Source organism: uncultured Metabacillus sp., assembly GCF_947503125.1.
In the GTDB taxonomy this organism is placed as follows: domain Bacteria; phylum Bacillota; class Bacilli; order Bacillales; family Bacillaceae; genus Metabacillus.
Map to the genome: position 1 here is coordinate 1 of NZ_CANNCR010000009.1, position 115,343 is coordinate 115,343.

General features: G+C 37.9%; 103 protein-coding genes, 3 pseudogenes and 1 riboswitch (1 of these 107 running past the window's edge). Of the genes and pseudogenes, 71 read left to right on the top strand and 35 right to left on the bottom strand.

The window, feature by feature from the left end:
• Window positions 1–101 precede the first annotated feature (101 nt).
• From sstT to Q1B07_RS08840, 7 genes are all read left to right on the top strand, one after another.
• Window positions 102–1,325 (top strand): serine/threonine transporter SstT, encoded by a 1,224-nt coding sequence (sstT, locus tag Q1B07_RS08810; RefSeq protein ID WP_299094051.1) that lies wholly within the window; start codon window positions 102–104, stop codon window positions 1,323–1,325.
• A gap of 317 nt (window positions 1,326–1,642) precedes the next feature.
• Window positions 1,643–2,515 (top strand): YitT family protein, encoded by an 873-nt coding sequence (locus Q1B07_RS08815; RefSeq protein ID WP_299094052.1) that lies wholly within the window; start codon window positions 1,643–1,645, stop codon window positions 2,513–2,515.
• A 703-nt stretch (window positions 2,516–3,218) separates the two neighbouring features.
• Entirely contained in the window at window positions 3,219–5,027 is a 1,809-nt protein-coding gene (locus Q1B07_RS08820) for a sensor histidine kinase (RefSeq protein ID WP_299094054.1), read from the top strand.
• Window positions 5,008–6,180, top strand: coding sequence for a response regulator (locus Q1B07_RS08825; protein WP_299094056.1), 1,173 nt, complete (start codon window positions 5,008–5,010; stop codon window positions 6,178–6,180). The genes Q1B07_RS08820 and Q1B07_RS08825 overlap by 20 nt, the downstream gene beginning before the upstream one ends.
• A gap of 37 nt (window positions 6,181–6,217) precedes the next feature.
• Window positions 6,218–7,498 carry an ABC transporter substrate-binding protein gene (locus tag Q1B07_RS08830; protein WP_299094058.1) on the top strand — a complete coding sequence of 427 codons (1,281 nt, stop codon included), beginning with the start codon at window positions 6,218–6,220 and terminating at the stop codon, window positions 7,496–7,498.
• 232 nt (window positions 7,499–7,730) lie between these two features.
• Window positions 7,731–9,197 carry a glycoside hydrolase family 68 protein gene (locus Q1B07_RS08835; protein WP_299094060.1) on the top strand — a complete coding sequence of 489 codons (1,467 nt, stop codon included), beginning with the start codon at window positions 7,731–7,733 and terminating at the stop codon, window positions 9,195–9,197.
• Between the two features lie 234 nt (window positions 9,198–9,431).
• Window positions 9,432–10,913, top strand: a complete 1,482-nt coding sequence (locus Q1B07_RS08840; protein ID WP_299094085.1) for a glycoside hydrolase family 32 protein — start codon at window positions 9,432–9,434, stop codon at window positions 10,911–10,913.
• A 70-nt stretch (window positions 10,914–10,983) separates the two neighbouring features.
• On the opposite strand, the gene Q1B07_RS08845 is transcribed toward Q1B07_RS08840, so the two are convergent.
• The 5 genes from Q1B07_RS08845 to Q1B07_RS08865 form a co-directional block, all read right to left on the bottom strand.
• Entirely contained in the window at window positions 10,984–11,622 is a 639-nt protein-coding gene (locus Q1B07_RS08845) for a hypothetical protein (protein ID WP_299094062.1), read from the bottom strand.
• 69 nt (window positions 11,623–11,691) lie between these two features.
• Complete coding sequence (locus Q1B07_RS08850; protein ID WP_299094064.1) at window positions 11,692–12,240, bottom strand: hypothetical protein; 549 nt, start codon at window positions 12,238–12,240, stop codon at window positions 11,692–11,694.
• Window positions 12,241–12,271: 31 nt separating this feature from the next.
• The gene (locus tag Q1B07_RS08855) at window positions 12,272–13,213 is read right to left on the bottom strand and encodes a hypothetical protein (RefSeq protein ID WP_299094066.1); all 942 of its coding nucleotides are present in this window, start codon (window positions 13,211–13,213) and stop codon (window positions 12,272–12,274) included.
• 111 nt (window positions 13,214–13,324) lie between these two features.
• Complete coding sequence (locus Q1B07_RS08860; RefSeq protein WP_299094067.1) at window positions 13,325–13,621, bottom strand: hypothetical protein; 297 nt, start codon at window positions 13,619–13,621, stop codon at window positions 13,325–13,327.
• A 211-nt stretch (window positions 13,622–13,832) separates the two neighbouring features.
• On the bottom strand, window positions 13,833–14,357 hold the full coding sequence (locus tag Q1B07_RS08865; RefSeq protein WP_299094069.1) for a YpiB family protein: 525 nt from the start codon (window positions 14,355–14,357) through the stop codon (window positions 13,833–13,835).
• A 119-nt stretch (window positions 14,358–14,476) separates the two neighbouring features.
• Between Q1B07_RS08865 and Q1B07_RS08870 the strand changes: the two are divergent.
• The 6 genes and pseudogenes from Q1B07_RS08870 to Q1B07_RS08895 all read left to right on the top strand — a co-directional run bounded on the left by Q1B07_RS08870 (window position 14,477) and on the right by Q1B07_RS08895 (window position 21,540).
• Window positions 14,477–15,084, top strand: a pseudogene (locus Q1B07_RS08870) (methyltransferase domain-containing protein).
• Between the two features lie 28 nt (window positions 15,085–15,112).
• On the top strand, window positions 15,113–16,456 hold the full coding sequence (locus Q1B07_RS08875) for a sodium-dependent transporter (RefSeq protein ID WP_299094071.1): 1,344 nt from the start codon (window positions 15,113–15,115) through the stop codon (window positions 16,454–16,456).
• 96 nt (window positions 16,457–16,552) lie between these two features.
• Window positions 16,553–17,938 carry a protoporphyrinogen oxidase gene (locus Q1B07_RS08880; RefSeq protein ID WP_299094073.1) on the top strand — a complete coding sequence of 462 codons (1,386 nt, stop codon included), beginning with the start codon at window positions 16,553–16,555 and terminating at the stop codon, window positions 17,936–17,938.
• A gap of 244 nt (window positions 17,939–18,182) precedes the next feature.
• On the top strand, window positions 18,183–18,560 hold the full coding sequence (locus Q1B07_RS08885; protein ID WP_299094075.1) for a DUF5367 domain-containing protein: 378 nt from the start codon (window positions 18,183–18,185) through the stop codon (window positions 18,558–18,560).
• Window positions 18,561–18,673: 113 nt separating this feature from the next.
• A complete protein-coding gene (gene megL, locus Q1B07_RS08890; RefSeq protein ID WP_299094077.1) occupies window positions 18,674–19,861 on the top strand; it encodes a methionine gamma-lyase in 1,188 nt (395 codons plus the stop codon).
• A gap of 260 nt (window positions 19,862–20,121) precedes the next feature.
• Complete coding sequence (locus Q1B07_RS08895; protein ID WP_299094078.1) at window positions 20,122–21,540, top strand: sodium:alanine symporter family protein; 1,419 nt, start codon at window positions 20,122–20,124, stop codon at window positions 21,538–21,540.
• Window positions 21,541–21,620: 80 nt separating this feature from the next.
• Here the strand turns inward: Q1B07_RS08895 and Q1B07_RS08900 are convergent, their stop codons facing one another.
• From Q1B07_RS08900 to Q1B07_RS08920, 5 genes are all read right to left on the bottom strand, one after another.
• Window positions 21,621–21,926 (bottom strand): DUF5634 family protein, encoded by a 306-nt coding sequence (locus tag Q1B07_RS08900; RefSeq protein ID WP_299094079.1) that lies wholly within the window; start codon window positions 21,924–21,926, stop codon window positions 21,621–21,623.
• Window positions 21,927–22,082: 156 nt separating this feature from the next.
• Window positions 22,083–22,454: a hypothetical protein gene (locus Q1B07_RS08905; protein ID WP_299094081.1), complete on the bottom strand. Its 372-nt coding sequence runs from the start codon at window positions 22,452–22,454 to the stop codon at window positions 22,083–22,085.
• Window positions 22,455–22,467: 13 nt separating this feature from the next.
• Window positions 22,468–22,986, bottom strand: coding sequence for an acyl-CoA thioesterase (locus Q1B07_RS08910; protein ID WP_299094082.1), 519 nt, complete (start codon window positions 22,984–22,986; stop codon window positions 22,468–22,470).
• Window positions 22,987–23,259: 273 nt separating this feature from the next.
• A complete protein-coding gene (locus tag Q1B07_RS08915; protein ID WP_299094087.1) occupies window positions 23,260–24,150 on the bottom strand; it encodes a LysR family transcriptional regulator in 891 nt (296 codons plus the stop codon).
• Between the two features lie 125 nt (window positions 24,151–24,275).
• A complete protein-coding gene (locus Q1B07_RS08920) occupies window positions 24,276–24,497 on the bottom strand; it encodes an aspartyl-phosphate phosphatase Spo0E family protein (protein ID WP_299832594.1) in 222 nt (73 codons plus the stop codon).
• A gap of 400 nt (window positions 24,498–24,897) precedes the next feature.
• Between Q1B07_RS08920 and Q1B07_RS08925 the strand changes: the two genes are divergently transcribed.
• From Q1B07_RS08925 to Q1B07_RS08935, 3 genes are read left to right on the top strand one after another with little or no spacing between them, the layout of a single operon-like run.
• Window positions 24,898–26,457 carry a spore germination protein gene (locus Q1B07_RS08925; protein ID WP_299832596.1) on the top strand — a complete coding sequence of 520 codons (1,560 nt, stop codon included), beginning with the start codon at window positions 24,898–24,900 and terminating at the stop codon, window positions 26,455–26,457.
• A gap of 33 nt (window positions 26,458–26,490) precedes the next feature.
• Window positions 26,491–27,642, top strand: a complete 1,152-nt coding sequence (locus tag Q1B07_RS08930) for a Ger(x)C family spore germination protein (RefSeq protein ID WP_299088845.1) — start codon at window positions 26,491–26,493, stop codon at window positions 27,640–27,642.
• 31 nt (window positions 27,643–27,673) lie between these two features.
• Complete coding sequence (locus tag Q1B07_RS08935; protein ID WP_299088847.1) at window positions 27,674–27,838, top strand: hypothetical protein; 165 nt, start codon at window positions 27,674–27,676, stop codon at window positions 27,836–27,838.
• A gap of 71 nt (window positions 27,839–27,909) precedes the next feature.
• Here Q1B07_RS08935 and Q1B07_RS08940 read toward each other — a convergent pair whose 3' ends face one another.
• Both Q1B07_RS08940 and Q1B07_RS08945 read right to left on the bottom strand, forming a co-directional pair.
• A complete protein-coding gene (locus Q1B07_RS08940; protein WP_299088848.1) occupies window positions 27,910–28,782 on the bottom strand; it encodes a Cof-type HAD-IIB family hydrolase in 873 nt (290 codons plus the stop codon).
• 28 nt (window positions 28,783–28,810) lie between these two features.
• On the bottom strand, window positions 28,811–29,569 hold the full coding sequence (locus Q1B07_RS08945; protein WP_299088849.1) for a DeoR/GlpR family DNA-binding transcription regulator: 759 nt from the start codon (window positions 29,567–29,569) through the stop codon (window positions 28,811–28,813).
• A gap of 186 nt (window positions 29,570–29,755) precedes the next feature.
• On the opposite strand from Q1B07_RS08945, the gene Q1B07_RS08950 reads away from it, so the two are divergent.
• On the top strand, window positions 29,756–31,690 hold the full coding sequence (locus Q1B07_RS08950; RefSeq protein WP_299088850.1) for a BglG family transcription antiterminator: 1,935 nt from the start codon (window positions 29,756–29,758) through the stop codon (window positions 31,688–31,690).
• A gap of 247 nt (window positions 31,691–31,937) precedes the next feature.
• On the opposite strand, the pseudogene Q1B07_RS08955 reads toward Q1B07_RS08950, so the two are convergent.
• Window positions 31,938–32,301, bottom strand: a pseudogene (locus Q1B07_RS08955) (helix-turn-helix domain-containing protein).
• 101 nt (window positions 32,302–32,402) lie between these two features.
• Between Q1B07_RS08955 and Q1B07_RS08960 the strand changes: the two are divergent.
• From Q1B07_RS08960 to Q1B07_RS08990, 7 genes and pseudogenes are all read left to right on the top strand, one after another.
• Window positions 32,403–32,777: pseudogene (locus Q1B07_RS08960) on the top strand (MFS sugar transporter); the annotation flags it as partial.
• A gap of 151 nt (window positions 32,778–32,928) precedes the next feature.
• Entirely contained in the window at window positions 32,929–33,771 is an 843-nt protein-coding gene (locus tag Q1B07_RS08965; RefSeq protein ID WP_299088852.1) for an aldo/keto reductase, read from the top strand.
• Window positions 33,772–34,133: 362 nt separating this feature from the next.
• Window positions 34,134–36,080, top strand: a complete 1,947-nt coding sequence (locus tag Q1B07_RS08970) for a PTS fructose transporter subunit IIABC (protein WP_299088853.1) — start codon at window positions 34,134–34,136, stop codon at window positions 36,078–36,080.
• 73 nt (window positions 36,081–36,153) lie between these two features.
• Window positions 36,154–36,384, top strand: coding sequence for an excisionase family DNA-binding protein (locus Q1B07_RS08975; protein WP_299088856.1), 231 nt, complete (start codon window positions 36,154–36,156; stop codon window positions 36,382–36,384).
• A gap of 137 nt (window positions 36,385–36,521) precedes the next feature.
• On the top strand, window positions 36,522–37,490 hold the full coding sequence (locus tag Q1B07_RS08980) for an alpha/beta hydrolase (protein ID WP_299088858.1): 969 nt from the start codon (window positions 36,522–36,524) through the stop codon (window positions 37,488–37,490).
• A gap of 206 nt (window positions 37,491–37,696) precedes the next feature.
• Window positions 37,697–38,704 (top strand): BMP family ABC transporter substrate-binding protein, encoded by a 1,008-nt coding sequence (locus Q1B07_RS08985; protein WP_299088861.1) that lies wholly within the window; start codon window positions 37,697–37,699, stop codon window positions 38,702–38,704.
• Between the two features lie 18 nt (window positions 38,705–38,722).
• Complete coding sequence (locus tag Q1B07_RS08990; protein ID WP_299088984.1) at window positions 38,723–40,522, top strand: ATP-binding protein; 1,800 nt, start codon at window positions 38,723–38,725, stop codon at window positions 40,520–40,522.
• Between the two features lie 408 nt (window positions 40,523–40,930).
• Here the strand turns inward: Q1B07_RS08990 and Q1B07_RS08995 are convergent, their stop codons facing one another.
• Entirely contained in the window at window positions 40,931–42,610 is a 1,680-nt protein-coding gene (locus Q1B07_RS08995) for a glutamine--tRNA ligase/YqeY domain fusion protein (RefSeq protein ID WP_299088864.1), read from the bottom strand.
• A 357-nt stretch (window positions 42,611–42,967) separates the two neighbouring features.
• A riboswitch (SAM riboswitch) is annotated at window positions 42,968–43,076 on the top strand.
• Window positions 43,077–43,216: 140 nt separating this feature from the next.
• On the opposite strand from Q1B07_RS08995, the gene Q1B07_RS09000 reads away from it, so the two are divergent.
• From Q1B07_RS09000 to Q1B07_RS09050, 11 genes are all read left to right on the top strand, one after another.
• The gene (locus tag Q1B07_RS09000; RefSeq protein WP_299088866.1) at window positions 43,217–44,338 is read left to right on the top strand and encodes a sugar ABC transporter substrate-binding protein; all 1,122 of its coding nucleotides are present in this window, start codon (window positions 43,217–43,219) and stop codon (window positions 44,336–44,338) included.
• Between the two features lie 275 nt (window positions 44,339–44,613).
• Window positions 44,614–46,119: a sugar ABC transporter ATP-binding protein gene (locus Q1B07_RS09005; RefSeq protein WP_366945171.1), complete on the top strand. Its 1,506-nt coding sequence runs from the start codon at window positions 44,614–44,616 to the stop codon at window positions 46,117–46,119.
• A 2-nt stretch (window positions 46,120–46,121) separates the two neighbouring features.
• Window positions 46,122–47,123 carry an ABC transporter permease gene (locus Q1B07_RS09010; RefSeq protein ID WP_299088868.1) on the top strand — a complete coding sequence of 334 codons (1,002 nt, stop codon included), beginning with the start codon at window positions 46,122–46,124 and terminating at the stop codon, window positions 47,121–47,123.
• A gap of 462 nt (window positions 47,124–47,585) precedes the next feature.
• The gene (locus Q1B07_RS09015) at window positions 47,586–48,416 is read left to right on the top strand and encodes a basic amino acid ABC transporter substrate-binding protein (protein ID WP_299088869.1); all 831 of its coding nucleotides are present in this window, start codon (window positions 47,586–47,588) and stop codon (window positions 48,414–48,416) included.
• 70 nt (window positions 48,417–48,486) lie between these two features.
• On the top strand, window positions 48,487–49,143 hold the full coding sequence (locus Q1B07_RS09020; RefSeq protein ID WP_299088871.1) for an amino acid ABC transporter permease: 657 nt from the start codon (window positions 48,487–48,489) through the stop codon (window positions 49,141–49,143).
• Window positions 49,140–49,862 carry an amino acid ABC transporter ATP-binding protein gene (locus tag Q1B07_RS09025; RefSeq protein ID WP_299088873.1) on the top strand — a complete coding sequence of 241 codons (723 nt, stop codon included), beginning with the start codon at window positions 49,140–49,142 and terminating at the stop codon, window positions 49,860–49,862. Before Q1B07_RS09020 ends, Q1B07_RS09025 begins: the two co-directional genes overlap by 4 nt.
• A gap of 210 nt (window positions 49,863–50,072) precedes the next feature.
• Window positions 50,073–51,434 carry an aspartate kinase gene (locus Q1B07_RS09030; RefSeq protein WP_299088874.1) on the top strand — a complete coding sequence of 454 codons (1,362 nt, stop codon included), beginning with the start codon at window positions 50,073–50,075 and terminating at the stop codon, window positions 51,432–51,434.
• A gap of 596 nt (window positions 51,435–52,030) precedes the next feature.
• Complete coding sequence (locus Q1B07_RS09035) at window positions 52,031–53,008, top strand: LacI family DNA-binding transcriptional regulator (protein ID WP_299088875.1); 978 nt, start codon at window positions 52,031–52,033, stop codon at window positions 53,006–53,008.
• A 138-nt stretch (window positions 53,009–53,146) separates the two neighbouring features.
• Complete coding sequence (locus Q1B07_RS09040) at window positions 53,147–54,571, top strand: sucrose-specific PTS transporter subunit IIBC (RefSeq protein WP_299088876.1); 1,425 nt, start codon at window positions 53,147–53,149, stop codon at window positions 54,569–54,571.
• 78 nt (window positions 54,572–54,649) lie between these two features.
• The gene (locus Q1B07_RS09045; RefSeq protein ID WP_299088877.1) at window positions 54,650–56,113 is read left to right on the top strand and encodes a sucrose-6-phosphate hydrolase; all 1,464 of its coding nucleotides are present in this window, start codon (window positions 54,650–54,652) and stop codon (window positions 56,111–56,113) included.
• 16 nt (window positions 56,114–56,129) lie between these two features.
• Window positions 56,130–57,098, top strand: coding sequence for a PfkB family carbohydrate kinase (locus Q1B07_RS09050; protein WP_299088879.1), 969 nt, complete (start codon window positions 56,130–56,132; stop codon window positions 57,096–57,098).
• Window positions 57,099–57,290: 192 nt separating this feature from the next.
• On the opposite strand, the gene Q1B07_RS09055 is transcribed toward Q1B07_RS09050, so the two are convergent.
• Entirely contained in the window at window positions 57,291–57,536 is a 246-nt protein-coding gene (locus tag Q1B07_RS09055) for a hypothetical protein (protein ID WP_299088880.1), read from the bottom strand.
• 294 nt (window positions 57,537–57,830) lie between these two features.
• Here Q1B07_RS09055 and Q1B07_RS09060 point away from each other — a divergent pair, with 294 nt between their 5' ends.
• Window positions 57,831–58,283 (top strand): CBO0543 family protein, encoded by a 453-nt coding sequence (locus tag Q1B07_RS09060; protein WP_299088882.1) that lies wholly within the window; start codon window positions 57,831–57,833, stop codon window positions 58,281–58,283.
• Between the two features lie 68 nt (window positions 58,284–58,351).
• Here Q1B07_RS09060 and Q1B07_RS09065 read toward each other — a convergent pair whose 3' ends face one another.
• The 6 genes from Q1B07_RS09065 to Q1B07_RS09090 all read right to left on the bottom strand — a co-directional run bounded on the left by Q1B07_RS09065 (window position 58,352) and on the right by Q1B07_RS09090 (window position 66,511).
• Window positions 58,352–59,551 (bottom strand): 3D domain-containing protein, encoded by a 1,200-nt coding sequence (locus Q1B07_RS09065; RefSeq protein WP_299088884.1) that lies wholly within the window; start codon window positions 59,549–59,551, stop codon window positions 58,352–58,354.
• Between the two features lie 100 nt (window positions 59,552–59,651).
• Entirely contained in the window at window positions 59,652–60,890 is a 1,239-nt protein-coding gene (locus Q1B07_RS09070) for an MFS transporter (RefSeq protein ID WP_299088887.1), read from the bottom strand.
• A 378-nt stretch (window positions 60,891–61,268) separates the two neighbouring features.
• Window positions 61,269–62,342, bottom strand: a complete 1,074-nt coding sequence (locus Q1B07_RS09075) for an ABC transporter ATP-binding protein (RefSeq protein WP_299088889.1) — start codon at window positions 62,340–62,342, stop codon at window positions 61,269–61,271.
• On the bottom strand, window positions 62,326–64,056 hold the full coding sequence (locus tag Q1B07_RS09080; RefSeq protein WP_299088891.1) for an iron ABC transporter permease: 1,731 nt from the start codon (window positions 64,054–64,056) through the stop codon (window positions 62,326–62,328). The genes Q1B07_RS09075 and Q1B07_RS09080 overlap by 17 nt, the downstream gene beginning before the upstream one ends.
• Window positions 64,057–64,077: 21 nt before the next feature.
• A complete protein-coding gene (locus Q1B07_RS09085; protein ID WP_299088892.1) occupies window positions 64,078–65,121 on the bottom strand; it encodes an ABC transporter substrate-binding protein in 1,044 nt (347 codons plus the stop codon).
• Window positions 65,122–65,323: 202 nt separating this feature from the next.
• Window positions 65,324–66,511 (bottom strand): chromate transporter, encoded by a 1,188-nt coding sequence (locus Q1B07_RS09090; protein WP_299088893.1) that lies wholly within the window; start codon window positions 66,509–66,511, stop codon window positions 65,324–65,326.
• Window positions 66,512–66,713: 202 nt separating this feature from the next.
• On the opposite strand from Q1B07_RS09090, the gene Q1B07_RS09095 reads away from it, so the two are divergent.
• The 5 genes from Q1B07_RS09095 to Q1B07_RS09115 all read left to right on the top strand — a co-directional run bounded on the left by Q1B07_RS09095 (window position 66,714) and on the right by Q1B07_RS09115 (window position 73,644).
• The gene (locus Q1B07_RS09095; protein ID WP_299088894.1) at window positions 66,714–67,571 is read left to right on the top strand and encodes an aldose epimerase; all 858 of its coding nucleotides are present in this window, start codon (window positions 66,714–66,716) and stop codon (window positions 67,569–67,571) included.
• A 226-nt stretch (window positions 67,572–67,797) separates the two neighbouring features.
• On the top strand, window positions 67,798–69,528 hold the full coding sequence (locus Q1B07_RS09100) for an ABC transporter ATP-binding protein (RefSeq protein WP_299088896.1): 1,731 nt from the start codon (window positions 67,798–67,800) through the stop codon (window positions 69,526–69,528).
• Window positions 69,509–71,329 (top strand): ABC transporter ATP-binding protein, encoded by a 1,821-nt coding sequence (locus tag Q1B07_RS09105; protein ID WP_299088897.1) that lies wholly within the window; start codon window positions 69,509–69,511, stop codon window positions 71,327–71,329. Before Q1B07_RS09100 ends, Q1B07_RS09105 begins: the two co-directional genes overlap by 20 nt.
• Before the next feature lie 487 nt (window positions 71,330–71,816).
• Window positions 71,817–73,277, top strand: a complete 1,461-nt coding sequence (locus tag Q1B07_RS09110; protein WP_299088898.1) for a sodium:alanine symporter family protein — start codon at window positions 71,817–71,819, stop codon at window positions 73,275–73,277.
• A gap of 211 nt (window positions 73,278–73,488) precedes the next feature.
• On the top strand, window positions 73,489–73,644 hold the full coding sequence (locus tag Q1B07_RS09115; RefSeq protein ID WP_299088900.1) for a hypothetical protein: 156 nt from the start codon (window positions 73,489–73,491) through the stop codon (window positions 73,642–73,644).
• Between the two features lie 40 nt (window positions 73,645–73,684).
• Here Q1B07_RS09115 and Q1B07_RS09120 read toward each other — a convergent pair whose 3' ends face one another.
• Genes Q1B07_RS09120 through Q1B07_RS09130 form a run of 3 tightly spaced genes read right to left on the bottom strand, consistent with a single transcriptional unit; the run spans window position 73,685 to window position 76,923 of the window.
• Complete coding sequence (locus tag Q1B07_RS09120; RefSeq protein ID WP_299088901.1) at window positions 73,685–75,664, bottom strand: hypothetical protein; 1,980 nt, start codon at window positions 75,662–75,664, stop codon at window positions 73,685–73,687.
• Entirely contained in the window at window positions 75,639–76,541 is a 903-nt protein-coding gene (locus Q1B07_RS09125) for an ABC transporter ATP-binding protein (protein WP_299088902.1), read from the bottom strand. Before Q1B07_RS09125 ends, Q1B07_RS09120 begins: the two co-directional genes overlap by 26 nt.
• The gene (locus tag Q1B07_RS09130) at window positions 76,519–76,923 is read right to left on the bottom strand and encodes a GntR family transcriptional regulator (RefSeq protein ID WP_299088904.1); all 405 of its coding nucleotides are present in this window, start codon (window positions 76,921–76,923) and stop codon (window positions 76,519–76,521) included. Before Q1B07_RS09130 ends, Q1B07_RS09125 begins: the two co-directional genes overlap by 23 nt.
• Before the next feature lie 244 nt (window positions 76,924–77,167).
• Between Q1B07_RS09130 and Q1B07_RS09135 the strand changes: the two genes are divergently transcribed.
• Complete coding sequence (locus Q1B07_RS09135) at window positions 77,168–77,554, top strand: hypothetical protein (protein ID WP_299088905.1); 387 nt, start codon at window positions 77,168–77,170, stop codon at window positions 77,552–77,554.
• Between the two features lie 38 nt (window positions 77,555–77,592).
• Here the strand turns inward: Q1B07_RS09135 and Q1B07_RS09140 are convergent, their stop codons facing one another.
• Window positions 77,593–77,796, bottom strand: a complete 204-nt coding sequence (locus tag Q1B07_RS09140; RefSeq protein WP_299088907.1) for a hypothetical protein — start codon at window positions 77,794–77,796, stop codon at window positions 77,593–77,595.
• Between the two features lie 140 nt (window positions 77,797–77,936).
• Here Q1B07_RS09140 and Q1B07_RS09145 point away from each other — a divergent pair, with 140 nt between their 5' ends.
• The 5 genes from Q1B07_RS09145 (at window position 77,937) to Q1B07_RS09165 (ending at window position 82,970) form a co-directional block, all read left to right on the top strand.
• A complete protein-coding gene (locus Q1B07_RS09145; RefSeq protein ID WP_299088909.1) occupies window positions 77,937–79,829 on the top strand; it encodes an ABC-F family ATP-binding cassette domain-containing protein in 1,893 nt (630 codons plus the stop codon).
• A gap of 62 nt (window positions 79,830–79,891) precedes the next feature.
• Window positions 79,892–80,266: a DUF1992 domain-containing protein gene (locus Q1B07_RS09150; protein ID WP_299088910.1), complete on the top strand. Its 375-nt coding sequence runs from the start codon at window positions 79,892–79,894 to the stop codon at window positions 80,264–80,266.
• A 100-nt stretch (window positions 80,267–80,366) separates the two neighbouring features.
• Window positions 80,367–80,849: a hypothetical protein gene (locus Q1B07_RS09155; RefSeq protein ID WP_299088911.1), complete on the top strand. Its 483-nt coding sequence runs from the start codon at window positions 80,367–80,369 to the stop codon at window positions 80,847–80,849.
• 265 nt (window positions 80,850–81,114) lie between these two features.
• Window positions 81,115–81,807, top strand: a complete 693-nt coding sequence (locus Q1B07_RS09160) for a hypothetical protein (RefSeq protein ID WP_299088912.1) — start codon at window positions 81,115–81,117, stop codon at window positions 81,805–81,807.
• Window positions 81,808–82,031: 224 nt separating this feature from the next.
• Window positions 82,032–82,970, top strand: a complete 939-nt coding sequence (locus Q1B07_RS09165; RefSeq protein ID WP_299088914.1) for an alpha/beta hydrolase — start codon at window positions 82,032–82,034, stop codon at window positions 82,968–82,970.
• 44 nt (window positions 82,971–83,014) lie between these two features.
• On the opposite strand, the gene Q1B07_RS09170 is transcribed toward Q1B07_RS09165, so the two are convergent.
• Both Q1B07_RS09170 and Q1B07_RS09175 read right to left on the bottom strand, forming a co-directional pair.
• On the bottom strand, window positions 83,015–83,170 hold the full coding sequence (locus tag Q1B07_RS09170) for a hypothetical protein (protein WP_299832614.1): 156 nt from the start codon (window positions 83,168–83,170) through the stop codon (window positions 83,015–83,017).
• Between the two features lie 56 nt (window positions 83,171–83,226).
• On the bottom strand, window positions 83,227–83,451 hold the full coding sequence (locus Q1B07_RS09175; protein WP_046589599.1) for a DUF1128 domain-containing protein: 225 nt from the start codon (window positions 83,449–83,451) through the stop codon (window positions 83,227–83,229).
• Window positions 83,452–83,830: 379 nt separating this feature from the next.
• Here Q1B07_RS09175 and Q1B07_RS09180 point away from each other — a divergent pair, with 379 nt between their 5' ends.
• From Q1B07_RS09180 to Q1B07_RS09190, 3 genes are read left to right on the top strand one after another with little or no spacing between them, the layout of a single operon-like run.
• On the top strand, window positions 83,831–84,301 hold the full coding sequence (locus tag Q1B07_RS09180; protein WP_299088917.1) for a low molecular weight protein-tyrosine-phosphatase: 471 nt from the start codon (window positions 83,831–83,833) through the stop codon (window positions 84,299–84,301).
• A gap of 18 nt (window positions 84,302–84,319) precedes the next feature.
• Window positions 84,320–84,652, top strand: coding sequence for a YtxH domain-containing protein (locus tag Q1B07_RS09185; RefSeq protein WP_299088918.1), 333 nt, complete (start codon window positions 84,320–84,322; stop codon window positions 84,650–84,652).
• 11 nt (window positions 84,653–84,663) lie between these two features.
• Window positions 84,664–85,485, top strand: coding sequence for a YihY/virulence factor BrkB family protein (locus Q1B07_RS09190; protein WP_299088919.1), 822 nt, complete (start codon window positions 84,664–84,666; stop codon window positions 85,483–85,485).
• Between the two features lie 259 nt (window positions 85,486–85,744).
• Here the strand turns inward: Q1B07_RS09190 and Q1B07_RS09195 are convergent, their stop codons facing one another.
• Window positions 85,745–85,894, bottom strand: coding sequence for a BH0509 family protein (locus Q1B07_RS09195; RefSeq protein WP_299088920.1), 150 nt, complete (start codon window positions 85,892–85,894; stop codon window positions 85,745–85,747).
• A gap of 485 nt (window positions 85,895–86,379) precedes the next feature.
• Window positions 86,380–87,573, bottom strand: coding sequence for an MFS transporter (locus Q1B07_RS09200; RefSeq protein WP_299088921.1), 1,194 nt, complete (start codon window positions 87,571–87,573; stop codon window positions 86,380–86,382).
• Between the two features lie 143 nt (window positions 87,574–87,716).
• Between Q1B07_RS09200 and Q1B07_RS09205 the strand changes: the two genes are divergently transcribed.
• The 5 genes from Q1B07_RS09205 (at window position 87,717) to Q1B07_RS09225 (ending at window position 92,439) form a co-directional block, all read left to right on the top strand.
• Window positions 87,717–88,100 carry an OsmC family protein gene (locus tag Q1B07_RS09205; protein ID WP_299088922.1) on the top strand — a complete coding sequence of 128 codons (384 nt, stop codon included), beginning with the start codon at window positions 87,717–87,719 and terminating at the stop codon, window positions 88,098–88,100.
• Window positions 88,101–88,306: 206 nt separating this feature from the next.
• A complete protein-coding gene (cax, locus tag Q1B07_RS09210; protein WP_299088923.1) occupies window positions 88,307–89,362 on the top strand; it encodes a calcium/proton exchanger in 1,056 nt (351 codons plus the stop codon).
• A gap of 290 nt (window positions 89,363–89,652) precedes the next feature.
• Entirely contained in the window at window positions 89,653–90,258 is a 606-nt protein-coding gene (locus Q1B07_RS09215) for a membrane protein (RefSeq protein WP_299088925.1), read from the top strand.
• Between the two features lie 66 nt (window positions 90,259–90,324).
• Window positions 90,325–91,119, top strand: a complete 795-nt coding sequence (locus Q1B07_RS09220) for a YfkD famly protein (RefSeq protein WP_299088926.1) — start codon at window positions 90,325–90,327, stop codon at window positions 91,117–91,119.
• Between the two features lie 90 nt (window positions 91,120–91,209).
• The gene (locus Q1B07_RS09225) at window positions 91,210–92,439 is read left to right on the top strand and encodes a hypothetical protein (RefSeq protein ID WP_299088927.1); all 1,230 of its coding nucleotides are present in this window, start codon (window positions 91,210–91,212) and stop codon (window positions 92,437–92,439) included.
• 1 nt (window position 92,440) lies between these two features.
• Here the strand turns inward: Q1B07_RS09225 and Q1B07_RS09230 are convergent, their stop codons facing one another.
• Complete coding sequence (locus tag Q1B07_RS09230) at window positions 92,441–93,307, bottom strand: mechanosensitive ion channel family protein (RefSeq protein WP_299088928.1); 867 nt, start codon at window positions 93,305–93,307, stop codon at window positions 92,441–92,443.
• 15 nt (window positions 93,308–93,322) lie between these two features.
• Window positions 93,323–94,444: a radical SAM/CxCxxxxC motif protein YfkAB gene (gene yfkAB / locus Q1B07_RS09235; protein ID WP_299088929.1), complete on the bottom strand. Its 1,122-nt coding sequence runs from the start codon at window positions 94,442–94,444 to the stop codon at window positions 93,323–93,325.
• A gap of 213 nt (window positions 94,445–94,657) precedes the next feature.
• Here yfkAB and Q1B07_RS09240 point away from each other — a divergent pair, with 213 nt between their 5' ends.
• The 10 genes from Q1B07_RS09240 (at window position 94,658) to Q1B07_RS09285 (ending at window position 104,767) form a co-directional block, all read left to right on the top strand.
• The gene (locus tag Q1B07_RS09240; protein ID WP_299088931.1) at window positions 94,658–94,858 is read left to right on the top strand and encodes an SE1561 family protein; all 201 of its coding nucleotides are present in this window, start codon (window positions 94,658–94,660) and stop codon (window positions 94,856–94,858) included.
• 337 nt (window positions 94,859–95,195) lie between these two features.
• Complete coding sequence (locus Q1B07_RS09245) at window positions 95,196–96,734, top strand: fumarate hydratase (RefSeq protein WP_299088932.1); 1,539 nt, start codon at window positions 95,196–95,198, stop codon at window positions 96,732–96,734.
• Between the two features lie 187 nt (window positions 96,735–96,921).
• Window positions 96,922–97,683, top strand: coding sequence for a delta-lactam-biosynthetic de-N-acetylase (gene pdaA, locus Q1B07_RS09250; protein ID WP_299088986.1), 762 nt, complete (start codon window positions 96,922–96,924; stop codon window positions 97,681–97,683).
• Window positions 97,684–97,765: 82 nt separating this feature from the next.
• On the top strand, window positions 97,766–98,632 hold the full coding sequence (locus tag Q1B07_RS09255) for a DNA-3-methyladenine glycosylase (RefSeq protein WP_299088933.1): 867 nt from the start codon (window positions 97,766–97,768) through the stop codon (window positions 98,630–98,632).
• A 16-nt stretch (window positions 98,633–98,648) separates the two neighbouring features.
• Window positions 98,649–100,046 (top strand): 23S rRNA (uracil(1939)-C(5))-methyltransferase RlmD, encoded by a 1,398-nt coding sequence (gene rlmD, locus Q1B07_RS09260; RefSeq protein ID WP_299088934.1) that lies wholly within the window; start codon window positions 98,649–98,651, stop codon window positions 100,044–100,046.
• A 237-nt stretch (window positions 100,047–100,283) separates the two neighbouring features.
• Window positions 100,284–101,930, top strand: a complete 1,647-nt coding sequence (locus Q1B07_RS09265; RefSeq protein ID WP_299088936.1) for a restriction endonuclease — start codon at window positions 100,284–100,286, stop codon at window positions 101,928–101,930.
• Window positions 101,931–102,101: 171 nt separating this feature from the next.
• Window positions 102,102–102,362 carry a hypothetical protein gene (locus tag Q1B07_RS09270; protein ID WP_299088937.1) on the top strand — a complete coding sequence of 87 codons (261 nt, stop codon included), beginning with the start codon at window positions 102,102–102,104 and terminating at the stop codon, window positions 102,360–102,362.
• A gap of 9 nt (window positions 102,363–102,371) precedes the next feature.
• Entirely contained in the window at window positions 102,372–102,692 is a 321-nt protein-coding gene (locus tag Q1B07_RS09275) for an aspartyl protease family protein (RefSeq protein WP_299088938.1), read from the top strand.
• A 372-nt stretch (window positions 102,693–103,064) separates the two neighbouring features.
• Window positions 103,065–103,268 (top strand): DUF3311 domain-containing protein, encoded by a 204-nt coding sequence (locus Q1B07_RS09280; RefSeq protein ID WP_299088940.1) that lies wholly within the window; start codon window positions 103,065–103,067, stop codon window positions 103,266–103,268.
• Window positions 103,268–104,767 (top strand): sodium:solute symporter, encoded by a 1,500-nt coding sequence (locus tag Q1B07_RS09285; RefSeq protein ID WP_299088988.1) that lies wholly within the window; start codon window positions 103,268–103,270, stop codon window positions 104,765–104,767. Before Q1B07_RS09280 ends, Q1B07_RS09285 begins: the two co-directional genes overlap by 1 nt.
• Window positions 104,768–104,941: 174 nt before the next feature.
• Here the strand turns inward: Q1B07_RS09285 and Q1B07_RS09290 are convergent, their stop codons facing one another.
• From Q1B07_RS09290 to Q1B07_RS09300, 3 genes are all read right to left on the bottom strand, one after another.
• The gene (locus Q1B07_RS09290; RefSeq protein ID WP_299088989.1) at window positions 104,942–105,541 is read right to left on the bottom strand and encodes a TetR/AcrR family transcriptional regulator; all 600 of its coding nucleotides are present in this window, start codon (window positions 105,539–105,541) and stop codon (window positions 104,942–104,944) included.
• Between the two features lie 22 nt (window positions 105,542–105,563).
• Window positions 105,564–107,066: an FAD-dependent monooxygenase gene (locus tag Q1B07_RS09295; RefSeq protein ID WP_299088941.1), complete on the bottom strand. Its 1,503-nt coding sequence runs from the start codon at window positions 107,064–107,066 to the stop codon at window positions 105,564–105,566.
• A 388-nt stretch (window positions 107,067–107,454) separates the two neighbouring features.
• Window positions 107,455–108,312 carry a TIM barrel protein gene (locus tag Q1B07_RS09300; protein ID WP_299832622.1) on the bottom strand — a complete coding sequence of 286 codons (858 nt, stop codon included), beginning with the start codon at window positions 108,310–108,312 and terminating at the stop codon, window positions 107,455–107,457.
• A gap of 357 nt (window positions 108,313–108,669) precedes the next feature.
• On the opposite strand from Q1B07_RS09300, the gene Q1B07_RS09305 reads away from it, so the two are divergent.
• The 3 genes from Q1B07_RS09305 (at window position 108,670) to Q1B07_RS09315 (ending at window position 111,498) form a co-directional block, all read left to right on the top strand.
• On the top strand, window positions 108,670–108,930 hold the full coding sequence (locus Q1B07_RS09305) for a DUF6429 family protein (protein WP_299088945.1): 261 nt from the start codon (window positions 108,670–108,672) through the stop codon (window positions 108,928–108,930).
• A gap of 91 nt (window positions 108,931–109,021) precedes the next feature.
• Window positions 109,022–110,686, top strand: coding sequence for a hypothetical protein (locus tag Q1B07_RS09310; RefSeq protein WP_299088946.1), 1,665 nt, complete (start codon window positions 109,022–109,024; stop codon window positions 110,684–110,686).
• A gap of 248 nt (window positions 110,687–110,934) precedes the next feature.
• A complete protein-coding gene (locus Q1B07_RS09315; protein WP_299088947.1) occupies window positions 110,935–111,498 on the top strand; it encodes a tyrosine-type recombinase/integrase in 564 nt (187 codons plus the stop codon).
• Between the two features lie 49 nt (window positions 111,499–111,547).
• On the opposite strand, the gene Q1B07_RS09320 is transcribed toward Q1B07_RS09315, so the two are convergent.
• Entirely contained in the window at window positions 111,548–112,240 is a 693-nt protein-coding gene (locus Q1B07_RS09320) for a universal stress protein (RefSeq protein ID WP_299088948.1), read from the bottom strand.
• A gap of 146 nt (window positions 112,241–112,386) precedes the next feature.
• On the opposite strand from Q1B07_RS09320, the gene Q1B07_RS09325 reads away from it, so the two are divergent.
• The 3 genes in view from Q1B07_RS09325 to Q1B07_RS09335 are tightly spaced (each overlapping or abutting the next) and all read left to right on the top strand, a layout consistent with a single transcriptional unit that may run on beyond the window.
• A complete protein-coding gene (locus tag Q1B07_RS09325; protein WP_299088949.1) occupies window positions 112,387–114,804 on the top strand; it encodes a Na+/H+ antiporter subunit A in 2,418 nt (805 codons plus the stop codon).
• Window positions 114,788–115,213: a Na(+)/H(+) antiporter subunit B gene (locus Q1B07_RS09330; protein ID WP_299088950.1), complete on the top strand. Its 426-nt coding sequence runs from the start codon at window positions 114,788–114,790 to the stop codon at window positions 115,211–115,213. Before Q1B07_RS09325 ends, Q1B07_RS09330 begins: the two co-directional genes overlap by 17 nt.
• On the top strand, window positions 115,213–115,343 hold the beginning of the coding sequence (locus Q1B07_RS09335; protein WP_299088953.1) for a Na(+)/H(+) antiporter subunit C. The gene runs 208 nt beyond the window's last position; the window shows 131 of its 339 coding nt (coding positions 1–131); the start codon lies at window positions 115,213–115,215; its stop codon lies beyond the right edge, outside the window. The genes Q1B07_RS09330 and Q1B07_RS09335 overlap by 1 nt, the downstream gene beginning before the upstream one ends.

Here is a 115,343-nt window from a genome sequence, read left to right on the forward strand (position 1 = left end):
GTGGCAAGTTTTTTGCATTTAAAGCCCTTAAATTCAAAGATTATTAACTTTTTTAATATAAAAGTTTTTACAATACGGCAACATTTGAGGGGGGAGTATGTATGAAAGGAATACTTAATAAGTGGAATCAGTTAAGTCTGGTCAAACAAATTATAATCGGTTTAATTATTGGGATTATCCTGGCTTTAACGGTTCCGCAAGCAAAGGCTGTTGTTCTATTTGGAACATTATTTGTCGGTGCGTTAAAAGCCATTGCACCTGTCCTGGTTCTTTTCTTGGTCATGTCGGCCATCGCTCAGCATAAGAGCGGTCTCCGAACAAATATGAAATCTATTATTGTCCTCTACTTGTTAGGGACCTTTTTAGCTGGATTAATTGCAGTTATTGTAAGTTTTATTTTCCCTGTATCGTTAACCCTTGCGAAGGGTGCTGAAGGTGTAACACCTCCTGGCGGTGTTGCAGAGGTTCTTAATACATTATTGCTGAACGTAGTAGATAACCCGGTTAATGCTATTGTTAATGCAAATTATATTGGTATTTTAGCCTGGGCGATTGTCCTTGGTTTGGCTTTAAAAAATGCCACTGATACTACAAAGACGTTGATTTCTAATTTTTCAGATGCTGTCTCAAAGATGGTTACATGGGTTATTAAATTTGCACCATTAGGAATTATGGGGTTAGTATTTGAATCGATTACGACCAATGGATTGGAATCATTAGTAAGCTATGGAAAGCTACTTGCTGTTTTGCTTGGTTGTATGGTGTTTGTAGCGCTGGTTGTCAATCCGGTTATTGTCTTTGTGGCGATCAGACGAAATCCATATCCGCTTGTGTTTAAATGTTTAAAGGAGAGCGGCATTACTGCATTCTTCACGCGCAGCTCAGCTTCAAATATTCCTGTAAATATGAGATTGTGTGAAGATCTCGGTTTGGATAAGGATAGTTATTCTGTATCCATTCCATTAGGAGCCACCATCAATATGGCTGGTGCTGCTGTTACGATTTCTGTATTAACACTTGCAGCAGTTCATACACTTGGCATTCATGTGGATCTTCCTACGGCTATCATTCTAAGCGTACTGGCAGCTGTTTGTGCATGTGGTGCCTCAGGTGTTGCTGGCGGGTCGTTATTACTGATTCCTTTGGCATGCAGCTTATTTGGCATCCCGAATGATGTGGCCATGCAGGTCGTTGGAGTAGGGTTCATCATCGGTGTTTTACAAGATTCATTTGAAACGGCGCTTAACTCTTCTACGGATGTTCTTTTCACAGCAGCAGCTGAATATAAAGAGTGGCGTAAGGAAGGGAAAAAGATTGTTTTTTAAACTTCAAGATTAAGAAATACTTCTCATATTTGAAAAGTAAATCATAAAAAACTGCTGCTGACTTTGTCGACAGCATAGGCAACTCTTTTGTTAAAGAGTTGCTTTTTTAGGTTTTTAAAACTCATCATTTTAAAGAAAAACAGCGAGTAGACCAACAACAAAGACATCGTGAATCGGAACGATTTGTCAGGTTTAACTTTTGAGTAGGAGTTTAAGTGAAATAGCGATTCTTTTTACTTGGACGAAACGTGCAAAATACTTAAAAAAGAAATTTTATGGTAAACTTAGATAAGATTTTGTTCGAAGTGAGGTATTAGATGAGTAAAAGTAAAAAGCACAAGCCCAATAAACTAAAAATAACGTTAAGAGGATTAATCGTCATTTTAGGAGGATTTATAGCAGCTTACGGGCTAGAAGCCGTATTAATCCCGAACAATGTATCTGATGGGGGTGTGACAGGTCTTAGTATCGTTGGCTCACAACTAGTTGGATTACCATTAGGAATTCTTATTGCCGTTTTGAATATCCCGTTTATCTGGTTAGGCTATCAACAAATTGGGAAAAGCTTCGCCATTAATTCGATTATCGGAATCGCATCACTAGCTGTTGGGACAAGCCTCATGCACCATATCCCAGCGATTATTGAAGGGGATACTTTGTTAATTACCGTTGTTGGCGGAATTATCCTTGGTTTTGGGATGGGGTTAGCATTGCGTAATGGCGGAGCATTAGATGGAATTGATATGCTGGCCGTTCTCCTTTCTCGAAAATTACCGTTTGGGACAAGTGATCTCATCCTTTTCTTAAACTTGTTTGTCTTTATTTTCGTTTCAACTGTATTTGGTCTACAAGGGGCCATTCTTTCGGCAATTGCTTACTTTATTGCATCTAAAGTGATCCATATCGTTGAAGAAGGGTTAAGCGGCTCTAAAACATTTAAAATTATTACAAATCAACCCCAATTAATGGTAGAGACCATACGCGATCGTTTAGGTCGTAGTGCAACGTATAAAGAAGCTTACGGTGGTTATTCTCATGAAAAATTTATGGAAATCACATGTGTGATTAACCGCTTAGAAGAAAGTAAAATAAAAGAAATCATTCATGAAATTGACGAATCTGCCTTTGTTACAGTATATGACGTAGCAGAAGTTAAGGGAGGTAATTTCAGAAAGAGAAATATTCATTAGAAAAGTTACAAAAAACCAACCTTTTTCGTTTTGCAGCGGTTAACTGCCACACTTTATGGGAGACTCTTTCCCTAAATCTTTTTATTACATACACTATTGCTATGAAAGAAGGATATCGTATCAGAAAAGATATGGTATCCTTTTTTAAAGTTTAAGAAGTGTAAAATTTTGTACTTAGTTTTAGTGTCTAGCCCCTCTAGGGTCAGCTACTCATGAATTGAAGGCAAAAAACGCCTTCTATTCATGAGCGTCTTATTTGCCCTAGGCTGATCAAGGCGCTTGCGCATTTTTAAGCCTATATTAGGTTGTAAAGTTTTTCCTTGATTTTCCCCCATTGTAAATATTATCACAAAAAATAATCACATTTTCCTATGTAACTTAAAGATTGATCACATTCTAGTAGGTAAGATTCATTTATCCTTTCAGTTGCAGCGTTTTCATCTGTTGTAGTAAACGTTTCCGAATCCATATTTTAATAGGTATTTAGCTGTTCTCTTCTTTATTTTTAGATGATCTTAGCCTGTTGACATACCTTTTTAAATGAATTTTAATTAAAAAGTGATCTGGGGCTTAATATTATAAATGGTTGTTCATAAGCACTTTTATCTATTCAGAACTCTTGCTTAGATGGAGATTCATTTAGCTTTATAACTTAAAAAATGCATGCTTACTTGATCTTAATGTGGGAAAGGAGCATCTCCATGTGAAAAGTATTCAACATCGCTTATTAATCATGCTTCTTATTTTTATCATCCTGCCATACTTTTTATCTGTTTTAATCATTTATAAATATACAAAACATAGTGTTGAACAGCATGAACTCGAAATCAGTGAGGATCAAATGGAGGAATTGTCAGAAGAACTGGAACAATACTTTTATGATCTAAGCAATCTTCCTTATATTATCTATCGGAACCCTGATTTAATCCGAATTTTTACTAACGGGTTTGAGGATTCCATCTATTTAAATCCGATTGCGGTGGAAAAAAGTATTGAGTCTATCTATTTAATGCGGAACGAAATTCGCCAAGTACGTTTTTATATTGATAAAGATAAAGGATCGTTTACTGTTTATAATGCCATGGTCAGTGCTAGAAAATATCAACCTGATTTTTTAGAGCAGACCTTGATTAAAAAGCTTTATCACGCAAACGAACCGTTTATAATTGAACCCCCGCATCGAATTAAAAATTATAATCACGCTGCGATCATTCCCCAATCTGATAAAACAGTGGTTATGAGTATTCATCACAAAATAGAAGATGTGCTTACGAACAAATTTTTAGGTTTTATGACAATAGATTTTGATATAGCTGGATATGTTAGTATTTGTAACAGTCTTATAAAAGAGCATGGAGGTTCTGTTTTACTATTAGATGCAAAAGATCGTGTGATGTATGCAAGTGATCAAACACTTATTGGAAAGCAGATTCCTTCTGAATTACAACCGCGTATTGAAGCGGAGGGAACGAATAATGGTGAAGATATTATCTTTTCAAAAACCTTATCAGAACCACTAAATCAATGGAAATTAGTGAAGATTACCCCTAGCCAATCTTTATTTAAAGAAGTCAGAAAGACTGCTTATACAAACATACTTGTTGGAATAGGAGTAGGATTATTAGGGTTAATCATGATTAGTATTATTACCTACAGAATTACTCGCCCTATTAAACTTCTTAGCCAGAAAGTATTATCAATTGAAGGCGGAAATATGGACGTTCCTTTTGATGACAGCAGAGAAGATGAAATCGGCCATTTAGAAAAACATATGAAGGATATGATGGATCGAATTAACCTTCACATTGATCGTGAATATAAATTGGAAATTGAGAATCGGAAAAATCAATTTAGAGCACTAAAGTCTCAGGTTAATCCACACTTTTTATTTAATGCCTTACAATCTATCGGTGCAGTTGCACTACGATCTCATTCTCCGAAGGTTTACGAATTAGTAACGTCCTTATCCAAAATGATGCGGTACTCCATTCGAGCGGATCAATGGGTATTGATAAGAGATGAAGTAGATTATATAAACGCATATTTATCTCTGCAAAAGGAGCGGTTTGGAGACTCTATTAATGTTTTTATTCATATAAATGAGTCTATTCTGGAAAGGGAAATTCCAAGTATGACTCTTCAGCCGCTTGTAGAAAACTTCTTTAAACACTGTTATGAAGAAGGTTTCTATGATGCTCGTTTACTTATTTATGGAGAAATAAAAGGACAAACTTTGCACCTCGCAGTTGAAAATGACGGAGCTAGCATGACACTCTCTGAGCTTGAAACCTTAAGAGAAAATATTTATACGGCACCTGTAGCAAGCGAGCATATCGGACTGAAAAATATCCATGACCGATTAGTATTAAATTATGGTCAAGGAGCCGGTCTGGAACTAGACACAATGGATGGCAAAGGCTTTTCAGTTCGTATGACAATTCCTCTAGATTCAAAGTTTGCTAGGGATGAAATGGCAGGGAGGGAGAAAGACTATGAAGGTTCTAATTGTTGATGATGAATTCAATGTACGTGATGTCATACGCCAGTTAGGACAATGGGAGAAGTACGGGATTACTGATCTCTTCGAGGCATGTAATGGTGAAGAGGCAAAAAGAATCATCATGAAGGAAAACCCAGAGATGATCCTTACAGATGTGAAGATGCCTGGAATAAGTGGTTTAGAATTAATCGAATGGTTGGATAGCATTTCTTATAATGGAAAAGTCATTTTAATCACAGGGTTTGACGACTATTCGTATATGCGGAAGGCTATTCAGTGCGGCAGCTTTGATTATTTATTGAAACCCATTGAGGCAGATGCATTTAATCATACATTAGCGGAGGCTGTTCGATCCTGGGAAAAGGAAGAAGAGGATCGTCACTACAAAGAATCCTATGAAGATGTTAAAAGACTGCGTATGAATCAGGTCGTCACGGCAGCTTGCGTTGGAGAGCTTTTCAATTCGAATGAATTGGTTTCATATCTTCCACCATCTGAAAAATACGATCTTACCCTTATTTCCTTTTATCAAATGCATCATGCTTATCCATATATTCAGTTACTCGATGATGAGCTTATTATTCAGAAGTTAGGAAACGCATTTGCCCTGCAAACTGATCATAGTCTTTGTCTAGTGATTACGAAACATGGCAAATGGTTAGAAATTGAGGAATGGATTAGTCAGCAATTTGATATACCTGTACGTCTTGTTAACGGTGATCCGATCTCATCATTAACAGAACTTCCAATAGCCTTTCAGTCTCTGCAAAAGGCTTTAGAAGAACAAACTTTCAGATCGATCAACCGCTTAAACGACTTGGATGAAGCCCGTCGGATAAAGGATATTGTTTCCTATGTTGAAAAGTACTACATGGATGAATTAAGTTTGGAAAAACTGTCAAATCGGTTCTTTTTGAGTCGAGAGCATATCTCAAGAAAGTTTAAACAAGAAACAGGTATGCCGCTCTCTAAATACATGATGAACTTAAGAATTAATCAAGCAAAATGCTGGTTAATCGAAACAGAAGAAAGTATTTTTTCCATTTCTACCATGCTCGGTTATCAGGATGAGAAATATTTTTCAAAGCTATTTAAAAAAGTCGTTGGCATGACACCTTTCGAGTACCGAAACAGCGAGAAGAAGCTGCAAATTGGAAGCAGATAATGGAACTCATAATATCCTGAAGTACTGAGGTGAAGCAATGAAAAAGCAATTTGTACTCTTGTATATGGCTGTCATGATGATCTTATTTCTTACGGCATGTCAAACAAAGACAGAGACGGAAACGAAAGAAGCGAAACAGACCAAGGAAAAAATCATCTTAAATGTCAGGAATCCAAAAGTCGAAATTTCCACACAGTTTGAACAAATGGCAAATGCTTATGAAAAGGAAAATCCACATATCGATATTAAGATTCACACCGTTGGCGGGGCAGCGGATGATCTTTCCGATTTGAAGGCGCAAATCGCTTCTGGAACCGGTCCCGACATTTTCACAAACAATGGATATGAAAATGCGAAATTATGGAGTAAATATTTGGAGGATCTTTCTGATCAGCCTTGGGTTGACAAAGCATATAAGGATACATTAACACCAATGAAAATAAACGGTAAAATTTATGGAATGCCATTTAACCTTGAAGGATACGGATTTATTTATAATAAGGATTTATTTAAACAAGCAGGCATTGATGAATTACCAAAAACACTTACTGAATTAATCGCAGCCGCTGAAAAACTGCAGCAGGCTGGGATTATGCCTTTTGCAAATGGATATTATGAAGAGTGGAAATTAGGAGACCAATTAGTAAGTATTGCTTTTGCACAACAAGAAGATCCAGTTGCTTTTATAAATGCTTTAAATCATGGGATAGAAAGGATTGAAACCAATCAAAGGTTTAAAGACGTGATAAATGTATTGGATGTCACGTTAAAATATGGAAACAAAAATCCGCTAACAACGGATTACAACATGGAGTTGAATTTATTTGCCAATGGACAGGCGGCGATCATTCAACAAGGCAACTGGATTCAGCCGTTGATTGATCAGTTAACACCAAATATGAACATCGGGATAATGCCAATCCCAATCAATGATGAACGAAATAATGACTCCTTGGTTGTCGGTGTACCAAATTATTGGGTGATTAACAAACAAACCACGCCAATAAAGAAAAAAGAAGCCAAGAAATTTTTAACCTGGATGGTTACGTCACCACAAGGTAAAACGTATTTAACAGACCATTTTAAATTTATCCCCGCATTTGAAAATATGGAGGCTGACAACTTAGGACCGTTAGCTGATGAAATCATTCACTACTCTAAAGCGGGGAAGACATTTTCAATTAACTGGTTTCACTTTCCTGTTGGAGTAAGAGCTGAATTCAGCTCTGCGATGCAGTTATATGTAGGAAAACAGTTAAATCGAGATCAATTACTCCAAGAGTTCCAGAAATCATGGGAGAATGCTGCAAGCCAATAAGACGAATGTCAATATTTATATCAACAATTAATTGCCTCCTTGCCGGGGCTTTTTTATTGTTCATTTTAAAAAGAAACAAGATCAATTTAAGACTAAAATCCAATCAATATACGCCATATTCATAGCCTAAAGACAAACCTATAATGATAAATGTAAGGCGGGATTTAAACATTAAAACCTCATACCGCACTTATTTGTTTATCCCGCCAACAAATATTAAAGGAGGAAGAAGATGAAACTCAAGAATCTTGTCAAACAAGCAACAGTTGTAACGCTTAGTACAGCTATTTTAGTAGGAGGCGGCGGTCCATTAGCTTTCGCAAAGCAAAGTGAAACGCTGGATCACAAAGAAGATTATGGAATCTCTCATATCACACGTTCAGACATGTATAAAATGATTGAACAACATGGAGATCCAAAATATACGGTGCCACAATTCGATGCCTCAACCATTCAAAATATCCCTTCAGCAAAAAAATACAATGAATTCGGGCAATTGATCGATTTAGATGTGTGGGATACATGGCCATTGCAAAATGCTGATGGAACAGTAGCAGAATATAATGGATACCATATTGTTTTTGGATTAGCTGGTGACCCGAAAAACGGAAGTGACACGTTTATTTATATGTTCTATAAAAAGGTAGGAGAAACATCGCTTGATAGCTGGAAAAACGCCGGAAGAGTGTTTAAAGACAGTGATAAATATGCTCCAAATGATCCATATTTAAAAGATCAAACAGAAGAATGGTCAGGTTCAGCAACCTTAACATCTGATGGAGAAGTCCGTTTATTTTATACAAATCGCGGAGGTTTTGATGCTGAGCAAGAGAAATACGGTAAACAAACCTTAACAACAGCACAAGTGAATGTATCTGAAGTGGATGCAAATACACTTAAAGTCGATGGTGTTGAAGACTTCAAATCAATCTTTGAGGGTGGAGACGGGAAGGTTTATCAAAATGTGAACCAAGCATTCAAAGATGGTAATTTCCTTAATAATCATACGTTGAGAGATCCACACTACATTGAAGAAAAAGGCCGTAAGTATCTTGTATTTGAGGCCAACACCGGAACAGAATACGGATATGAAGGTGAAAAATCCCTTTACAATAAAGCTTATTATGGCGGAAGCACACCATTCTTCCAATCTGAGAAGGAAAAGCTTTTACAAAGTCCTAAAAAGGAATTAGCTACTCTAGCAAATGGTGCAATGGGTATTATTGAAATAAATGATGATTATACAGTGAAAAAAGTAATGAAACCATTGATTGCATCGAACACGGTAACAGATGAAATCGAGCGTCCTAACATCTTTAAAAAGGATGGAAAATGGTACTTATTCACAAGTTCAAGAGGATCAAAGATGACAATTGACGGCATTGATGATCGCGATATTTACTTGTTAGGTTATGTTTCAGATTCATTAACTGGACCATATAAGCCATTAAATGATACAGGAATTGTCTTACATCACGATCTTGATCCTTATGATGTTACTTGGACATATGCACACTTTGCGATTCCGCAAAAGAATAGCGATAATGTGGTTGTCACAAGCTATATGACAAACAGAGGTTACTTCGAGGATCATAAATCTACATTTGCTCCAAGCTTCTTACTTAACATTAAAGGATCAAAAACATCTGTAGTAAAAGATGGCATCCTTGAGCAAGGGCAAATCACGATAAATAAATAATTTACTACTTTATATCCCAAAAAGGGGTCTGTCACCCTTCGATCATGTAAAAAGAAAAAATGTCGGTTATTTAATTGACATTTTTTCTTTTATATTAGAAAGAATTTTTGAAAAGCGTGGTGAGTTACCTTGGATAAAAAAAGAATGAAAAAGAAGGGATACGATCTGTGTTATGTCATCATTGGCTTCTCCATCATTCTAACGGGGGTAATGACATATCCAGCTCATCATTTGATGGAACCAACTGTTGACCATCCTATCAATAATCCTAAAGAGCAAGTTGAGTCATCATATCGAGCCAATTACCATTTCACGACACCTGATAAGTGGAAGAATGACCCTCAGAGGCCCATTTATTTAAATGGAAAGTATCATTACTATTATCTTTATAATCGTGATTACCCAAATGGCAATGGTACAGAATGGCGGCACGCAACTTCAGAGGATTTGGTGCATTGGAAGGATGAGGGGATCGCTATTCCGAAATATACAAATGATAACGGGGATCCGTGGTCAGGGTCAGTCGTACTTGATAAAGATAATACGGCAGGCTTTGGTAAAAACACACTAATTGCCATTGTTACACAGCCCTCCAAGGATGGGGGAAAACAGGAGCAATTTTTATGGTATAGTAAGGACTTTGGAAAAACATTTACTTCCTATCGCGATGAGCCGATTATGGAAAATCCAGGTTCGAAGGATTTTAGAGATCCGAAAATCATATGGGATGAAAGACATCAAAAATGGATTTTGGTTATGGCGGAAGGCACTAAAATAGGGTTTTATGAGTCTCATAACTTAAAAGAGTGGCATTATCTGAGTGGATTTATGACAAAAGATATTGGGCTTGTGGAGTGCCCGGATCTGTTTTTAATGCGCGCGAACAACGGGACATTAAAATGGGTGCTTGGGGTTAGTTCGAATGGAAAATCGCAAGGGAAGCCAAACTCGTATGCCTATTGGACCGGAATGTTCGATGGAAAGGAATTTTTCCCTGATCAAAATGAACCGCAATGGCTGGATTATGGCTTTGATTGGTATGGCGGTGTTACGTTTGAGGATGGAAAAGACAAGGATCCATACAATCAACGCTATGCCTTGGCATGGATGAATAATTGGGATTATGCCCATCATACACCAACCTTAAAAGAAGGCTTTAACGGCATGGATTCAGTTGTTCGGCAAATTGAATTGATGCATGCTGGTGGAAATGAGTATTATTTACGCTCACAACCAATTCATGAATTAACTAACTTAATCACTTCGATTTATTCCTATGATCAGATAGAAGTAGATGGGGAGGTAACGCTTGACGATACAGGTGAGGTCTATCAATTAGAAACAGATATTTTTTGGAAAGATCTTAAAAATGTAGGGTTAAGGCTTAGAGAATCAAAAAATCGTCAGCGGCATGTTGACGTCGGAATTTTCGCAGCAGAACAAAATTCATATGTGAACCGGGCATTTACAAACCACCCTGATAATAGGAATCAATCGACTAAAAGCACAGCGCCATTTGATAGCAGCAAGCGGCAAGCTCACTTAACGATTCTAGTTGATAAAATGAGTGTTGAGGTTTTTGTTAATGATGGAAAGGTCACACATTCAAATTTAATATTCCCCGAAAAAGAAGATAAAGGAATTACCCTTTATACAGAGGGCGGCCGAGCGGTGTTTAAAAATATTAAAATCAAACAACTCGGTTCGATTCGTTGAAATAGAGCTGGTGCATGAACTTGGGAAATCATGCACTTTTTTCATTAAAAAGCAGTGGAGATACAAGGTCTTATTCCACTGCTGAAAACTTTAAAGCTAGCTCTTTCCCAATCTCATACCAATCCCACAAGCTTATTTCAGCTCCAGTATCATAAGGGACGCTTTTTTCGTGGTTAATCTCTTTTATGACATGGTCTAATGTGGATTGAATTTGTTTGTTATTTTTATGAAGAATGCCCTCAGAGTAACCTTGTGCGATGGGCTGCCATTCTTTTACCATGCTTCCATAGTGGACGGATTTTTCATAGTCTTCGAGAAAGAAATAGCAGGTGCTGAGCTTGCTTAATAGACTGTTTCCTTTATCGACATTTTCCTCATATTCAGTTTTAAATAAATGGAGAAGAAGACCTTGAATCTCTTCATATTGTTTTAGGCTTTCAGTATTATCACCTGCAAGACGGTAAAAATTAGCTTGTACCATTTTTATCCTAGCAAACTCTGTTTGATTTCTTTTTTCAAATACGGAAAGCAAGTTTGCAATCCGACCGGCTGCTTCTAAAAAATATGCTTTCGCTTTTTCTTTTTCTCCTAGATAGAATAAGCATCTGGCATAGGCTTCATAATCAGACCATGATTGAGGACCGATTGAATCAAGAAATTGCTTTTTTTGAAGAAGTTTTTTTTCGTTTATTTTTATTTGCTTGCTCATGGTATTAAGGCCTCCTGAAATGAATGGCAGGAAAGAGAGGAGAGCCTCCTTCTTTCCTGCCTTATCTGCTTAAATATTGCGGATAATAATAAAGTCTAAAGAGTCTGTGTCCTTTAAAAGGTTTTCCATGTATTCATCAAGGTTTTGTCCTGGCTCAATGGCCGATTTTGCACTTCTAATTCCACCATACACGACAGAGCTTTTGTATGGTGAACCATTATTGATAATATCTTTTAACATATCATAGGCTTCTTTCTCTTCTTTGCTAATCGTGTTGTTTTGAATGGCTTTCTCAAAGGCATCCATATATCGGCTTTGACTATTGACTGTCAGCCAATCTCTTGCTAGATATAAACGATATTCACCGCCTACATTTGAAGCCAGTCTTGCGCCTTTTCTGCGGCCATCGTTTAGTTTTCCTTTTTCTGAATAGGACCCTTTCGCTTCAATAATGAACGGTTCACCATCTGGTGTCTTCATGATAATGTCTGGTCCTTGGGAAGTGCGAATCGTTTGGTTTATATCGCGCTGTGAATATAAAAGTTTATACCCGAGCTGCTCATAGTACCAGATGGCTGCTTCCATCGCAAAAGCTTCTGCTCGTTTTGAGGCGTCCAAATTTGTTCCCCAACGTTGACGAATTTGCCGGTTAATTTGATTCCGTTGAGCAGCAGTAAGGGTAGATTTTCTGGTTTTCTAACTGTGTAAATTGATGTTTTTCTTTATCGTATACAACTAGTTTTACCTTTTCAAGATCACCATTGGGGATGGCGTCTTTATTGATTGGGAACTTAATGGTTGCATGTTCGACTTTCTGTTCTACCGAAACATCAACAAAGTCTGAAACAGCACCTGGGATGTCTTGAAATAAGGTATATTCAGATACATTTTGCATGGAAACCGCAGATGAGAGGTCACCTTCTCCAGTGACTTCAAGAACAGCCCCTGATTTTTTATCAGTAAAAGTTTGTGGATAGCTTTCCAGTCCATCATAAAGTCGGTCACGATCCGAATCTGGCTGCTGCGGGTCTGTGCCGACACGATATTCGCCAGCATCGTCCAAGCCGTCATGATCGCTATCTTTCAGTAAAGGTGAGGTGCCAAATTCCTTTAATTCTAGATGGTCATCTAAGCCATCAGCATCCGAATCCTTTAAAACAGGATCTGTCCCTTGCTTCTGCTCCTCAAGATTTGATAAGCGGTCTTGATCAAGGTCCTCTTCACTATCCTGTGTCCCGTTTTTATCAGTATCTTTTGTAAGAGGTGAGGTATAGAGCTTTAAAATTTCGTAACCATCTAATAAGCCATCTTGATCTGTATCGATTGCATTCTTGTCTGTCCCTAATTTCTCCTCAATTTGATCCATCGCTCCATCCCCGTCAGAATCAAGAAGTTGTTTCGCTCTATCTTTCAGTACTTGAGCATTTGACCATGATTTTTGATAGAAATGAATCGATTGCCCGCGGTTGTTTTTGTTTTCAAAGTCTAAGCCTTTTTCATAATCTTTTTGCGCTTTCTCTAGAAGCTTTTGTTCTTTTTTCGAAAACATGTCTTGATTTTTTTCTAACAGGGATAGTAATTCTTTCGTCACGAGCCTGTTTGCTGCTATCACATTGTCTATGATTGGGTCTTGTATCTCAGAAGTAAGTTGTGGAGATGCTTCAATGATGTTTAGTGCATTTGAACTGTGGTCAAAAAATCTTTAGGACTTAATCGCATTGTTTGTTTCGAAATTCCCGTCAACAGCAGCCTGTAATTCAAAAAGTGCGTATTCCACCCGTTTATGATTTTTTTGTGGAGACTGAGTTTCCGGGATCGCTTCGATTTGTTCCATCGCTTTTTGCATCAGTTGCTTAACGGTTTGGTCAGATTCTTCTGATTGTATTGGCAAGCTTTGCTGTTTGGTGTTTTTTGCATTTGCAAAACTCGGTGAGATCGCAGAAGCAATTAACACCAGCACTAGCAGCCAATGCATGAGAAATTTGTTGTTTCGTTTCATTGTTCTTCCCTCGCTTTCGAATGATTTATAAGTAATTAAACACAACTACCATGTTACCTAAAATCAATTTTCAGCCAAAGGGAATTTTTCACTATTTTTACCATTAAATTACCAATGAGATTAGACATATTGAAATGCTTTTTAATAGGACAATAGAATAGAAAAGGCTTTCTCAATAGGGATAAACCCACTTTGAGAAAGCCTCTATTATTTACGCATTTTGAAGCTCTTTTAAGCGACTGGCCAATTCTTTAAAAAGCTCTTCATTCCGATCATCCAATGCCTTATTGATTTGGCTCTTAAGCAAAGAAATTTCAACGAAAAGATCAACCGTCTTTGCATCTTTCTCAGATTGTTCATATTGTTTGATCGATTGTAATCTAGATGTTTCAATTAACTGTGTATACTTGTAATTAGATTGTTTTCCAAAGAAATGAAGGATAAGATAGACTTTGTCTGAAGGATAGTTCATCAGAGAACCAATCGCTTTTGAAACATCTTCGGTTTTCAAGCTGTTATGATAAAAAAGAAAGCCTGGTTCATCTGAGTGAATGCTTGAAATAATCATCGTTCTTTCTTTTGGATGAATGGCATCTGTAAAGGAAAGATTTCCAAGGATGTGGTGATTTTTTACGATATATTCTAGCAGCCTGCGAGCTTCCGTATTTTTTAGTTGATGATGAGTTAAAAACCATTTGAGAAAATCACTTTTTTTTGCGGAGGATACCCAGTTCATTAAATCCCACCTTATCTCAGCTTTCAATCTTACTATCTATCATACCATGTTCGCTAAGCTGTTGTAAGGAATGAACATTGCTGGGGCTGAAATAAAAACAACTATAGGGAGCACATGGAATGAAAGAACTGTTTTTTGATAAGTTACTTGGCATTAAAACAAGGGGAGAACAATTGAGCTTTAACCAATCCTATCATTATCACCGATATGAGCCGACACCATATGATGCTTTAGAATATTTAGTTGATCACTATGAATTGAAGAGCAGTGATCGTATAATTGATTTCGGGTGCGGCAAGGGAAGGTTAAACTTTTTTATCCATTATCTATTAAATGCTACGGTTATAGGAATTGAGATGAACGAGATTTTCTATCAAGAGGCACTTAAAAATCACTATCAGTATATAAAAAAGACAAAAAAAGCAATGAGAACATTCATTTTTACTGTTGTCTTGCTGAAGAGTACCAAATCCATCCTCTTGATAATCGATTTTATTTTTTTAATCCGTTTTCGATTCAGATTTTTATGAAGGTCATAAATAATATTTTGCTTTCTGTGGAAGATTCAGAGCGGGACATCGAACTGATATTATATTATGTAGCAGCTGATTATATTTATTATTTAGAAAATCATCGCGCTTTTGAATTGAAGCAGGAGGTCAAGCTCCCTGGATTATATGAACATAATCCTAACGAACGATTTTTAATCTATCGATTGATAAGGTAGTTTTACAAAAACATTATAGGAGGAAATTATGCAAAATAAACGTGAACAATGGTCTTCGAAGCTTGGCTTCATTCTTTCCTCTGCTGGAGCTGCCATTGGTCTTGGAGCCATTTGGAAGTTTCCGTATGTAGCTGGGATGAACGGCGGGGCTGCTTTTTTCTTAGTTTTTCTCGCTTTTACGGTTCTTATCGGACTTCCTATGCTAATATCTGAATTTATTATTGGAAGAGGAGCAAAGCAGGAAGCCATCTCCGCGTATAAAAAACTTGCCCCGGACAGCCTTTGGGATAACATTGGAAAGCTTGGGGTCATCGGCTGCTTTTTATTGCTGTCCTTTTATTGTGTGGTTGGGGGATGGGTGTTAGTTTACAGCCTGCTTTCGATCGTTGGCCAAGTAATTCATGCTGGAGCTAATTATCCGGAGCTTTTCGGAAAGGTAACAAGCTCGCCAAGTATTACACTTCTTGGCTTAGCTCTTTATTTACTTATTAATATTATTGTCATTACGTTTGGCATAAAAAATGGCATTGAACGAGCAAGCAAGTATATGATGCCCTTATTATTTCTTTTTTTTATCGTTCTTGTCGCCAGATCATTAACCTTGGATGGGGCAATGGCAGGGGTGGAATTTTTTCTAAAGCCTGATTTCACAAGTGTCACGGGTGACGGCATATTGTATGCACTTGGCCAATCGTTTTTTGCGCTGGCTGTCGGGTTTTCCTGTATGGTTACATATAGTTCATATTTAGATAAATCAGTAAGTATTCCAGCGTCTGCAACCTCTGTTGTGGTGATGAATATTTTTGTTTCTTTGCTTGCCGGACTGGCTATTTTTCCAGCTGTTTTTGCGCTTGGACTTGAGCCGACAGAAGGCCCGGGATTACTCTTTATCGTTCTTCCTACTGTGTTTTCCCAGATCCCATTTGGCGAGTTCTTTTTAAGTCTTTTCTTATTGTTATTTTTATTTGCAACCTTAACCTCCTCCTTCAGCCTATTAGAAATCATTGTTTCTGCTTTTACAGAGGGTGGAAAACGATCAAGAAAGGGCGTTTCATGGGTGGCTGGAGCAGCTGTCTTTTTGGCAGGGATCCCAGCTGCATTATCGATGGGACCGCTAAGTGACTTGCTTATTTTTGAGAAAACGATTTTTGATGCAACTGATTATCTGGTTAGTAATATTTTGCTGCCGCTCGGTAATTTACTGATTGCCGTATTTATTTCGTTTAAAATGAACAAAGCATTAATTAAACAAGAATTTATACTGGCAAACTCGTATCCGCCGCAATTGTTTGCAGTATGGCGGTTCTTAATGAGATGGGTGGTTCCCCTGACAATTGCTATAGTATATCTGCATTCTTTAGGTGTGATTTAATATTAAAAAGTTAATTAAACGTTTGTTTAATCCCATCATGAAAGTATTGTACACTATTAATAAGTGATATTGACCTTAAATAGAGGTGTGAAAAAAGTGAAAACCGTTCTAGTTATTGGTGGCGGCATTACCGGGTTATCTGCCATGTATGAATTGAACAGATGGAAAAAAACTATGCAATCGGATGTAAGGCTTATCCTTGCCGAGGCTTCTTCGGAGCTTGGTGGAAAGATCTGCACTGTAAAAAAACATGAGTTTGTTATGGAAACAGGTGCGGATTCCATCGTTTCACGCAAGGCGAACACAATGTCCTTTATTGAAGATCTAGGTTTGCAATCAGAGGTTGTGTATAATGCGACAGGGCGCTCGTTTATCTACGCTGACGGTCAGTTAAAGCCGATTCCTCCTGATTCAGTATTCGGAATTCCGGCAAGTATTGAGTCATTAGCGAAGTCAACACTTATTTCAGCTGAAGGAAAAGTAGCGGCATTAAAAGATTTTTATATAAAGAATGAAACGTTTACGAAAAACGATTCCATTGGAGAATTTCTTGAATTTTTTCTTGGGAAAGAACTAGTTGAGAAACAAATTGCCCCTGTGCTTTCTGGCGTGTATTCTGGAGATTTAATGGACTTAACCATTGCGTCAACATTGCCATATGTGTTTGACTATAAAGAAATGTATGGCAGCATCATAAAAGGCTTTGAAGTAAATAAGGAGAAATTTCAAAGCAATGGAGAGAGAAAGTTCATTTCTTTTAATAATGGTTTAGGGACGTTGATCGATGCGTATGAAAAAGCACTGGATGATGTTGAAATAGTAAAAAATATAAAGGCAACAGCGATAGAAAAAGTTGAAGAGCGATATCGCGTCTCCTTTATGAATCATGAATCAATAGAAGCTGATTTTATAGTGTTAAGCATTCCACACACAGCTGCAGAAAAATTGATAAATGACACGGATTTAAAGAATGATTTTGCTAATTTGAAAAACAGCTCACTTATCAGTGTGTATGTTGGTTTTGATGTTCCAGATCACCTTCTTCCAGAAGAGGGAACCGGGTTTATTAACGCAAGCAATCATGACCTTTCATGCAATGCCTGTACATGGACAAGCAGAAAATGGGAACATACGTCATCTAACGGAAATTTGTTAGTAAGGCTATATTATAAAAGCAGTCATCCGCTTTTCCCGAGTTTACAAAACATGAGCAAACAAGAGCTCCTTCAAGTGGCACGGACTGATATTCAAAAAAGTCTTGGAATTTCGGCTGAACCGGTTACCAGCGAAGTAACCACTTGGATGGAGAGTATGCCTAATTACCGGAAGACGCATCCCCATACTGTAGATGCGATTGAAGGCAAGCTCGCCGAAAAATATCCAGGAATGATCGTTGCAGGCTGTTCCTATTATGGTGTTGGAATTCCGGATTGTATTGAAAACGGGCAAAGCACAGCAGAAAAGATTATCTCATTACTATAAGAAGATAAGGCGCTCTAACCACCTTTGATGATTGTCAGGAAAGATTTGCTGGTGGTAGGCGTCTTTTTTCGCATTTTAATTGGCTACTACGTCGAATTTCCTTTTTAGTTGCCAATTTATACCTTATGAAAGTGAAAAATAGGACAATTCGCACAATACATTCCCCTTTAATCTAAGTAAAATGGTACGTGATTGGAAGTGTAGGTAATAATTTACAATCATTTTATTTGGAGGAGTGTTTATCATGTTTTTTCTATTTTGGGGATTTTTCGTTTGGCTTGGAGCGACATTGATTTTTCGATTCGGAGGACAATTCTTTTTTCTATATGACCAGCCACTGCTGATGATCATGTCGTATACTTTGGTTGTTCCATTAATCGCTGTTTTAACCTTACCCGTTTATAAATGGAAAAAAGTACATTCGAATCAAAAAATTAAAGCGGCACTCTTTATCGCTTTACCTGGCATGTTAATCGATGCTGTTGTTTTAATTTATTTCCAAAATCTATTTCCAAATCTTGACCCTAATACGGATAAATATTTTGCTTCATGGTTATTGTGGGCTTATTCTCTCATTCTATTATCCGGTTTTATCGAGAAACAAGTTGAGATTGGTGAATAATCCTTGAAAGGAAAATGTGACGAAATCGTGCTGTAACAAATATGATATAACAAAAGCGCCTATTTACAGATAGAAGCATTTCGGCATTATCATACCGGACGAGGGGGATTTCAATGAAAAAAGATCGTAAGCCTCAGTTTGAAACAATGGCCATTCATGCCGGTTATTCTCCAAAAAATCATCATGACAGTTTAACCCCGCCTATCTATCAAACATCCACCTTTACATTCTCGACAATGGAACAAGGAGGAAGAAGGTTTGCTGGTATAGAGGATGGCTATATTTATTCTCGGCTTTCAAATCCAACTGTTGAAGTTTTAGAGGAACGTATGGCTATTTTAGAAGAAGGGGAGGCTGCACTTGCTTTTGGATCAGGTATGGCAGCTGTTTCAGCTACCTTAATCGGATTAACAAAGAAAAATGACCATATTTTATGTTCAAAAGGTTTGTACGGTTGTACGTATGGTTTATTACAATTGCTAAAAGAAAAATATCAGATAAATTACTCTTTTTCAGAATTATCTGCAGCGGATGAGATCTTATCAAATATTCAAGAAAACACAACATGTATTTATATTGAAACACCGATAAATCCAACTATGAAAGTAATCGATTTAGCATTAGTCGCAAGGATTGCCAAAGAAAAGGGGAGTAAGGTGGTTGTCGATAATACATTTTTAACACCTTACTTACAAAAGCCATTAACATTAGGTTGTGATCTTGTCATCCATAGCGGGACGAAATATATTGGCGGGCATGGTGATGTGATCGCAGGAATCATTGTCGGAAGTCAGGAGATCATCGACTATTTAAAACGAACGACGCAGAAGGATATTGGCGGAATCATTTCACCCTTTGATGCGTGGCTATTGCTTCGGGGAATCAAAACGCTTGCGGTGAGGATGGATCGCCATTGTGAAAATGCAGAAAAACTTCATGCCCTTTTGAAAAACCATCCTAAAATTAAGGCTGTCTATTACCCTGGTGACAAAGGACATCCAGATTTTAAAATGATGACCAGACAAATGAAAAAAGGGGGAGGCGTGCTATCCTTTGAAATTGATGGAACATATGAAGATGCCGTAAAATTTGTTAACGCTCTCAAACTTATTCCAATTGCAGTAAGCCTTGGAGATGCGGAAACGTTGATTCAACACCCTGCTTCCATGACACATTCGAGCGTTCCAGAAGAAGCCAGACTAAAAATGGGCATTTCAAATCAATTGTTGCGCTTATCAGTTGGCCTTGAAGCATGGGAGGATATTTGGGAAGATTTAAAGCAAGCGCTGGATTCTCTATAAAAAGTAAACAGAGCTTTTTACACAAGGGTCGGTCCCCTCAAACAGTTGGGGGACTGACCCTTTTTAATAATTTGTAATAAAATCAATAGCTTAACCATACTCTGTGAAAACAGCTTATTTACTAATTGATTATATAAAATTCAGAAAATAACAACGTTTTTAAAGACTCTATTTAATATGCTAATATAGTAAAAGCGTATCCATTACAGGAAATGTATATGATAGTAATGCTAAAAGATTTTTAGATAGGGGTGTTAAGAATGAAAATAATTGAAACTTTTATTAATGGAGCCAATACTTTGCTTTGGTCATATGTTCTGATTATTTTGCTGATAGGTGCAGGTCTTTATTTTACATTTCGCACAAAGTTTGTACAGTTCCGGTTAATTGGAGAAATGTTTAGATTATTAGGCGAAGGAGCTATGGCTGATAAAAAAGGAGTGTCCTCTTTCCAGGCTTTTTGTATAAGCACAGCTTCACGTGTAGGAACCGGGAACCTTGCTGGGGTTGCCATTGCTATTACATTAGGTGGTCCGGGGGCAGTATTCTGGATGTGGCTAATCGCATTAATTGGTTCTGCATCTGCGTTTATTGAGAGTACACTTGCGCAAATTTATAAGGTGAAAGATGGGAATACATTCCGTGGCGGTCCAGCCTACTATATGGAAAGAGCATTAAATGCCCGCTGGATGGGTGTTACATTTGCAATTATTATTTCTTTAACATTTGGTTTGGCATTTAATTCTGTTCAAGCAAATACGATTACAAGTGCCCTTAATGAATCATTTGGTATAAACAAAGTTTTAATAGCGGTTGTTTTGACAGTCATTACGGCAGTCATCATTTTTGGCGGGCTTAAAAGGGTAGCAACAGTATCAGAAATTATTGTTCCTGTTATGGCAGGAGCATATATCTTGATGGCTCTTTATGTCGTGGTTGTGAATTTTTCTGAACTGCCAAGTGTAATCGGTTTAATTTTTACGAGTGCTTTTGGTGCTAATGAAGTAGCAGGCGGGGCGCTGGGCGCTGCGATGATGAATGGAATAAAACGCGGTTTGTTCTCGAATGAGGCTGGAATGGGTAGTGCGCCAAATGCGGCAGCAACAGCTGATGTCAGCCATCCTGTCAAACAAGGACTTATTCAATCTCTTGGTGTATTCGTTGATACACTTTTAATCTGTAGCTCAACAGCATTTATTATTTTATTGTCTGGTCTTTATACGTCAACAGAATCTGACGGTATTGTCCTGACACAGAATGCACTTGAAACCTCAATGGGTTCATGGGCCAGTATATTCTTAGCCCTAATTGTGTTCCTATTTTGCTTTAGTTCAGTTGTCGGGAACTATTACTACGGTGAAACAAACATTGAATTTATCAACACAAATAAAATCTGGCTAAACATTTACCGTATAGCTGTTGTGGCGATGGTTGCATTTGGATCACTTGCATCATTAAGCTTTGTATGGAGTCTTGCGGATTTACTAATGGCGCTAATGGCGATCATCAACTTGATTGCGATTGTACTGCTAGGGAAAATTGCGATTGCAGCTCTCAATGACTATATGAAGCAAAAAGCGAACGGGAAAAACCCAGTCTTCCATGTCTCAAATATTAAAGGACTAAAAAATGTTGAAGCATGGGGCGGTTCTTCTAAACAAGGGAAGAGCAGGGAATAAAGCCTGCCAAATGACAGATTGAAATGAATTAATATTAAAAAAACGTAGCTACTCCAGGTCGAATGGCTAAGGTTTTTTGATTATTTTATGTCGCGAAAAGCATCTTCTAATTGTTTATAGCCTTTTAGATCCTTATTCATTGGATCATCAGTTTCTATCGTCCATTCTCGTTTTTCAGGGGCCAACCCTCCAGTTTGATTTTTAATAAAAGGAGAATAGACATGATAGGTTTTTCCGTCTTTTCGAACTGTATAACCTAAGAAGTAATGTTGATCCTGACCCTCTTCTTCAAAAATACCGATATCTTCTATACCATATTTGGTAATAAGTGGTTGGAAGGAATCTTGTAACTCATTAATAATTTGCTCTCTCGGTAAAAAATCCATATTAGTATCTCCTTTCAAATGTTCCTTCTTTTAATATGTGTTCATTTTTTGTTGTTAATCATTTTAAATTGAAATAGTTGATTTGGTTACCTGAGCGATTAAATGAGACTCATTTAAACCTTAGTGGAGACTGTCTCAAGAGACAGCCTCTACTAATTATTTGATAGAAGAAGGACCAACTAACGTTTCTGGGGAATGACCAAGAATTAATAAGGAGATCTTTGCATATCCAATCTTTTTATAATGGGAAAGAAACTTATTAATTCGGTCGAAATTTTCATCATCCCTTAGCTTTTGAACTTCTTTCTTATACAAGCGTAGTACAGAGCCATAAACAAAGCTAGGAGTGTAATGTTCAGCATCTTCATCCATTATTAGGCAACCCATATATTGATAGTTGAATTGCAATGCCCGTGTTAAGTTTACAACATGCATTAGTTTTTGAAAGAGTGTAGGAAAGTCTTTCTTTAATGTCTGAAGAGCATCGTTGGTCGATGTTAATTCAGCCTGACTCGTTACCAGCATCATTCTTCTCTCCTCCTTATTTGTCCCATGGTTTTCTAACGGTAATATATTCAGCTAATTCCTTACTTTTTTGTCTTCTTAGTCTTCTCATTTCTGCTCTTTCTTTACCAGTATTGTAGAGAAATATTTCTTCTTCCGTTTCTGGGATAATCCCCGGCACTTCAACAGGTTGTTTGTTTTCATTTAACGCTACAAATGTCAAGAAGGCTGTTGCTGCCATTCTTCGTTCACCTGTGATCATATCCTCAGCAATCACTTTACAAAAAATTTCCATAGATGTTTTTCCGGTGTAGGTCACAAATGATTCAATACAAACGGAATCAGTTTGGTGAATAGGGCATAAGAAATCAATTGAATCCGTTGATGCTGTGACACATTCCTTTACTCTTGAATGTCTTCGAGCTGATAAGGTTGCAACATTATCAAGCTTTTTCATCAATACTCCGCCAAAGAGGGTATTATAATTATTTAAATCGCATGATAATACTTGGTCAGTACTAACAATACGGCTTTCCTTCGTTTTTTTTGCTTCCATTTTTATAACTTCCTTTCATCGTTGACTTACATTAAGATGTACGGCTTTTTCTGCTGCCGTAAAGGCTAAAAATGGCTGGTACCAACAAAAGAATCATTTCTATAGAAAGGTTTGTTAACCTGTTACAAGTGTACGCCTGTGATTTAAGTTAGTAAAATGGTTAATTTTTATTGGAAGTATAGCTTTTATCTATGTAAATGGTTTCAAATATAAAAAGAGGATTCATCTCCTGAATCCTCTTACTATAAATATGCAGTTGAATCGTTGCTGTAGCTACTCTAATGGCGATTTTAACTTTTCCTTCGTAAACTGCAACCATGCTTTAGCTGCATTGGAAATGTATGCATTTTTTCTCCAAATAAGGGCAAGATTCCAGCTAATGGATGGCTCGATTACTTTTACTGCTCGGACATTCCATTTGAGATGGCGGCAAATGCTTTCCGGAAGCAAAGAGACGCCAAGCTTTGAGGCAACCATTTCTTCAATAAATGACCATTGTGAGCTTTCAGAGATAATATGCGGATGGAATCCACTCTTATTGCAAGCAGAGATTATATGATCATTTAATACAAAGTCTTTGTTAAATAATATAAAGGATTCATTTGCTAATTCCGTTAAATGTACTTCTGTTTTTTCAGCTAAAGGATGTCTAGGGTGGAGAATTAGCTTCAAGTCTTCCTCCATAAAAGCAAAATGTTCAAAGATGTCATCCTGTGTTGGAAGAACAACAACTCCGGCATCAAGAATATGTTTATCGACATCATCTTCGATTCTTTTCGATCCGTCTTCAACAAACTGGAAGGTGATCCCAGGGTATTTTTCATGAAAACAGCCGATGATCTTAAGAAAAGCATGGGCATCAAAGATTGGAGGCAAACCGATTCTAATATGTCCTTTTTTTAAGCCTAAGAGATTATCTACTTCAATTTCTAAATTAGTAAACGCTTTATCGATCAATTTTGCTTGTTTTAAAATGGTTTGTCCCGCATCTGTTAATAGAAGTTTCTTTCGTGAACGATCAAATAATGGTACACCTAATTCTTCTTCAAGATTTTTTATCATTTTACTGATCGTAGGCTGAGTAATATACAATGACTCAGCTGCACGTGAAAAGCTGCCCAAATCAGCTACTTCAATAAAATATTGTAATTGTTTAATATCCATAGATTCACCTAACTTTTTCAAACGGTTCAGCCACCCGCCAAATTGAAGAAGGTAAGAGAGTAGGGCAGGTAATTATTTCCCGAAAAAATCCAATAAGTATCACTTTAACATGAATGTCGGGAATTTCAAGTAGTTGAAAGGTGATAGGAATTAACAGGTGGATTAAACGGTTTATTCACTTTTGTTTTTAGCAATAATTGCGTTTCAAGAATTAAACGGTATAATTCTTCGCTATATTTAATTGTTTCCGGATTATTGATTCCTTTTGTTTGTGCAGTAACAATCATCAGTTTTCTAACTAAATTTATTTTATTGGTCAATTCAGTGTAATCATCTATATTCATCATCTATGGCTCCCACAACATTTATATTAATTATATCCTTTATTATTAATGATTTTGCTAGATTTTGAAATGCTTTCGACAATTCTTCTATGAAAAAGACATTTTTTTCTCTATCTTTCCTTGTAGATTGACAAAAAGAATCAAATAGATCCAAAAAGAACCAAAAAATCTTCGCTGTTTTTTAACTTATTTTAAGTGTCAGCAGCGGATTAAGAGATAGGTTCAAAAGAGCCTAATTTTAAATGTTAAAGTTCGCATAACATGGATAAATTCGGAAAAGATAAATTCAACTAGAATAGAATTAAAAAGTTAAAATTGTGGAAAATATATCCGTTTTTCAATGGAAAATATTTCAATGGTCTATATTTAGGCGGGAAGTAAGTTTCGTTTAGGAGGTGTGATTATGAGTATGAATAGGTGGATAAAGCTCTTTAGGTCAACGCAAAAGGTTATGAATAAAGAACCTAAAAAACAGCAAAATGAAACAGATTATTTAACAGGAATCATAGAGGAAGATTTTTATAAAATTAAACGAATGTTTGAAGGTTCTTTTGATTTTATGTTTCGAAAATTTGAAATAAATAATGCGTATACAGCTATTGTTTTATATCTTGAGGGTCTAGTAGATATGAAACGAATGGAAGATAGTATATTAGAGCCGTTATTAAATCAAAAAGAAGATTTTCTAAAAAAGAGTCAGTTAACCCTTAAGGATATTGAAGATGAGATCAGCTCAAGCCAAGTAAAAAAAGGGGAAACGATTCAACAAATCTCTGATCATCTCTTTATTGGCGGAACCGTGTTAATCATTAATGGGTTTAAACAAGCCCTATTTATTAGTGAGCAATCCTGGCAGCAGCGATCAGTAGATGAACCACCTTCAGAGGCTGTTGTTTTAGGACCAAGAGAGGGCTTTACAGAAAATATTCGGACCAATACTAGCATGATACGGAGGAGAATCCGTACACCTAAGCTTAAATTAGAAAGCATGAAAATTGGAAAACTTTCTAAAACAGAAGTGATTATTACCTATATAGAAGGAATAGCAGAGGAATCATTAGTTAAGGAAGTGCGAAAAAGATTACAGCAAATTGATATAGATGCAATTGAAGACAGCGGATATATTATTGAATTTATTGAAGAGAAGCCCTATTCTGTTTTTCCGCAAGTTTTACAAACAGAACGACCTGATCGGGTTGTCGGTAACATCCTTGAAGGAAGAGTAGGGATTATTGTTGAAAATAGCCCATTTGGTCTAGTTGTGCCTGTAACGTTTTTTCAAATGATGGATTCACCTGAGGATTATTATGGAAGGTTCATGATGGCTTCTTTTATTCGCTCTATCCGTTATTTATTTTTATTAATTGCCTTATTGTTTCCCTCTATTTATATAGCCGTCACAACATTCCATCAGGAATTATTACCAACAAACCTGTTGTTTAGTGTTGCTGCTTCGAGGGAAAAAGTTCCTTTCCCAGCGGTTGTTGAAGCCTTATTAATGGAGATTACCTTTGAGGCTTTAAGGGAAGCGGGGTTAAGGCTGCCAAGGCCAGTTGGGTCAACAGTTAGTATTGTCGGTGCCTTAGTTATTGGTCAAGCTGCAGTTGAAGCAGGCATTGTGTCCGCTCCCCTTGTTATTGTTGTATCGATTACAGGGATTGCTTCGTTCATGTTTCCTAGCTACAGCATGACAGGAGCCATTCGCCTGCTTCGCTTTTTAATGATGTTTCTTGCAGCTTTGCTTGGATTTTACGGAATCCTTCTAGGGGTATTTTTTATCCTTGTTCACCTTGTTCAACTCAGATCCTTTGGAGTCCCTTACTTAGCTCCTATTGCTCCATTTAATTTTAATGACCTTAAGGACCTCTTTATACGTGCACCTTGGTGGAAGATGGACGAACGACCTGAACAAGTGGGAAAAAGGAATTTGAGAAGGCTGGGTACACAGAATCGAAAAAAATAGATGTTCTCTTAGAATAGGCAGGATGGTGCTAAGATGAAAACCGCTAAATTCTCATTTGTTTTGCTCATCTCAATCTTCTTGCTGACTGGGTGCTGGAATCGGATTGAGATCAATGATATTGCGATTGTTACTGCTGTTGGATTAGATCTTTTGGAGGACGAAGAAATTCGTTTAACTCTTCAAGTAGCGATTCCGTCAAAGCTTGGACCAACTACGGGACCGACAGGCAGCGGGGATAATAGTACATTTATGATCTCTGATACTGGCAAGACATTTTCTGAAGCCTATCGACAACTCCAAGGTAAACTGTCAAGACGAATCTTTTTTTCACATAGCAGGGTGTTATTAATCGGGGAAGACCTCGCAAGGAAGGGAGTTTCTCCGATTCTTGATTTCTATTCAAGGTACCATGAGCCAAGGATGAACAGTTATATCATGTTTACAAAGGGAAATGCCTTTGAAGTCCTTAAAAACAAACCTAGTTTAGAAAGTGTAACTGCAGAGGAAACAAGAGAATTGACAAAATTAAGTGTAGGATTGTCAGTTAATATTAAAGAATTTTTGGATATGTATCTTACGGAAGGGCTTGAGCCAGTAGCTCCCCAATTTGCTACAGAGCCATTGGAAGTAAAGGTTAAAGAGAAATCAGAAGAGACCCAAGCGATTATAGGTGCGGCCGTATTTAAAGGGGATAAATTGGAAGGATGGATGAATGATTCTGAAACAAGAGGGATTTTATGGATAAGGGATCAAATGAATCTTGGTGTGATAACAGTCCAGGTAGAAGAGGAGAAAGGTGGCGGCAATATTAGTGCCAATATTATTCGATCTGAAACAAAAATAGTTCCTGAAATAAAAAAAGGCGAAGTCAAAATAACCGTGAATACGACTTCAGAGATGAATGTAATGGAGAACGCCTCTGAATTAGATTTAAATGATCCTAAGAATATTGAGAAATTACAGACTGAACTTGAAAAGGAAATTCATACAAGAATTCATGAAGTATTAGTAAAAGCAAAAGATGAATTAGGCTCAGATATTTTTGGCTTTGGGGAAGCTGTGTATAAAAAATACCCAAAACAGTGGAATGAAATATATAAAAAGGATTGGAATGAGAGGTTTAAAAAACTGGACGTTTCGGTTCATCCAACGGTTTATGTAAGAAGAATCGGCTTAACAAAATAGGATTCATATCAATTAAAAGAAGGATTGGTCTATGTTTAAGATCTTACTTATTGTAATCATCTTTATTGTTATTTTTGCTAGTGAAGTCCCGAAGTTAATAAAGAAAAAAGAGATAAAAGAACTTTTCGTCTTTTCCTTTCTTGGGCTAATCGGGTTTATTTTGAGTATTTTAGTGGTCGTACGGTCGTTTATTTAAGGAGAAATAGAAAGGCCACCACAGATTAACATAAAATCTGTGGTTGGCTATACTTGCGCCTTTAATTTATGCTAAATTGTTAAGGTTTTTTCTATTGCTGCACGAATTACCTTTGCAACGCCATGTTCATCATTTGTTAAGGTGACTTCATCACAAATTTCTTTAACCTCTGGTCTTGCATTTCCCATTGCAACACTTTTACCAGCTAGGTTTAACATCGAAACATCATTCATGCTGTCCCCGATCGCTACAGTGCTTGTGAGGGGAATGCCTAATTTTTCCGAAAGCTTTCTTAATGCAATTCCTTTTGAGGCGTCTTTGTGCTCCAATTCAAAATTATGATGGGCAGAGGAGACGATGGTCAGCCCTTCGATTTGACCAAACTTCTTCCAACCTGCATCAAGCTTTTCTTCAAAAAATGAAAAGGCAAGGATGTTATAAAGATCAGCACCCGTTTTTTCAATTTCCTTATAGGAGTCAATGAAGAAAAAGCCTGTTTGACTGAATTGTTTGACTAAGGCTTCCTTTAACTCTGATATGCGAACTTCCGTGTTTGCGCTTTTGATGCGATCAATCTCAATTTCCAAAAGCTCTCTCCCATTTTGAGGAGTAAAGATGCATTCATTACTAAACACTTCGTAATAATAGCCGTCTTCTTCTAAAGAACGTAAAATGTCGTAAGCTAAGGCAGGTTCAATTGGCTGTGAATGAAAAAGATTGCCTTCAGGGTCATGGATCGTCGCACCGTTTGCCCCGATCACCCAAGTTTTAACACCCGTATTTTCAAACAAGGCTTTCACATCAAAATGGGCACGGCCTGTTGCAATCACAATTTCGATTCCCGCTTGCCTTGCTGAATGTATGGCTTCAAGATTTTCAGGGCTTATTTGGCTCTTACTCGTTAAAAGCGTGCCATCTAGGTCAATCGCAATTAATTTTGTCATGGTTAAAAAACCTCCTGCAATAAATAGATTAAAGAGCTATCAGTAATTCCACCCCATGCTTTTTAAGTAGCTCTTGAAAACTTTCATCAGGTTCTTGATCTGTGATAAATAAATCAATATCTTGTAAGGTTGAACAGCGAAAATAACCGGTTACACCGATTTTCGTGTGGTCGGCTAAAAGGATGACCTGGTCTGCCTGCTGCATCATTTTGCGCATAACCATTCCATCTTCTTCATGGGCAACAGTTATGCCTTTTTCGGAAAGGCCGTAACAGCCTATAAATGTTTTGTCTACATGGTATTGGGAAAGCTTTTCAATGACAGATGTTCCGAATAAATAGCGATGCTCCTTATGAAATTCACCGCCAAGCAGTTGAATATGGGCATGGGGATTTTTTGATAAGAGATCCGCTTGGTTAATGGAATTGGTAACAATGGTACATTCAAGATCCATTAAATGTTCTGCACAAGCCTGCACGGTTGTGGATGTATCGAGAATAATTGTATCACCGCTATTTATTAGTTCTGCAGCCTTTTTACCGATCCGTTTCTTTTCTGCTGAAACGAGACTTAGACGATTAGAATAGTCCTTAATGATATGCTTAGAAGAAGGGAGAATAGCTCCGCCGCGTGTTCTTATTATCGCTTTTTCTTCCTCAAGTCTGACTAAATCCCTTCTAGCTGTATCCCTTGAAACCTTAAAGATCCGGCAAATTTCATCAACAGATATTCGTTTTTCCTTTTTTAAATAATCGATAATCAGACGTAATCTTTCTTCTTGGAACATAGTATCAGCCTGCTTTTTAAGTGTTTATAAGTATATATAAGTATTTGTAATTGATTATAAGTTGTTTTCTGCCGTATCGCAAGGTAAACATAAGTTATTGTTTCTGCTTTTGGTTTTAAATTGTTCCATATGGTATAAATGGGATAGGAATATTGCAGGGGTTACAACGTTGAAATAGGTGAAAGCATGAATGAAAGACAAAAAGAAATAATAAAGATTTTATTAACCGAATTCGGAAAGCCGCTGTTTGTTCAAACGATTGCGGAACGTATTGGGTGTTCAGAAAAAACAGTCCGCAATGATTTTAAAATGATTGAAACCTTCTTAAACGAACATTCAGCTGCTAAATTGGTGCGCAAACCTGGCTTAGGTGTTTACATAGAAATTGATGAAGTGGAAAAGACTCAGCTTTTTCAAATGCTTCAGGAAACAAACTCGATGCAGAAGGACGATGAGGAGTCCTATCGGGTGATGCAAATTGCCTATCAGCTATTAATGAGCAAATCGCCTGTTTCAGCTCAGGAGCTTGCTGATAAACATTATGTGAATAAATCCGTTATCAAAAAAGATTTAGATATGATTGAAAAGTGGTTGGATCAAAAAGGCTTAACCTTAGTATCAAAGCAAAAGGTCGGGGTAAGCATCGAAGGAACAGAAGGAAATAAAAGAAGGGCACTTGCCCATTTACCAGAGCTGAAGAAGGATGCAGCAGAGGGTGCTGACTTTATCTTAAAGCAGTTTACTCCACATGAAATGACGATTATTCAAAGAGAACTAAATGATTTCCAGCGACAATACTTGCTATTTTTTACAGATGAAACAACTGAAAGATTAGTTATTCATCTTCTCATGATGATCAGAAGAACAAAGCTGGGACATCCAATTTCACTAGCTAAGCAAGATCTTGAGTATCTTTCAGAGAAACAGGAATTTAAATGGGCTTCCACATTTTTGAGAAAACTAGAAATCATTTTTGTTGTCCATTTTTCAGAGAAAGAAATTGCGTATTTCACGCTTCATTTATTAGGCGGAAGGCATCGCTTTCCAAAGCACCAAGGAACAGATGAAAAGGTTGATGATTTGGACCAGCATGAGGCGATTATTGAGGATCTGCTACTGCAAATGACAGAACTAACAAAGCAGGATTTTACGAATGATGAATCATTAAGAGAAGGACTATCCATCCATTTATATTCAGCATTAAATCGAATAAAATTTGGCCTTACTGTCTCAAACCCGATGCTAAATGAAATAAAAAGAATGTATCCATATATCTTTGATTCTGTTATTCATGTCATAGAAGAACTCAATAATAAGTTTTCTATTTCCATTCCTGAGGAAGAGGCTGCCTATTTAACCATTCATTTTCAAGCTTCGATTGAGCGGCTTCGCCAAAATCAAAGGAACAAATTGAATGCCATCATTGTTTGTCATATGGGCATTGGGATGTCACAACTACTGAATGTAAAGCTTGAAAAAAAATATCAATCTCTTCACATTATTGATAGCATCGCAAAAGCTGATTTACGAGATTATTTAGAGCATCATAAGGTAGACCTAATTATTTCAACCATTGATTTAGTTGGCTTAAAAATTCCTCATATTGTCATTTCTCCTTTATTAGAAGGCGCAGATGAAAAGAGACTGAAAGAATTTATAGCCCAACAAACAGCTGGTGACAACCAAATAAATTCTGCATTGGTTCAGTATGTTGAAACATCAGCATTGTTCTTACAGTATAGCAGTGAGCATCGCTTTAAAATAATTGAAGAGCTTGCTATTGCATTATATGATGGAGGCTTTGTTGATAAGGAATATGGTCATAGTGCTATCTTGAGGGAAAGAATGTCAGCTACAACGATTGGCTCGGGAATAGCGATTCCACATGGAAGCCCAAAGCTAATTAAAAAGCCTGCTATTGCTGTAGCAGCACTCAAGCAACCAATCGATTGGTCAGGAGAAAATGTTTCATTGGTTTTTATGCTGGCCGTCCCAAATCAAGATCAGCAAACAACAAAGCAGCTTTTTCGTGAGCTATCGTCAATTAGTGAGCAGCCAGCACTGCTGAAGAAATTGACTGATGCCAGGTCAATTGATCAATTTTTATCATTGCTAAAATGAGACTTCCATCAGCGGGAAGTTCTTCAGTCGCACTGATGGATAGCCGAGGCTATTACCATAAACCACCAAGACCTTATGTTTCGGCTTAATTGGCCACCAAGCTTCGTTGATTCTTTACGGGCAGATATTCCCCATTTTCTAGTGGTGATTACTGCCCGTTAAGATTGGGTATAGGGGGAGATAAAAGAAGACATAAGAGCTGTCTCAACAGGGTCTTGCCCTTATATTTAGAGACAGTCTCTTATGTTTAATCATTATTTAAAATACTTTCCTCTAAGACAAAACTTATCTCCGTACACCTTTATGATATGTCTTTCCCCCCAAGCACAAAGGGAATCCAAAATTTCTTTTAAACTCCAGCCATATTCGCTAAGCTCGTACTCTACCTTTGGAGGGATTTGATTATATACGATTCGATTAATAACTCCATCTTCCTCTAACTCTCGCAGCTGTTGAGTTAACATTTTCTGTGTAATCGATGGCATGAGACGCTTTAACTCACTGGTTCGTTTTTTCCCATGTGTTAAATGGCAGAGGATGACGCATTTCCATTTACCTCCTATTACCTCTAAGGTTGCTTCAACTGAAATATTGTATTTCTTTTGCTTCATTAAAATCCTCCTATTTAACAGGCACCAAAAAGTACCTATATGACTTTTTAGTATCTATATCACAAAAAAGTGCGTATTTTTCTTTATGCTCCTCACTTGGTTCACTGTTTTATATGTTTATTGTCCAAGCAATTGTCCTTTTAGTTCTCATGTTTACTGCACCATTTAAAATCGCAGGTCTCATTACGATTATTTTAATGGGTTTACTAGCATTCATGAACGTGCCGGGACTGCAAGTATATGTCGTCATTCTAGCAGAGCGCTTTGTTCCAAAAGCGGTAGATGTTGCGTCAGCAATCAATATTGCCGCATTTAACGCAGGTATTGCAATTGGTTCTTATTTAGGCGGTATGATTACAGATTCCATTGGGCTTATCCATACCTCATGGATCGGCTCGTTAATGGTTGTAGCAGCTGTCATTTTAACAGGATTGAGCCGGGCGCTTGAACGAAAGGATCAGGTTGTACAAGCTTAAATATTTTATTAATAGCAATGTAAAGCTCATAGCTGAGTTTGCCCTATGTTGATTGGAGCAGAAGGCAGATAGCGCTGGAAAATCCAATCAACAGGCAAGTAACAGGTCTTGAAAAGTATAAAGCGATTAAACATTACGGAGGTTATATAAAATGCTTAAAAATTTACAAGATACAACAACTTTGCATAATGGAGTAAAAATGCCTTGGTTTGGTCTTGGGGTATTTAAAGTAGAGGAAGGACCCGAACTAATCAATGCGGTGAAATCTGCGATAAAGCATGGCTATCGCAGCATCGATACAGCAGCTATTTATGAGAATGAAGCAGGTGTTGGACAAGCGATTCGTGAAGTCATGGAAGAAACAGGCATAGCTAGAGAAGAATTATTTATAACGTCAAAGGTTTGGAATTCAGATTTAGGATATGAATCTACCATTGCTGCATTTGAGGAAAGTTTAAAGAAGCTTGGCCTAGACTACTTAGACTTATATTTCATTCATTGGCCGGTTGAAGGAAAATATAAACCGTCATGGAAAGCATTAGAGACTCTATATAAAGACGGGAAGGTTAAGGCAATTGGCGTAAGTAATTTCCAGATTCACCACCTAGAGGACCTGATGAAGGAATCAGAAATAAAACCGATGGTAAATCAGGTAGAATACCATCCGCGTTTGACACAAAAAGAGCTTCAAGCGTTTTGTCAAAAACATGGTATTCAAATGGGGGCATGGTCACCACTTATGCAAGGTCACTTGTTAGATAACGAAGTACTAAAGGAAATTGCGGAAAAGCATAATAAATTCATTGCCCAGGTTATTTTACGGTGGGATCTGCAACATGGTGTTGTGACAATACCAAAATCAATAAGAGAACAGCGAATTATTGAAAATGCCTCAATATTTGATTTTGCCTTATCAAATGCAGAAATGGAAAGAATCGATAACTTAAATCAGGACAAGAGAGTTGGACCAGATCCTGATAATATTGATTTTTAATGAAAAGTTAAGTTAAATATAAAGAAGAAACTGTCTCAAGAAAAGGTCGCATTGACCCTGCCTGAGGCAGTTTTTTTAGTTTTAGTGTTTCAATATTCTAATGCATTTTCGCAAACTTTGTTGCTATTTACCAAGAATCAACATATACAGATTTCATCAAGAACCTAGTTAAATACGACATTATCTTAAAATAGAGCCTTCATTAAAAAGAATAATTATGTTTTTGTGATATAAACTACCATAAGTAAATTCATTTCTTTCCTTTTTTCCGCAGCAACGGTAAAAAAATGATCTTTTTTTGTCGAATTCTTGCCGTATAGTAAATGTAAGCGATTAGAGATTGCACAATAGGAGGTTACAACATGAAGCTATTAGCGATTACATCATGCCCAAATGGGATTGCACATACGTATATGGCTGCGGAAAATCTACAAAAAGCAGCTGATAAATTGGGTGTTTCAATGAAGGTTGAAACCCAAGGCTCCATTGGAGTAGAAAACGAATTTACTGAAAAGGATATCATGGAAGCTGATGGCATTATTATCGCTGCTGATAAAACAGTAAGTAAGGATCGTTTTGCAGGAAAAAAGGTATTAGTTGTTGGTGTTCAAGAGGGGATTCGCAAACCTGAAGAACTGATCCAAAAACATTTGAAGGGTGAAGTGCCGGTTTTTAAAGGGGAAGCCAAAAAAACCGGTGATGACAAAGGGGCGAAGAAGGATAAACAAAATCCGATCTATCGTCACTTAATGAATGGTGTTTCCTATATGATTCCATTCATTGTTATTGGCGGTTTATTAATTGCCGTTGCTTTAACACTTGGAGGAGAAAAAACTCCTGGCGGATTGGTGATCCCAGAGGACTCTTTCTGGAAATCAATTGAAAAGCTTGGTGCTGCCTCGTTTACATTCATGGTGCCGATTTTATCAGGATTTATCGCATATAGTATTGCTGACAGACCGGGATTGGCTCCTGGTATGGTTGGCGGCTATATTGCAGCAAATGGTTCGTTTTATGGAAGTGAAGCAGGTGCAGGCTTTATTGGAGGAATTATCGCTGGATTTTTAGCTGGTTATGTAGCATTGGCCATTAAGAAAATGAAGGTACCAAGAGCGATTCAACCGATTATGCCAATTATTATCATTCCTGTGCTGGCATCATTAATTATTGGACTGGCATTCATTTATGTAATCGGTGCTCCGGTAGCCCAAGTATTTGAATCATTAACAGCTTGGTTAGCGGGAATGCAAGGCTCAAGCTCCATTTTATTAGCGCTTATTCTTGGCGCAATGATTTCGTTTGATATGGGTGGTCCAGTCAATAAGGTTGCCTTTTTATTCGGATCGGCAATGATAGGTGAGGGGAACTATGAAATTATGGGTCCGATCGCAGCTGCAATCTGTATCCCTCCAATCGGAATGGGTATTGCAACATTTTTAAACAAAAAGAAATATCAGCCATCAGAAAGAGAAGCAGGAAAAGCTTCGTTTACAATGGGGCTATTCGGAATAACTGAAGGGGCTATCCCATTTGCAGCCCAAGATCCATTCCGTGTTATTCCAAGTATCATGGCAGGTTCGATGGCAGCCTCTGTTATTGCAATGATTGGCAATGTCGGCGATCGCGTTGCCCATGGCGGTCCAATTGTTGCCGTGCTTGGTGCGGTAGATAATGTGATTATGTTCTTTGTCGCCATTATAGCTGGTGCATTTGTTACTGCGATACTAGTAAACATTTTAAAAAGAGATGTTGAGGTAATCGACGCTTTAGACGAGGAGCAGCCAGATCATATTGAGGTTCCTGCCAAAGAGGAACAGCCGGAAAAAGATGTACAAGCAGAAAATGAAGAGGTTAAGAAATTAACAGATCTTACAAGTATGGCGTTAATTGATCCAAATCTAAACGGGCAAACTCGAGACGATATCATCGACGAAATGATTGCAAAGCTAGACGCTGAAGGCGTATTAACCTCAAAAGAAGAGTTTAAACAAGCCATTATAAACCGTGAAAATGAAAGCTCAACCGGAATTGGTATGAACATTGCGATTCCTCATGGTAAATCAGATGCAGTCACAAAGCCGAGAGTGGTATTTGGCATTAAGCAGGATGGTGTTGACTGGAAAAGTCTTGATGGAACGGAAGCAAAATTGATCTTTATGATTGCCGTACCAAAAACGGGCCAAGGTGATGCACATTTGAAAATCCTGCAAATGTTATCTCGAAAATTAATGGATGATGCTTTTAGAGATCAATTATTAGCAGCAAAATCTAAAGAAGAAGCTTTTGCCCTGTTAAATGAAATTGAGTAAGATTTCATCTTTACATTTTCAGCCTTTCCTAATAGTCTAATTAGGGAAGGCTATTTTTAAAGGGTGAAAAAATATGTATTTAACCATTTCTGAAACAGCTGAATTTTTATCACTGTCAGAGGAAGTTGTAACTAGCTTAGTGCTGCAAAAGAAAATTAGGGCTTTATACGATGGTGAGCAGTATCTAATTTACAAGGATCAATTTCAAACTCACTTTGAGCAGTTAGAAAAATATAAGACATTATATGATGAATATATGAAAGAACCGATTCCAGAGGATATAGATGTCAAGGATGAGGATTAATGAAGCAAAGGAGAACTGGGTGTTGTAGTGCTATTGCCCAGTTTTTCTTTTCCTAAGTAAACCATAAAATGTACTGTTCTTTTTTTATGATTAATGTTATCATTATTGATAATAATAATAAAAGAGGAGAGTCATGGATGAACTCTATCGTTGAAGAATTGGTCAGTTTCAAAAGTGATGTCACACTAAAAGGTACAATTGCATGTCCTAACACTGACGATGATCAGTACCCAGCGATTATCATGATAAACGGTTCAGGTGGGGCAGATCGGGACGGTAATATGAAGAAGCCCGCTCTTGTAACAAATTTGTATAAAGAGCTTGCTCACTTTTTAACAGATTTAGGCTTTGTCACATTGCGATATGATAAGCGAGCAGTCGGTGAAAGTGAAGGGAATTCAATTACAAGCGGAATGCTTGACTTAGTAAATGACATAATAAGTGCTATCATTTTTTTGAAAAATCATCCTAAAGTTAATAACGATCAAATCATTTTACTTGGACATAGTGAAGGGTGTGTTTTGGCAACAAAAGTAAATGAAACTCTTCCTGTAGCTGGTTTAATTTTGCTTGCGGGAGCGGGCACAAATTTAAAAGAGCCAATTATTTATCAAAATCGGCAAACAATCGAAGAAATAAAAAACCTTAAAGGGATAAAAGGAACGTTGTTAAGGCTGCTTGTTAAAGAACATAAAATCGCAAAGCAGACTGAAGAGCTTTTTAGCAAAATGGAAAGCTCGACTGGTGATACAATTAGGATCAAGATGAAAAAGATGCCGGCAAAGTGGTTTAGGGAGCATCTTCGCTATCGTTCTGAGGATGTTCTTAATGCTTTGAAACAGGCAAACTGTCCGATCCTTGCCATAACAGGTGATAAGGATGTTCAGGCAAACTACGAGGATTTAAAACGAATTGACGTCATGGAAAAATCCAATGCGAAGACAGTCGTCATTAAAAACATGGACCATATGCTGAAAGAATTTAAAGGAGAAAAAACGGTTCTTAATTTATTGAAGCAATATAAAAAAGAAGCAACTGCTCCAATTCACAATCTATTAAAGGATGAGCTAAGGGACTGGTTAACAAAACACTATTTAGAAAAATAAGACTGTTGACTTGAAAGCTCTGATCAATCCAAATAAAGAGATGATCTCTTATTTTGGAGGATCAGAGCCTTTTGTTTTGATTAGAATGTTTCAATTATGAAGATTTTGTCGAATTGTGTAGATATTTTTAGATATTTGTAGATTGATAAAGGTATGTTCGTTATAATGTTTAAGGAGAAAGGTACTATGATAAGGGGAGAAAAAAGTTGCAGCAATCGAAACAACTTAGAATAATAGGGTTTATCACGCTGATTGTTGCTATTGCTCTAGTAGGAACAATTGTGTTGAAAACGAAAGGGATTATGCTAGAAGCCGAGACTAGCTCTAGCGGAACATTAGAAAAAACAAAGGTGACGATTATTACCTCTGACGTTGTAGCTGATCAAAGCTGGGGAAGCCTTGCCTATAAAGGTCAGCTTAAAATAGAAGAACAGTTTCCAGTAGATGTTACACTTTATAGTGAAATTAATACGGATAAATTAATGTTACAAACGGTTAATACAGCTATTCAAGATGGATCAAAACTGATTATTGGCCATGGTCGGGAGTTTTCAGATGTCTTTACAAAAGCTGCCCTCATTAATCCGGATGTGCGATTTGTGACCATTCATGGGACAGCAAAACATCCTAACCAAACGGTGTATACGTTTGATCAAGGTGAAATTGAATATTTTGCCGGGTTAGCTGCAGCTCTTAAAACGAAGACAAATAAGATCGGTGTTCTTAACCCAACTGAATCTGGTGATGAGTATCCTGAATTTGAAGCAGGCTTGGCCTATTATAAACCAGAAGCCAGTATTTATACGAAGGTTGTAGGAAGCAGAGATGATGGCAAAAAGGCTGTTCAGCTTATGAAGGAGTTACTTTCTGAAGGTGTTGATGTTATTTATAGCAAAGGCAATTCCTATAATCGCGATGTGATTGATTTGGCAAAAAAAGAGGATGTATATGTGATCGGTTATCTTGATGATCAATCTTATATGGGGAAGGAACACGTTTTAACAAGTGTGATGAATGATGTTTCACAAACATATGTTGCAATTATGAATGATTTTTTTAGCGAAAAGGGTTTGAATTCTGGTAAAGTTATATTAAATGCAAGTCATGGAGTCTACAGTTTAGCTCCATTTGGACCAATATTTACGGAAAAAGAGATTCAATTTATGAAAAATGAGATGAAGAAGTATGAACAAGGGGAATTGACGTTTCCTTAGGGGAGGAAAGGAATTGTGATGACGAAATTAAGTAGAAATATGTCTTTTCGAACGAAGATTCTCACAATTCTCCTTTTACTAACCGTTGTATTAAGCGGTTTTTCGCTAGTCTTAGTCCAATCGATAGAAGACATTACACAGATTAGCAATAAAATCAAGGAACGAAACATCCCTGAGCTTATGTGGCTTTCTCAACTGGAGAAGGAGCTGGATGTAAAAGAATACATTGTAGAGAGTGCGATTAAAAACGATATGTGCTGTGAAATGATCGAGGAATATCAGGCATATGCTTCATTTGACCATTCTGAAGACAATGAGGATTCAATTCCTAAATCCCTTGCTCCTTTAAAGAAAAGTATAGATCTATTGGATTTCATGATGATCAACAATGTTCAAGGTCTTCTCAATTATAATGATAAAAAGGCTGCCGAGGAGTATATCACTACACATTATCTCCCGCAGCTTAATCAGTTAAAGCAGGATGTAAAAGCAGCACAGGAAGAGTCCTTTTCGCAATTAAATGGCCATTCTAATTCCTTTACCGATATTATAAAGGGTTCATTATGGCTGCTAATATTAGTAACCACTGGGGCAATTGCTTTATCTATTATTGCCTCATATCGAATTAGTGCCAGTTTAACGAAACCAATCGAAACAATGATCGATAAAGTAGACCTGATTGCTAACGGGAAATATGGATTAACACTCGATTCCCCTCATCAGCTTGAATTGCAGCATTTAACCCATTCGATTAACCAAATGTCAACCAGGCTGCAAGATTCATTTAATACGATATTGAATGACAAAATGTATCGTGAGCAAATTTTAAACTCTTTGCCTGTAGGGATCATTACAATCAACGACCAAACTTCGGAAATATCGTTGAACACAGCAGCAGTCAGTCTGTTACATACAAATGAACAACAGGTAAAACAGCTTGCTTCTGATCATCGTGATCAAGAAAATGAGCTGTTTTGGAGCATATTGTCATCAAAGAAAAATTATAAGCATACCAAAGTACCTTTTACTACATCTGAAGGTGATTGTTTTTTATTAGTGTCGCAAACAGAATTATTAAATCAAAACCATATGGTGATTGGCCGGATCATTAATTTTGTTGACATTACAGAAACAGACAAGCTGGAAAAACGAATTCACCAATCTGAAAAGTTGGCAGCTGTAGGAGAAATGGCAGCAGGTGCCGCACATGAAATTCGTAATCCGCTTGCTGTTGTCCATGGCTTTTTAACATTAATGAATCAATCCTTTTCAGAACAGGAAAAAAGCAAGTATCATTTGTCGCTCATTATGAAGGAAATTGAGCGCATTAACGTTATTATTGAAGAAATGCTGCTACTATCGAAGCCGGGGGCACCAATTAAAAGGGAAACCTATCTAGAAGATATTTTAGGTGAATTCCTGCCGCTGATTATTCAATCATCTGAGGAAATTCAATTTAACATTGAATTGGATCATATACCATTGCAAGTAGATGCCAAGCAAATCAAACAGGTTTTCCATAATATGATCCGCAACAGCATTGAAGCGATGGGCGGGAAGGGTGTTATCTCGATTTCATCACATGTAACGGAAAAGGACTATCAAGTCTTTATAAAGGATTCAGGCTCAGGCATTCCTTCTTCTATAATAGATTCTCTATTCGAGCCTTTCTCTAGTTCAAAGGAAAATGGTACTGGATTAGGGCTTATGATCGTCAAGCGCATTGTGGAAAATCATGATGGGTGTATTACATTGTATGATTCATCAGATGACGGCACTACCTTTCTGATTAGTTTGCCATTGATAACAAAAAAGTAAAAAAAGCAGAATCCTTTTGGGGTAGAGAGCAAGTCTGAAGGACAAAACTCCATAGGAAAACAGTTGAATTGTCCTTCACAAAGCTGATGAAGGACGAAACTCAATATGTAACCAGTAGAAAAGTCCTTCATAAAGCTAAAAAAGAGGAAATTCCGTGACAGTATAATGCCCCAAAAATAAAAAGTCTACTATTTGCCTTGATAAACAATAAAAGGACGTGTGACAATTCACACGTCCTTTGTGCAAGTTTAAGAAAGTATAAAATTTTGTACTTAGTTTTAGTGTCTAGCTCCAGGCGCCATCGGCTCGAGGTCATAAGTCAAATAGGAATTGAAGGTAAAGAACACCTTCTATTCCTATTCGCCTTATGCTTGTCGCCGATAGGCGGGCGCCTTGCGCTTTTCTTACTTATTTTAACTTAAACGAACTTTTTAAAGAGACAATTCTGTTAAAAACCTTTTTCTCTTCAGTAGAATGCTTAGGGTCAACATTGAAGTATCCGTGACGGAAAAATTGGAATTTATCGTGTTCTTTACAATCTTTCATATTAGGCTCAATGAAGCCTTGTAAAACTTCTAATGAGTTTTTGTTCACGTAATCGAGGAAGGTTTTTTCCTCATTGTGATCAACGTCTGTTTCCTCTTCTTCGTTTTCACTATTATCAAGAATAAGTTGTTCATATAAGCGGAATTCTGCTGGAAGTGCATGCTTTGCATCAACCCAATGCAATGTGCCCTTTACTTTACGTCCAGTAAAACCTGTTCCGCTCTTCGTTTCTGGATCATAAGTACAATGGATTTCAATGACATTTCCAGCCTCATCTTTAATAACATCCTCACATTTGATGAAGTAGGCATGTTTTAAACGCACTTCATTTCCAGGGAAGAGACGGAAATATTTTTTTGGAGGATCCTCCATAAAGTCTTCCTGCTCAATGTAAATTTCACGAGAAAACGGAATTTGTCTCATCCCCATTTCAGGAACCTCAGGGTTAATTTCTGCGTCAAGCATCTCAACTTGACCTTCAGGATAATTCGTAATGACAACCTTCAAAGGCTTTAAGATTCCCATTGTACGCGGGGCTTTTAGCTTTAAATCTTCTCTGACGAAGTGTTCAAGCATTGCCTCATCAACGAGTGCAGAGCCTTTAGATACACCTGTTTCCTTGACAAATTCACGGATGGCTTCAGGTGTGTACCCTTTTCTTCTTAAACCTGAAATGGTTGGCATTCGAGGATCATCCCAGCCATCAACGAAGTTTTCATCAACAAGCTGCTTCAGCTTACGTTTACTCATAACAGTATTTTTAATGCCTAAACGCCCAAATTCGATTTGCTGTGGTTTATTTTCCATTTCACATTCTTCAATAACCCAGTTATAAAGGGGGCGTTGATCCTCAAATTCTGTTGTACATAAGGAGTGGGTAATTCCTTCAATGGAATCCTCTAGAGGATGGGCAAAGGCATACATCGGGTAAATACACCAAGCATCGCCTGTGTTATGATGTGTTGCATGAGAGATCCGGTAAATAACAGGATCACGTAAATTTATATTAGGTGATGACATATCAATTTTTGCACGAAGCACTTTCTCACCATTGGCGAATTCACCTTTGCGCATTTTTTCAAATAAAGCTAAGTTTTCATCGACTGAACGATTCCGATAGGGGCTTTCTTTTCCGGGCTCGGTAAGTGTACCGCGATAGTGTCTAATTTCATCAGCTGTTAAATCATCAACATATGCTTTTCCCTTTTTTATTAAGAGAACAGCACGGTTGTACATTTCTTCAAAGTAATCAGAGGCAAAAAACAAACCATCCCATTGGTAGCCGAGCCATTCGACATCTTTCTTGATCGCTTCAACGTATTCGGTATCTTCCTTTAACGGGTTTGTATCATCAAAGCGCAAGTTGGTTTTTCCATTAAATTCATCCGCTAAACCAAAATTAATGACGATCGACTTTGCATGGCCAATGTGTAAGTATCCGTTAGGCTCTGGAGGGAAACGAGTATAGACAGAATCACGTTTTCCTGTTTCTAGATCCTCTTTAATGATGCTTTTAATAAAGTTTGAGGAATTGTGTTCCAAATCAGATCAAACCTTTCTTTTATATGTAAAAATAAGTTCTGCCTTCCATTATACCAATTCATTCGCAAAAGGTTAATTTACGATATCAATTTTATAATAATAGTATATATATTTACATGATTCGTTCATCTGTATACAAGATGATAAAAATAAAAAGAAATTATTTGCTTGATCATAGGAGTTATTTTGTTGCTCTTGTCTATTATGGAAAAGCTGATCAAAAAAATCGGATAAAGGAAAATGTATAAGCGCAATCATTTTATTGATTTGTACAAATAGTCAAAAAAATAGTTGACAAGACCTCTATAGCCTATTAAAGTAATTATATTCTTAATTTTACTTAATTGCATAGTAAATCTCTTATCAAGAGTGGCAGAGGGACTGGCCCGATGATGCCCGGCAACCGTTCTTTTATAGAATTGGTGCTAATTCCTGCAAAACCTAAATGGGTTTTGAAAGATAAGAGAGGAGACTCCTATATATACGTGTGGCGAAACCTCTCTATCTTTGAGAGGTTTTTTGCGTTTTAAAGGACTCAATCCGCTTGAGTTCTAGAGTAAAAGAGGGAAAAAATGATCACACAAAAGAAAAGGAGAGTTTACAAACATGAAAAACAGACGATTTAACTCTGCATTTATTTTCATTCTTGTCATTGCATTATTTGTAACAGGCTGTTCTTCAAATGGTGCTGAAACAGCTGAACCTGCAAAAGGGAATCTGGATGTATCGCTGGAAAATGTCCCAGAGCGCTTTGCGAACGGTGAAGGAGCGAAAATTAAGGTCATCCGTAAAATCGGCGGGGATGATCATACAGCTCAATTTTTAGCTGGTGCGAAGGAGGAAGGAGAAGCATTAGGCTTCCACGTTGATGTATTTACAGCAAATGGCGATACAGCAAAATTCCACGATGCAATCGCACAAGGGCTTGAAGAAGATTATGATGGATTTATTATTTCCCACGGAGATGATGCGGCAACAGTTAAAGCTGTCCAAAAGCTTGTTGATGCTGGAAAAAGCGTTGTTACTTTCGACTCTAACGAAGAATTATCACAAATCGAAGGTGTAACCTTAACTTCACAGGATGATGAGGCCCTTGCTTCATTAGCACTGGAGCAGCTAATAAAAGATACAAATGGAGAAGCGAATATTGTATACCTTTGGGTTGATGGCTTCCCGCCAATGGTAAGACGTAATCAAGTTTATCAAGAAACATTAAAGAACAATCCTAGTATTAAAGAAATTGAGCGCTTCGGTGTAGCTGCAGCTGATACTTCGGTGCAAACACAAAATGCTGTAGCGGCAATGCTAAATAAGCATCCAAAGGGTGAAATCGATGCGATTTTTGCTACATGGGACGCATTTGCGATCGGGGCGGCTCGTGCAATTAAAGAAGCTGGCAGAGATGAAATCAAAATCTATGGAATTGATGTTTCTAATGCAGACCTTCAAGAAATCCAAGATAAAAGCAGCACTTGGAAATACTCGGCAGCCGTTGATCCAAAGCTAATCGGGGCAGTAGACATGAGATTACTAGCCAAAAAGCTAGCTGGAGAGGAAACGCCGCAAACCTATAATCTTGAGGCTTCACTCATTTCACAAGAAGCATTATTAAAAGCAAGTGAACCAGTAAATATGGTGAATCTTGCAAAGACAATAGAAGGCTGGGGACAATCAACAGCATTTGAAGAAGAGTGGATGAAAACATTGAAGGAATATTATAAAAAATAAAACTTATCTCAAAGGGTCTGCCCCCAAAACAAACAGATTAGGTTCTCACTATATGTTTGGGGGTCTGCCTCTTTTTTATTGCTTAGGAATTATTAAATGCTTTAACTGTGGATAAGCGGTTCGGCATCCAGCTCCAGCGCCTAGCCCCTCGAGGTCATAAGCCAATTTGGAATTGAAGGCAAAGAACACCTTCTATTCCAAATCGTCTTATGCTTGTCGGGGCTGATCAAGGCGCTTGCGCTTTTGTTCGTTATGAAAGGAAGGAGGAAAGCAACTTGAAGCAATCAATCTTAGAAATGAAGGATATCTCTATTGAATTTCCAGGTGTGAAGGCTTTGGATTCTGTAGACTTCATCATGAAAACTGGTACAACCCATGCCTTAATCGGAGCAAATGGAGCCGGGAAATCAACGTTAATGAAGGTATTATCAGGAGCATTCGACCATTACACCGGCAACATCTTCATTGATGGTAAAAAGACGTCCATTAGAGCGCCAAAGAATGCTCAGGAGAATGGGATTCAAATTGTCCACCAAGAGGTTGATACTGCCCTTATCCCTTACTTGACAGTAGGGGAAAACATTATGCTGACAAGAACGGTTAATGATATGGGGAAAAAGCAATTGATAAAATGGGCAGACATGCATAAACAAGCAGAAACGATTTTAAACAGCTTAAACATTCGTGTAACTACGAAAAAATTAGTGAGTGAACTCACATTGGCTGAGAAACAAATGGTGCTAATTGCCAGGACGGTTTCAACAGATTGCAAGTTTCTTATATTAGATGAACCAACAGCACCACTTAGCCATTCAGAAACAAAAGAACTATTTCGCATTGTTCGGGAGCTAAAAGATAAAAATGTCGGGATTATTTTTATTTCCCATCGTCTCCCGGAAATTTTTGAAATCTGTGATGAAATGACGATTATGAGGAACGGGAAGCTTGTTTCACGTGAGCTTGTTGCCCATCTTACCCCAAATAAAGTAGTAGAGCTGATGTTAGGCAGAGAGCTTCAAGAGCAATTTCCAAAAAAATCTGCTCAGGTTGGAGATGTGCTATTTGAGGTCAATGCACTTAGTGATACCGGTAAGTTAAGGGATATCTCCTTATCTGTCCACAAGGGTGAGATTGTCGGGATTGCTGGATTAGTTGGTGCTGGAAAAACAGAACTATGTAAGGCGTTATTTGGAGATGCAAAAATAAAGTCAGGTGTCGTAAAGCTTGATGGAAAGGTGCTATCGCTAACAAATCCTTATCAAGCTGTAAAGCAAGGGATTGCATTAGTGCCTGAGGAAAGAAGAAAAGAAGGGATTCTTGTAAAGGAATCTGTCACCACGAACTTAACGTCAGCTAGTTTAGGTGCGTTTACTAAGGCGCTTAGTTTTTTAAACCGAAAAGCAGAGAAACAGAAGGCGTTAGAGCTGATTAATCATCTTGGGGTAAAAACACCTTCAGAGGAAGCGATTGTTCAAAATCTTTCGGGGGGAAATCAACAAAAAATTGCCATCGGCAAATGGCTAATTGCTGATGCTGATGTTTATATCTTTGACGAGCCGACAAAGGGAGTTGACGTTGGCGCGAAAAAAGATATCTTTGAATTAATCTGTGGTTTGGCACGAAGAGGAAAGGCAATCATTTATGCATCCTCCGAGCTTGCAGAAATTATCGGAATTACAAATCGAGTTTATGTTTTATATGATGGTCAGGTTGTTAAGGAAGTGGAAACGGATGTAACGAACGAAGAAGAATTATTAATTTATTCAACAGGAGGCAACTAGGGATGAAGCAATCAAATCCTGTACAAGCAACTATTCCGTCAAAAGGGACTTTTGATCTCTTTCAATTTTTATATAGGTATGGAACGATCTTAACGATTTTTATTCTTATCATTGTCTTTGCTTTATCAAATCCAACGTTTATCCAAATCAATAATTTGATTAATATTTTACGCTCGATTTCAATTGTAACGATTATCGCGATTGGCATTACGATTTCGTTATCAGTCAATGGATTTGACCTTTCAGTTGGATCTGTAGCATCGTTGTCAAATGCCATTGTGATCTCAATGTTTGTCTGGTTCTCTCAAAACACATTTGTAGCGATCCTTTCGGCAATCGTGGCCTCCTTGCTTGTAGGTGTTTTAAACTCTTTTATTATTGTAAAATTAAAAGTTCCGGATATGCTGCTCACGTTAGCAACGATGTTTATCGTACAAGGAATTGCTCTCACCTACACAAGAGGGGCTGCCATTTCACAAAATATGGTCATGCCTGATGGAACATTTTCAACAGGACTGATCAGCCCTTCCTTTGAAAAAATCGGTCAGGTGCCATGGATTATCATCATTATGGTCATTGTGGTGGTTGTTGTTCACATTTTTCTAACCTTTACGAAGCATGGACGATATATGTATGTCATTGGCGGGAATATTGAAGCTGCGAGGCTTTCAGGGATTCCTGTTAATAAATATAAAGTAACGGCTTATTTATTATCTGCATTGTTTGCATCAATCGGAGGCATCGTATTAGCTTCCCGGGTAATGACAGCAGAAATTAATGCTGGTGCGCCATATTTAATGGACGCTGTTGCCGCGGCATTCATTGGATTTTCAGTGCTTGGAGCAGGTAAGCCAAATGCTTTTGGTACATTTATAGGTGCTGTATTAATTGGAATCCTTCAAAATGGGCTTGTGATGATGTCCGTCCCTTACTATGCAATGGATATTGTAAAAGGTACGGTCCTAGCATTTGCACTTGCGCTTACTTACTATAAACAAAAATAAGAATGAGGCTTTCTCAAAAGTGCTACTGTGCCTTTTGAGAAAGCCTCATTCTTTTGTTTAGGAATGGTTTAATTAGGGAAAAGAAGATATGAGCTTCGAAGCACTGGATGTACCGCATTTTGTTCTATAAGAGGTAATATACAAAACAGAAGTGCATAAAAATAACGAATTTTATAAGTTAGGATTAGAGATTTAAAAAGGTATTTCTTGTTATAGAACCTTACAAATCAATTGACAGTTTTTTGCAAAATCATAAAATATAAGGAAAAATAGCCTCCATCAATAAATAAATTGAAAATAAATTCTATTCTAATAAAAGTTTTTTATACATAGTATTGTATTTAAATACATATACTGATATACTTCATACAGGCATATCTTATATCTACGAAGTAAAAAAAGTACATAATAGCTTGAGTTTTCTGAATTATCTTATTATACAAAAATAAGGGGGATTTAAAGATGAAAAAAGGGATGTTGTCTTTTATAATGGTACTTGCCATTATGATGGTTTTATCTGCTTGTGGAACAAGCCAGGAGACTTCTGGCGGGGAATCAAGTGATGGGGGAGAAAAGAAAGAAAAACTTAGAGTTGTAACAGAAGCCAATTATGCACCTTTTGAGTATCAGGACAAGGGTGAAGTAGTTGGATTTGATATTGATTTTATCCAGGCTGCTGCAGAAGAAGCAGGTTATGAAGTAGAAGTAGTGAACGTGGGCTGGGACCCATTATTCGTTGAAATTAAAGATAAGATTGCAGACATTGGCTTATCAGCCATAACGATAAACGATGACCGCAAGCAAACATATGACTTTTCAGTGCCGTATTTCCTCTCAACAAATAAAATTTTAGTCCCTGAAGATAGTGACATAAAATCTGCCGAAGATTTAAAGGGAAAAGTCATTGCTGTACAAACAGGTACAACAGGTCAAGAAGCGGTTGATAGTATTGTAGGAAAAAATAATCCTAATGTTAAAAAGTTTGAGAATAATAACTTAGCCATTATGGAGCTAAATAGCGGCGGTGCAGATGCTGTTGTTGCAGATAACACGGTCGTCGAAGAATATGTGGAAAATAATCCAGACAAAAAATTAAAGGTAGTTGAAGATGCTGATAATTTTGCTGCTGAATACTACGGATTAATGTTTCCCAAAGGCAGTGAATTAAAGGCAGAGTTCGATGAGGCCATTAACAAAATATTAGACAATGGAAAATATACTGAAATTTATAATGAATGGTTCGGATCAGACCCGGATATTGAAAACTTAAAGACACAACAAGCTCAACAATAAAGGAAAGATTATTGCGTATCATCTTTGAGAAAGGTGCTGCGCAATTTTTCCTTATATGGGGGATAGGATGATGGATTTTCGCTTTGATATTATTATTGAATATGCTCCGTTTTTAATAAAAGGGACATTGCTAACAATTGGCCTATCACTTGCGGGGATTATCCTCGGCATGATTCTCGGACTAGGAATCGGGCTTGGGAAAATGATGAAGAATAAATGGCTGGCACTTCCCTTTAATTGGTATATTACGTTCTTTCGCGGGACGCCGTTATTTGTGCAAATATTGATTGTTCATTTTGGTGTAGTACCGCTATTTACCGGGGAAACAAATGGGATAGCTGCCGGAATTATTGCGCTTTCCTTAAATGCTGCCGCTTATATTGCGGAAATTTTTCGCGGCGGCATTCAATCGATTGATCGCGGACAAATGGAAGCAGCCCGTTCCCTTGGTATGAATCATTTTCAAGCAATGAGAGATGTTATTTTGCCTCAAGCAATAAAACGAATGATTCCTCCGTTTGGCAATGAGTTCATTGTGTTAATAAAGGATTCTTCATTAGTTTCTGTTGTTGCCGCTCCGGAGATTATGTATTGGGGCCGGGCGATGTCAAGTCAATACTATCGTGTATGGGAACCATACTTAACGGTTGCCTTGATCTATTTAATCCTTACACTATCGCTTAGCTTCCTGCTGAATCTACTTGAAAGAAGGCTGAAGACAGAATGATAACCGTTCAACGATTAAAAAAATCATTTGGAGCAAACGAAGTATTAAAGGATATCAATGTTCAAATCAAGCCGCAGGAGGTTGTGGTGGTTATTGGACCATCTGGTTCGGGTAAATCAACATTTTTACGCTGCTTGAATTTGCTTGAATCGATTACGGGCGGTCAGGTTATAGTAAATGGCAGCGATCTAACAGATAAAAAAACAGATATTAATAAGATCCGTGAAGAGGTCGGGATGGTGTTTCAGCAATTTAATTTGTTTCCACATAAAACGGTCCTTGAAAATATTACACTAGCTCCGCTAAAAGTAAAAAAGATAAGTGCAGAGCAAGCGAAAGAAAAGGGAATGATGCTGTTAAAAAAGGTTGGTTTGGAAGAAAAGGCACATGCCTATCCAAGCTCATTATCCGGAGGACAAAAACAGCGGGTCGCGATAGCAAGGGCGTTAGCGATGGAGCCCAAAATTATGTTATTTGATGAACCTACATCAGCTTTAGACCCTGAAATGGTCGGTGAAGTTTTAGAGGTAATGAAGCAGCTGGCCAGGGAAGGAATGACAATGGTTGTCGTCACACATGAAATGGGTTTTGCAAAAGAAGTCGGTGATCGCGTAATTTTTATGGATGGTGGATATATTATAGAGGAAAATGAACCGAAACAGTTATTTGACCATCCTCAGCATGAAAGAACGAAAGCGTTCTTGAGCAAGGTATTATAAAAAGATGTTTTAGTAAATTGCGTATAGGTAATAGAAAAAGGGAGACTGCGGGGTTAGTCTCCTTCTAATATGGCAAAAATCCGCATAGAATGTCCTCTGTATATAAACAATTGTTTCCATACGAAAGAAAACTCTTGATTATTTAGTAAAAACAAGCGATAATAAAAACTAAAATTTGACTGAAAATTATAAATAGTAGGAGATGTGGACATGAAGGTCGTAAAGTTCGGCGGTTCCTCCTTAGCCTCAGGAGAACAGCTCAAAAAAGTATTGGAAATCGTTGTTTCAGACCCAGAAAGAAAGGCTGTCGTTGTCTCTGCTCCAGGGAAACGTTATTCTGATGATATTAAAGTAACGGACTTGCTCATCGAATGTGCGGAAAAGCATTTAGCAAATGAACCTGCTGACGATGTGTTTGATGCAATCATTGAACGTTATGCGAGCATTGCCAGGGAATTAGAGATTTCTTCAGATATTGTTGAAACGATTTCAAAGGATTTGAAAAACCTCCTGGATGGAGATAAAAGCAAACCGGAGAGCTTTTTAGATGCGGTTAAGGCAAGCGGCGAGGATAATAACGCAAAGCTGATTGCCGCTTATTTTCAGCATAGCGGAGTTGATGCACAATATGTTAGCCCTAAGGAAGCAGGCTTATTAGTTTCTGACGAGCCTGGAAATGCACAAGTTTTACCGGAATCATATGAGAATTTGTATAAACTCCGTGAACGTTCAGGGATTATTGTTTTTCCGGGATTTTTTGGCTATAGCAAAAGCGGTGAGGTTTTAACGTTCTCAAGAAGCGGCTCAGATATTACAGGCTCCATCCTTGCAAACGGAATGAAAGCTGATCTATATGAAAACTTTACAGATGTTGATGCTGTCTATTCAGTGAATCCGACTATTGTCAAAAATCCAAAGGAAATCAAGGAACTAACGTATCGTGAAATGCGTGAGCTATCTTATGCAGGCTTTTCTGTATTCCATGATGAGGCACTAATTCCTGCATTCCGTGCCGGCATCCCTGTAAATGTAAAGAATACAAACAATCCAACAGCACCTGGAACAAGAATTGTCAATGAGCGTGCAAACACAAATGGGCCGGTTATTGGAATTGCTAGTGACAAAGGCTTCTGCAGCATTTATGTCAGCAAATATTTGATGAATAGGGAAATCGGTTTTGGTCGTAAGCTTCTGCAAATCCTTGAGGATTACGGGTTAACTTATGAGCATGTTCCATCTGGGATCGATGATGTCACAGTTATCCTGCGACAAAACCAAATGGATAAAGAAATTGAAGAAAAAATAACCGACCGAATTATGACTGAATTACAAGCAGATGAAGTCATTATTGAACACAATCTGGCGTTGATCATGGTCGTAGGTGAAGGAATGCGCCATAATGTAGGTACAACAGCACGTGCTTCCAAAGCCCTTGCAAATGCCGGGGTAAATATTGAAATGATTAACCAAGGCTCTTCAGAAGTAAGCATGATGTTTGGCGTAAAAGAACCGCAAGAAAACCGCGCTGTACAAGCTCTATATAATGAATTCTTTGTTGCAGTACCTGTTTAAGCTTTGTGAGGTTATTTATATTATAGGGGTTTGATTCAACAAACTACGATATAATGAATCTGTTTAGGTTCAATATATCATGTTTGGGGGACTGACCCCTTTTTTACACTTTAAGTATAAAATTTTAACCTAGTTTTTGTGTCTAGCTCCAGCGCCTAGCCCCGAAGCACAGGACGTGTAAGTGCAGTCAAGAGATAAGGACGTCGCGTTTTTGACTGCCTCTAGGGTCTAGCCACTCATGAATTGAAGGCAAAGAACGCCTTCTATTCATGAGCGTCTTATTTGCCCTAGGCTGATCAAGGCGCTTGCGCTTTTATTATAATATCAGAATTTATATATTTTCTTAACATAGCTTGCGTTTCTGAATCTAGCTCCAGGCGCCATCGGCTCGAGGTCATAAGTCAAACAGGAATTGAAGGTAAAGTACACCTTCTATTCCTGTTCGCCTTATGCTTGTCGCCGATAGGCAGGCGCCTTGCGCTTTTATTAGTTGCATTAAGTAAATTACATTGGCAATTTTTCAAAATAAGTTATTCTACCAAATGTTTTCGTGTATACTTCTTGGTAATGAGCAAAATAACGGAGTTGTGAAGAAAATGACAATAGCGGAAATAGCAAAACTTGCAGGCGTTGCCAAAAGTACCGTATCAAGGTATTTGAACGGTGGTTCGGTCGGGGAAACAACAAAATTGAAAATAGAGCGTGTTATTAAGGAAACAGGCTATATCCCCAATACTTTTGCACGCAGCTTAAAAGCGAAGAAGACGAATATAATTGGCACGATTGTTCCAAGGCTTAATTCGTATGCGACATCTCAAACATTAATTGGAATTGATGAAGAGCTGCGCGACCAAAACTATCAGCTATTAATATCAAATACAAGTCAAAGTTTAGAACGTGAGATTGAAAGTATCTACAGTTTAGCCAATCAAAAAATTGCAGGCATCATCTTGCTGGCTACCCAGATAACCGATGATCATTTAGAGGCATTCCAAAAAATAGATGTCCCCGTATTATTAGTTGGGCAGCAGCATGAGCAGTGTTACAGCTTAATTCATAACGATGAGGAAGCAGGTTTTGAAATTGGCCGGTATGTCCTTAATCAAGGACATCGGAAAATTGCTTATCTCGGCGTAACTGAAAAGGATATCGCGGTTGGAGTCAAACGAAAGCTCGGCTTTCAAAAAGCGGTTCAGGAAGTAAAAGATTGTCAGGTCAACTATTTTGAAACGAGCTTCAATTTAAAAGCAGCCATTACGATGTTTCCAGAAATCTTAGCGACCTATCAACCTTCGATCTTTGTTTGTGCGACCGATAATATTGCATTAGGTGTATTAAAAGCAGCACAGATGGAAGGATTGCATATTCCTGAAGATCTTTCGATTACAGGGTTTGGCGGCTATGAGATCACAGAGATTATCCATCCTGGCATTACAACAGCTAAATTCTACTATCAGGAAGCAGGGGTTCTTGCAGCAAAAAAATTAATTAAATTAGTGAATGGCGATGAGATAGAAAAAGTTACCGTTTCAAATTTCGACATCATTCTGCGCAATAGTGTTGACAAACTTTAATAATCTAAATACAATGTAGTTGAAACCGGTTCCGCATCGGTTTTTATTTTAACACCAAACGGAACCGGTACCAATAATTATTTTTTGTTGAATATTGGAACCGGTTCCGTTGCAAATACTTGTAAAGGGTGATAACAAATGAATTATCCGCAAATTTCAAAGGAGATTTTAGAAGCAATCGGCGGAAAGGATAATATTTCTGCTGCCGCACACTGTGCAACAAGACTTCGACTCGTTTTACACAATGAAGAAAAGGTCGATCAAACGAAATTAGATGAAATGGATATTGTAAAAGGTACATTTTCAACAGGCGGACAATACCAAATTATTTTAGGATCAGGAATCGTAAACAATGTTTATAAAGAGCTTTCTAAGCTGACAGGTTTGGGGGAAATGTCAACAAAAGAGGTTAGCAGTGCTGGTTCAAAGAAAATGAATCCGCTTCAGCAATTTGTGAAAATGCTTTCTGATATTTTTGTCCCAATCATTCCGGCGATTGTTGCTGGCGGTTTATTAATGGGGATTAATAATCTTTTAACGGCACAAGACTTATTTATAGATGGGATGTCACTAGTTGAGGCAAATCCAGGAATGGCTGATTTAGCAGCCCTCATTAATACATTTGCAAATGCAGCCTTTGTCTTTTTACCGATTCTAATTGGATTTTCTGCTACTCAACGCTTTGGCGGCAATCCTTATTTAGGGGCAACATTAGGAATGCTGATGGTACATCCGGATTTATTAAATGGATGGGGCTATGGTGAAGCTTTAACAAACGGCGAAATACCTTATTGGAATATCTTTGGATTTGAGATCGCAAAAATTGGTTATCAAGGCACCGTCTTACCTGTACTCGTTGCATCATTCATTTTGGCAAAAATAGAAACGAATTTAAGAAAGATCACACCGTCTTCATTGGATAACCTATTAACACCGCTTTTATCTATTTTTATTACTGGATTATTAACCTTTACGTTTGTAGGTCCTGTCACGAGAACAGCAGGAAATTTGTTATCAGATGGACTTATATGGTTGTATGATACAACAGGCTTTATTGGTGCAGCAATATTTGGACTTGCTTATGCACCGATCGTCATAACGGGAATGCACCATAGCTTCATAGCTGTTGAAACACAGTTGCTAGCCGATATTGCCAAAACAGGAGGCTCGTTTATTTTCCCTGTTGCTGCTATGTCAAACGTTGCCCAAGGGGCGGCTACTCTTGCTGTCCTATTAATTGCCCGTGATGCAAAAGTAAAAGGGGTAGCATCAGCAGCAGGCATTTCTGCTTTATTAGGGATTACGGAGCCGGCAATGTTTGGTGTGAATTTAAAGCTTCGTTATCCATTTATCGGGGCCATTATCGGGGCAGGGGCAGCATCAGGCTTTTTAGCGCTGTTTCATGTTAAGGCAATTGCACTAGGTGCAGCAGGTCTACCAGGAATTATTTCAATAAAACCAGGATCAATTACGTTTTATGTGATTGGCATGCTCATTTCTTGTGCGGTTGCATTTATCGTGACATTCATCTTAGGGAAGAGGGCAGCTAAAAAACAAGCCTAATAGGATGGAATAGGGGAATCTTTGTGATTCTCCTGTCTTACTTTATAACTATATAAATCTTAAGGAGAACGATTTTTCATGGAATGGACAAAAGAGATGAGGTATCGCCGACTCGAAGATGTAAGCAAAGATATGCTGGAAGCAATCAAAAGCAATGTAAATAGCTGTCAGTGGAGGCAAAGCTATCATATCCAACCGCCAACCGGCCTATTAAATGATCCAAATGGATTTTCTTTTTTTAACAGTGAATACCATTTATTTTATCAATGGTTTCCCCTTGGACCTGTTCATGGTTTAAAATATTGGTATCATACAAAATCAAAGGACTTGGTTCATTGGGAGAATGTCGGGGTTGCGATTAAGCCTGATCATGATTATGACAGCCATGGAGCCTATTCTGGCAGTGCCATTGTCCATCAGGATCAGTTATATTTAATGTATACAGGAAATACCCGAAATGAACAGTGGGAGCGTCATCCCTACCAGGTTATTGCTAAGATGAACAAGCATGGTGAAATCATCAAGCCTAACGATCCTGTAATAGCGGATATTCCAAATGGCTATACAGACCATTTCAGAGACCCGAAGCTCTGGAAATCAGGAGATGTTTTTTATGCTGTAATTGGTGCCCAAAGAGAGAATAAAACAGGTTGTGCCGTATTATATAAGTCTTTGAATCTAATAGACTGGACATTTCTTGGTGAAATGAAAACAGATTTGCCGCAATTCGGATATATGTGGGAATGTCCTGATTACTTTGAATTAAATGGTCATGGTGTGTTTGTTTTTTCACCGCAAGGACTTGAGCCTGAAGGGGATCACTATCATAACATCTATCAATCTGGTTACTTAATTGGTCAAAAGCTAGATTTAAACACCTTGTCTTTCACGCACGGTCACTTCAATGAGCTTGATCGCGGCTTCGATTTTTATGCGCCGCAAACAACCTTGGCGAAAGACGGACGGAGGCTTTTAGTAGGCTGGATGGGTCTTCCTGAGCTTGAATACCCTACAGATAAGCATGATTGGGCACATTGCTTAACCTTGCCAAGGGAGTTAAAGATTGAAAATGGCAAGCTGATCCAGCAGCCTGTGCAGGAACTTACAAAGCTTCGGAAGAATAAGAGTATATGGAAAGGAACCATTTCAAATGATACTCTGCATCTATTTAATGGAGTTTCATATGAGCTGATTTGTGAGTTTACTGAAAATGACTCAGACGAAATCGGGATCGAGTTCCGAGCAAAAGGCGATGAAAAAACGATTGTTAAGTATGATAAAAGGCAGAAAAAAATAGTGTTAGACAGAAGTATGTCTGGACAACCTGTCGGTGAAATATACGGAACGAAACGGCAATGCTCAGTAAAAGATGGAAACATCAAATTTCATTTATTTGTTGATACTTCCTCAGTTGAAATTTTTATAAATGATGGTGAGGAGGTATTCACAAGCAGAATTTTCCCTAAACAGGCCAGTGATGAAATTCGTTTTTTTGCGAATGGTGGCAGTGTGTGTTTGAAGGCTGAGAAATGGGAGATCTAAGAAGAGGAGAATGGATATGGCAGAACTATTTTCGATTGGCGAAGTATTAATAGACTTTATTCCAGAGCAAAAAGGCAAAGCGTTAAAGGATGTTGTTTCATTTGAAAAAGCACCAGGAGGAGCACCTGCTAACGTTGCAGCTGCGGTTGCAAAGGCAGGAGCGAAGGCATCTATGATTACGAAGCTAGGTGCAGATGCCTTTGGTGATTTTCTCGTTGCAACATTAAACGAGGTTGGTGTCAATACAGATCGGGTTTTAAGAACAACTGAAGCAAATACAGCATTAGCCTTTGTATCGTTGAAAGAAGATGGAGAACGAGATTTTTCTTTTTATCGAAATCCTTCTGCAGACCTTTTGTTAAACAAAGAAGAGATTGATGAGAACTGGTTTGGTGAAGGGGATATCCTTCATTTTTGTTCGGTCGATCTAGTGGAAAGTCCCATGAAGCAAGCACATGTGAAAGCAATCCGCTCCGCCAAGGAAAAAGGGGCGATCATTAGCTTTGATCCAAATGTACGCCTGCCATTATGGCCAGATCCTCAAGAATGCCGTCATACGATTCTTCAGTTTTTACCTGAAGCACATCTTGTGAAAATTTCTGATGAGGAATTAGAATTTATTACAGGTCTTTCAGATGAGAAGGAAGCGATTAACTCTTTATTTATCGGGGATGTAAAAGCGGTAATCTTTACAAAAGGTTCAGAAGGAGCTGATCTGTATGTTGGCGGGGAGTGCTACCGATCATCAGGATATCATGTATCTGTTCAAGATACGACAGGAGCTGGTGATGCATTTATCGGCGGCTTTTTATATAAGCTTTTAGAAAAACATGCTACAGTACCTCACTTAATAAAAATCTTGAAGGACGAACATCAAGATATTTTATCCTATGCAAATGCAAGCGGCGCTTTAACAACAACAGGGAAAGGCGCCATTTCGGCATTACCAACTAAGGAAGAAATCTATCAGCTAATAAAAAAATAAAATTCTTAGCAAGATGAATTAAGAGGCTGAAAAAATTCTTACAGAATTGAGATCAGCCTCTTTTATATTTAGTAGCCCCGTGTAGGTTTTAATGATCTACTTTTAAAAGTATTTTCCCTGTTCAAGCGCATTTTGGAAGACCGGATGCTTTTAGCAGGCAGGTTGTTATTAGGTGCGGCTTGTTCATTCCAATCAGCCATTTAGGTCACTTCCTTCTTCTTTAATCTTTTTCCCTCTCATTAATCTCTCAAATTGTGCCATAGAAGGATCTGGTTTGAATTCATAGTGAAACGGATTCTTTTCTTGGGTGAATTCTGGATCTGCATTCATTTCAATTCCAATTTTTGATCCAGCAGAAGCTAAGGGATCGTTTATGATTGACTCTTTTTCTCCGTCAGGATGTGGAGTTACTTGGGAATGCTGGTCTCTTCTATCCACGTTATCAGCTCCATTTCATGTGTTAAACAATCATTTTATTTTTAAGATAACTGATTTTGTGTGTAACTATTCTTATTCTTTAAATAAGAAATGATGGAAACGAACATGATTGTATAGAAATTTTTATAAAAGGAAAAAGTAAGAAAAATCGTACTGGCAGGGTGAGGAAATGAAGTCTGCAATTCCACCAGATCAAACTTAAAGCAATCACAGGAAAATCTTGCTAATCAATGGGTTGATTATTGGAAAGAATATTCCTCATTTGATACATGGCAATTTTGGGTGAATGTGCTCATGATTATTCTCCCTTTAGTTATTCTTTATTTCACCATTGATCGAAGAAGAATCTTTCAACTGGGTTTTTACGGCTTTAATATACATGTTTGGAGTATCTATTTAGATGCATTCGCATCAAGGTTTAATTATTTAGGATATCCTTATAAGGCAATCCCTTATTTGCCAATTAATTTTGGTATTGATACATCGCTTGTACCAGTTCTGTTTATTCTAGTTTATCAATGGACGGTAGAGAAGAAAAAACAATTTTATTTATATACTCTTGTGTTAATCATCTTTATATCGTTTATCTTTAGACCTTTGTCTGTTGGGCACAATCTTTTTCGATTACACCAGGGTGCAAATTATGTCCATTTATTTATCGGATATATTGTCATTACTGCCATTTCGATATGTATCACAAATCTGTTCCTCTACATGAAGAATCACCCTAAAGGAACACATAAATAAATCTGAGCGGATAAAAAATAAAAGGATAGATCAAAACAGGTACAATCTGCTTTAATCTATCCTATAACTTAATCTAAAATGATAATTTTAACCGTTTTTCTTCCCCATTGCCTCGCATGTGCACTTGAAGGCATCAACACATCAATTTTATGGCCGATAATGGCACCGCCGGTATCTCCGGCAACCGCAACGCCATAGCCTTCAACCCATACTTTCGAACCGAGTGGAATAACACCAGGATCAACAGCGATAAGCTTCATATTAGGGTTCTTTTTAATATTATATCCCAAATAGGTAAGATCGCTTGCGGTATCCTCATGACTATATGCCGTTGCTGTTACATACATTTCTTTTCTAGAATTAGACGGTTTAGACGGTTCTTCTTTTTTAGTAACTGTATTTGAAGCTGGTTTTGAAGGAGGAGGTGGTGCAACGGCAGGTTGAGCAACAGATTTTTCCTTTTCTTTTGCTTTCGCTTTAGCAAGCTCAACGGATCTCGCTTTTGCCGCAGCCTCTTCCTCTTTAATTTTAGCTTGGATTGAATTTATTTGTGATTGGATCGTGCTTTTCTCTTGTTCGGCAACGTTAATTTCAGATGCCAGCTTTGTAAATTTACTTTGCATGGCAACTAAAGCTTGATTTCGTTTTTGACGATTTTCTTCAAGCGTTGCTCTTTTTGCTTCTAATTCAGCCTGCTGACTAATGAGCAGCTGTTCTTGTTTATCGATTTCCTTTTTATCTTCCTCAATTTGCTTTAAGTCAGCTTCTTGCTGATCTAGTATTTTTTGATCTGCATTTAATAGTGTCGCAACAGCGCCAATCCGTTCAAAGAAATTTCCAAGACTTTCAGAGTTTACGAGTGTTTCAATTACAATTGTTGTATGATCGCTATGTTGAAGGGCAACTAACCGTTTTTCCATAATTCCTTCACGCGCGTATACCTTGTCCTGTAAAAGAACAATCTCTTCCTTTTTTTGCTGAATGATCTGTTGGATTTCTTCAATTTTGCCTTCAACCTCTGCTAAGCCTTGTTGATTCTGAGAGATTTCACTCTCTAAAGCTTGTACATTCTCTTGAAGGCTGCTGATTTCTTCTTGAACCGCTTGCTGTTCTTTTTCCTTTTGAAGAATGGTTTGTTGACTCTGCTTCAGCTGTTCTTCAGCACTATGTAAAGTGTCTTTAGTAGATTCTGCGTTTGCCACATAGGAAATAGGTAATGATAATAGAAGGATACCAAGTGTGGCAAATGTTCGCTTTAAAGCTCGCATAATGCAACCCCTTTCTCGTCTTTATAGTTATAACATAGAAAGGGGGTCTCGTAGGTTACAATTAGATTAAAAATTCAGGTAATTTCTTCCTATTATTCTATCATTTGCCCTTTTGCCATTCTCTTAACATCTTATCCGTAGGTAGAAGGAATGCTAGAATTCCAAGTAATGGTAGGGTTGCGACACTAATCATCGTTGGAGTTAAGCCAACATGGTCAATCATCGTACCTAATGCAATCGAGCCAATTGCCCCCATACCGAACGCAAGACCAACAGTTAAACCAGACATGGTGCCAATTTTTCCAGGAACCAGTTCTTGTGCATAAACAACCGTTACGGAAAAGCTGGACATTAGAATGAGGCCGATTAGTGCCAGCACAACTAACGAAAGAGTAGGTCCGACAAATGGCAATGCTAAAGTAAGTGGTGCGGTAGCTAATAAAGAAACGATAATGACATTTCGTTTGCCGAATTTATCAGCTAACGGCCCGCCAATAAATGTCCCAATTGCCCCCATTACTAAAAATAAAAAAATATAGACTTGTGACCCTGCGATTGATAAATCGTATTTTTCAATCGCATAAAACGTATAAAAATTTGAAATGGCACTTACATACCAAGAACGGGCAAAGATCAGGAAAATAATAATCAAAAGGGCGTTTCGTACGGCTTTTGATAGGGAAGAATTCGTTTGATTGACTTTAGATGTGACCTTAACAGGCTTTAGATCTGCTAATCTGTTAGAATACCACTTTGCAATATAAATTAAAAAGACGACGGCGAGAGCAGCAACAACTGTAAACCAGATTGCTCCAAATTGCCCGAGTGGTACAAGAATTAAGGCCGTAATAATCGGGGCAAGTGCCTGACCACTATTGCCGCCAACCTGATAGATGGATTGTGCCAGCCCGCGGCGTTCTCCTGCTGCCAAATAGGCAACTCGCGAGCCTTCAGGATGAAAAGCAGCTGAGCCTAAACCGATCAAAATGACGGAAAGAAAGATTGTCAAAAATGATGGAGCGAATGCTAAGCCCAATACACCTAGCATACTGCAAGTTAAACCAATCGGAAGAACATAAGGCATCGGGCGCTTATCCGTAAATAGGCCAACGACCGGCTGCAACACGGATGAAACCATATTTAAGGCAAATCCAATGAAGCCAAGCTGTGTAAATGTTAGTCCCATTGAGTTTTCTAAAATCGGGAACATAGCCGGAATGACAGATTGAATACTGTCATTTAACAAATGACAAAGACCAATGATAAATAAAATGTTGTAAACAGTTCCTGTATCATTAGGAAGTGATGCAGGTTGTTTTGGAAGTGAAGCAGTGGACATCGTTATTCTTCTCCCTCTTTATAATAGTAAATGTTTCGAAAATCGAAATACTCTAATAGTCATATTATTGTCATGAACTGGGAAAAATTCAAGAAGAATTTTCTGAGTTATAAAAAAAGCGCAAGGCGCTAAGCATTCGGCGACAAGCATAAGTCGAACAGGAATAGAAGGTGTTCTTTACCTTCAATTCCTGTTTGACTAGACCCTAGAGGCAGTTAAAAACGCGACGGCCTTATCTCTTAACTGCACTTGCACGTCCTGTGCTTCGCCGATGGCGCCTGGAGCTAGATTCAGAAATGCAAGCTATGTTAAGAAAATATATAAATTCTGATATTATAAAAAAGCTTGTAAACCTTGGTCAGGCATACAAGCTTTTCATTAAATTGGAAGTAATGGCTTTGAAAGAGTGGATTGTTTCAATTGAATATAGACATGATCACCAATATGAAAAGGCCCCTTTTGGGAATCCTCGTGAATAGTTATGAGGTTCGAGCCTGTATCAACTATATAATGAATTTCCTTCCCTTGAAATTGGGCATTGGTAATCGTTCCTTTGAGTCCATCTTCATGTTGCGTCAAGCAGAATTGCTCCGGTCTAATTGGGCAAAGATTTCTTGCTCTTAAACCAGGTGAGACCTTAACACCTGTCCAAAACGATTGGATGGAATTTGCATGTGGTTTAAATGTTTGTTCATCGAGCCATTCGCCAGGAATAAGATTTGCCTTCCCGACGAATTTGGCGACAAATTCGGTTTCAGGCTTATAATAAATCTCTCTTGGAGTGCCTGTTTGCTGGATTTCCCCATTCTCCATGACAACAATTCTGTCAGCCATTGCAAGGGCTTCATCTTGATCATGGGTGACATAAACAATTGTGGCACCTGTCATTCGATGGAGGCTTTGTATTTCTCTGCGCATCTCCATTCTCAATTCCGCATCTAAACTGCTTAACGGTTCATCCATTAACAGAAGCGCAGGTTTGGCGGCTATTGCTCTTGCTAATGCTACCCGCTGTTTTTGACCGCCAGATAATTCATGGGGCATTCTTTTTGCAAAGGCATGAAGCTCAACAATATGTAAAACCTCTTTCATTCTTTTGTCAATATTCCCTTTTAAATCATCAGCTAAAAAACGATGATGGAGGAGCGGGAACCTGATATGCTCGGCAACATTCATGTGCGGCCACAAGGCAAAGGATTGAAACACCATTCCAATATTGCGTTTTTCCGGGGGGACGGAATAATGTTTCTCACCTACACATTCGCCGCCAATATAAATCTCTCCAGCTGATGGAGAATCAAAGCCTGCTAATAGCTTAAGCAATGTTGTTTTTCCACAGCCTGAAGGTCCGAGAATGGCAATAAATTCACCATCTTTAATGGATAAATCAATGGATTTTAACGCTTCTGTTTGCCCGAAGGTCTTGCTAACATGTTTAATTTCTGTTGCCATTTAGATACACCCTTCTTTCCCAAAACTTTTGCATGAGAAAAATGATTAAAAATCCGATAACTATTAATAAAACAATAATTGTTGAAAAAGCAGTTGAGTGAGTTGTATAGCCCGCCTGTTCGAAATTAAAAATAACAAGGCCGATCGTTTCCGTACCGCTCGACCACAAAAGGGACGACACCGTCAATTCAGTTAACGCAGTAAGAAACACTAGAAAGGCGCCGCTTATTAGTCCCGGCAAGATAAGCGGTATTAAAATCTTCCGCCACTTTCTATAGGCATTGGCTCCGCTAGTCCTTGCAGCATCCTCCATTGAAACATCTACTTGCATGAGGGAGGTTGCGCTGCCCCTGATTTGCAAAATAAGAAATCGGGTAAAATAGGCGATATATAAGATCCAGATTGATCCATAAATCCCGGGATTCCAGCCTGGGATGGGCTCTAGCCATGTAAAGATCATGGCAAGCGCCATCACCGTTCCGGGGAGAGCATAGGGGATGCCAACGATAACCTCCATTGTTTTATTGAAAAAGGACGGTTTTCTCACCCTAAAATAGGCAATGAGCGTACCAACAAATAAGCCGATAAGTGTTGTTATACATGCAAGCTTGAGGCTGTTAAAAATCGCTTCTTGTGTTTTGGAGCTTGAGAATAAAATAAATTCATAATGTTTTAAACTAATATTTTGCAAAGTAAAATCTAAGCCATATGCCTTAATAAGAGAGGTAGAAGCCATCGAAATGATTGGAATTAGGCTTGTAACAATTAAGAATACCCATAAAACGGCTTCAACCATTCTTCTAGCTTTTTTAGCTAAAAAGATGCGGGGGTCTTTGTCCTCTCTTGCTGTTTCAAATTGTTTTGAACGCTTTAGCAGCAGCCATTGAATCAGCGTTCCGATCATCGCGATTAGTCCCAAAATAACCGAAAGTGTGGCTCCTTTTGCAAAAGCAGAAGGCCCAAACCCGATAATTTGTTCATAAATATAGGTGCTTAAGACACGAATATTTGCTGGAATGCCTAAAAATGCAGGGATCCCAAAATTATCAAGGCTTGCAAGAAAGGCTAGCAATCCGCCGCTTGCGATCCCTGGCAGTGCTAACGGCATAGTAACCTTTAAAAAGGCGGTAAATGAAGTACCACCAGAGACTTTAGCAGCCATTTCCAGCTCTCTGGGGATTTTTCTAAGAACACTTACTGTTAACAAACAAACTAATGGATAATGGGAAAATCCCATGACGATGATAATTCCCGTTAAACTATATAGATTGATTGGTTCGAGACCGCCTGGCAGTTTGCTTAATATGTAAGCGATTGGGCCATTTACACCTGAAAATTGCGTCCAAGCCAATGTTGTAATATAGGATGGAATGACAAAGGGTAAAAAGATCAAAACCTGGAGCAGCTGCTTATGACGAATATTGGTATAAGCAACCAGCCATGCTGTTACCACACCAAGAATAACGGCAATGATGGTAGAGCCGATCACAATAAGAAAGGTATGATAGATTGTTTTCCAGGTGACAGGGTTTTGTAAAACCTCGGTATAGTGGTTAAGGCTTAAGCCGTTTTCAGAGGAAAAGCTTAAATATAATAACTTAACAACCGGGATGAAAAAGAATAGGATAACGAAGATAAACCCAAGTAAGGAAAAGAAAGAAAGGGAACGCTGCTTAAGAAGCGAGTTCCCTGTATTTATTGCGGATGAAACCATTTATTGACGCCTCATTTCTGCTTATTGATCGCCAAACAAGCTGCTGAATTCTTCTTTGTCTTTCTCACGCGCTTGATATAGCTCATTTAATTCTGCCTCTAACACCTTCATCTCTTCAATTGTTTTAAGACCTTCTGGTGCTTCGATTCCTTTACGAATTGGTGTGTAACCAATTTCTGCTGCAAGCTTCTGCCCTTCCTCAGAAAGCACGAAGTCTACAAAAGCTTTAGCGGCAGCTTCATTATCCGTATTTTTCATGATGGCAATTGGCTCTGTAATGACCGGTACACCTTCTTTTGGATAAACAAGGTCGATTGGTGATCCTTCTGCTTTCGCACGGGCAATGATGAAATCTACTACCATTCCATAGGATTTTTCTCCAGCGGCAACGGCTTGTTGGACAGCACCGTTTCCTTCTGTGATCATGACATCATTATCCTTTAACTGCTCATAAAACGCCCAATTGAATTCATCGTTTCTTGTGAATACACCTAAATTATAGGCTGCAGCACCGGAATATAACGGACTTGGCATAATGCTCTGACCGCTTGCTTCTTTAGAAGTTAAAACAGTCCATGAGTCTGGTAAATCTTTAACCTTTTCCGTGTTAACGGCTAAGATTGTTGCCATTACCTTTGTACCTGTATACATGCCATCCTTATCAATAAAGCTTTCGGGGATTTCACTAGCTTCTTTCGATTGATAGGATAATAGCAGATCCTGGCTCTTTAAACTCTCAAATGTTACCGCATCGGCTACTAATAAAACATCAGCTTGTACATCACCAGCTTGGTTTTCGGCTTGAATTTTGCTTACAACCTCTTCAGTTCCTGAACGGAAAATCTCGATATTGACGTCCGGGTATTTTTCTTTAAAAGCATCTACAAGCTTTTGTGCATCTTCATCAGGTTGTGACGTGTAGAAGGAAAGATCTCCTTCAATGGCTGTTTGCTCGGTTTTTTCATTTGCTTCTGATGATGAACCTGTTGTTTCGGATTGATTGCCGCAAGCTGCTAAAAGCATGAGCATCAACAGAAAGCTCAATGTTTTTTTGATCGATTGCATAATACGTTCCTCCTAAGTATGAAAGAGAGATGATGAAAAAAATTCATAATAATCTGTTAGTTACTAGTCTATTGATTATTTATTAAGGCAGGTTTAATGAAAAGTAGTGATTTTGTTAAATCTATGTAAATGAAAGTATTAATAGGATGAAAGAAATCTAACAAAATAGACTGCCCTTTAATAGACAGTCTGAATAAAAAAACTATAGATAAGCCAGAAGCCAGCCGCCAACTGCACCTGCAACAACGATGATCCAAGGTGCAAGCTTCCAAAAAACAAGCATACTGAATAAAATTGCCGCAAAAGCAAAATCAATGGGCGTCATAATTGAGCTCGTCCAAATCGGTTGATAAAAGGCAGCGATTAAGATCCCAACAACAGCTGCATTTACACCCATTAATGCCCCTTTTATCGCAGGGTTGCTTCGCAAGGCGTTCCAGAAAGGGAGGGATCCTAAAATCAGTAGAAATGCTGGTAAGAAAATCGCAAATGTAGCCAATAATCCGCCTTGCCAGCCGTTAATCACCGCGCCGATATAAGCAGCAAACGTAAATAATGGACCAGGAACGGCCTGTGCTGCACCATACCCGGCAAGGAAGTCCTCTTCGCTTAACCAGCCGGTAGGAACAAATTCCCTTTCAAGTAAAGGAAGAACAACATGTCCTCCGCCAAAAACCAATGAACCGGAACGATAAAAGCTATCAAACATCGCAATCCAGCTTAGTGACGTTATCTCACTCAAAATTGGCAAAAGAAATAGTAATCCGAAAAATAATCCTAAACAAATGATCGCAAACCGACGAGAAACAGGAAAGTTCATCGGAGTCGAATCATCATCCTTTTGTTGCTTATAAAGAAGAAATCCTATGAAGCCTGCTATAATAATAACCGCAACTTGTGTGTAAGCTGTTTGCCATAGCAGGGTAACTACCAGTGCAAATAACGCAATTGCTTTTCGCTTAAGGTCCGGGGTTAATTTTTGGGCCATCCCTAAAATGGCATGGGCAACTACAGCAACGGCAATGATTTTTAACCCATGGATCCAACCGGCATCTCCGATCTTTAATCCTTGAAGAATGAGGGCAAACAGTATAAGTGCAACAACAGAAGGGAGGGTAAACCCGATAAATGACGTAATTCCTCCTAACACTCCTGCACGCATTACACCAATTCCAATTCCAACCTGGCTGCTGGCAGGACCGGGAAGAAATTGACACAGGGCAACTAAATCTGCATAACTTTTTTCATCCATCCATTTCCTTCTGCGGATGTATTCCTCATGAAAGTAGCCTAAGTGTGCAATAGGACCTCCAAATGACGTAAAACCAAGCCTGGTGGAAACGATGAGGATTTCTAATAGCATTTTAAAACTTAGTGTATTTTTGTTCATGGTACCCTCCTTTTTCCTTGAAAAATTTGTAGGCTTTTGCGCCCCCATTGTGGCGAAATATTTACGAATTTTTTCAAGTGTTAGTATAGCAGGTTGACAATGCATTTCAACATAAAAAAACCAAGACTTCCGACCTCGGATACTGGCGATCATAAGGCAACATCTGTATAGTAGACATAAAAAGAAAAAGGAGCATATGAAAATGTATATACATAACGAATACAATGAAGGAAACCTGACTGTTATTGAACTGCGAAATGAAAAGAATACTTCCTGGCTAAAGGTTGTCCCGGAACGAGGCGGAATTATTACAAGCTTAGGGATAAATGGCGAAGAATTGCTCTTTATGAATGAGGAAACATTACAAAATAAAGAAAAAAATATTCGCGGCGGGATTCCGATTCTATTTCCGATTTCCGGTCAGCTAACAAATAGTGAATATAAGTGGGAAGGAAAAACATATAAAATGAAAAACCACGGCTTTGCCCGTGACCTGCCATGGACTGTAGGTGAAATAAGAACAGAGAAAGATGAGTCCTCCATAAGCCTGAAGCTTGAAAGCAATGAAGAGACATTAAGTTCATATCCATTTGATTTTGAATTACTGTTTACTTATATTTTGCGAGAGAATGAGCTGATCATTGAGCAAACTTATCAAAATAAATCGTCAAAAAGCATGCCGATCTATGCCGGCTTCCATCCGTATTTTAAAACAAAGTCAAAACAGTTAAAGCTTGAAACAGATGCAACGGAATATCTTGATTATAATGACATGAAAACAAAGGTGTTAGAAGAGACTGTGACCATTAATCAAAAGGAGTCGTATGTATTTAAAACAAGCACAGACTCTGTTCGTTTTTATCTCGACGAAATTGGAAAATATGTAACAATGAACTTTGGGAAGGAATTTCCTTATATTGTTCTCTGGTCTGAAGCAGGTCAGGGCTTTGTCTGTGTGGAACCGTGGATGGCGAAAACAGATGAATTGAACAGAATGGACGAATTAACGATGATTGAATCTGGAAAAGCCCTCCATACAAAAGTAAGTATCGCTATATAAGGGACCTTGCTGCACCATCTTATACCGGTTGATGGCTGCAGCTTTTTTGTGGAATAAAAAAGCTGCATGATTCAGGCATTCTGCTCGGCATATCAAGCATTTACTGGTAAACTAATAAAAAAGTCGGTAATCATTTAAAACATTAAAATGTAAACCTTTTCTTCGGTAATTAATTATTTACTAACATATGCTTGTTGGTTGTGACTATTTGCTTGGAGGATGTCAAATGTTGAAGTTTAGCTCATTTCTAAAGCCTTATCGTTTTTCTGTGGCAATTGCGTTATCATTGATGCTCATTGAATTAGCAGTTGAACTCCTTCATCCGCTTTTGATGGCAAAAATAATTGATGAAGGGATCTTAAAAGAAGATTTTTCTACAGTTATGGTGTGGGGCGGAGTGATGACAGGGATTTCACTTGTTGCTTTTGCTTCAGGGATGATTAACTCGTTTTATGCCGCACATGTCAGCCAAAGCTTTGGTTTTGATGTTCGAAAACAGCTTTTTGTTAAGGTGCAGGAATTTTCCTTTGAACATTTAAGTCATTTTCCTGCAGCATCCCTGATTACAAGAATGACAAATGACATAACACAGCTGCAAAATACATTGTTTATGGGACTTAGAATTATGTTAAGAGCACCCCTTCTTGTCATCGGTTCTGTCGTCATGTCATTTTTCGTCAGCCCTTTCCTAGCTATTATTTTTGCCATTGTTATTCCGGTTCTTATTGTGATGCTCATTTGGATCATGAAAAAGGGCAGCCGTTTATTTAAAAAAGTTCAGTCAAAGCTGGACAATGTAAATGATGTGTTAAGAGAAAATTTAATTGGCATGAGATTGGTCAAGGCGTATGTAAGGAGAAACCACGAAATCAACCGTTTTTCACATGCAACAGATTCTTTGCGGGATTCAACGATTACAGCTTTACGGATGATTGAAACCTCCATGCCTATTTTATTATTCATTATGAATATGGCCATCCTTTTTATCTTGTGGAATGGCAGTTCACAGGTCATAAGCGGAAACGTTCAGGTAGGGGAAGTGGTTGCTATGATTAACTACGGCTTCCGAATCACTTTAGCGTTATCCATGTTTTCATTCATTGTAATGTTTCTATCACGCTCACAGGCATCCGCTTCCCGGATTTCTGAGGTTTTAGAAACAGACATCAAGTCAGAACTGGATAAAGAAACCTTTACGTTTAAACAAGGAAGAGTAACCTTTGATCATGTTTCCTTTACGTACCCTGGAACGGATCAGGTTGTTCTGAAGGATATCTCTTTTACAGCTTTTCCGGGAGAAACAATCGCGATAATGGGTGGAACAGGATCAGGGAAGTCCTCGCTTTTTCAGCTGTTGCCACGGCTATATGAAGTGGATTCAGGTACCATTTACATTGATCATACCCCAATTAATTCTTTAAGCATGAAAAATCTCCGTGATCAGATTGGTTTAGTTCCACAGGAAGCAGTCCTTTTTACCGGTTCAGTTAAGGAAAACATTGAGTGGGGGAAGGAGGATGCATCGAAAGAAGAGATTATTGAAGCAGCAAAAGCTGCGCAAATTCATGATACGATTGAAAAATTACCTAACCAATATGAAACAAGGATTGGTCAAAAGGGTGTCAATCTTTCAGGTGGTCAAAAGCAGAGACTGACGGTTGCGAGGGCATTAGTTCGCAAGCCAAAACTGCTCTTATTAGATGATAGTACGAGCGCATTGGATGCAAAAACGGAAAGAAAGCTGTTAACCGCTTTACGTAACTACACATGCACAACGTTTTTAATCACACAGAAGGTGAGTTCTGCAAAAGAAGCGGATCGCATCTTGCTTTTAGATGATGGGGTGTTGATCGCAGAGGGCAGTCATGATGAGTTAAGAAAAACCTCTTCTCTTTATCAAAAAATCTATCATTCTCAGATGATGGGGGAACTTTCCGATGTTAAAGCAACTAACTAGTCCATTTAAATATGAAAGAATCATAGTCGAAGAACATGATGTCAAGTCAACCAACAAGCCGAAGACCGGCTTAAAAAACGGTATGAAAACAGTCAAGAGATTATGGGCCTATTTAGCGGAAAAACGTGCTCAGTTTATTTTGGTAATATTCATGGTTATTGCAAGCTCAGGTCTAGGGCTGTTAGGACCGTACTTAATTGGAAAGACAATCGATGAGTATATTATTACTCCAGATCATCAGGGGCTGCTTCTTTTATTAATTGGCCTTGTTGCTGTGTTTGCTTTCCATTCTCTATCCTTGTTTTTACAAAATTTTTGGATGATCGGCATTTCACAATATACTGTCAATCAAATGAGAACAGACCTTTTTCATCATCTTCATAAACTGCCAATCTCCTTTTTTGATAAAAGGCAGCATGGTGAACTGATGAGCCGGGTAACAAATGATATTGAAAATGTGAGCTCAACGTTAAACAGTTCGGTTATTCAAATTTTCTCAAGTGTCTTAACACTGATTGGTACAGTGGCTGTTATGATCATGCTGAGTCCGCTTCTTACAGTCATCACGATGTTAATTATTCCATTGATGGTACTTGGAATGAAGTGGATTACAAGACGTACAGGCAAGCTCTTTAAAAAGCAGCAGCAAAACCTCGGAGAGCTGAACGGATTTATTGAAGAAGTCATCTCCGGACAAAAAATGATTAAAGCCTATTCTCAAGAGGAAAAAGTAATCGCAGGTTTTGTTGAAAAAAGCAATAACTTAAAGCTATCAGGCTTTTGGGCACAAACGATTTCAGGCTTTATTCCTAAGGTTATGAATATGTTAAATAATCTCAGCTTTGCCATTATTGCAGGGATTGGGGGAATCTTGGCGTTAAATGGCATGGTAACGATCGGTGTGATGGTCATCTTTGCTGAGTATGCCAGACAATTTACCCGGCCGCTTAATGATTTAGCCAACCAATTTAATACCCTTTTATCAGCCATTGCCGGGGCGGAAAGAGTGTTTGATATTCTTGATGAATCAGAAGAAAAAGATGCGGGAACAAACATGGTTCAGCTTCCTTCGATAAAAGGGGAGGTCGTCTTTGCAAATGTATCCTTTTCATATGAAGAAAAAGAGGAGCGACAAACAGTGGAGCAGTTAAGCTTCCGTGCTTCCCCTGGCGAAACAATTGCCTTAGTCGGACCAACTGGTGCTGGAAAAACAACGGTGATCAACCTGATCTCCCGCTTCTATGATGTAAGTGAAGGACGAATCACCATTGATGGAATCGATATAAATCAGATTAGTCGTGATCAGCTGCGAAAGCAAATGGCTTTTGTCTTGCAGGACACCTTCCTTTTTCAGGGAACGATTTTAGAGAATATCCGCTATGGAAGATTAGATGCCACAGATAAGGAGGTTATAGAAGCTGCAAAGTCAGCAAATGCAGATTCGTTTATTCGCAAACTACCAGATCAATATGAAACAATGATTATACATGATGGCAGCGGGATTAGCCATGGTCAAAAACAGCTTCTCGCAATTGCAAGAGCTATGCTTGCTGATCCGAAAATTCTTATTTTAGATGAAGCGACAAGCAGCATCGATACAGTGACTGAATTGCGGATTCAAGAAGCATTAACCCGTCTAATGAAGGGGCGAACAACCTTTGTAATTGCACACCGTCTTAATACGATTCAAAAAGCGGATAAAATCCTTGTGTTGAAAGACGGCAGAATTATCGAGAGCGGTACACATGATGAATTATTAGAGCAGAAGGGCTATTATTATGAGCTTCATCATCGGTTATAAAAGGTGTTTGTCATAAAGGTTGGGGATTCCTTTTTTGTGGGCAAAAAAATAAAAGGACCAATTAAATGGCGTGTGAATTGTCACACGCTATTTTTTTAGGTTCTGTTGTAAACCTAAAGATAAATTTTAAAGTTCTATAAGTTAGCAGGAACATATTTGTGCAAAATAGAGCAACAGTAGAGAATCCCTTGGAAAACGAATATGGATCAGAAATCAACAGCAAGCCTAACTGATCCTTTAATATAGTAATCCTTTAATTGATTATACTAATATAGGAGGGGATAAATAAAATTATTATATTTATATAATTTTATACTATCCGGTATATGTGTTGTTTTAAAAGGTAGATTACCTAATTTCTCAAATATTTTTTTATAAAAAAATGAAATGTGAGATTTCCTAACATCGCTATTGTGTTATAGAAACATATTGATTATAATTTTAAAAGATAGAAAATTCTAATATTTATGACAAGGGGGTAAAGCATTTGGAACAATTTGTTACTAGCTTAAATGAAATTCTTTGGAGTACACCGGTAATTTACATATTAATTATCGTGGGATTAGCTTTTTCTTTTTTAACGCGCTTTTTACAAGTAAGGCATGTGAAAGAAATGCTGAGGCTCATGTTTCAGGGCAAAAGCTCAGAAGCCGGTGTATCCTCCTTCCAAGCACTTTCAATGGCGTTATCTGGACGTGTTGGAACTGGTAATATTGCTGGTGTTGCGACTGCCATCGCCTTTGGTGGGCCTGGTGCGGTATTTTGGATGTGGGCAATTGCCTTTCTAGGTGCGTCTACCTCTTATATTGAGTCGACATTGGGGCAAATTTACAAAGAAAAGCAAGATGGGCAGTATCGCGGGGGGCCTGCCTATTATATTGAAAAAGGGCTAGGAATCAAATGGTTTGCGGTGCTTTTTGCCTTTGCTGCAATTGTTGCAATGGCTATATTAATGCCTGGTGTTCAAGCCAATTCAATTGCCATAAGTGTGGAAAATGCGTTTGGCATCTCTCCCGCTATAACCGGTTTAGTTATTGTTCTTTTATTAGCTTTCATTATTTTTGGCGGTGTTAAGCGGATTGCAAATGCTGCGCAAATTATCGTGCCATTTATGGCATTAGGCTATATTTTGTTATCTATTGCGATTGTACTTATGAATATTTCAGAATTACCTGCCGTTATTTCGCTTATTTTTAGAAGTGCATTTGCTTTAGATTCTGCTTTTGGCGGGATTATCGGGATGGCCATTTCATGGGGAGTAAAGCGCGGTTTATATTCTAATGAAGCAGGTCAAGGTACTGGGCCGCATTCCGCTGCAGCTGCTGAGGTTTCTCACCCTGCAAAGCAAGGATTAGTACAAGCATCCTCAATCTATATTGATACATTGCTTGTCTGTTCCGCAACAGCATTTATGATCTTAATTACGGGAATGTATAATACGCAAGCAGAAGATGGCTCGTTCATTGTCAATAATTTAGGGGAAGAGGTAGAGGGCCCGGGCTTTACACAAGCTGCTATCGATTCTGTATTTCCGGGATTCGGAGCAGGATTTGTTGCGGTAGCATTATTCTTCTTTGCCTTTACAACGATTATGGCTTATTACTATATTGCAGAAACAAATATTGCCTATCTCGCGCGTGGCAAAAATATGAAAGTGGCAGCATTTTTCCTAAAACTGGTCATTATCGCAGCATCCTTCTATGGGTCTGTAAAAACGGCTGCATTAGCTTGGGCATTAGGGGATGCCGGATTAGGGCTAATGGTTTGGCTCAATATTATCGCAATTGTATTATTGGCAAAACCGGCCTTGATGGCATTAAAGGATTACGAACAACAAAGAAAGCAAGGATTAGATCCTGTATTTAACCCTAAAGCATTAGGAATCAAAAATGCAGACTTTTGGGAAAAGGAATATAAGAAGGAATCAGATCAAGATCAAGCGTCTTAATCAAAAGGGGCTGAAAAGTCCATTATAGTGTAGTATAACTCAAAATTAAAACCCAAGAATGTTGATATATACAGCATTCTTGGGTTTTCCTTTTTTCAAGATTGGGTTGAAAAGTTACTTTACGGACAGCCCCTTTTAATTGCTGTGAAGGATTGAAATAAACTTCCTTTAAATGTACATATTAAAAAAGAAATAAAAAGGAGGTAATATCATGTCTAAGCAAGGAAAACAAAATGAAAATCAAACAAGTCAGCAATTAGCAAAACAAAGTGGAAGAAATGATATTGAATTAGGCAGTGATATGCAAATTGGGAACAGCAGTCATCAAAGTCAAAAGAAGAGCGGAAAACAAGTAAATAAAAAGTAGGTAAAAAGGCTGACCACAAATAAGGGTCAGCCTTGTAAAATCAATTCAATTTATTTTTCACCTCATCTGGAACACTATTTTCAGGAATAGCTCCAAACCATTCATTTCCGTCTTTTAACGTAAATTTAATAAAATACATTTGGTTTTCTGAAATGTCGGTGAAATTCTCTAGAAGTGTTGAAATGATTTTCTGATCGTCAATTCTAATAGGTTGTTCACCTAACCTAAAAAGTTCATCTGGACTGTAGTATTCCTGTGTTTCATTCTTGTTTATTTTCGTGATTTCAGCCTTTGCGATTTCATTGCTAGTTATTCGAGCATCATCTAAATAGCCATGTTGATCAAGCCAAGCTGAAGTGTCATCATATGATTTCTTCCAGCTAATTGAATATCCTTCATATTGGTGTCTGTCTTTGATTGATTTTGTTGAAAGCTCAAAATATCCCCATGGACTTACCGGACTTGTGAGTTCCTCAAAGGTTTGTGAGAGAAGTTCCTTTTTGAGGATGCTTGTAAGCTCGGTGATTTCCTTTGAATCTGTAATCGTTACGAATGATCCAGCCGGTCCATTTGGGATTACGCGAATGGCTGTAATGTCATCATGTAATTGTGTATATTCAGGGAGGTTTATTTTATAATCCTCCGCCTCCATTACTGGTTTTAACTGATCCACCATGAGATTTGCCGGTAGTTTGTATTCTCGTGTAAATAGCTTTCCATTATTTAATCTGTAGGAAATCATGATTTCCTGGATACCGATTTCATTCGTTAAGCCCTCAATCAATTCCTGCTGACTGATCATGTACTTATGCAAATTTCGAACATCCTGAATATAAAGCTTAGAATCTGAGTAAATATCTGCGCCTTTCAGCAACTGATCCTGCAGTTCGTATTTATTTCCAAAAGATACTTCACTAATTTGGTCCATTTGCGGCAGCTTCTTTTCATAGTTTATAATATCTGTTTTTATTCCAACGAATAGCAAAATAAAAATGATGCTGTAGCAAATAAAACCCGTAAACAGTCGGAAATGGAAGATTCTCCATGATTTTTGAAGTATCATTTCAGCAATTACATAACCTAGTAATGCTCCAATGCAATAACCAAAGATGATCCAATTCCAATGAAGGGACCCGGCAGCGGAGAAATAAGAGCCGCCAAAGATCATGCTGCAAAATGTTACCCCGTATTTAAACACAGGCTTTAATATGGGAAAGGCAATTACTTCTGTTGCTTTTTCCAAATGTCTTGCTTTGTAAAGACCAATACCAATTAAGAAGAAACCAATCGTTAAAATGACATAAATAACAACCTCTAAGATAGTGAAAGGCTCCGAAGTAGTCCATAATTCAATAAAACGCATAAAGGGAGACAAGTAAGTTAATTTTTGCTCAATATAAAAAGCTGAATAGCCAAATAGTAAAAGAGATAAATTATAGTTTACTAGTGTTACCAGTCCAAGAGGTAAAAATAGAAAAATATACGTCAATACAGCCTGTGCACTTGACATTCCCGTTATCATTCCAACGGCAACGGTAAAAATAAACAACATGCTCGTAAATAAGATCATAAGTCCTGTCCATGATAGAAGCTCTTGAATTGTTAATATCGAGTGGAATTCTTTCATTGAATTCGTTGCAAAAAATAAGACAATGGATGTGAGTATAATTGGGATTAACAGTAACAGCAATCCGCTTAGAATATGACTCAAATATATTGTCTCTCTGCGAATTGGCAAGCTGTGAACCATGTCAACAGATGCCTCATTTTGAAGGTATCGAAATAGAATTAAACCTGCTGCAACAGGGATAGAATGCAAGATGAGCACTTGCAGCTCTGTATTAATAAAAAAATAATTTTTATAGTCTTCGAATATGACATTTTCTCTGGATGGTAACTGCATGAGCTCAAGTGGGACGACGAATAACAGTAATAGAAAATAGATCAAGCTGATCCAGCCGTGCTGTCTCATATCCTGTTTTATTATGCCGATCTTAAAGAAGGATTTTTTCGATTTCATAGCCCACATCCTCCATTTCATAAATAAATATCTCTTCTAATGTTAAAGGCAATAAATCATATAAAAGGATCTCTGTTGAATGAATCACTTTATTAATTTCTTCTTTCTTTCCTTTAACAATAAGGAGCAGTACGCTGCCTCTTTTTTCTTGATGAAGGATGTTCAGCTTGCTCAGGAGATGTTCCTCATGTGTAGGATCAGATAGGGCCAGCTGAACTTTATGGGTATCTGATTTCAGATCATCGATTTCCTTCTCAATAATGATCTGACCTTTATGCATAATGCCAACGTGATCGCAAAGGTCTTCAATTTCACGAAGATTATGTGAGGAAATTAACACAGTCATTTCACGCTCTGCAACATCCTGAAAGAGCAGGTTTTTTATTTTTTGTCTCATGACAGGATCAAGTCCATCGATCGGTTCATCTAAAATTAATACATCAGGCATTGCAGATAAGGCAAGCCAAAAAGCAACCTGACGCTTCATCCCTTTAGATAAGCGGTGGACTTTTCTCCCCAATTCAATATTAAAAGCAGGTTTTAGCTGTTCAAACCGTTGCTGATTCCAATTCGGATAATATTCTTTATATTGGGCAGCCATTTGGGCAACGGTTATTTGTGGGAAAAAATATAACATATCTGGTATAAAGACAACACGTTCCTTTATTGCTGTGTTTTCGTACGCGGAAACACCATCAATTTTAATGGTTCCTTTATCCTGCCGGTTAATTCCTGCAATTATTTTTAAGAGGGAGGTTTTCCCTGCACCGTTTGAGCCGAGCAGGCCATAGATCGAACCTTTATGAACAGTCAGCGAAAGGTTCTTGACAGCATCATTTTTGTTGTATTTTTTACTAACGGAATGTACCTCGATCATTATTGTTTACCCCCTTTGTTTGGTGATTGGCTTCGTGAAACAGTACATATAAATCTTCCTTTGTTAATCCAAGGTAGATGGCTTCAGCGATTAACCTTTTAATATCTGTCTTTAATTCTTTCAGCCTTTCTTCATTTGGCATTTGTTCAATTGCTGAAACAAAATTGCCTTTGCCTTTAATCGAATAAAGAAAGCCTTGATTTTCAAGCTCGCGATAAGCTCTCTGAATCGTATTAGGATTAACGGTTAATTGACTTGATAGCATTCTAACAGATGGCAGCTGTTCATCGGGCTTTAAAATGCGATTAATAATGAGTTCTTTAATTTTATCGACTAATTGTTCGTAAATGGGCTTCCTGCTTCTTACATCTAACTGAAACATAAGTACCCCCCCTTCGTATTAACTATATTAATACGATTAATACAGTTTGATTTTACAGGATAAAAAAGGAAAAATCAATATCATGAAAAGATAAATAACGATATAATGTTAGACATAAATATGAGATGATGGAAAGAAGAGATAGAGATAATCAAGCTGAAAGGAAGGGACGAATACATTGCAGCATAGCGTTATTGAATCAGTCATCAATCAGCTTTTGCTATGATCTGGTTCTTCAGCCGACGTGGTTGTAGAATCAACGTTTCCTGATGGACGCCTTGTAGGGGGGAAGTATCATCTAGGTACTCATACGATTACCTTATATCTTAATACAATAAAACAGCAGTGTGTGCAGCTGTTTGCGACAGATCAATATTATTTAGACTATCTTATGATTGTTACAGCACATGAATTAGGTCATGCCGAGGATCAAGAGCTGGTCGAATTATGTAATCAGCTCGATGAATGTACGAGCAAGGCTGAAAGAAATAAAATTTCTCTTAGAATTGAAGAAAATGCCTGGCGGTATGCCAGAGCTCTTTTAAAGGGTATGGATACTACTATTGTAGAAACTGTGGTTTTCCATTCCTTGAAACCATATTATGAGGAAATGGATAAGGAGATTGCGTAAGAGATGGATAAAGGGACTCACTTGGGATGTCAGTCCCTTTATTTATCGTTTTCTTCACTTGCAGAGTCTTGTTTCGTTTTATGTTTTTGCTTTTCCTCGCGTCTTTCCTTTTTTAGGTCCTCCATGGGAATAGGGTCTACCGTTTGTTCACTTTCATAGCGTTCAAATAATGTTTTTTCCTTCGTTTTATATTGCTCAGGATGATCTGTTTCTTTTCTTTGTGGCTTATTTGCTTCTTTCATATCTATCACCGCCTTAAAGTGTATAGTTCTTAATACCACATTTTTATAGAAGAAAAACATTCCAAGGGCATTTTTTTTAGCATGGAGTGAATGTTTTGCTATACAATAGAATCATACTTTTTAGAAGGATAGGATAAATAATGAGTATATTACAAGTTGAAAATTTATATAAAACATATGGCGATAAGGTTTTATTTGATCATATTTCCTTTGCGATCGCGCCCAAGCAGAGAATTGGCTTAATTGGTGTAAATGGAACAGGAAAATCTACTCTATTAAAGGTGATTGCCGGAATAGAATCAGCAGATTCCGGTGAATTGACACATTCAAATTCAATTCGGATTGAATATTTACCACAGGATCCAGAGCTGACGGAAGGATTGACCGTATTAGAACAAATCTATTACGGGGATGTTCCGATCATGCAAGTCATGAGAGAGTATGAGCTAGCATTAAGTGAGCTTGAGGAGGATCCTGAAAATGAAATGAAGTTAAAGCGACTCATGGCCATGCAGCAAAAAATGGACCAGCATGATGCTTGGGAAGCGAATACGGTTGCCAAAACTGTCTTAACAAAGCTTGGTGTTACAGATTTTACGAAGCAAACCACTTATCTTTCTGGTGGTCAAAAGAAACGTGTGGCGATTGCCAAAGCGCTTATTCAGCCAGCAGATTTGTTAATATTGGATGAGCCTACAAACCATCTTGATAATGAAACAATTGAATGGCTTGAAGGATTTTTAGCTCAGTATAGAGGATCGATCATGCTGATCACCCATGATCGTTATTTTTTAAATCGAGTAACCAATCAAATTTTTGAGCTTGATCAAGGAAAGCTATACACATATTCCGGAAATTATGAAGTATTTCTTGAAAAGAAGGCGGAAAGAGAAAGCAATGATGAACAAGCTGAAGTAAAACGACAAAATTTATTGAGACGTGAACTTGCATGGCTGCGTCGCGGCGCTAAAGCAAGGTCGACAAAGCAAAAGGCGCGAATTGGCCGGGTGGAGGAGCTGAAGGAGCAAAAGGGTCCGGCTGCAAGCAAGGATCTTGATTTTGCGATTGGTTCGGTACGCTTAGGGAAAAAGGTATTAGAGCTGGAGCATATTTCGAAAGCCTATGATGGCAAAAAGCTAATCGATGATTTTAGCTATTTGGTGACACCAGGAGAAAGGCTGGGGATTATTGGGCCAAATGGCAGCGGGAAATCAACGCTTCTCAATATTATGGCAGGTCGAATACGAGCTGATGAAGGCACAATTGATGTAGGAACGACTGTGAAAATTGGTTTTTATACACAGGAGCATGAAGAAATGGATGGCGATCTTCGTGTTGTAGAGTACATTAAAGAAACGGCAGAGATTGTCCATACCATTGATGGCCAGGTTATCACAGCTGAACAGATGCTTGAGCGCTTTTTATTCTCGCGCTCAGCACAGTGGACATATATCCGCAAGCTTTCCGGTGGAGAAAAGCGACGTCTTTATTTATTAAAGGTTTTAATGGAAGAGCCAAATGTTCTTTTCCTCGATGAGCCTACAAATGACCTGGATACACAAACTCTTAGTGTATTAGAGGATTATCTGGATCAATTTCCAGGCGTTGTTCTTACAGTATCACATGATCGCTATTTCCTTGACCGTGTCATTGATCACTTGCTGGTATTTGAAAAAGATGGGCAAATAAGCCGCTTTCAAGGGAGCTATACAGACTATTTAGAAGCAAGCAAGCTGCAGGAAATGCAACAGGAAAATGAAGTTACAACTGAAAAACCTGCTTATAAAAAGGAGAAGAAAAAACGTCTTTCTTATAAGGAACAGCAGGAATGGGAGCAAATTGAAGATAAAATCGCCGGCCTGGAGGAAAGAAAAGAGCAGCTTGAGCAGGAAATTGCTGCTGCTGGAAGTGATCTTGGCAAAGTACAGGATTTGTATAAGGAACAAGAACGAATCGAAGAAAAATTAGAAGAAGCAATGGAACGCTGGGAGGAATTATCCCTGCTTGTTGAAGAGATTGAACAGGAAAATTAAGCAGGAAGGCCATTTTTAAGGCCTTCCTGCTTTGCTATACTTATAAAAAGGAGCGTGATCATATGGATGTTTTCTCTATCATTGCTGAAGATAAAATCCGCAAAGCAATTGAAGAGGGAGAGTTTGATCATTTGCCAGGTCAGGGAAAACCTCTGAAGCTGGAAGATTTATCACATATCCCGGAAGATCTTCGCGTTGCCTATAAGGTATTGAAAAATTCAAATATGTTACAGGATGTTGAGCGCTTGAAGGAAGAATTAATGACAATTGACGATTTGCTTGCTGCCTGTGATAGCAGTGATGAAAAGGAGACACTTTTTAAGAAAAAGCATGAAAAGCAACTGAGGTTAGAAGCAACCTTAAACAAAAGGAAAGCCCTTGATTCACCAGCGTCAGCATTTTATAAAGAGAGGCTATTAGATCGTTTTAAAAAGTAAAGGATGACCCGAGGATACTTAGATAAGAAAAATTAAATGGGAAAATGAGTGATATTTTTTGATTCTTTGCACATTCTAACTAAAAAAAGGTGCGATAGGATTGAAAAACGCAAAATGGTATATAGTTGGTTTGATGGTCTTGCCATGGTTAAGCTCTCCTTTGATCGGTCGGAGATCATTTAGGAAATATTGGGCTTCATCCTTATTTATGTCTTGTTTTGTAGCAGCAGAAAGCTACCTAGCTAGAAAAAGAAAATGGTGGTGGGTTTTTGAGAAAATCTTTCCGGTTGGAATCGGTGAGCTTCCTCTCATTATCGGACCGTTTTTTATCGGCACGATCTGGATTTTGAAGCTGACTCACAGAAGCTTTACGTTATATCTCCTTGTTAATGCAATGGTGCATTATTTTTTTAGTTATTTTGTTCTCGATTTTTTTAAGAATTTAGGGATCGGTGCATTGGTTCGACTTAAGCGGTATCAATTAATGCTTATTTTCTTAGGCAAGTCCATTATTTTATATGGTGTACAAAAAGGAATAGATAAAGTTAGCCATTCAATGAAAAAAGCAGGAGATGCATCATAATATGACCTTCTGCTTTTTTTATTTTAGTTGCTTTATAAAGGAACATTTTACAGGGGATAAAGGACATTTCACTTAATAATAGATAAGGAAATTGGCATAGAAAAGAGTTTACAATCCCATCATTACGCCATTTTTCAAGATTCTCTCTGCAAAGGCTAGGGTAAATTAATTGTGATGAAGGAATGCTTTTCTACATACATCTTGTACAAAGGTTAAAGTGCTGGTATGAGGATTATCTTTAAATAAAACAAGGAGGAGAGGTATAATGAAAAAATCATTTTTTATATGGATGCTTTTGGCTGTGTTTATGACCATTACTGCATGTGTGGATGCAGCTGAACAAGTAAATGAACCAATAGATGAAGACAATAAGCAAGTCGAGGAAAATAAAGGTGGGAAGGAAGGTTCAGAAACTGAGCCAGAAGAAGGCAATCAAGACGATCAACCTGAAGCTGATCCGAAGGAAATCATTATGGAAAAGTCAAAGGACGTATTGCAAGCTTTAAAGGAGAAAAATGGGGAAAAGCTTGCAAGCTATGTACATTCAGAAAAAGGTGTATTATTTTCCCCTTATATTTATGTGGAGGGTAAAGCGATTACGTTTGACAGCGAAAAAATGAAAGGGTTTTTCCAAGATTCGCAAACCTATACATGGGGGAGCCAGGATGGCAGCGGGGATCCGATAGAGTTAACACCAAGCGATTATTATCAAAAATATATTTATAACGATCACTTTGATCAGGCGGATGAAATTGTATTTGATCCAAAGGAACCAAGAGGTAATTTGAAGAGAAACCTGACTGAGGTTTTTCCCGATTCACATACTGTTGAATATTATATAGCAGGCACAGAAGAGTATGGGGATATGGATTGGAAGGCATTAAACTTAGTATTTGAACAGGATGAAAAAGGAGAATGGAAGCTTGTTGCCATCGCCCATGATCAATGGACGATCTAATAAGAAAAGCGAAAGGCGCTTAGTATTCGTCGACTAGACCCTAGATGCCGTTAAAAATTATCTCTTAACTGCACTTGCACGTCCTGTGCTTCACCGATGGCGCCTGGAGCTAGACACCAAAACTAAGTACAAATTTTTTTCTTATCACTTAGAGAAGAAAAAGTTTCACACCCTTTAGGCCTTTTTAATAAGATATAAAAAAGCCTAGAAGGGAGGAGAAGTTGATGCTGCAATGGCTTTTTCTATCGCTTCTGATTATAACAATCGTCAGCTTGCTGGCTATTGGCTTGCTTTGCCGCCTGCTTCTTTCACCAAAACGGTTTTCATATGAAACAACCTATAAGCTCGGCATAGAGAAGGGTGAGTTTGATGATCAACTCTTTCACGCCACACCGAAAGAGGAGTTGTTTATCGATTCTTACCATGGGTATAAGCTGCATGGAATGTTTTTCCCAGTGACAAAAGGCAAAAAAGTAATCATCATTGCTCATGGGATTACATGGTCATTGTTTGGGAGCTTTAAATATGTAAAGATGTTTCAGAAAAGAGGCTTCCATGTCCTATTATGTGACCATAGGTACCATGGGTTGAGCGGCGGGAACTATACATCATACGGTTATTTTGAAAAGGATGACTTACAAGCATGGATTGACTATTTAGCAGAGCGAATAGGAGATAATGCTTTTATTGGTTTACTGGGAGAATCGCTTGGAGCGGCATCTGCATTAGAAATTAGCAAACGTGATCATCGCGTAAGTTTTTGTATTGCCGATTGTTCCTTCAGCGATTTTCAATCACTTTTAAGGCTAAAGCTAAAAATGAATACAAAGCTTAAGCTATACCCGCTCATTAATATCGTTAGCTTTCTTATAAAACTTCGTCATGGCTGGAGCTTCCCAGATATATCCCCAATAAAAGGACTGGAAAAAACGAAAACACCGATTCTTTTCATACATGGTAAGGAAGATTCGTTTATACCTTTGCAAATGACAATAGATATGTTTAAGCGGAAAATAGGGAACAAGAAATTATACTTAGTGCCTCGTGCTGGTCATGCGGAAGCCTATAATACAGATCCGAGAGGCTATGAAAACAAAGTGATTGAATTTATTAAGGATATTGAGGAAGTATGCAATCGGGATCATGCTAATCTTACTTTATAGATTGCAGAAACAGAGGAAAGAGGCTGTTTCGGCAGCCTCTTTCCTCAATCTTTATTTTCCCGATTTTCATCAGGTAAAGGGTCAATTCGGTAGGCGTCTTCAGCGTTGACTGCTGTTTTCAAGGTATGAAGAAAAAGTCCAATTGAAATGATGAGCAATCCGACTAAACTAATAGTAGCTAACCACCAATCTAACATCATAACCTCCCCCTTTTTACATACATATGACGGGTTAAGGGAGGTCAGAATAGTTAATGTTAGCTTTTGCGAAGATTCCCAAGTTCTTCCGCAATGGCTTGCATTTCATTTGGGCTGAAAGAATTTCTTTTCATCACATGCTCGTAAATATCCTTAAGCTCTTCATACATTTCTTCGTCAAAATGTGAAGGCTTGATCGCACCAAGGTTAAGAACTCGTAGCTTTTCTTTAATTTGCTCAATCATGTATTCAACGTTTTCAACCGATTTTTCTGTAAGATTCACATGTTTCGCTCCTTTCTTCATCCATTTCTCAACAATTATGTTTATTGTAACATGAATGACGGATAAGCATACAAAAACTTGTTAATTATGAGGAACCCCTGCTTTACGTTTGATTCGAACTGTTACATACAGCAAACTCCAAAGAAAGATATTGACATCACTGATTAAACGCTTCCGAAACCACCACCTCATGATTGTATTGTGATCTTGAAAAGTCTGTCCTTTGAATACGCTTAATCAAGGATATTCTATAAATGGACTGGTCATGTCAACTTTTTCAGATTGATTTAAGGAAAACTGTGTTAAAAAAGATTATGATAATAAAGAGCATCTCGGTTTTAATAATAAATTTTTGGGTAAAGTTTGATAGGAGGATAAGATGGTAAAAATTTTATTTGTTTGCTTAGGGAACATCTGCCGTTCCCCAATGGCAGAAGCAATTATGAGACATTTAATCCAAAAAGAGGGATTGGAAGGAAAAATAACGGTTGATTCAGCAGGAACCGGTAATTGGCATATTGGCAAACCGCCCCATGAAGGAACTCGTTCGATCTTAGACAGAAATAATATTTCCTATGAAGGGCAAAAGGCTAGAAAACTTATGGAAGAGGACTTAACAAGCTTCGATTATATTATTGGCATGGATAGTGAAAATATAGGGAATATTAGGCGGTTAGCAGGTTTTAAACAAGCAGGCAAAATTGCACGTCTTATGGACTATGTCGAAGACCATCCGATTGCCGATGTTCCAGACCCTTACTACACGGATAATTTTGATGAAGTGTATGAAATGGTGCAAAAAGGCTGTGAAAATTTGTTAAAAGAAATCAAAAAAATATATAATTTTTAAAATTGGAGGGACAAACAGATGGCAAACGAGAATAAACTGTTAACAGGGATGCTTGTAGGCGCTGTAATTGGTGCAGCTGTATCACTTTTGGACAAACGTACTCGCGAGGATGTCATTCAATCTTGCAAAAAGGTCTCTTCTAAAATGAAAGGATATATCGATCAGCCAACAACGCTTACAACAGATGTAAAGAAGAAAATAGATGAAGCAAAAGATATTGTTCAGGAAGTATCGGATGATCTTTCTTTTGTAAATGAAAAGGTGAAGGAGCTAAAGGAAACAACTCCGCAAGTGGTCAATATGATACAAGAGACGAGGGATCGATTCATGACAAAACGAGAACAATCGTGAGGTGATGCAAATTGCAAAAGGAAAACTCATTTCTAAAAGAATTAATCCTGCGATTCACCAGTGATGAGGTAGCAGGGCTTGCTGCACAGCTATCTTACTTTTTTCTTCTATCCTTGTTTCCATTCCTTATTTTCCTGATTACATTAATCGGTTACTTACCGATTTCGCAAGATGAAGTGTTAGGAACGATTGAGCATTTTGCGCCAGGGCAGTCAATGCTGATTATTGAGCAAACATTAGATCAAATCATCAATCAAAGAAATGGCGGCCTTCTGTCTTTCGGGATTCTCGCTACGCTTTGGTCAGCTTCTAATGGACTCAATGCTATTGTTAGGGCTTTTAATAAAGCCTATGATGTAGAAGAAACAAGGTCATTTCTTGCAGCGCGCGGTATGGCTATCCTACTTACAGTGGCAATGGTGTTTGTCATCGTTGTAGCCTTATTATTACCAGTGTTTGGCCGGGAAATTGGATTAATTATCTTTTCGAACTTTGGGTTTTCTGATGAATTTTTAACAATTTGGAATACCTTGCGATGGTTGGTCAGCGGAATCATTTTGTTTATTGTTTTTTCCGTTCTTTACTATGCAGCACCGAATAAGCATTTACATATTAAAGACGGCTTGCCAGGATCTTTTGCGGCAACAATTGGCTGGATTGCTGTCTCCTTAGCGTTCTCATATTATGTGGCAAACTTTGCAAACTATAGTGCCACTTATGGCAGCATTGGCGGTGTTATTGTGCTGATGATTTGGTTTTATTTATCTGGAATGATCATAATATTAGGCGGTGAGCTGAATGCGCTGTTATATAAAAGGAAGCATGCAGCTTAATTGAATTCCAGTTATTTATACTTATACAGTATTCCCCCTTGAGGAATAGTAATGAGTGAAGACATCAAGTCTTTACTTCCAATGAAAAGCGGGGGATCATCAGATGACAAAACATACAAAAAAAGGCGGAAGCCATACAAAGCAAAATTCTAAACAAAAATCAAAGAATAAAACAAGCGGTAGTGCAAACGGTCAAAACGGCTACCATTAAAATAAAAACGGGATGGCTCTTGGATTGATCCAATAGCCATCCCGTTTTTTACTCTGAAAACTCAATAAAACTGTTATATACCGTACTATAAATATGCTCAATATCCTCATCAGTCATATAAAGAAGTGTCTCCTTGTCAATCTCCTTCATTGTTTTGATAAATTCAATCATATTCTTACGCTCTTGCCTATTCATCATTTCAACCATCTCCCTTTATTGTTATGATACAGTTTATTATTTGTAATTGTATTATATAACAGATTGTTTGAGATGTTAATCATTTTTTTGAATTATTGGAAAGTTTTTTTGTGGAGGGAAATTGAAGTGTGGATAGAGGGAAGGGAGTTGATGGAATCGGGGTATTTGGTAGGTAGTGATACTGGGGGGATGTAGAGAATTTCGGCGGAATTCGGGATATATCGGCGAAATCCGAAATATATCGGAGGAATTCGGGATATATCGGCGAAATCCGAAATATATCGGCGGAATCTGGGATATATCGGCGAAATCTGAAATATATCGGCGGAATATAAAATATATCAGCGGAATCCGGGATATATCGGCGGAATCCGGGATATATCAGCGAAATCCGAAATATATCAGCGAAACCCCAATTTACATAGCAAAAATCAATATCTGCACATACTAAAAAAAGAGCTGACAAATGCCAGCCCCCAATAATCTTATTGAAAAGAAGTTGCTTTTTCCTGCTTATATTCGGATTGCAGACTCTTAGGTCGATAAGCGGTAATGGTGAAAAAGATGACAAACAGCATACCGCTGATAATTAGAAAATAGCTGATGTCCTCGGTGTACTCAATAAACATCCCGCCTAAATATGGGCCAACTAAGCTTCCGACACTAAAGGCAACCCCGCATAGCAGATTGCCGGCAGGCAGCAAATCTTTAGGCATTAGGTCTGTCATATAACTGATTCCTAATGAAAAGGTTGAGCCTACCGCCATTCCTGCAATAAAGAGGCAAACGGATAAAGCGCTAACAGACTCCTCTAAGAAGCTTGCTGCTGAAAAGCTGATGGCCCCAACAAATAATATCGTCATTAAAATCGTTTTTCTGCCAAATTTATCGCTTAGCATACCAAGCGGCAGTTGGAACACAATCGCGCCGATCGCAAAGGAAAATAATAAAACAGATATGCTTGAGACTTCAAGTCCGATTCGTAAGCCGTATACAGGGAAGCTGCCGTTCAAGGATGATTCCAAAAACCCGTACCCTAGTGGAGGCAGAAATGCGACCCAGCCAAATGTAAAAGCATGTCGAAACCGTTTTAATGATTCCTTCATCGTGTTTACCTCGATGGTTTGTTCTGGAAAATCATTCTTTAACAGAAAAAGAAAGACCCAGCCAATAAAGCAAAGCACAGAAGAGATGATAAACGGCAATGCTTCATGAATGGCGATTAACGGTGTCATTAAGGGCCCCACCGAAAAGCCAATACCAAAGAATAACCCATATAGGGAAATGTTTCTGCCCCGTTTACTTTCTGGTGAAAAAGAGGTAATCCATGTCTGTGTCCCAAAATGTAAGGCATGGTCGCCAATTCCGATCAATAGCCGTAAAACAAACCAAAACCAAAATGATTCCCAAAGTGGAAATAACCCAAGAGACACAGCAACGATCGCACCACCAAGAATAATGATTGGCTTAAAGCCGAATTTTCGAAGCGGATATTCCATGAAAGGTGATACTAAAAGTATACCAATATATAATGCCGTTGCATTTAAGCCATTTAAAGCTGATGAAACTCCGTTATTTTCAAATATAACAGCAATTAACGGAAGAAGCATTCCTTGGCTAAATCCTGATATACCAACAATTGAAACAAGAATCCAAAAACGCAAAGACTGTTTAGTCATATATTATACCTCTTATTTTTAATGTAGGTTACCTATGAATATTATTATGAAATAAGGAATAATTCAAGAATCGAAAAACCTCACTATCTTTTTTAAAAGTTGTTTTTCCTATACAATTTAAGTAAAAAATGGAGGAATCAAAGATGGAATTTAAAATGAAGGAAACTGGCTTTTATACGACAACAGGATATGGTGAACTGCATGTAGCAGGGGACGAGACTTATGGACATCGACCTTATCAGCTAATGGCAGCTTCTATCGCAGTATGCAGCGGCAGTGTATTACGAAAAATTTTAATGAAAAAAAGAATGGAAATTAAAGATTTAACCATTTCTACAAAAGTTGAACGAAATGAAGAAATGGCAAACCGAATTGAAAAAATCCAGATTCATTACCGAATTAAGGGAGAGAACTTAGATCCTGAGAAAATTCAAAAATCAGTTGAGGTAGCAAGTAAAAATTGCCCTATGGCACAATCGGTACAGGGAAGCATTGAGATTGAAGAAACGTTTGAATTAGAGGATTAAATAAATCAACACTTTTCTATAATAAATGAATGGATAAACTCACCTTTAATAACATAAAATACCGGTATGCAAATTTTTATCCACATTATGGAATCTATAAAGGAATGATTGTAATACGATTTAGAGTGTAGGTTTTTAATTTGTGGTAATGAGGTATTTCTTAGGTAGAGAAGGAAGTCATTCTATATAAGGAAAGGTGAAGGCTAATGGCAAATCGAATTTTTACTCTTATCGTATTAATTGGTTTACCACTTTCGGTCATTGGGAGTATTTTCCACTGGCCATCGGTGATTATGTTTGGCGTCTATTGTATAACGATTATTGCATTAGCAGGTTTTATGGGCAGAGCAACTGAGAGCTTGGCCATCGTAGCGGGTCCCCGCATTGGGGGATTATTGAATGCCACATTTGGGAATGCGGTCGAGCTGATTATCTCAATTTTTGCATTAAAAGAAGGTCTTGTAGGAGTTGTTTTAGCCTCTTTGACGGGATCTGTACTGGGCAACCTCCTGTTAGTTGCAGGACTAAGCTTTTTTGTTGGGGGCTTAAAGTTTAAGCGACAGGAATTTAATATTTATGATGCGCGTCATAATTCCGGGCTTTTAATGTTTGCGGTTATTGTGGCATTTGTCATTCCTGAAGTCTTTTCAATGGAAATGACTGAAACGCAAACCCTATCATTAAGTATCGGGATTTCGGTTATCTTAATTATTTTATATTTAGCGGCATTGCTGTTTAAGCTTGTCACTCACCGCGGGGTATACCAACATAAAACAGATGTCGTAGAAGAGCATGAGGAGCCGGAATGGACAAAGGGGAAGGCTTTGATCATCCTATTGCTTTCAACAGTTGCTGTAGCCTATGTGTCAGAAAATCTCGTACATACCTTCGAATCTGTTGGTGAAAGTTTCGGCTGGTCAGAGCTGTTCATAGGGGTTATTATCGTTGCGATTGTAGGGAATGCTGCTGAGCATGCTTCTGCGATCATTATGGCCTATAAAAATAAGATGAATATTGCTGTTGAAATAGCCGTCGGTTCAACATTGCAAATCGCGATGTTTGTTGCACCATTACTTGTGATCATATCCCTATTTTTCACTCAAAAAATGCCGCTGGTCTTTACATTGCCGGAGTTAATCTCAATGGCAACTGCAGTTTTGCTAACGATCTCTATTACAAATGATGGAGATACAAACTGGTTTGAAGGGGCGACCTTGTTAGCTGCCTATATTATTATGGGGATAGGATTCTATTTACTATAATGAATGAAAACAGTCTGGCTCCGCTATGCGGGGCTATTTTCAGTTTTTAGACAAAAAAAGAACTCTGTGCAAATGCACAGAGCCATCAATTTGTGTAGGACGAAACAGATAACTAGAGAAATTGGTAACGCTTGCAAAAAAACATTATCAAAATTCTAGGGACACTCTATCGTATGTCTTAATGATACATTATCATGATAAATTTGTAAATATTCTATTTATTTTTATTTCATGTTTTAAAGTAATGATTGTCCGCATATTGTATAGCATTTGCAGAAAGGAACGTAACAATGAAAATTAAAATCTTATTTTATGTGATTGGACTCTTTTTAATGGGACTTGGTGTTACCCTCACGATTAAAGCAGAATTAGGGGCTGGTGCATGGGACGCTTTAAATGTAGGGCTTTCAAATGCGATTGGATTAACGGTTGGTAGCTGGGTCATTATTATAGGGATTCTCTTGATGTTTTTAAATGCTTTTATTGTAAAGGGGAAACCAAAACTTCTTGCAATTATCACCATCCTTCTTATTGGATTTTCGGTTGACTTTTGGTTAATGGTCGTTATGAGAAATATTGAATTTGAGCTGCTTCTTCATCAGCTGCTATCCCTTTTGGGAGGGATCGTTTTTATAGCAATTGGAGTTTCAATGTATTTGCAAACAGATTTTCCGGCAAACCCTATCGATCAATTAATGATTTCATTGCACGAACGATTTCACTTAAACTTTATGGTTGGGAAGACGATAGGAGAGGTATGTGCACTGATCCTTGCTTTTTTTATGCAAGGCCCAATTGGAGCAGGAACGATTTTAATCACCTTTTTGATTGGTCCTTTTATTCAATTAATTAACGTCCCTATCGCAAGAAGATATGAAATGTTAATCAAAAGATAAAAATTTTGGATAAACTAATAAACACTAGAAAACACTAAGGATAGCATGATGAAAGGAGTAGAAAGTATGAAAAGATGGTTGCTCATTTCTGTAGTATTGCTTTTATCATTTAGTTTTTCAAGTGCTGTGCTTGCAGAAGGAAAACAACAAAAGCCTAAAATGCCAGGCTCGGTTATGGAGATATCGAAGGAAAATACCTATCCAAACCCTACACAGGATTTGCCATATCTTCAACCAAGCGAGCTTACTAGAAGCTTGATTGAGACTTCAGAGGTTCCAATTGAAAACCCGGATTTAATCAAAATCCTAAATGAATCAACGATTGCCGATGCTCCGTTAGCATTCGGTTACAGGGCAACAATTTTTTTAGGAGAATGGGCGCTAAATTATGAATCAACTGAAACAGCGACAAATTGGGAATATCAAAAGATCAATACGAATTACCAAGATAACCGAGGCGGGAAAGGACCGGTTCAGGTTCATTATAGGCAGGAAGCACAAAAATCTGTCAAAGGCGGGTTAACGGCAAAGGTGCCAGAGGCAGAGCATGTGAAAAAAATGATGCTGCTAACGGCGATGAAAAAAACAAATCTGCCGCTTGCATTTGAAACGATTATTGGTGCCGGAACAAAGAAAGACCAAGTATATAATATCCCTCCGAAAAAATTAGGGTATTTATATGCTTATGCACCTGCTGTGAATGAAAAAGGAAAGGTGACTTACGGAGAAGTCTACTTAGTTTTAAAGGGCAATAAGAAAAGCATTGTGGTCAAAAATGTAACCTCCCAAGGGATCGGTGCTTGGATACCGCTCCAAGACCATGCATCATTTGGTTTTGTTACCTCAGATCGGCCGAGATAATGGAAGCATAGGGATCAATGCGCGTGTGCGTGTTGGTCTTTTTTAATGAAAAAAGCAGAAAGAGGTTCCTACAGAATAGGAGGTATTCATATGTATAGAATTTTTCTATTTGCGATCATCATCATTATCTTATTTCCAAGCATGATGTTTGCTGAGGGAATTCCAGCTGAAAAACTCAAAGCTGCATTTATTCGTGATGGAGAGCTTTGGACATTAATAAACGGTGAAGAAAATCAAGTGACAAATAACGGCAGAGTTTCGTCCCCTAAATGGTCCTATGATGGAAAGTGGCTGCTTTATCAACAAGAGGATGCATCGGATCAACAAGTCTCCATTTGGGCGTACCGAGTTGATACGGGCGAAAAGAAAAAGATCTTTTATAATGGGTATTCCGCAACATGGGCACCAAAGAGAAAGATCATTGCTTTTAATGACAGAGGAATTTTAAATATATCTGACTTTAAGCAGTTTTATAACATTGCGACCGGTGTGAACAGTTATACATGGTTACCTGATGGAGATGGATTTCTGCTTTCGTCCTCAGGGGTTCTTCGCCCGGATGGATGGACAAGTGCGATGCTTTTTACGAAAAAAGTAAAACCCCCTTATAAAGACATCATCTTATTTGGAGGAGTTGATCATTTTTTCACTCTACCAAGAGAAATTGGACTCAACATTAATAAAATCATCGCCGTTTATGCCGATGATTTTACCTACTCACCAAGTAATAAATGGATTTCATTTATTGTTTCACCAACAGCTTCCTGGTCAATGGACAGCAATATGCTTTGTGTCATTTCACAGGATGGGAAGGATTTTGAGGTGTTAGATGAAATTATTTTTGAAGTGGGTGAGCCGAAGTGGGCGCCAACAAAGGATATCATTGCTTACATTGCCGGAGGCGGGCGGATCGTTTATGGCTTTAAGGATAAAAAGTTGAGGATGAAGGAAATGCCTGTAAATGGTTCACTCACTCCGCAACATTATACAGAGCTTGATTTTACTTGGATCAATGACCAAAAAATTGTCACGTCCCGGGTAAAAGAAACAGAATGGTCTAATGATTTTAGTGAGCATCCTTTGCCGTCCCTTTATCTAATTGATATTGAAAACAATAAACAAACCAGAGTAACCTCGCCGCCAAAAGGATTTGGAGATTATCATCCTCAAAGTATCCTCTCAGCCAAAAAGCTCATTTGGTTAAGAGGTCGTTCTCTTACAGATCAAAACAGGGATGTTTGGATATCAGAACCAAATGGAGAAGATGCGAAAAAATGGTTGGAAAATGTTGAGATGATCGAAATCTATGAAAAGAACTGAATCAACCTTGATTCAGTTCTTGCAACCTCTCATCTTCTTTTTGCTGGTATAACAAAATTTGTCCTTCTGCAAGACCAATCTTTTCATCATATAAAGCTTGAGCAATGATTTTTCTTGCTTCTTTTGCCGTACTCCAGTAATACTGATCATCAACAAGCCCGATCACTGTATATTCGTACCCGTGAAATCCAGCATTTAATGAGGTCATCCCAAATACTTGAAAGGACTCAATAATATTTCCTTCTAGATCACGTTTTAAACAATGTTCATATTGTTCATTGATCGTTTCACATGCTTTTTCCAGCACAGCCCAGACTCTTTCAGGATTTTCGCGAAATCTCACAACAACGCGTTCAATTACTCGCATTCGGTCAATATTGTAATTTTGAATTTGTTTTATTTCGCCGTTGCTAATCGTTAACAGCTTGCCGCTCCATTCACGTACTTTTAAGGAACGAAGGCCAATTTCTTCTACAGTACCATTAAATGTATTATTAATCGTAATGAAGTCCCCTTGATGAATTTGCTTTTCATAAATTAAAAACAATCCTGCTAGAATATCCTTTATTAAACTTTGGGCGCCAAAGCCAAGAATGATCCCAGCTACTCCAGCACCAGCCAAAATGGAACCGAAATTATCCACAAATTGCGAAACAACATACAGGATAAAACAAATCGTCGCTGTATACCTTGTAAGAGACTGCATCATGCTCTCAATCGTTTTTTCCTTCCGTTCTTCAATAAAGCTTGTTTTTTGAAAGAACTTCCGAATGACAATATTTATGAGAATGACGCTGATCCATAGGCCAACTGCAACCACGACAACATCAAATATAGCTAATTCCTTGAATTTATTAAACTGTTCCATGTCGTATTTGTCACCTTATAGTTTTGATTTTCGTTCTGTAAAATCAACATCCTTATAATAACTATTCTTTACAAGGATATTAGGTCCTAGACATTTTACTGAAGGGCAGTGGCAATTAAGTGACTTTGCTAATGCTGAATCCATCCATTTATCATAAGCTGACTGCAGGGAATTGTCCTGGATATTGCCTAAAGGAGGAGCATCGCCAAAATCAGTGACAATAATATTTCCATCAAAAATATTAACATTTAACCGGGAGCGGCCATCCGGATCATTTCGGACTGTAACATTTTTACTTTCACTTAGCCGTTTAATCAATGCTAAATCTTCCTGATCATCACTACATGCATAAAAAGGCAATGTACCAAAAAGCATCCAGACATTTTCATCGCGAATGTCTAATAAATGGTGAATCCCTTTTCGCAATTCCTCTAAGGAGAGGGTTTCTAAGCTGCTTGCAAAATCACTAGAATACATTGGATGAATTTCATGGCGCTGACAAAGCATTTCTTCAACAATTTGTTTATGGATTTTTTCTATATAAGGAAGTGTGCGCTTATTTAGCATCGTTTCAGCGGAAACAATCACACCGGCTTGAACAAGTGCCCGGCTATTTTCGATCATTCTTTCGAATAACGCAGCCCTTTGTTGATAAGTTGGTTTCCGATCCATAACCGCAAAACCAACCTCGACAAATTCATCAATTGTTCCCCAATTATGTGAAATATGTAGGACATCTAAATAAGGGATGATCTTTTCATAGCGTTTTACATCAAGCGTCAGGTTCGAATTTATTTGGGTACGAATGCCGCGTTCATGGGCATACTTTAAAAGAGGGACAACATACCCGTCAACCGACTTTAACGAAAGCATTGGTTCACCGCCAGTAATGCTAAGCGAGCGAAGAGTAGGCACTTCATCTAATCGTTTTAAAAGCAAATCAAGCGGTAGAGCATTGGGATCCTTCGGTTGTAATGTATAACCAACCGCACAGTGCTCACAACGCATATTGCATAACGTAGTAGTCGTAAATTCGATATTTGTTAACGACATATTTCCATATTGCTCAACATCCAAATAAGCTTCCCATGGATCATATGAGGTTGTAATTGGTTTTAATGACTTTATTGCATTCATGAGGATACTCCTTTTTTACAAATAAGCTTTATATATTCAGTTAAAAGCAACCTGATTAATTTAAATTCTTCTAAAGCATTTTTGATAGCATACCAACCATTTTATCATGAACAATAGCTGTTATCACTATATGAAGTCATTTGATATAAAAAGGATATAGTTGTCAGAAAAAGGCTTATAAGCTACGATAGTAAAGTTGAAAGGAGAGGTAGAATGGGAAACGCTGTTCAAGATAAGGATTCACAACTATCTTATTTAAAAAACCGATTGAATATGTTTATGGAAGTACTTGATTCAATTGACCCGGAATCTACAGATGTAGATGATATAGACCGTTTATTGCAAATGCTTGACGACCTTGAATTTAAGTATGAGCAATTTAAGAAGGATTGGGATAAAGAGAAGGAGGGCTGACACAGGGAGGGTGTTGGCTCTTTTTTTTTATGGGGACTATTTGGGGGTTTTGTCTTAGTTTTAGTGTAAAGCTCAAGCCCTAACCTCTCTAGGGTCTAGCCAATTTAGAATTGAGGGCAAAGAACGCCTTCTATTCTAAATCGTCTTATTTGCCCTAGGCTGAGCAAGGCGCTTCCGCCTTTCTAACTGAAAGCGCTCTTAATAAATCTTTTCAATAAATTTCATAAGGAGTATAATAAAAATTGAGAGAAATTGACCGAAAGATAAAAAATATAGTGGAGCTAAAGCGTTTATTTTAGGGTTGAATGTACGCTTGTGCTTAAAGGGGAGAATCGAGATGAAGAATTTTTATGAAAGCATGTATCAATTGGTAGTTGAAACATCGACCAATCTGCCAAAAGACGTTAGAAGAGCAATCGCGGCTGCGAAATTAAAAGAAAGTGCCGGTACACGCTCGGCGATGTCACTTGCCACGATCACCAATAATATTAAAATGGCGGATGACAATATTTCACCAATCTGTCAGGACACAGGTCTGCCAACGTTTAAATTGAAGGTTCCTGTTGGCGCCAATCAAATTGAAATGAAAAAGGAAATCAAACGTGCTATTGAACAAGCAACGAAGGATGGAAAATTACGTCCAAACTCTGTTGATTCGATTTCAGGTGCGAACAGCGGGGACAACCTTGGAGAAGGAACACCTGTTATTAAATTTGAGCAATGGGAAAAGGATTATATTGATGCACGTCTTATTTTAAAAGGCGGCGGCTGTGAAAATAAAAATATTCAATATAGCCTGCCATGCGAGCTTGAAGGATTAGGTAAAGCTGGAAGAGATCTTGATGGCATTCGTAAATGTATTATGCACTCTGTTTACCAAGCACAAGGTCAAGGCTGCAGCGCCGGCTTTATTGGCGTTGGAATTGGCGGAGACCGGACAAGCGGTTATGAACTTGCAAAAGAACAGCTCTTTAGAAGAGTCGATGATGTGAATGAGCGTGAAGATTTACGCCAGTTAGAAGAATATGTGATGAAACATGCCAATGAGCTGGGAATCGGCACAATGGGCTTTGGCGGGGAAACAACCTTGCTTGGCTGTAAAATCGGTGTCATCAATCGTATTCCAGCAAGCTTCTTCGTTTCTGTTGCTTACAACTGCTGGGCATATCGCCGCCTTGGTGTTTATATTGACCCAGAAACTGGTTCAATCAATGAGTGGCTTTATCAAGATGGTGAAGAGGTAGAATTTGCTGAAAATGAAGTAGCAGCTGCTAATGAACAAGTGGAGGCACCTCGAGAAGTTGTTCTTGAAGCGCCAATTACAGAAGAACAAATTAGAGAACTTAAGGTCGGCGACGTAGTTCGAATCAACGGCATGATGTACACAGGCCGCGACGCGATTCATAAATATTTATCTGAGAATGATTCACCTGTTGATTTAAATGGACAAATTATTTATCACTGCGGACCTGTTATGATGAAGGATGAGGACGGCAACTACCATGTGAAAGCGGCTGGACCGACAACAAGCATTCGTGAGGAGCCATATCAAGGAGATATTATGAAACGCTTCGGAATCCGCGCCGTTATCGGAAAAGGCGGCATGGGTCCAAAAACACTTCAAGCATTAAAAGAGCACGGCGGCGTTTACTTAAATGCAATTGGCGGAGCTGCTCAATACTATGCAGATTGCATCAAATCCGTAGAGGGTGTCGATTTCATGCAATTTGGTATTCCAGAAGCAATGTGGCACCTAAAAGTAGAAGGCTTCACAGCCGTTGTAACGATGGACTCTCATGGTAACAGCTTACATGCGGATGTTGATAAATCTTCATTAGAGAAGCTTGCACAATTTAAAGAACCGGTGTTTAAATAAAATTTAAATGGAAGGAAGACTTGGGGGAACTTGGGTCTTCTTTTTTTATTACTAAAAAAATGCTCACTTGGAATTTTTTACTCTGTATGGAAAAACGTCCTCAATAAACACTATAGATAACGAGAAAAGAATTGAGGAGAGAAGCAAGATGAAAAAGTGGTCTTTTGCTGTAATTTTATTTTGTGTTATGTTTCTTTCGATGAATACGGTTTCTGCATATCCGAATAACCCAATTCATTGGGGCTTTAAGAGAAGTCAAAATCATGAGCCTGCCTCAGCCGGGGAAGAATTAGATAAGCTTCTTGAAAAGCATGATGCCTTTTATATGGGGGATCCAACCAAAAAGGAAATTTATTTGACTTTTGATAATGGCTATGAAAATGGGTATACGGCCAAGGTTCTTGATGTGTTAAAAAAGCATAAGGTCCCAGCAACATTTTTCATAACAGGCCATTATTTAAATACTGAGCCTGAATTAGTGAAAAGAATGGTGAAGGAAGGGCATATTGTTGGCAACCACTCTTGGTATCATCCTGATTTAACGACACAGAGTGATGAGGAGCTGAAAGAAGAGCTTGAGTCAGTACGGCTTAAAGTAGAAGAGCTTACTGGGCAAAAAGGGATGAGCTACCTGCGGCCGCCAAGAGGGATTTTCAGTGACCGTGTTCTTGCTAAATCAAAGGAACTCGGATATACCACTGTATTCTGGTCGTTGGCATTTATTGATTGGAAAGTTGATGCGCAAAGGGGCTGGAAATACGCTTACGATAATATTATGAGGCAAATTCATCCAGGCGCGATCCTTTTGCTTCATACGGTATCTAAAGACAATGCGGAAGCACTTGAACAAGCCATAACGGATTTAGAAAAACAAGGCTATATTTTTAAAAGTTTAGACGATTTAATGATCAATAAAGCGATCGATCACCCTTATCTTATTTCCCTTTGATAAGGGTTTTTCAATTGCCCTTGAATAGATTGGTTATGTAAAATGCTATAATAGGCTTAAAAAAGGAAAAGGATGCGGAGATATGTGGAGGGAAACGATCACAACCGAAGGGCCATATGATTTTGAGCGAGTTTTAAGTCGTTTGTCTTTAGACCCTGTAAATACACTTAACTTAGAAGAAAAAATAGTTAAAGTCCCTTTAGTCATCGAAGATAAGCCGTATGTCATCATCGTCCAAGCAGTCGGGACGATCGCGAATCCATGTTTCGATATTAGTGGCAGTGATGAAAAGGTAAAAGACCGAGCATTAAAGAAAATAATAAAAATCTTTCAATTTGATTTTCCATTACATACACTTGGCTTGCATTTTCAAAAAACAAATATAGCCGAAATCTTTCAGCAACATGCAGGTACACCGCTTGTGTTAGAATTTGATCCTTATCGCTGTTTGATGAAATGCATCATTCATCAGCAGTTAAATTTAGCTTTTGCTCATAAGTTAACTGAACGTTTTGTTAAAACCTTTGGCTATCAGGTTGATGATGTGTGGTTTTATCCAAGACCGGAAACCGTGGCTGCTTTACAGTATGACGATTTAAAAGCCCTGCAATTCAGTGGAAGAAAAGTGGAATATGTTATTGATACATCACGATTAATTGCGGAGGGCAAATTAAATTTTGCAGAACTGGACATGCTGTCAGATGATGAGATTATGAAAAGGCTGATAAAAATACGGGGCATTGGTCCATGGACAGTGCAAAACCTGCTTTTATCCGGACTTGGCCGTCCAAATCTTTTCCCAAAGGCTGATATTGGCGTTCAAAACGCAATTAAAAAGCATTTCAAGCTTGAAAAAAAGCCGACAGCTGAGGAGATGGACCAATACAGCAAGCAATGGGAGCCCTATTTAAGCTACGCAACCTTATATTTATGGAGAAGCATTGAGTAGAAACGGAGCGTTTTTCATGAACGATAAAAAGCAAGGAAATTCAATTAAGATTTCAAAAGGACAAACCTTTCCGTTAACGATTAAACGCTTAGGTATTAATGGGGAAGGAGTCGGGTACTTCAAAAGGCAAGTTGTCTTTGTTCCTGGCGCGCTTCCTGGTGAGGAAGTTTTAGTTGAAGCAACAAAAATACAACCTAAATTTGCAGAAGGAAAGGTGAAAAAGATCCGTAAAGCGTCACCTTTCCGAGTCAAACCGCCATGTCCCATTTATAAAGAGTGCGGGGGATGCCAGCTTCAGCATTTGGCTTACGACCAACAGCTGAAGGAAAAACGAGATATTGTGATACAATCACTCGAACGTCATACAAAACTTAAACTAGACAAGCTTGACATTCGTCCAACGATCGGCATGGATGAGCCGTGGAACTACCGGAATAAAAGCCAATTCCAGGTTGGACAGCTAAAAAACGGCAAGGTCATTGCTGGTTTATATGGCATGGATTCACACCGGCTGATCCCAATCCAAAACTGCATGGTCCAGCATCCATTAACAAATAAAGTGTCTGAAGAGGTAAAGCAGATTCTTGAAGACTTTCAGGTTCCAATCTATGACGAACGAAAACGAAAGGGAATTGTTCGGACGATCGTTACTCGAGCAGGCTTCCACTCTGGTGAAGTTCAAGTTGTGTTAATCACAACCCAAAAAGAAGTGCCGCGTAAAAAGTTAATTATCGCGGAAATTCAGAAACGCTTGCCAGAGGTCAAATCAATTGTCCAAAACATTAATGGGAACAAGACCTCGTTAATCTTTGGCGAAAAAACACTTCATTTAGGCGGTGAAGAGGTGATCCAGGAAACGCTCGGTGACTTAAGTTTTGAACTTTCAGCACGAGCCTTCTTCCAGCTTAATCCTGCCCAAACGGTTAAGCTATATGACGAGGTGAAAAAAGCAGCAGGTCTTACTGGAAAAGAAAAAATTGCCGATGCCTATTGCGGTGTAGGAACAATCGGATTATGGCTTGCAGATGGGGCAAGCGAGGTTCGCGGAATGGACACCATTGAAGCAGCGATAGTGGATGCCCAGGAAAATGCAAAAAGACATGGCATCGAAAATGCCACCTATGTCACAGGAACAGCCGAGCACTGGCTGCCAAAATGGGTGGATGAAGGCTGGCGCCCGGACGTCATTGTTGTTGATCCGCCTAGAACAGGGTGTGACCGAAAGCTATTAGACGCGATTAAAAAGGTGAAGCCGCAGAAGTTTGTTTATGTTTCGTGTAATCCTTCTACGCTTGCGAAGGATATAGATTATTTGTCGAAGGAGTATAGGGTTGAGTATATTCAACCGGTGGATATGTTTCCGCATACGGCGCATGTGGAGTGTGTGTCGCAGGTAGTACTAAATAATCTGTAATCACAATGTAGCATGTAAAGTGTGAACCTTACATTGATAATCCTTAGAAGAAAAAAATGTTTGAAAAATCGCAATGAACGAGAAAAGACTCTATTGTTAGGGTCTTTTTTCCTTTTAAAAACATAAAAAAATTTACACATTTTCTTACATAAATTGTCGAAAAAAGGAAAGTAGTTATAATATACTATTAATAAGAATAATATTCCAATGTAAAATTCTTAGATAAGGAGGGTTCTAATGTATTCGATTGAAATTAAACATGAAGGCTTACATAAGTTTAGGGTAATAAAAGGTAATAATAAATATGTTGTTGAACAAAAGGCATATTTACAAAAAAAGCAATGGGATGAAATGTGGGAGAGAAAGCAAGAAGCAGAGAGGAAAAAACATGATCGTGAACAGGCTGCTATGGAAAAAGCTCAAAAGAAAGCAGTAGCAGAACAGTTAACTCTCGAAGCAATTAATCAGCTAGAAGAGATAGATAACACGTTGTTATATACTTTGGATATAGATGACAAAATAAACTGGGATTCACTAAAGGATAATTCAAAATTCCTAGATCAAAAACCAAAAAAACCAAAAGAACCATCTTATCCAACAAAACCAGATATAAAATCATTTGAACCAAAGTTTGGTATTTTGGACAAAGTATTTTCCTCAAATAAACAAAAAAAAGTTGAAGCATCAAATAGATTATTTGAAGAAGCAATAAAAAACTGGGAACAGACAACAGATAAATTAAAAGAAAAATACGAAAAAGAAATGGCAGAGTATGAAGAACAATTAGCAAATTGGAATAAAAAGAAAGAAACTTTTGAGCTGGAGCAGAAGGAAAAGAATGATGCAGTTGAAAAGAAAAAAGAACTATATTTTGCTGGTGAAAGTGAGTCAATTATTGAATATTGTGATATGGTACTTTCAAATTCTGTTTACCCAGACTACTTTCCTCAAGAGTTTGATATAGATTATAACACTATCAACCGAACTTTAATTGTAGATTATAGTCTACCAGATATTTCAGATTTACCAACATTAAAAGAAGTGAAATATATCGCTACCAAAGATGAATATAAGGAAAGTTTTATAACCGAAGCTGCCACAAGAAAAATGTATGATAAGCTGCTTTATGACATAACTTTACGTTCAATACATGAACTTTTTGAAGCGGATGCTATAAATGCTATAGATTCAATTGTATTTAATGGTTGGGTAAATACAGTGAATAAGGCAACAGGGAATCATGAAGATATATGTATCTTATCTGTTCAGACAACCAAAGAGGAGTTCATGGAAATAAACTTGAAAAATGTAGAATCAAAAACATGTTTCAAAAACCTTAAAGGTGTAGGAAGTAGTAAGTTGTTTAGTCTTACCCCTATTGCACCTATACTGCGAATTAATAGAGAGGATGCACGTTTTGTTGATTCCTATAACGTAACAGATAATGTAGATGAAGAGACTAATTTAGCAGCTATGGACTGGCAAGATTTCGAACATTTAATAAGGGAGTTATTTGAAAAAGGATTCAATAATTCAGGTGGGGAAGTAAAAATTACACGGGCTAGCAAGGATGGTGGGGTTGACGCAGTAGCCTTTGATCCAGACCCCATTAGAGGTGGAAAAATAGTAATTCAGGCAAAACGATATACTAATGTTGTAGGAGTTTCAGCTGTTCGTGATCTATATGGTACTGTAATGAATGAAGGTGCGACGAAGGGGATATTAGTTTCAACTGCTGACTATGGTCCTGATGCTTACAATTTTGCAAAGGATAAACCATTAACTTTATTAAATGGTAACAATCTTTTGCATCTACTCCAGAAACATGGACACAAAGCGAAAATTGATTTAAAAGAAGCAAAAATGTTAATGAGCAATAAATAATAATAATCATTATTTAGCTCAGCTAATGAAGGAGTTCCTCCATTTGGATCTCCTTTTTGCTATGTAGTTAACCACAGATTGTATTTGTTTGTAACAGGATTAACTGAAATAAATCCAATCAATGTTATAATAAATGTAAATCACTTTCTATATATTCGGAGGGACTCTAAAATGAAATGGTCTGAAGTTCGTCAGTATTTTTCACAACGTTGTGTCTTAGTAGAAGCATTAAAATCAGAAACAAAAGGAAAAGAAAGAATCATCGAAGAAATGTCAGTAATTGATGACTTTGAGGACGGCAATGCAGCATGGAAAGTGTATAAAAAACTACATGCGGAAAATCAAAGCCGTGAATTATATATCTTTCACACGAATAACGAAGAAATAAAGGTAATTGAGCAGCCATATATAGGGGTGCGAAGAAGAGTATGAGATGACCAATTGCCTCTAGTTTCTGTTCAGATTGAATACAATGGAATGAAAAAGACATTTAGCAACGTGCTGCTTGATACTGGCTGCGCTTCAACCATTTTCGATACGGACTTATGCGAAGAAATCGGGCTGCTGCTTGATTTAGAAAATGCCATTACACGAAAGATGTACGGAATTGGCGGAACTGAAATCTGTATAGAACAAAAAGTGAGAGACATGATAGTTGATAAATTCCTCCTTAATGATTTTATCATACAACTCGGTGATGTTAGAGAAATGCATGGATTTGACGGGATCATAGGCAGTGATTTTTTCACTTTAATAAATTGATCATCGACTTTGAAAATACGGAAGTGCGAAAAAATCAGTTTGGGTAAACACTACTGCATCTATATGAATCTGCGCCATCACCATACAAGCCATGTGGAGTGTGCGGCACAATTAACCTTGGTTTAGTATTAAAACAGCCATTTTATATATACGTAGTGAGGAAAAGATCTTATCAATAAAATCGATAAGGTCTTTTTTGAGTTTTCGTAAAACCTGAAGTTAACTGTCAGGTTTTTACTCTCTTGTAATCTAATTTTTTTATTGTCTTCTCAATTTTTATTCAATTCCCTTGTTTTACAATCTATTAATTGATATTATTATTAAATTATTAATATTCTGAAATAATTTCAGTTAAAAAGAGAGGTTTTAAATATGGGAAAAAAATTCTTATATGGAATTCTAGTCGTTTTGCCTTTTATCCTAATGCTCGGAGCAATACCATTTGTAAATCGAATTGATCCTATTATTCTTGGACTGCCATTTTTTCATTTTTGGCTGTTTTTAGGAATGGTTATCACTCCAATATGTACGTTTGTCATTTATCGATTACAAAAGTCAGAAGGGAGTATTGAATGATGCAAGGAAATTTAACAGCTTTGATCATCACAAGTTTCATTGTTTTATCAGTTGTTTTAATTGGATTTATTGCTGGACGAAATAAAGCGAGTAGAAGCTCTGTGGAAGAGTGGTCTGTTGGCGGCAGACGATTTGGTCCATTGCTCGTTTGGCTCTTAGTAGGCGCTGATTTATATACGGCTTATACATTTTTAGGGTTAACTAGTACTGCCTATTCAGGCGGGAGTCTAGCATTTTTTGCGATTCCTTATACCATTATTGCTTTCTTTACTTCTTATTTCTATCTTCCAAAGCTATGGAAAGTTTCGAAAAATCGTAAGTTAACAACACTTGCTGATTATGCTAAGGAAAGATTTGATAGCAAGTTTTTATCTTTATTAATCGCAATCGTTGGTGTCTTAATGTTAATCCCTTATATTGATTTACAGTTAGCTGGGATTCAAGATACGCTAACAGTAGCTGGGACAGGGTTTATTAATGTTAAAGTCGTTGTTATTTTATCGTTTTTATTAGTAGCACTTTATACATTTTTTAGCGGTATTAAAGGGCCAACCTATACAGCTATAATAAAAGATATTTTAGTGTGGGTTATTATGTTATTCATGGTTGCATCACTTCCAATCATCCATTTTGGAAGTTGGGGTTCAATGATGGATAAATTCGTGGCAGAATCTCCGCAGCTGCTAACCATCCCTGCTACAGGACCAAAAAGTTTTCCATGGTTTATCACAGCATCATTAATTTCTGGATTGGCGTTATTTATGTGGGCTCATGCTGCAACTGGCGTATTTACTGCTAAAAGTGCTGACGCGCTTCGAAAAAATGCAATCTATCTGCCATTTTACAATATTGTGTTGATTCTTGTTATTTTCCTGGGTTTTGTTGCATTTCATATACTGCCAGAAGGAAGCGATCCGCGTTTCACATTATTAAATTTACTCCAAATGTCTTACGGCGGTGTGGTTCAAGGACTAGCATATTCTACAATTGCACTAGCTTCGCTTATTCCTTGCTCCATTATGGCAATTGGTGCTTCCAACCTGTTTGCGAACAATATTTACCGCGATTTTATTAATCCAAAGGTAAAACCAGCAAAATTAACAATGATTACCCGTTCGATGGTATTTGTCGTTATTGGACTAGCGTTAATTTTTGGCATGCTCTTCCCGACAGCACTTGTATCGCTTCAGCTGCTTGGTGTTTCTGGAATGGTTCAAATTTTTCCGGCAATTGTCTTTAGTCTGTTTTGGAGAAAACAATCGAAAGAGGCTACAATATTAGGCTTAATTGTTGGACTAATTGTTACCTTTACTGTATACTCAACTGGAAAATCCTTCGGTATTTATGAAGGTTTCTGGGGATTACTCGCAAATGTCATAACACTTGTGGTTCTAAATCCAATTTTTGTTAAAAAGACAATGAACAAAACGAATCCTGTCATCGATCAATTGTTTCCGAAACAACAAGTCTCACATATGAGCTCACGAAAAGGCGCTTAACATTGTGGCCATCTGACTAAAAAAGGCACCTCTAAAATTAATTTACTTATTTACAACAAAGTTTTTTAAGGCAATGGAATGTGATTAACCACATATTACCCATTGCCTTTTAAAATGGTTTCTCTGAATTTTCGTGCCGTTTCTTGAAAGGACTATTGCCAAAGGCTTTTATTTTTAAGAGGTTCTTACGATAAATCTCAATAATAAATCGACTTTCGGCATCTGATAATTTTCATCTTCCTGAATATTTAACGTCATTAGCCCGGAAAGAAGGGATAAATAGCATGATATCAGTTCGCTAGGATGATCATCTGCAAGTTCCCCTTTCTTCTGCCCTTCAATGAACAGGGGTTCCAATATGTCGATGTAAGTCTTCATTGTATTCTCCTCGACAAGCTTTTTGGCATCTTTGGGTACTTCATCTGACGTACGAGCGTGATGCATCAGCATGAAATGAAGTTGGGAGCCCTCATTAAGAATCTCAGCGGTTAAAGCCTTTATTTTATCTAGTGGGGATCCAGGTAGGTGATAGATGCTCTTGATGCCGGCAATAGATTCATCTATTGCTTGCTGAACGAGTGTAGTAAAAAGTTCATCTTTGGAATGAAAATAGCGGTAGAGAAGCCCGGCGCTTATTCCAGCTTCACTAGCAATCATACTCATTTTTGTGCCAATAATTCCTCGTCGAGCAAAGACCTTAAGGGCTGCTTCCATAATTTGTTCTTTTCGTTCATCACGAATTTGCTGCAACTGTTCTTCGTTTAAAGGTGCAATGATGTTTCACTCCTGATCATTTTCATAATTTTTGTGCATTCAAATGTTCAAAGGCTGTTGAGGGAAAGGCTGGTATAATCTGAGACAATTGTTCCTCAAGTGTCTGACCGCATACATTTGAGAGTTCACAGAGCAATTCTTTGCTTTCGGAAGATCCCTCTTCAGAAGCAAGAATGGAAGAGATCATGTGCGAATTTACTATTCGATCTAGCGGCAAAAGTAAAGTATTCACCGCCCAATACAAACCATAACGTTCAAAATTACGTTTGGTAGTTGCATGTTTAATATACAATGCAAAGTATTTTTGAGCAAATTCAATCCCCTTCAGCTGTTTGCCTGCATATGAAACTCCTTGCCATGGTAGATTAGCAGCACAATTCAACCACCAGGCAGGTTCAACAATTTCATTCATTTTTTCGAGTATGTTTCGTTCAAAATAAGGTAAGGGATGATTTCGTTGTTCACGTAAGCAGGCTTCCAACATTTCTGCTTCTATTGCAGCCATTGTCATTCCCTGGCCAAAAATCGGATCAAAATGGCAGAAAGCATCTCCTAATACCAACAATCCTGATGGCCATTGCTCCATTTCTTCAAAGTGATGCCGGAATAATTCAGTCATTCTATAACCTCTGGGAACTGTAATTGGTTCAAGCTCTTGCAACACTTCAGCTATTAATGGATCGGCAAGCTTTGCAATCTCTTGTTCATACTCATCGACATTTGTGGTTGGATAATGCCCCCCAGGACGATAAAGGACTGTTTCAGCTATGTTATTCTCAATTGTGGAAAATACCCCGGTTAACGTCTTATTGGACGGATCTCCTGCAATTCGAATGACATCCCAGTTTACTGACAAATGGGAGGGGATCTTGTAATGGCGAGTGCTGTAACCAAGCGAGATTTTGAGAATATCAGGACTTGGTACATCAAATCCGAGATGCTGCAGCCATTTTGTCAATTTAGAGGAACGGCCGCTGGTATCAATGACGATGTCTGCACTTAGTGTATTCTGTTGACCTGGTTGTTCTCGTTCTCGTACATAAACACCTGTTACAACTGCTTGATCTGATGACATAAGCAAGCCAATTACGTCAACCTTTGTAAGAAACTTAATATTGGAAATCCCTTTCACGCGCTGACGGCATACCCACTCAAGCAGCGCTCTGCTGAATGTTGCATCATTTTCTGTATTGGGCATGACTAGGGAGCCATAATGATTGGTCTGGTGAATCATTTTATTCTGTGTGGATGGGGCGCCGCAAGACAGTAATTCATCATTAAATCCAGGGAAGAGCTGTTCCATGATCATTTTACCTCTAGGTGTAAATCGATGCGGGTGAAATGCTTGAGGAGTACCTGCACGAATTTCCGGTTTCACAGGAAGATCATCTTTTTCGATGATAAGCACTTCTGAATAATAATCTGAAAGTACTCTTGCAGAGAGTAGTCCGGCCATTCCTCCACCAATCACAATTGCTTTTTCCCAATTGCCTTTTGTAACATTTACCTCTGTTTTGATCATCATGATCGCCCCCAATATATTCATTTACAAAATTGCTCTTTTAATGAGTGAATGGTTCATTCATTAAGATAATAAATTGAACTATAAAAAATGTCAACAAAAAATTAGAAAGGCAGGCATGTTTGTCATTTTATACTGAATTGAACCTGTAAACTTTTTGTGTTTGGATCAAATATTATTTTATGCATTGTAGTATAGGTTTAAAAAACTCATCAGCACTCTAGACTGACAATTGCAGGGCAATGGATTAACGGTCGACCACAATTTGACAACATCGTATCCATTGCCTTTTAAAATTGCTTTTCCTAATTTCCTTGCTGTATCTTGCTGAAATCTTCAACACATTACCTGGTGTTGGGTTTTCTTTTTCCACTATCAATATCTAAATGTGTCAACCAGAAACAAAAGAGTTTTTTGGAGACACTCTATTCCACGCTTCTTCTAGAATTCTTTTAAAAACGAGTGCTTGTTCCCAACGATCTGAAATTTCTTTTGGAGTAAGATTTGAATAGTGGGTAATAGAATAGTCTGGTGGGCCAAGTTCACATACAAGAGGCAGAACATCGCCTGGTTTTGCCTCTTTCAACCAATATGACATTCCTTTTTCCCACCACCCAACAAACCGATCTGTCATTGGATGTTTTCCCTCAGGACCAATATCAACCTGTATCTGCTGCCCATTAGAAACACGGGCATGAATAGAGGACGTCCTCTTTAATAATATATCCAAACACTCTTCTGCTTTCTCTGAATAGCAGCCTTCTCCAGCTAAAACATAATGGGAAAAATCAATGGTTAATCGTAAGTCATGAATTTCATTTACATAATGTACGGTCCGAATTAAGTCCTGGGTAATCCGGCCACGATGTGTTTCAACAAAATACTGGATATTTTCCTTTTTTGCTTCTGCAACAAGATCCTTTAACAGCTGAATTGCATCATCACCAATGGTGAAATCGTTCATTACTTGTGAGTTTATATACTGAACGCCAAATTCCTTTGCTTTTTTAATCAATGGTTGAAGATCTTCCTTTTTAGAAGGAAAGGAATGAATCCCGAAACTAAATTGGTATTCATCAAGGAGTCTCCTCCACTTTTCCGCCTCATGATCTTCAGGCAGAGAACCCATGATCCCAGTAAAGCCTGCTTCCGCTATCTTTTCAAATTTTTCTTCCATTGTCCATTCCCTAGTGCCGTTTCCTAAACCGATCATCGCCCACCATGATTGTTGGATATCTATTTTCAACATTCCAGCTCCTTTGCATTTACTTTTCTAATTTAACTGATGTATTTATGTAAACTAACTTATAACACAATGCTTGCACCATTTTTGTGCTTTAAAACTCCTTATCTTCTAATGATTAATGGACTCATTACCTACAATTTGGACATCAATTTCTATAAAATATTGTAATAATCTTCTAGCCATTGTTACAGTAACAAAATGGCTAAAAACTATAACAATCCTGCTAATTAAATGATCAATTAATGCTAGTTATGAAATACTAGAAGCTCCGGTGATAACTTAGACGATAACCAATATTGTAAATTGCTAATTTTTCTAATAAGCTAAAATAAACGTTGCATAGAAAGGGGCTTTTTAGACATGGAGGAAAAGATTAAGGAGCTTACTCTGTTATTACTATATTTAACATCATGGAAAGAAAATGATCTTCCCGCAGAAATGAGGAGAAGCTGGAAAGGGTATCCATTTGAGGTCTTGAATGAACTTACAGAAAAGGATTTAATTCGAGGGAGTATCAGATCGAAATCCGTTTATTTAACTAAGGATGGGATTAAAGAGGCTGAAGCGTTACTAAGAAAATATCTAGGGAATGTGGAAAATAAGGAAGTGGACCTCGAGTGAATGATAAAGCTTTAGACAATCAAACCTTTTAGGAAATGAAGCCAAATAGGATAGAAATGAACATTTATGTGGAATAGGCGAGGGATTGGAGATGAACATTAATAATTTTGAAAACGATATAAACAAAACGATATTAGACAGAGGATACAGCTATTACATTGAAGGAAATGTCGTCGAAGCCTATGAAAAAGGCGAAAACGAGTATATTTTTCATATTGAAGGAAGCGATGACTACGAAGTGTTAGTTGAGATTAGTGATAATGGAGACATTTTATATTCCGAGTGCGATTGTCCCTATGATTTTGGACCTGTATGTAAACACGAAGTTGCTGCATATTTTCAACTATTTGAAATGTTAAATCATGAAACTACTAATGACAATTTAACGAGCAAGCCCCGCAAGCAAACAACGATTCAAGAGGTTTTAAGTAATCTATCGAAAGAAGAATTGATAAATATTATTATAAATGTCGCAAATCATGATGCTACGTTAGAAAACAGTCTCATCGTTAAGTATTCAAACGGAGACAGTCAACAGGAGCTTGAGATATGTCGGGAGTTAATCAATGCGATTGTGAGAAAGTATACAGGTAGAGAAGGTTTTATTAAGTATCGAAATACGGGAGCTTTTGTAAGAGATCTGGATGATATTCTAGAAAAAGCAAGGGATACTGAAAATGTACTGCTAGCATTAGATATTGCATTGCTATTGCTTGAGGAAGCCATTGGTGCGTTTCAATATGCGGACGATTCCAGTGGAGATATAGGTTTTCTCGTCACGGAAACACTAGAATTAATAGAGGAAATTGCCACTAGCCAGAATGACCATCAAAGAGCAGAATTATTTGAGAAACTATTAGATCAGACCGATAACGAGGTTTTTGATGGCTGGCTCGATTACAAGATTGATTTACTAAAAATTTGTTGTGAATTTGCAGATGAGGAAATACTTAGGAAGCAGCTAAGAATGAAAATCGAGTCCATGCTTGATAAAAAATCAAGCGACAGGTACATGCACTATAGTAATGAAAGGTTGCTCCAGCTATTGTTTCAGCTAATTGAGCAATATGGTACACAAGAAGAAGCGGAACAATTTATTAAAGAGCATCTTCAGTTTTCATCCTTCAGAGAGCAATTACTGAATAAATATCTTCAAGGGAAAAACTACCATAAAGTTATCGAAGTGGCTAAAGAAGGAGAAGCGCAGGATCAACAATACCCAGGATTAATATCTAAGTGGAAAAAATATCGGTATCTAGCATATAAATTTCTTTCATTAAAAGAAGAACAGCAAACATTAGCCAAGGAACTTTTGCTTGCTGGTGATTTTGAGTATTACCAAGACTTAAAAGAATTAGCTTCGGAAAATCAAGGTGAATTCTATTCAAACTTAAAACAAGAACTGAAGACTATAAAACGATGGAATGCTAATCGTATATTCCTTAAAATGATAGAGCGAGAAAATGATCTTGAAGAAATCTTGGAATTTGTCAGAGATAATCCTAGATATATTGAAGATTACGCTGAGAAGCTAGTTAAACAATTTAAAGAAGAAGTCATCGAAATTTATAAAGAATTTATAGAATCTGTAGCAAGAACTTCATCCAATCGAAGAGATTATCAAGGGCTATGTCACAAAATTAAGAGATATAAAAAGATTGCAGGTAAACCAAAACAAATGGAATTAATCAACGAACTAATGGGCTTATATAGAAAAAGACCGGCCTTTATAGACGAATTAGGAAAAATTAAATAACTCGGAAGGACTCCTTACAATTAGGACGGCTTATTGTTAAAAATTCATTGGATTGATACAGCTTTGTTCATCTTATTTAACTTTTAAAAAATAAAAAGAGCGTAATCATTACGCTCTTTTTTGATGATAAAAGATTGTGATAAAACTGCTTTTTCATTCGTTAAAAAGAATATTTTGCATATCTTTTGGTAATGTTACTTAATATGTGCTAATATATTATTATGTAACCTATCCTGGGAGGAAAGCATATGGAGTATGTTAATCCTATTAGAGATATTGAGAGTATAAATGCAATAAAGAACATATTAAGGAAACAATCGCAAAGGGATTTATTGCTTTTTGTCTTTGGGATCAATACAGGAATTAGGGTAAGTGATTTACTTTCTTTAAAGGTTATCGATGTATGGGATGGGGAGCAAATTAAGGAATTTTTATATTTAAAAGATGAGAAAAGTGGCCATACACGGGCGCATTATATTAATCATTCCATTCGAATGGAGTTAGAAAAATATTTAAGCAGCCGAGAGTTTAATGAAAATGATTATTTGTTTAAGTCGAAAAAGAATAACCAGCCGATTACTCGTCAGCAGGCTTATCGGATTATCCATAAAGCAGCGGAAGAGGTTGGGATAAAAGAGAAAATTGGAATGCACACACTTAGAAAAACATTTGGATATCATGCCTATCGGAAGGGGATCGCTATTTCAATTATAATGGACATTTATCATCATCAGTCCCCCTCTGAAACACTGCGCTATATCGGGATAAATAAACAAGATCAAGATATGATTAGAGTCGATATTAATTTGTAAACAAGTTGGAACTAAATAAAAAGCCTCCACCAATGGTGGAGGGAGAAATTTATAAGTAATCGTCATCAGAGTTTAAATTCGAATTCATTTCAACATTTGTTAAGTTTGTCACGATATCTTCATGTACTTGGACTTGTAAGGTTTCTTTATCTTTCATAAATTTGAAAATACCGTTGTTAAAGTCAGTTCCATATTCCTTAAAGAAAATTCCTTCATACTCAATATCCTTTGTATGTTTAAAGATTAGGCGGTATTGGCCGTGCTCCTTTATCAAATAAGCACGTACTCCTTTTTCAAAATGTCTATCAGGATTTTTAAGATAACGTGATACAGAAATAATATGCAGGTCTACAAAGGGAATTTCACGCAGTAACGAGTTGATAATAGACCCTTTTGCGATTTGTTCCCAGCGACTTTGAGCTGTTTGGCCAAGAATAATCTGTGTAATGTTCTTTTCTCGTGCAACCTCTGCAATTACTTTTGTAATGGGTCTTTGTTCATTATCTTTCATAATGAAGGCATCAGCGCTATGTTGCTCTGCTAACTGTTTCCATCGTGTAATATAACTTGTCTTTTCTGCATCCAGATCATCAAAGGGTTTAGGATCAACGGTCAGGATGTAAAGAGGACAATCAAGCATATTGGCAATCTTACAGCCCCGTTGTATGAGACGTTCTCCATTAGGACCATAATATACACAGACGAGGATGCTTTCGTCCATGCGTCCCTTTATTCTCTTCATTATTCGTTCACCTCAGTATGGCTGTGAATTAACCTAAAAAAATACCATTTTACAATAAACTATGTATGACTATAACGTATGCTACACATTCAGTCAATCGTTGAAATGTGGATTTTATAACTAATATTTTATCGGGAGGGGAAATGATGTCTTGGTTACACCTAATGATCTTAATTCCATTTATCTTTGCAATAGCGGTCCCGTACCTATATAAGAAATTCACACCCCGCATACATACGGGATGGTTTGTCCTTTTCGTACCATTATTGATATTTAGTAACCTTTTAACCTTTATACCCACAATTTCGCAAGGAAATACATTCACAGCTACTGTACAGTGGCTTCCTTCATATAATATTAACTTTACAACTCATGTGGACGGATTAAGTCTCGTTTTCGGATTATTAATTGCAGGGATCGGTACTCTAGTTATTCTCTATTCCATTTACTATATGTCGAAACATCGCGAGGCGCTTCATAATTTCTATGTTTACTTATTGTTGTTTATGGGAGCGATGCTTGGTCTGGTTTTTTCTGATAATATTTTTGTTTTATATGTATTTTGGGAAATGACAAGCGTGTCTTCCTTCTTATTAATTGCCTACTGGTATGAACGTGAAAAATCACGATATGGTGCGCAAAAGTCTATGTTGATTACGATATTTGGCGGACTTGCGATGCTGGCAGGATTAATTATGCTTGCCATGATCTCGGACACGTATAGTATCCGTGAAATGGTGAGTCGTGCAGCGGTTTTTCCTTCACACTCATTATTTTTTCCGGCAATGATCCTGATTCTCATTGGTGCGTTTACTAAATCAGCACAGTTTCCATTCAGCATTTGGTTGCCAGACGCAATGGAAGCACCTACACCAATCAGTGCCTATTTACATTCTGCTACCATGGTTAAAGCGGGAATCTACCTTGTTGCCCGCCTCACACCCGTTTTTGGAGGATCTGCTGAATGGTTCTGGATCGTGTCAGGTGTAGGGATCATTACTTTATTATATGGCTCGGTAAATGCTGTAAGACAAACAGACCTTAAGGCTTTACTGGCATACTCAACCATAAGTCAATTAGGTTTAATCATGAGCCTGCTTGGTTTTGGTTCTGCATCATTGTATTTCAAGATTGGAGATGATTCCACCGTATATGCAGTGGCCATTTTTGCTGCGATCTTCCACTTAGTGAACCATTCAACCTTTAAAGGGTGCCTGTTTATGGTTGTTGGCATCATTGACCATGAGACGGGAACGCGTGATATTCGAAGGCTTGGTGGCTTGATCCATTTAATGCCGACTTCCTTTACCCTTGCTGTAATCGGCGGTTTCGCTATGGCAGGTCTTCCTCCCTTTAACGGTTTTTTAAGTAAGGAAATGTTCTTTACAGCCGTTTTAAATACGGCACAACTGTCGGCTTTTAATGCGGACTATATTGGGATAATCATTCCTATCATCGCATGGATTGCCAGTGTGTTTACATTTGTGTACAGCATGATTTTAGTATTTAAAACGTTTAGAGGCAAAAATAAGCCTGAAAAACTGGGCAGGGAAGTGCATGAGGCACCAATTGGGATGTTAATTCCCCCGCTAGTTCTTGCTTCCCTAGTCATTGTGATGTTCTTTTTCCCAAATGTCCTTTCACACTATTTATTAAAACCAGCTTTAATGGCTGTTTTGCCAACACTTGCTCAAGAAGGAGAACTACATGTCAAAATTAGTGCTTGGCATGGTTGGAATACAGAGCTATTTATGACTCTTGGAGTGATAGGCGTTGGAACGCTATTATATGTTTATTTGAAAAAATGGCATCGAATTTATCACGTTTATCCAGAGGGTTTAACATTAAATAATATGTATAACCTTGGGATAGAAAAGATGGAGAATGTTTCTCGATTGATTACTAATCGCTATATGACAGGATTTATTCGTCATTATCTCGTCTATATTTTTTCATTTATCATCCTTCTCTTAGGCGGGTCGATGTTGTTGTTCGATGGCTTTTCCTTTAACCCCTCTGCTGATGCACCTGTTAATTTTTTTGAAGCAGGATTAATGATTGCTATGGTCATTACGGCATTAACGGTTCTCTTTTCGAAGAATAGAATGACCAGTATTGTTGCTGTTGGGGGACTAGGTTTTCTTGTATCTTTTTTCTTTGTCTTATTTCGAGCACCGGATTTGGCCTTAACCCAATTGGTAGTAGAGACAGTTACAACAGCCTTATTCCTCTTATGTTTCTATCATTTACCTCAGCTTCGGAAAGAAGTAAGTCGTGTGAGGTTTAAAGCAGTAAATGCTGTGATCTCGATTGGCGTGGGTGTGGTTGTTACCATTGTTGCACTATCTGCAAATGGAAATCGTTTATTCGAATCGATTTCAAGTTATTATGAGAATTCCTATGAATTGGCCGGTGCTAAAAATATCGTAAATGCGATCCTCGTTGACTTCCGAGGGTTTGATACCATGCTGGAAATTTTGGTGCTATGCATTGCTGGTATAGGGGTGTATACCTTAATAAAACTAAGAATATCAGGAGGGGATAAAAATGAAGGAACCAAATGATGTCATCATCAGAAGTGTCACAAAAGTGGCAGTCGTGATCATTCTAACATTTGCCATTAATCTATTTATCTCAGGCCATCATTATCCTGGCGGTGGATTTATCGGAGGACTGGCCTTTGCATCTGCGTTAATCCTTTTATTTCTTTCGTTTGATATTGAAACGGTTCTTAAAAATATTCCGGTAGATTTTAAAGTTCTGGCTGCGGTGGGGGTCTTAATTTCTGTTCTGACAGGGGTCGGCTCTTTGATGTTTAATGCACCGTTTTTATCTCAGTCTTTTGGTTATTTTAATCTGCCTGTTTTTGGAAAGACGGAATTGGCAACAGCAGTGATTTTTGATGTAGGGGTAGCGTTGGCGGTCATTGGCACCTCCATCACGATCATATTGAGTATAGGTGATGATCGATAATGGAAACGTTAATGTCCATCCTTGTCGGAATATTATTTGCTATAGGTATTTATTTGATTTTGACGAAACGTTTATTGCAAATTATTTTAGGAACATCGATTCTTGGTCATGGCGTTAATTTACTCATTAT

What these genes read in the sequence shown, in the direction of transcription:
- sstT (WP_299094051.1), top strand. Translation starts at nt 102, where the DNA reads ATGAAAGGAATACTTAATAAGTGGAATCAGTTAAGTCTGGTCAAACAA.
- Q1B07_RS08815 (WP_299094052.1), top strand. Translation starts at nt 1,643, where the DNA reads ATGAGTAAAAGTAAAAAGCACAAGCCCAATAAACTAAAAATAACGTTA.
- Q1B07_RS08825 (WP_299094056.1), top strand. Translation starts at nt 5,008, where the DNA reads ATGAAGGTTCTAATTGTTGATGATGAATTCAATGTACGTGATGTCATA.
- Q1B07_RS08830 (WP_299094058.1), top strand. Translation starts at nt 6,218, where the DNA reads ATGAAAAAGCAATTTGTACTCTTGTATATGGCTGTCATGATGATCTTA.
- Q1B07_RS08835 (WP_299094060.1), top strand. Translation starts at nt 7,731, where the DNA reads ATGAAACTCAAGAATCTTGTCAAACAAGCAACAGTTGTAACGCTTAGT.
- Q1B07_RS08840 (WP_299094085.1), top strand. Translation starts at nt 9,432, where the DNA reads ATGGAACCAACTGTTGACCATCCTATCAATAATCCTAAAGAGCAAGTT.
- Q1B07_RS08845 (WP_299094062.1), bottom strand. Translation starts at nt 11,622, where the DNA reads ATGAGCAAGCAAATAAAAATAAACGAAAAAAAACTTCTTCAAAAAAAG.
- Q1B07_RS08860 (WP_299094067.1), bottom strand. Translation starts at nt 13,621, where the DNA reads ATGAAACGAAACAACAAATTTCTCATGCATTGGCTGCTAGTGCTGGTG.
- Q1B07_RS08865 (WP_299094069.1), bottom strand. Translation starts at nt 14,357, where the DNA reads ATGAACTGGGTATCCTCCGCAAAAAAAAGTGATTTTCTCAAATGGTTT.
- Q1B07_RS08875 (WP_299094071.1), top strand. Translation starts at nt 15,113, where the DNA reads ATGCAAAATAAACGTGAACAATGGTCTTCGAAGCTTGGCTTCATTCTT.
- Q1B07_RS08885 (WP_299094075.1), top strand. Translation starts at nt 18,183, where the DNA reads ATGTTTTTTCTATTTTGGGGATTTTTCGTTTGGCTTGGAGCGACATTG.
- megL (WP_299094077.1), top strand. Translation starts at nt 18,674, where the DNA reads ATGAAAAAAGATCGTAAGCCTCAGTTTGAAACAATGGCCATTCATGCC.
- Q1B07_RS08895 (WP_299094078.1), top strand. Translation starts at nt 20,122, where the DNA reads ATGAAAATAATTGAAACTTTTATTAATGGAGCCAATACTTTGCTTTGG.
- Q1B07_RS08900 (WP_299094079.1), bottom strand. Translation starts at nt 21,926, where the DNA reads ATGGATTTTTTACCGAGAGAGCAAATTATTAATGAGTTACAAGATTCC.
- Q1B07_RS08905 (WP_299094081.1), bottom strand. Translation starts at nt 22,454, where the DNA reads ATGATGCTGGTAACGAGTCAGGCTGAATTAACATCGACCAACGATGCT.
- Q1B07_RS08910 (WP_299094082.1), bottom strand. Translation starts at nt 22,986, where the DNA reads ATGGAAGCAAAAAAAACGAAGGAAAGCCGTATTGTTAGTACTGACCAA.
- Q1B07_RS08915 (WP_299094087.1), bottom strand. Translation starts at nt 24,150, where the DNA reads ATGGATATTAAACAATTACAATATTTTATTGAAGTAGCTGATTTGGGC.
- Q1B07_RS08920 (WP_299832594.1), bottom strand. Translation starts at nt 24,497, where the DNA reads ATGATGAATATAGATGATTACACTGAATTGACCAATAAAATAAATTTA.
- Q1B07_RS08925 (WP_299832596.1), top strand. Translation starts at nt 24,898, where the DNA reads ATGAGTATGAATAGGTGGATAAAGCTCTTTAGGTCAACGCAAAAGGTT.
- Q1B07_RS08930 (WP_299088845.1), top strand. Translation starts at nt 26,491, where the DNA reads ATGAAAACCGCTAAATTCTCATTTGTTTTGCTCATCTCAATCTTCTTG.
- Q1B07_RS08935 (WP_299088847.1), top strand. Translation starts at nt 27,674, where the DNA reads ATGTTTAAGATCTTACTTATTGTAATCATCTTTATTGTTATTTTTGCT.
- Q1B07_RS08940 (WP_299088848.1), bottom strand. Translation starts at nt 28,782, where the DNA reads ATGACAAAATTAATTGCGATTGACCTAGATGGCACGCTTTTAACGAGT.
- Q1B07_RS08945 (WP_299088849.1), bottom strand. Translation starts at nt 29,569, where the DNA reads ATGTTCCAAGAAGAAAGATTACGTCTGATTATCGATTATTTAAAAAAG.
- Q1B07_RS08950 (WP_299088850.1), top strand. Translation starts at nt 29,756, where the DNA reads ATGAATGAAAGACAAAAAGAAATAATAAAGATTTTATTAACCGAATTC.
- Q1B07_RS08965 (WP_299088852.1), top strand. Translation starts at nt 32,929, where the DNA reads ATGCTTAAAAATTTACAAGATACAACAACTTTGCATAATGGAGTAAAA.
- Q1B07_RS08970 (WP_299088853.1), top strand. Translation starts at nt 34,134, where the DNA reads ATGAAGCTATTAGCGATTACATCATGCCCAAATGGGATTGCACATACG.
- Q1B07_RS08975 (WP_299088856.1), top strand. Translation starts at nt 36,154, where the DNA reads ATGTATTTAACCATTTCTGAAACAGCTGAATTTTTATCACTGTCAGAG.
- Q1B07_RS08980 (WP_299088858.1), top strand. Translation starts at nt 36,522, where the DNA reads ATGAACTCTATCGTTGAAGAATTGGTCAGTTTCAAAAGTGATGTCACA.
- Q1B07_RS08990 (WP_299088984.1), top strand. Translation starts at nt 38,723, where the DNA reads ATGACGAAATTAAGTAGAAATATGTCTTTTCGAACGAAGATTCTCACA.
- Q1B07_RS09000 (WP_299088866.1), top strand. Translation starts at nt 43,217, where the DNA reads ATGAAAAACAGACGATTTAACTCTGCATTTATTTTCATTCTTGTCATT.
- Q1B07_RS09010 (WP_299088868.1), top strand. Translation starts at nt 46,122, where the DNA reads ATGAAGCAATCAAATCCTGTACAAGCAACTATTCCGTCAAAAGGGACT.
- Q1B07_RS09015 (WP_299088869.1), top strand. Translation starts at nt 47,586, where the DNA reads ATGAAAAAAGGGATGTTGTCTTTTATAATGGTACTTGCCATTATGATG.
- Q1B07_RS09020 (WP_299088871.1), top strand. Translation starts at nt 48,487, where the DNA reads ATGGATTTTCGCTTTGATATTATTATTGAATATGCTCCGTTTTTAATA.
- Q1B07_RS09025 (WP_299088873.1), top strand. Translation starts at nt 49,140, where the DNA reads ATGATAACCGTTCAACGATTAAAAAAATCATTTGGAGCAAACGAAGTA.
- Q1B07_RS09030 (WP_299088874.1), top strand. Translation starts at nt 50,073, where the DNA reads ATGAAGGTCGTAAAGTTCGGCGGTTCCTCCTTAGCCTCAGGAGAACAG.
- Q1B07_RS09035 (WP_299088875.1), top strand. Translation starts at nt 52,031, where the DNA reads ATGACAATAGCGGAAATAGCAAAACTTGCAGGCGTTGCCAAAAGTACC.
- Q1B07_RS09040 (WP_299088876.1), top strand. Translation starts at nt 53,147, where the DNA reads ATGAATTATCCGCAAATTTCAAAGGAGATTTTAGAAGCAATCGGCGGA.
- Q1B07_RS09045 (WP_299088877.1), top strand. Translation starts at nt 54,650, where the DNA reads ATGGAATGGACAAAAGAGATGAGGTATCGCCGACTCGAAGATGTAAGC.
- Q1B07_RS09050 (WP_299088879.1), top strand. Translation starts at nt 56,130, where the DNA reads ATGGCAGAACTATTTTCGATTGGCGAAGTATTAATAGACTTTATTCCA.
- Q1B07_RS09060 (WP_299088882.1), top strand. Translation starts at nt 57,831, where the DNA reads ATGATTATTCTCCCTTTAGTTATTCTTTATTTCACCATTGATCGAAGA.
- Q1B07_RS09065 (WP_299088884.1), bottom strand. Translation starts at nt 59,551, where the DNA reads ATGCGAGCTTTAAAGCGAACATTTGCCACACTTGGTATCCTTCTATTA.
- Q1B07_RS09070 (WP_299088887.1), bottom strand. Translation starts at nt 60,890, where the DNA reads ATGTCCACTGCTTCACTTCCAAAACAACCTGCATCACTTCCTAATGAT.
- Q1B07_RS09075 (WP_299088889.1), bottom strand. Translation starts at nt 62,342, where the DNA reads ATGGCAACAGAAATTAAACATGTTAGCAAGACCTTCGGGCAAACAGAA.
- Q1B07_RS09080 (WP_299088891.1), bottom strand. Translation starts at nt 64,056, where the DNA reads ATGGTTTCATCCGCAATAAATACAGGGAACTCGCTTCTTAAGCAGCGT.
- Q1B07_RS09085 (WP_299088892.1), bottom strand. Translation starts at nt 65,121, where the DNA reads ATGCAATCGATCAAAAAAACATTGAGCTTTCTGTTGATGCTCATGCTT.
- Q1B07_RS09090 (WP_299088893.1), bottom strand. Translation starts at nt 66,511, where the DNA reads ATGAACAAAAATACACTAAGTTTTAAAATGCTATTAGAAATCCTCATC.
- Q1B07_RS09095 (WP_299088894.1), top strand. Translation starts at nt 66,714, where the DNA reads ATGTATATACATAACGAATACAATGAAGGAAACCTGACTGTTATTGAA.
- Q1B07_RS09100 (WP_299088896.1), top strand. Translation starts at nt 67,798, where the DNA reads ATGTTGAAGTTTAGCTCATTTCTAAAGCCTTATCGTTTTTCTGTGGCA.
- Q1B07_RS09105 (WP_299088897.1), top strand. Translation starts at nt 69,509, where the DNA reads ATGTTAAAGCAACTAACTAGTCCATTTAAATATGAAAGAATCATAGTC.
- Q1B07_RS09115 (WP_299088900.1), top strand. Translation starts at nt 73,489, where the DNA reads ATGTCTAAGCAAGGAAAACAAAATGAAAATCAAACAAGTCAGCAATTA.
- Q1B07_RS09120 (WP_299088901.1), bottom strand. Translation starts at nt 75,664, where the DNA reads ATGAAATCGAAAAAATCCTTCTTTAAGATCGGCATAATAAAACAGGAT.
- Q1B07_RS09125 (WP_299088902.1), bottom strand. Translation starts at nt 76,541, where the DNA reads ATGATCGAGGTACATTCCGTTAGTAAAAAATACAACAAAAATGATGCT.
- Q1B07_RS09130 (WP_299088904.1), bottom strand. Translation starts at nt 76,923, where the DNA reads ATGTTTCAGTTAGATGTAAGAAGCAGGAAGCCCATTTACGAACAATTA.
- Q1B07_RS09140 (WP_299088907.1), bottom strand. Translation starts at nt 77,796, where the DNA reads ATGAAAGAAGCAAATAAGCCACAAAGAAAAGAAACAGATCATCCTGAG.
- Q1B07_RS09145 (WP_299088909.1), top strand. Translation starts at nt 77,937, where the DNA reads ATGAGTATATTACAAGTTGAAAATTTATATAAAACATATGGCGATAAG.
- Q1B07_RS09150 (WP_299088910.1), top strand. Translation starts at nt 79,892, where the DNA reads ATGGATGTTTTCTCTATCATTGCTGAAGATAAAATCCGCAAAGCAATT.
- Q1B07_RS09160 (WP_299088912.1), top strand. Translation starts at nt 81,115, where the DNA reads ATGAAAAAATCATTTTTTATATGGATGCTTTTGGCTGTGTTTATGACC.
- Q1B07_RS09165 (WP_299088914.1), top strand. Translation starts at nt 82,032, where the DNA reads ATGCTGCAATGGCTTTTTCTATCGCTTCTGATTATAACAATCGTCAGC.
- Q1B07_RS09170 (WP_299832614.1), bottom strand. Translation starts at nt 83,170, where the DNA reads ATGATGTTAGATTGGTGGTTAGCTACTATTAGTTTAGTCGGATTGCTC.
- Q1B07_RS09180 (WP_299088917.1), top strand. Translation starts at nt 83,831, where the DNA reads ATGGTAAAAATTTTATTTGTTTGCTTAGGGAACATCTGCCGTTCCCCA.
- Q1B07_RS09185 (WP_299088918.1), top strand. Translation starts at nt 84,320, where the DNA reads ATGGCAAACGAGAATAAACTGTTAACAGGGATGCTTGTAGGCGCTGTA.
- Q1B07_RS09195 (WP_299088920.1), bottom strand. Translation starts at nt 85,894, where the DNA reads ATGATGAATAGGCAAGAGCGTAAGAATATGATTGAATTTATCAAAACA.
- Q1B07_RS09200 (WP_299088921.1), bottom strand. Translation starts at nt 87,573, where the DNA reads ATGACTAAACAGTCTTTGCGTTTTTGGATTCTTGTTTCAATTGTTGGT.
- Q1B07_RS09205 (WP_299088922.1), top strand. Translation starts at nt 87,717, where the DNA reads ATGGAATTTAAAATGAAGGAAACTGGCTTTTATACGACAACAGGATAT.
- cax (WP_299088923.1), top strand. Translation starts at nt 88,307, where the DNA reads ATGGCAAATCGAATTTTTACTCTTATCGTATTAATTGGTTTACCACTT.
- Q1B07_RS09215 (WP_299088925.1), top strand. Translation starts at nt 89,653, where the DNA reads ATGAAAATTAAAATCTTATTTTATGTGATTGGACTCTTTTTAATGGGA.
- Q1B07_RS09220 (WP_299088926.1), top strand. Translation starts at nt 90,325, where the DNA reads ATGAAAAGATGGTTGCTCATTTCTGTAGTATTGCTTTTATCATTTAGT.
- Q1B07_RS09225 (WP_299088927.1), top strand. Translation starts at nt 91,210, where the DNA reads ATGTATAGAATTTTTCTATTTGCGATCATCATCATTATCTTATTTCCA.
- Q1B07_RS09230 (WP_299088928.1), bottom strand. Translation starts at nt 93,307, where the DNA reads ATGGAACAGTTTAATAAATTCAAGGAATTAGCTATATTTGATGTTGTC.
- yfkAB (WP_299088929.1), bottom strand. Translation starts at nt 94,444, where the DNA reads ATGAATGCAATAAAGTCATTAAAACCAATTACAACCTCATATGATCCA.
- Q1B07_RS09240 (WP_299088931.1), top strand. Translation starts at nt 94,658, where the DNA reads ATGGGAAACGCTGTTCAAGATAAGGATTCACAACTATCTTATTTAAAA.
- Q1B07_RS09245 (WP_299088932.1), top strand. Translation starts at nt 95,196, where the DNA reads ATGAAGAATTTTTATGAAAGCATGTATCAATTGGTAGTTGAAACATCG.
- pdaA (WP_299088986.1), top strand. Translation starts at nt 96,922, where the DNA reads ATGTTTCTTTCGATGAATACGGTTTCTGCATATCCGAATAACCCAATT.
- Q1B07_RS09255 (WP_299088933.1), top strand. Translation starts at nt 97,766, where the DNA reads ATGTGGAGGGAAACGATCACAACCGAAGGGCCATATGATTTTGAGCGA.
- rlmD (WP_299088934.1), top strand. Translation starts at nt 98,649, where the DNA reads ATGAACGATAAAAAGCAAGGAAATTCAATTAAGATTTCAAAAGGACAA.
- Q1B07_RS09265 (WP_299088936.1), top strand. Translation starts at nt 100,284, where the DNA reads ATGTATTCGATTGAAATTAAACATGAAGGCTTACATAAGTTTAGGGTA.
- Q1B07_RS09270 (WP_299088937.1), top strand. Translation starts at nt 102,102, where the DNA reads ATGAAATGGTCTGAAGTTCGTCAGTATTTTTCACAACGTTGTGTCTTA.
- Q1B07_RS09280 (WP_299088940.1), top strand. Translation starts at nt 103,065, where the DNA reads ATGGGAAAAAAATTCTTATATGGAATTCTAGTCGTTTTGCCTTTTATC.
- Q1B07_RS09285 (WP_299088988.1), top strand. Translation starts at nt 103,268, where the DNA reads ATGCAAGGAAATTTAACAGCTTTGATCATCACAAGTTTCATTGTTTTA.
- Q1B07_RS09295 (WP_299088941.1), bottom strand. Translation starts at nt 107,066, where the DNA reads ATGATGATCAAAACAGAGGTAAATGTTACAAAAGGCAATTGGGAAAAA.
- Q1B07_RS09300 (WP_299832622.1), bottom strand. Translation starts at nt 108,312, where the DNA reads ATGTTGAAAATAGATATCCAACAATCATGGTGGGCGATGATCGGTTTA.
- Q1B07_RS09305 (WP_299088945.1), top strand. Translation starts at nt 108,670, where the DNA reads ATGGAGGAAAAGATTAAGGAGCTTACTCTGTTATTACTATATTTAACA.
- Q1B07_RS09310 (WP_299088946.1), top strand. Translation starts at nt 109,022, where the DNA reads ATGAACATTAATAATTTTGAAAACGATATAAACAAAACGATATTAGAC.
- Q1B07_RS09315 (WP_299088947.1), top strand. Translation starts at nt 110,935, where the DNA reads ATGGAGTATGTTAATCCTATTAGAGATATTGAGAGTATAAATGCAATA.
- Q1B07_RS09320 (WP_299088948.1), bottom strand. Translation starts at nt 112,240, where the DNA reads ATGAAGAGAATAAAGGGACGCATGGACGAAAGCATCCTCGTCTGTGTA.
- Q1B07_RS09325 (WP_299088949.1), top strand. Translation starts at nt 112,387, where the DNA reads ATGTCTTGGTTACACCTAATGATCTTAATTCCATTTATCTTTGCAATA.
- Q1B07_RS09330 (WP_299088950.1), top strand. Translation starts at nt 114,788, where the DNA reads ATGAAGGAACCAAATGATGTCATCATCAGAAGTGTCACAAAAGTGGCA.